Here is a 114,367-nt window from a genome sequence, read left to right on the forward strand (position 1 = left end):
TAGCGTTTCGCCCGCTTCTGTCTCAACGTCCGGCCAAAGCTGATAGGCCCGGTCCAGCAGGGGCAAATAAAGCGCACCTTCTGAATAGATCCGGCGGATCATGCGGGTTTCGCCATGGCTGGAGCCAGAGGCATGGCCACGCGCGAACTGATCAAACCCGATCACGGACACGCCCTTGCGGTTGGCGGCCCAGGCACTGGCCAGCCCCATCGCGCCTAATCCGATGATCCCGATCTCGTGCAAATCACCCCTCCTGAAGTCCAGTCTGAGGCCTTCCGTGAACCGATCAACCTTATACAGTCTGGGGGCTTGTCCTGCCGCAAGCGGGTTGCCGCTTTTCAGCCCCTGTGCTAAGCGCAGCCCGCAACGGAGAAGCGCGCGTCTTGAGGGCGAAAGCGTGCTCCAATTTTCGCAATGTTCTCAAGTGCTTGGCGGCTAGTGTATGCGACTCGCCAGCACATTCGGCAAAGGCAGGCGACAGAACGATCCGATGAGTGGCGATACCGCGACAATCACCGGCGCAGCCGGACGTTATGCCAGCGCCCTGTTCGAGCTGGCCGCAGACGCTAAAACGGCGGACAAGATCGAGCCGGACATGGCGGCCCTCGCGACGGGGCTCGCAGACAGTGACGAACTCGCCACCGCGCTGAAAAGCCCGCTGGTAGAAGGCGACGCCAAAACCGGTGTCATCGCCGCCCTGGCGGACAAGGCCGGTTTTGATCCGCTGACGAAAAACACGCTGATGGTGGCGGCAGAAAATGGCCGCGCCGGAGAGCTCGGCGCGATTGCCGCGGCTTATGCCGTGCTGGCCGCCGAAGCGCGCGGTGTAGCATCCGCCAATGTGACAACGGCTGCAAAGCTGACTGCAAAAGAAATCGACGCGCTTAAAGCGTCCTTGAAACGTGCCCTCGGGCGCGAAGTTGACGTCCGGACCCAAGAGGACCCGGATATTCTCGGCGGGCTGATCGTTCAGGTCGGTTCGCGCATGTATGATTCCTCCCTTCGGACCCAGCTCGAAGGACTCCGGACAGCGATGAAAGAGGCTTAGGGTAACGCCATGGACATCCGTGCCGCGGAAATTTCCGCAATCCTGAAAGACCAGATCAAGAATTACGGCGCCGAAGCGAAGGTTTCGGATGTGGGCCAGGTTTTGTCCGTCGGTGACGGTATTGCCCGCGTCTACGGCCTCGACGAGGTGCGCGCCGGTGAGCTCGTGGAATTCCCGGGCGGGGTGAAGGGCATGGCCCTGAACCTGGAACGCGACAATGTCGGTTGCGTGATCTTCGGCGATGACCGCGGCCTGAAAGAGGGCGACACGGTCAAGCGTCTCGGCGCCATCGTGGATACCGGTGTTGGTAAAGGCTATCTCGGCCGCGTCGTGAACGCGCTGGGTGAGCCAATCGACGGCAAGGGCCCGATTGAAGAAACCGAGCGCCGCCGCGTCGACGTGAAAGCACCGGGCATCATCCCGCGTAAATCCGTTCACGAGCCGATGGCAACGGGCATCAAGTCCATCGATGGCATGATCCCGGTCGGCCGGGGCCAGCGCGAGCTGATCATTGGTGACCGTCAGACCGGTAAGACCGCTATTGCTGTCGATACCATCCTGAACCAGAAATCCGTCAACGACACCGATGATGAGAGCCAGAAGCTCTACTGCGTCTATGTCGCCGTCGGCCAGAAGCGCTCCACCGTTGCCCAGATCGTGAAAACGCTCGAGGAAAACGGCGCGATGGAATACACCACCGTCGTAGCCGCTACCGCGTCTGATCCGGCACCGATGCAGTTCCTGGCGCCGTTCACCGCCTGCACCATTGGCGAATACTATCGCGACAATGGCATGCACGCCCTCATCGTTTATGATGACTTGTCCAAGCAGGCCGTGGCCTACCGCCAGATGTCCCTGCTGCTTCGCCGTCCGCCGGGCCGTGAAGCCTATCCGGGTGACGTCTTCTACCTGCACTCCCGCCTGCTGGAACGTGCGGCCAAGATGAATGACGATCAGGGCGCGGGTTCGCTGACCGCTCTGCCGGTCATCGAAACCCAGGCCAACGACGTGTCGGCCTATATCCCGACCAATGTGATCTCGATCACTGATGGCCAGATCTTCCTGGAAACCGACCTCTTCTATCAGGGTATCCGCCCGGCCGTGAACGTCGGCCTGTCGGTGTCCCGTGTAGGCTCTGCCGCCCAGACCAAAGCGATGAAGCAGGTGGCCGGCAAGATGAAGGGTGAGTTGGCCCAGTATCGTGAGATGGCCGCCTTTGCCCAGTTCGGTTCCGACCTGGATGCCGCAACACAGCGCCTCCTGAACCGGGGTCAGCGCCTGACCGAGCTCTTGAAACAGCCGCAATTCTCGCCGCTGACGATGGAAGAGCAGGTCTGCGTGATCTTCGCCGGTACGCGGGGCTATCTCGATAATGTGCCGGTCGGCGATGTGCGTCAGTATGAAGAAGAGTTGCTGCGTCACCTGCACGCCGATCACAAGGATCTTCTGAAGACCATCCGCACCGACAAGAAGCTGTCTGACGAAACCGAAGGCAAGCTGAAATCGGTCGTCGAGACCTTCACGAAGAACTTCGCGTAAGGGCACGGGTTAGGAGAGCCGCATGGCGTCGCTCAAAGACCTCCGCAATCGGATCTCAAGCGTGAAATCCACGCAGAAGATCACGAAAGCAATGCAGATGGTGGCTGCCGCCAAGCTGCGCAAAGCGCAGGATGCGTCCGAAGCTGCGGGCCCCTATGCCGAGCGCATGGCGTCGGTCATGGCAAACCTGTCGACCTCGATGAAGGACTCGCCGGGTGCCTCGCCGCTCCTCGTCGGCACCGGCAAATCCGATACGCATTTGCTGGTCGTGATGACAGCCGATCGGGGTCTGTGCGGCGGGTTCAATACCAATATCGTCCGCAAGGCGCGCGAGCGTATCACCGACCTGCAACGCCAGGAAAAGACGGTGAAAATCATCACCATCGGCAAGAAGGGCGCCGAGCAGCTGAACCGGCTTTACGCCAAGCTGATCGTCAAGCGCTATGACCTTGCGGGCGGCAAGAATGTCGGCAAGGACGCGGCGGCGGAATTCGGCTCCATCATCCGTGAGATGTTTGAAGCGGGCGAGTTCGATGTTTGCGAGCTGATTTCCTCGGAGTTTGTCTCCGTGATCTCGCAGAAACCGCGCGCCCAGACGCTGATCCCGGCGGTCAATGCCATTGATGAGGATGCCGAGCGTCCCGATCTTGGCGGCGCCGTTTATGAATACGAGCCCGAAGAGGAGGAAATCCTCAACGTGCTCCTGCCCCGTTACGTCAATACGATCATTCTCTCTGCGCTGCTGGAAAACGCCGCTGGTGAGATGGGCGCCCGCATGGCCGCGATGGATAATGCCACGCGCAATGCCGGTGAACTGATCGACAAACTGAACCTTGTTTATAACCGCACACGCCAGGCCAAGATCACGACGGAGCTGACTGAGATCATCTCCGGCGCTGAGGCCTTGTAAGTTACGTCCCGGAAGGAAAGATCGAGATGGCACAGCTCAAAGGACGCGTTGCTCAGATCACGGGCGCTGTTGTCGACGTCGAATTCGACGGCGGCCTGCCGGATATTCTGAACGCGCTCGAAACCAAGAATGGCGACCAGAAGCTGGTTCTGGAAGTCGCCCAGCACCTCGGTGAAAACGCCGTGCGGACCATCGCCATGGACGCCACAGAAGGCCTGCAACGCGGGGCCGAAGTGGTTGACCTGGGTGAGCCGATTACGGTTCCGGTTGGTCCCGGCGTGCTTGGCCGCATCCTGAACGTCACGGGCGATGCGATCGATGAGGCGGGCGATGTGTCCTATGACCAGCGCGCCCCGATCCACCGTCCGGCTCCGGCCTTTGAAGATCAGGCCACGGAAGCGGAAATCCTGCCGACCGGTATCAAGGTCATTGACCTGCTCTGCCCCTACGCCAAAGGCGGTAAGATCGGCCTGTTCGGCGGTGCCGGCGTGGGCAAAACGGTGCTTATCCAGGAACTGATCAACAACATCGCCAAGATGTTCGGCGGTTATTCGGTTTTTGCCGGTGTGGGTGAACGCACCCGCGAAGGGAACGATCTCTACTGGGAAATGATCGAATCCGGCGTGAACAAGGACCCGGCCAAAGGCTCGACGGAAGGCTCGCGTTGTGCGCTGGTTTTCGGCCAGATGAACGAGCCGCCCGGCGCGCGTGCCCGTGTGGCCCTGTCCGGTCTCGCTCAGGCTGAATATTTCCGCGATGAAGAAGGCAAGGACGTGCTCTTCTTCGTCGATAACATCTTCCGCTTTACCCAGGCGGGTTCGGAAGTGTCCGCCCTTCTGGGCCGGATCCCGTCCGCCGTGGGTTATCAGCCGACGCTGGCCACCGACATGGGGGCCCTGCAGGAGCGGATTACCTCGACCAAAAAGGGTTCGATCACCTCGGTGCAGGCCGTTTACGTGCCGGCCGATGACCTGACCGACCCGGCCCCGGCCACGACCTTTGCTCACCTGGACGCCACTACGGTTCTGAACCGGGCGATCTCGGAAAAGGGTATCTACCCGGCTGTGGACCCGCTCGACTCCACCTCGCGGATCCTCGACCCGCGCGTGGTCGGCGAAGAACACTATGAAGTGGCGCGTCAGGTTCAGGAAATTCTGCAGAAATACAAGAGCTTGCAGGACATTATCGCCATCCTCGGCATGGACGAGCTATCGGAAGAAGACAAGCTGGTCGTGGCCCGCGCGCGGAAAGTGGAACGCTTCCTGTCGCAGCCGTTCGACGTGGCTGAAATCTTCACCGGCTTCCCGGGCATTCAGGTGCCGGTCGCAGACACCGTGAAAGGCTTCAAAGCCATTGTGAGCGGTGAGTACGACCACCTGCCGGAACCGGCTTTCTACATGGTCGGCACCATTGAAGACGCCGTCAAGAAAGCCGAAGCGCTGGCCGCTGAAGCCGCCTAGGCAGCACGTTCAAAACAGTTTGGGAAGGTCGGTCCATGCGACCGGCCTTTTCTTTTGCGCCAAATTCAGGAACGCTCCGGCCAGTACGGGAGTTAAAACATGGATCTGCGCCTTGAAGATTGTGTCAACGACACCTGCCCCTGGTCGGGTGATCCGGTCAGCGCTGATTCGCTGACCCGATGGACGACGCCTACGGGCGAGACGGTTGTGGTTGGCTTCTGCAATCCGGGTTGCCGCGACAAGTTTGAAGCGGCGACAAAGGGATTTGCGGCGGCGCTTGCGGAGTAACTTGTTTTGGCTTTCGCTCTTATTTTTTCGTTAGCAATCGGCCTATTTTACTGACCAACTTGTCTAGGTCGGGAGTGAAATGTTCGCTTCTAACTTGACCGGCCTCGATTGCGCCAGCGGTAGAGATAAAACCCAATTGTGACTCTTCAGATTGGGACAGAATGGTGATGTGTGCGTTGGAAATCATCCTAGATAATCGGCTCTTGCAAATAATCGCCATCTGGCAAGATGATTCCGAGATATTTTGGTGAATTAGCAACAGATCAATATCTCTAGCGTTCTCGCATTGCGAAAAAGCAGAGCCGAACACATAAGCCCTCAGTTCTTCAACTATAGCCAACCTCTCTCTTTAAATATCTCTTTTTCACCATCGGTCAGATATGCCCAAAGGTCAGGCCGATTTAAGGCTGCCATGAAGCCAGCTATGTCGTACAATCCAACCTTGCTGTCTCGGCAATGCTTTTTTGCTTCATAGGTATATCCGCACCAGTTTGAGCTTATGACAACCGCGTCAAGATCGCCTAATTTCTCAGCTGTCTCCATGTACTCAGCAACACCAAACGAATAGCATTCACAAATAAAGACCCGAATAATTCGAGCGTCCGAAAGCGATAATAAATATAGGCCGTTAGCCAGCTTATCGATGCTATCAACGCAACTGTGGCTGATCATTCGCGACTCAAAAAAATTGAAGTGGCCGTAATAGCTAGGCCAAGGAAAGTCTTCGCTATGAGCTGGCATCGATAACTTCTTTAATCATCGCAGGAAACTCTGCAGGAAACCTTCTTACGGCACTGTAAGGGAGCTCATCTGCAACCCAACGCTCGTAGCTTTTGACGTGCAACAAAAAGGCGGCAATGCTTGATTGATGGGATAAATCGAATTTACAGCGGTGCTCTTCCGTCAAGGCGGCCAGTCGCCGATTGTTAGGAACAATCGTTGAAAGTCTTTCAGACAACCAAACAGCGTGCGCCTCATCGCTATTTGGTTGCTTACGGGCTAATTCAGACTTGGGACCATACTGAGTCCAAGCTTGCTCGTTCTCAGCTAGAAGCCCCAACATTTGTCTTAAAACAACCAAAAATGGCCTTGTTGGATCAGTTTCTAAGCTTCGCTCCACCCTAGCTTCGTGAGCGGATTTGCTTTCAAGCAACCATTCCACCGTGAAGGTCTGCTCATTCTCTTTTTTGTCGATTAGGCTGTGATGGGTTGGGCATAACAAAATCAGATTCTCATAGTCGTCCCTTTCTTCTTGCGTCTGTTTAGCATCGAAGCGATTTGCACCGGGTTTGTTGCCACAGATATGAGCCATTTCGCCCAATGTGAACGGCGCTTGGTTTGATGCTTTGGGGAATGTGAGCTTTTCCCAACAATCAGGAAATGAACATCGGCCCGCCGCCGCGGACCACAGGAGTTTTATGGATCTGTTCGAGATGCTCATTTCAATTGGGACTTTAGCTACTTCTAGTTTTCGATCCATACTCCAGCAGCAAGTTCCCGTTGCGATAAAGGCGTTTGAGCCTGCCGTGGCGGGGTAACATGAATGCAAAAAATCCCGGGTCCCTTGGGCTCGCCTGCCCTCGACCCTGATCGGGGGACCCGAGGGTCTATCTTTTCACAATGGATGGATCCCCGGATCAAGTCCGGGGACCCCAAACTTTACTCTCGTCCTTATGGACTTCCCAAGTCCAGTTCTGCCAGCCAAACTCGGAACCAGACCGGGGGATGATCATGAAACGATTTTGGCTCGCAGCGCTGATATTGGGATTTGCGGTCAACCTGCCCGCCAAGGCCAGCGTGCCGCCCCCTCCGCCGCCCCCGCCAACGAATTTGCCCGCCAGCTATGACGGCTATTCCACCGAGCAGCTTTGGTATGCGTATATGACTTATGTCCGGGGCGAGACGGCGGCACGGCGCACCGCCGCCTTCGAGGCGCTTCGCCTGCCGGGCTATAGCGATGATCCTGCAGCGTGGCGGACAGAACTCGACGGGCCGTCCTATGTGTCTGTCAGCTGGTGGATTCCCTACGGGATCTTGTTTGCCTTTGAGGAGATCTGCCCGGTCAGCGCAGGTTATCGCGATCCGGAAGGATGCCTCTGGCGGTATCGCTCGGCGTCCTTTTCGGCCAGTGCCGAGGATATTCACGCCATAGTCTTTGAGACCTTTGACGGTGCGGCTTTTGCCGCAAACCTGCACGCCCGCGGTATCACGCCAGATGCGATATCCCGGAACTTCGTCAGCGATTTTGGCCTCGCCAATATCGTGCATGAACGTCTCGATGGCATGATTGTGACCCGCGATGTCCGTGAGGATGCCTGTCCCGGCGTGCGTGACGGTGTGGAGGTGATCGCAGAGATCGCCTTGCCGCTTTCACCCTACGGTCCGCCAGCCGGCACGCCCCCGCCCCCGCCACCCGATCCACCCTCCGGAAACACCCAGACGCTCACGGTTCCGGCGGGCTATTTTCCCGATCTCGATGTCACGGTGACCCTGGAAAGCAATGGCGCCGGATCAATGCGGACATTGCTCGACGCTCTGACCGGCCCGGCGAATGCCTGCCTGGCTGATCTGCGGGACTAAACGGCGTGATCGCTGGCGAAGTTTGCACGCGGGGCACGGGGTGACATCCCCCCTCCACAAGCGGCAAAAGGCCTGCTAAAAGCCGCCGCGAACCACGAGGAATCTCCCATGGCTGACAAGCTTCACTTTGATCTCGTTTCTCCCGAACGCCGCCTGTTCCAGGGCGATGTGGATATGGTCGTTGTGCCGGGTGAAGAAGGTGATTTCGGCGTTCTGCCAGGCCATGCGCCGATGATGAGCGCGATCCGTTCCGGCGCGATTTCCGTCCATCATGGCGAAGATGTAAAGCGCACCTTTATCCATGGGGGTTTTGCTGAAGTGACCCCGGCGGGTCTGACCGTTCTGGCTGAAGAAGCCATCGACCTGACCGGCGTCGATCGCGAGCAGCTCGCGAAGGATTTGTCAGATGCCCGCGAGGACATCGGCCTTGCGCGTGATGATCATGAACGCGCCGCGGCGGAAGCCCGTGTCGCCAAGCTGGAAGCGCTGACCACAGCGCTCGACAGCTAATCGACTTTCTCTCGACAATCGGACTGACCGACCTCATCGGCTTTGCCGGTGTGGGCTGCGTGCTCTTTGCCTATTTCTGGCAACAGACCAGGGGCGTGCGCGAGGATGACTGGCGCCATCCGGTCATCAATGGTGTCGGCGCGGTCCTGCTTCTGATTTCGCTGATCTACAAGCCCAATCCGGCGTCGATCCTGATCGAATTTTGCTGGTTCGGGATCAGTATTATTGGATTAGTACGTGCCTTGCGGGCGCGTCAGCGGGCAAAACGCGAAAACTCGTCCGCGACCACATCATAGACCGAACGCTTCCAGTCGATGATCAGCGGCGGGACATTTTCAAGTCGTTCCCAACGCCATTCAGCAAATTCCTGCGGCGGCACGGCGGTCAGGTCAAAGTCCTGATCCCGGCCAGTATAGCGATAGGCAAACCAGCGCTGCTTCTGGCCCTTCCACTTGTATTTCTTCTGATCCGGCCGAGCCGGCAGGTCGGCCGGAAAGTCATACGCCAGCCAGCGGTCAATCTGGCCGAGAAGTTCCAACTGGTCTGATCTCGCGCCGGTTTCTTCATAGGCTTCGCGCCGCGCGGCCGATTCGGCATCCTCGCCGGCATCCAGCCCGCCCTGCGGAAACTGCCAGATATACGGACCGTTTACATCCGCGCGCCGGCCAATCCAGACAAGGCCTTGGCGGTTGAACAGAACGACACCGGCATTTGGCCGGTGTTTTGGGAAAGGATCATCCATCAGGGCTCGCTGCGGGCCGGACCGATGGTCAGGCCGCGTTCGGCCTGTTGCCGCGCCATAACGGCAGACGGCGGAGCCAGAATATAGCCTCGCGCTTCAATTTGCTCGGCCCATTCAGTGATCTGATCGACGGTGGACCGATAGGCAAAGCCCGCCCCGATAGACGAGCCATTCTGCAGCGCGCGCGCCTCCAGCTCCAACAGCTGGTTGTCGACCGCATTGGGTGACGGGTCCTCGTCCAGCACCCGGTCAGCAATGCCCCAGCGCGCACCGGCATCATTGCCGGCCGCCTCAATGGTGGAGATGCGGCCTGTCCCGTCATGCAGGAAAGAAACGCCCCGTTCTTCCAGCGCCCGCATCACCGATTCCAGGGCCGGCTCGGAAGTTGAAAAGCGGGCGCCGAGATAATTCGTCATCGCAAAATAGCCGGTGGCCTGACTCATCAGCCAGTAAAGCCGCCTGGCGTTTTCTGTGTCCGGCGCATCCGCCAGCAGGGTGTGCGGGCCAGGATCGTTATTGGGATAATCGAAGGGCTCCATAGGAATTTCGATCAACACTTCATGTCCGGCGGCGCGGGCGCGGTCGATCCAGCCCTGCAAATCGCGGGAGTATGGCGCAAAGCTGAGCGCGACCTCCGGCGGCAATTGCTCGATGGCAGCCTCGGTGACCGCCCGGTTCAGGCCCATCCCGCCAATGACAATCGCCACCATGGGCGCATTGGGATCGCCCTGCCAGGGCCGCGCATAGGCCTGGTCCGGGCGCGTGCCATCCGTGCCGATCGCCGGCAAGGGTCCGGAGGGGCCCGGCGTCGTCAATCCGGAGACAGGCGCTGGCACCAGGGCCTCCGGGTTGATCGTCTGGGCCAGATGATCTTCAGCGGTCGCCGGGGTCGCGCCGTCCAGAGAGGGCGTCGCTTCAAAGGATTCCGGCGCGCCTGTCAGCGTGGGCTCGCCGGTGTCATCGGGCTGGGAAAACTCGATCGGACGCAGACCCGGCGATTGAACATCTTCTGACGCGGCTTCCGGGGCAGGGCCCAGAGCCTGACGTACCACAGGCGGATTGCCATCCGGATCGCCCATAAAGGTGATCAGCGCGGCGCCAGCGGCAAATAATAGCATGGCACCCAGCCCGGCCAGCGCCGGGGCTTTGAGGACGGAAGCAGGGCTTAGCGTGTGTGAGCTCATCACTGGCAACGTTTCAGGTCCGCAAATCCGGGTGCGAATCACCGCACCCGGCTCTGTCCTGATTGCTGCCGTCAGGCGGGTAAGAAAGCGTTAAAACCCGGCGTAACGTCCTGCGCTTATTGCAGCGCGGCGGCCTCGCGTTCGGAAATACCGGCCAGAATTTCCAGCGCCCGCGTCAGCTGATAATCGCCTTCATAATCTTCCGGCGGCATCTCGATCGCAGCGAGGTTTTCATCTTCGCGGCTGGAGCCGGTATCATTTTCCAGGGCCCCGTCCAGCGTCGCTTCGCTATAACGCTCTTCATCCGCTTCGATGATCCGATGCGAAACCAGCCAGTCCGGAACAATGCCGGTCGCCTGGATGGAGCGGCCCGACGGCGTGTAATACCGGCCTGTGGTCAGGCGCAGCGCGCCATCCCGGCCTCCGCGCAGCGGAATAATGGTCTGTACCGAGCCTTTACCGAAACTGGTCATGCCCACCAGCGTGGCCCGCTCCCGGTCCTGCAGCGCTCCGGCCACAATCTCCGAGGCGCTGGCCGATCCTTCATTGATCAGAATCACAATCGGCGCCCCGGCCAGCATGTCGCCCGGACGGGCGTTATAGCGCTGGTTTTCGCCCGGATTGCGATAACGGGTCGTCACGACCTCTCCGCCATCCAGGAAGGTGTCGGTTACGCCGATCGCCTGTTCCAGAAGTCCGCCGGGATTATACCGCATATCGACCACGACACCGGGGATCTCGCCGCCAAATTCCTCGCGCATCTCGGCAATGGCTTCGTGCAGAGTTTCGGTCGTGTGTTCGTTGAATCCAGCGATGCGCAGATAGCCGAACCCGTCTTCCTGACGCCAGGCCACGGTGCGCAGCGGAATCGTATCGCGCACCAGATCAAGGTCGAAATCCTCCTCGCCTTCGCGGGCAATGGTGATGGTCACCGGTTCGCCCACCGGGCCGCGCATCAGATCAACGGCTTCATCGGTAGAGAAGCCGACAATGGATTCGCCATCCACAGCGATGATTTGATCACCGGGGCGGATTCCGGCGCGGCCGGCCGGCGTGTCTTCGTAGGGAGAAACGACCGTGATGCGCTCATTACGCAGCGTGATCTCCATTCCCAGACCGCCATACTCGCCGCGCGTGGTCACCTGCATATCCTGGAAGCTGTCCGGCGTCAGATAACCTGAATGCGGATCCAGGCTTTCCAGCATGCCCTCGATTGCGGCCTCGATCAGCGCCGCGTCGTCAATATCGGTGACGTAATCTGCCTCAATCCGGGACACGACATCGCCAAACAATTCCAGCTGGCGGTAGGTGTCTTCGCGATTGTCCTGAAAACCTTCGGCAGAAACGGCAAGCGCGCCCGCGCCGAGCGCGAAAGCGATAGCTGCTGCAATGAAATTCAAACGCATAATCGGTTTTCCTTACCTGTTCGCCTGCCTATCCGGACCGCGATCTTACCCTCAACCAGGGCTCGGGATCGATCGCAGATTCACCACGCCGGATTTCCAGATACAAATCCGGTGCCGTTTCTCCTGCCGGCGGCATTTCGCCGATCGGTTCGCCGGCGAGAACCGATTGACCGGCCTGGGCATAGATAGAGCCCAAGCCTGCCAGAACGATATAGTAGTCATCGCCCGCGCTTAGGATCAATAGTCCGTTATATGTATTAAAGTCTCCGGCAAATTCCACGCGCGCATCAAAAGGCGCGACAACTTGCCCGCCCGCGCGGGTCCGCAGGCGCAAACCTTCTATCGGGTCTCCGTTTTCATCTGCCTGCCCGAAGCGCAGCACAATAGGCCCTTCGACAGGCGGCCGCAGCTGTCCACGGCTATCGGCAAAGCGCAGGGTTTCAATCGGCGCCATAGGGGCCCGTGCCACGACCAGCCCGTCTTCAGGGCGCAAGGCCGGGGCCGGAATATCATCACTGCGGATCAACCGGCGCGGATTAAAGCGGGGTGAAATTTCCGTCATGCCCCGCAATGTGGCGAGCAATTGCCGCAAGGAACGGGCTTGCGCCCCGGCGGTGGCGGCCACATCTGCCAGGCGTTCCGCTTCACCGCGGCGTTGGGCTTCCAGCTGACGGCGTGCTTCCAGCAGACGGCGAATGTCGGCTTGTTGCCGGCCAAGCGTTTGTTCGGCTTCGCCCAACTCACCGCGCTGCACTTCCAGCGCGTCTCGCACGCTGCGCAAACTTTCCAGCTCCCGGGACAGGGCTTCGGCACGGAACTGTAGCTCGGGCGTAATGCTGGCCAACAAGCTGGCGGCGCGCGCCGCTTCTTCGGCTTCGCCCGGCGCGGTCGCGAGCGCCGGCGGCGTGCCACGTTCGATGCGCTGCAGAGCCGCCAGGACATCGATGAGTACGTCCCGATCTGCCAGCAGGCGGTCAAGGATCTCTGTTTCCTCACGCCGCAGCTCAGTTATCCGGTCTTCGATCTCTAGGGCCGTTTGTTCGCTGGCTGTGACCTGGCTGGCCGCGTTGACCAGCCGGTCCTGCAGCGCGGCGATTTCGGCGGCCAGCTCATCGGCTTCGCGTTGGGCGGCAGCGGCTTGCTCGCTGGCCTCCTCGGCTTCTTGTTCCAGCCGCGCAGCATCGGCCGCCTCGGGAGGCGGATCAGCGGCGCTTTGCAGCGCCAGAACAAGAGCGATTGGCCACATATTGCCTAATCCCGGTGATAGGGCGCGCCCGATAGAATCGAGACCGCCCGGTAAAGCTGTTCCGCCAGCATGGCCCGCACCAGCATGTGCGGCCAGACCAGCTTCCCAAAGGATAGAACCAAATCGGGCGATCGAAAGGCCGTGCGATCAAGGCCATCGGCCCCGCCAATCACGAAGGCCGCATCGCGGATGCCGTCATCACGCCAGCGGGCCAGTGTGAAGGCAAATTCGCGGGACGTCAGCGCCTTGCCACGTTCATCGAGCAGGCACAGCGCTGCGCCGTCCGGGACTTTGGAAGCCAGCGCAGCAGACTCCGAGGCTTTATCGCGGAAATTCCGGGCATCGATTTGGGTTTCAGTGAGCGGGCCCAAAGCGAGCGAAGCGCCGCCTGCGCGGATACGCTCGGAATACTGGTCAATCAGATCACGTTCCGGGCCGGATTTCAGCTGCCCTGAAGCGATGATCCGGAACTGCATGGAAAATCAGGTCGCGGCCTGATCCGGATCGACAGACCAGAGCCGTTCAAGATTGTAGAAGGTGCGCACTTCCGGGCGGAAGAGGTGCAAAACCACATCGCCGGCATCAATCAGCACCCAGTCGGCCGCTGACAAGCCCTCCGCACGGGCCCGGCCTTGACCGGACTCTTTCAAAGCTCGCAGAACATGGTCAGCGACTGCGCCGACATGCCGGTGCGAGCGCCCGGAGGCGATGATCATGTAATCGGTGACCGAGGATTTCCCACGCAAATCAATGGAAAGGATCTCTTCCGCCTTGTCGTCTTCAAGCACTTTCAGGATCAGGTCTTGAAGGGCTTCACTCGAAGCGCCGTCATCCTTGATAATGACGGGGGCGGTATCGGCGGCCTTGGCCGGCCGGTCGGTTTGCGTGTTCAGTGGTCTGCTCCTGTTTCAAATCAGCTGCAATGGACTCTATCACACAGTTTCCGCACGTTCGAGCCAGTAGAGTGTGAAATACTCCCGATCATCACTCCATTGCGCCGAAACCGACAGGCCCGCAGCCTTTGCCAGGGCATGAAAGCGGTCGATCGTGAACTTGTGAGAGTTTTCAGTGTGCAAGCTTTCACCGGCCTCCATCGAAAACCTTCGCCCATCCACCGAAAAAGTCAGACTACGCCGCGCGACCAGATGCATTTCCACCCGGGCCTTTTCCTCATTCCAGAGTGCCTTGTGGGCGAAGGCTTCGACATCAATGTCGCCGTCAAGCTCGCGATTGATCCGCGATAAGAGGTTGAGATTGAAATCGGCGGTAATGCCGCCTGTATCGTCATAAGCGTTTTCAAGTATCTGTGCCGATTTCACCCGGTCGGCACCGATCAACAGCGCATCGCCCGGCCGCAGCCAGCTGCGGTAGGTTTCCAACAGCGCCTGCGCTTCATCCGGTTCGAAATTGCCAATCGTAGAGCCCGGAAAAAACACCAGACGTTTGCCGTCGGGTACCGGGTAGTCATCCAGCGGGACCGGTTGCGTGAAGTCCGCACAGATCGCGCCGACGGACAGCCCCGGAAAGCGCGAGGCGAGATCTTCACAGGCCGCAATCAGATGTGTTTTCGAGATATCCAGACCGACATATCCTGCCGGATTATCCAACGCGTTCAAAAGCTTGTCGATCTTGACGCTGGAACCGGATCCGGGCTCGATCACCACTGCGCCGGGACCGGCCCGTTCCGCAATTTCACCGGCAATGGCATCAAGAATGCCCAACTCGGTCCGGGTGACGTAATAGTCTTCGGTATCCGTAATATCGTCAAAAAGGGCTGACCCGCGCGCATCATAGAAATGCTTGGGCGGGATGGATTTCTGGGGCTTCGACAAGCCGTCCAGCACATCATCCAGAAACCTGGATTTTGGCGGATGAAGGTCCTTGAAGAAAGACAGCGTGCCCTTCGGGCTCGGCTCTGTCATGGAATTACTCGGCATTGGCTGACGGCTCAGGCGGGCGGTTTGCTGCGAAGCAGCGTCGACGATTCCGTATGTAAGGGTTCTGTCAGATAGGTCCACCCCGGCGCATCCTGGTGCGCAAGCACTGCCGCATGGCCTTCTTTCACGCGGTGGCGGGCCATTTGCCGGGCAGCGGGCGCCAGCCTGGCCCGGATCGGGTCTTGCGGGCGGGCAATGATCGCGATTGGCATGGCTTTCGCGATATCGCGCCAGCGGTGCCAACGATGAAACTGCCTTAAATTATCGGCGCCCATGATCCACACGAAGCGGACACGCGGATAGCGCTGCGACAGCACTGCGACCAGCTCGGCTGTTGTGTAGATGCCCGCCCGATGCTCGATATCCGAAATGACCATGCGGGGCGCGCTGGCGGCTTCCCGCACGGCGATATAGCGGCGCAGGAAGTCCCCGGCTTTCCGGTGTTTCAACGGGTTTTGCGGCGAGACGATCCACCACACACGATCCAGCGACAAATGCCGCAGGGCGGTATGGGCAACATGCAAGTGGCCGGCATGAACCGGGTCAAAACTGCCGCCGAACAGGCCCACCGTCATTCCTGGTGTTAGCGCTTCGCCTTTCAGGGGCGGGGCGCGGCGGCCGCGCCGGATGGCGGCGGCGAACCGGACCGGAGGTTTATGGCGTGTCACGGCGTCCAGCTTCCTTCGCCGTCTTCGTCTTCCGGATCCGGCCGGGCCTCAGCCTCCCGCTTGGACTTGATGTTGTCCCAGACAGCAAACAGAGCGTCGCGGACACCGTCGCTGCTCGCCCCAGACACTGTCAGGACCGGCCTTCCACAGGCGGCTTCCAGTGCGTCTCGTTTTTCCGGCAGCTCGTCTTCGGGCACTGCATCAATCTTGTTCAGCGCGACAATCTCCGGCTTGCCAGCCAGTCCCGCTCCATAGGCTTCCAACTCCTTGCGCACGGTGACATAAGCCTCCGCCACATCCTCCTGCGTGCCGTCCACGAGGTGAAGCAGTGTCGCGCAGCGTTCGATATGTCCCAGGAAGCGGTCACCAATACCGGCGCCTTCATGCGCGCCTTCAATCAGGCCCGGAATGTCCGCGATCACAAAGCGTGCATCTGCGGCCAGATCAACCGCGCCCAGATGCGGATGCAGCGTCGTGAACGGGTAGGCAGCGATTTTCGGATGCGCGCGGCTGACGGCCGACAGGAAGGTCGACTTCCCGGCGTTGGGCAGACCGACCAGACCCGCATCCGCAATCAGTTTCAGGCGCAGCCAGATCCAGCGTTCCACGCCGGGTTCGCCTTTCTGAGCATGGCGCGGGGCCTGATTGGTGGCAGATTTGAAGAACGCATTGCCCTTGCCGCCGCGCCCGCCCTCCATCAAAAGGACGCGCTCGCCCGGCTCGGTGAGATCCAGCAAAACGGATTCGCGATCTTCATCGAGGATCTGCGTGCCGACGGGCAGTTTCAAAACCACATCCTTGCCAGCGGCACCGGTGCGGTTGGACCCAGCCCCGCCATCGCCCTTGGCGGCCTTGAAGTGCTGCTGGTAGCGATAATCGATCAGCGTATTCAGGCCCTCGACGGTCTCGGCCCAGACATCACCGCCCTTACCGCCATCGCCGCCATCCGGGCCGCCAAATTCGACATATTTCTCCCGCCGGAAGCCGACGGCCCCGTTGCCGCCATCGCCCGAGCGGATAAAGATTTTTGCCTGATCAAGGAATTTCATGGCGGTGACTTATCCGAGGTTTCTCTCCATGTCCAAGCTCTCGGCATAATCCATCCGGCCCATGCAGAATAGCCGCGTTGTTTCACCGGTATATATGAAGCCGAGTTTTTCCAGAACGTGCCCCGATACCGGGTTATCACGGAAGTGACCAGCCATGAGGCGTTTTGCGCTCAGATCAGCGGTCGCCGCGCGGCAAAGCGCAGACACGGCCTCCGTGGTCAGCCCCTGGCGGCGATGATCTGCGCCCATCCAATAACCGATTTCCCAGTCAGAGCCTTCGCCATATCGCTGGAACAGCCCGCAACAGCCGATCAAGCGATCAGAGCCCTTGTCGGCAATCGCATAGTTGCGGGCCGGTGTTTTTCCGTGCGCCGCCCGGCTCATCAGCACAAACATCTCGGCATCATGCTGGGAGTAGGTCTGCGGCAGGCGCGCCGTATTGCGGGTGATCTCACTGTCCTGGCAATGCCGATGAATATCGGCGGCATCGCGAAATTCCAGCGGCCGCAGGATCAACCTGTCAGTTTCAATCCGGTCTCGCATTGGATGGCTCCGGAGGGGCAAAGAAAAAGGGGAGGCGGAACCCGCCTCCCCTTGAAATCTTTTACGCCGGTTCCGCCCATGGGTGGGGCGGTCCGGGTCTGTCCGGCTGCCCTATTTGGCCTCGTCCATCGGGACGACGGAGGCAAACATCTTGCCGCCGGATTTCTTGGCGAATGCCACACGGCCGCCGGTCAGCGCAAAGAGGGTGTGATCCTTGCCCATGCCGACATTGTCGCCCGGATAGAATTTGGTGCCGCGCTGACGCACGATGATGTTGCCCGGAACCACTTCCTGGCCACCGAATTTCTTCACGCCAAGGCGCCGGCCTTCTGAGTCGCGCCCGTTACGGGATGAACCGCCTGCTTTTTTATGTGCCATGGATTAGTCCTCTGACTTCTTCGCGGCGGGCTTTTTGGCCGCAGCTTTTTTCGGGGCTGCTTTCTTCGCAGCAGGTTTCTTTGCAGCGGCTTTCTTGGCCGGTGCTTTTGTCTCGCCCTCAGCCTTTTTCGCCGGCGCTTTCTTCTTGGCGCCCGGCTCGATGATCTCGGCGATTTTCAGCTTCGAGAACCACTGGCGGTGACCAGCCTTGCGGCGGTAGTTCTGACGGCGGCGCTTTTTAAAGACGATGACTTTCTTGTCGCGCGCATTTTCGACAAGCTCGGCAACTACCGAGGCGCCTTCAACACGCGGCGAACCCACGGTGACGCCCTTGTCACCGCCCAGCATCAAAACCTCTTCGATAACGATGTTATCGCCGGCCTTGCCTTCGAGTTTTTCGACGGAGATCTCGTCGCCCGGGGCGACGGTATACTGCTTGCCGCCAGTCTGGATGACTGCGAACATGATAATTTCCTTTCTGCAACAGGACTTTACGCCTGCTCTTTTTCTTCCCCACCTGTCCCGGCGGGCGTTGTGAACCGGGCTTTTGCCCGAAGGAGCGCGGGACATACCCTTAATGATGCGGAAAAGTCAACGCCAAAAGCGCAATCGGGCCAGGGTGCCGCCTGTGTTTACGCGGAATGTTCCGGCGTTATGGTCAAGAGCAATTGGGGCAAGACCACAAAGGGGGAGATCATGATCAATCGGGCAGGGATGAGCCTGGGCGCTGTGGTATTTTTGATGGCCTGCAGCCCGGCCATAGAGGACGAGGCGCATCCGCCCCTCAGCTGGCCAGACCCCCGGCCCGGCGTGGTGGAGGACCGGTTCGCCAATCTGGCGCTCAGCTGTGTGCATCAGGAATTCCCCAACAAGATCAGCCATGTTCTGCAAAGCGCAGAAGATGCCAGAACCCCAAGCGAGCTTTATCCCGCCTTCTATGGCTGTTTTGACTGGCACTCGTCGGTGCATGGACATTGGCTGCTCACCCGTATTCTGGCGACCGATCCTGAGACTCCGATGCGCCCGGCGATCGAGACCGCTCTGGCGCGCAGCTTCACCGAAAGTAATATTGCCGGAGAGGTGGCCTATTACACGCAAGCAGGCCGGGCCTCCTTCGAGCGGCCTTACGGGCTCGCCTGGTTCCTCCAACTCGTGGCCGAACTGGAAGAAAGCGGCGATCCGCTGCAAACGGAATGGCGCGAAACCTTGCGGCCGCTGGAAGATGAAATTGTCGCGCAGATTGAAGCCTGGCTGCCCAATCTGGTCTATCCGATCCGCTTGGGCACCCATGCCCAGACAGCCTTCGCCTTTGGGTTGATGATCGATTATGCGCGTACCGTCGGCAATGAGCCGCTGGAGGACTTGCTGGTTGAGAAATCGCTCGCCTTCCATGAAGCCGATATCAACTGCCCGCTCGCCTATGAGCCCTCGGGCGAGGATTTTCTCTCCCCCTGCTTGATGGTTGCCGATCTGATGCGGCGCGTAATGGCTCCCGAGGTTTATTCGGCCTGGCTAGGCGAGTTCCTGCCGCAAATCCCGCAGGATGGAAGTTCAGACTGGCTGGATGTGGCGGTGGTGCTCGATGCGACCGATGGCAAGCTGGTGCATCTTGATGGACTTAACCTGTCGCGGGCCTGGGCCCTCGAAGGCATTGCGTCGGCCCTGCCAGACGAGGATCCGCGCCGGGCGGCCATTCTGGCCAGCGCGGTCATCCATGCTGAAGCCGGTATCGCTTCGGTTTCTGACGCGCATTATTCCGGCAGCCACTGGCTCGGCAGTTTCGCGACCTATCTGACCACACAGCGCGGCCTTTAGGTCAAAAGAGTAGGAGTGCCGGAGGGGTCGCCCCGCACTGGGCTTGCCCAGCGCGTAACGCTTGATTTTGTTCGACCACTCCTGTTTAACGCGGGTCCCCGCGGAGAGGTGCCGGAGTGGTCGAACGGGGCGGTCTCGAAAACCGTTGAGCGCGCAAGCGTTCCGAGGGTTCGAATCCCTCTCTCTCCGCCACTTTGTTTGCACGACCAGACCTGTCAGCCCGCACGCCAAGCACCTGTAATCAATCGGACGGCCCTCTGCTGTCTGTCACATTCAGCTTGTCCCCATTTCGTCTTTGGATAGATTTCAACCTGGCTCGGGATTTAACCACTCTTGCGCCAGAGTTTCGATTTAGCGCTAAGGGCCCCAATGTTCCGAACGGTTGTGATTTTTCTCGTTACCCTGGGTTTAAGCGCCTGCGTTTCGGTCCCCAACGGATCTCAGGCAGCGCCGGGCACAGCCGTCGATTTCAACTATGCGCTGTCACAGAGCAGCGATGAGCAATTACTGCTCAACATGGTGCGATTGCGCTATCGCGACACGACCCAGTTTTTGCAGATCACCAGCGTGGCCGAAGTTCAGGAATTTGCCACCGGGGCATCGGCAGAAACCGCGTTTTCGCCCATGGGCAATTTTCTGAATGATTTCGGCGTGGGCGGCTCGGCGAGTTATTCGCGCAGCCCGGTGATTTCCATGTCGCCCATGGATGATGCCCAGTTTGCGACGGCCATGTTGACCCCGCTCAGCACGTCCGATCTATATCTGCTGGCGCGCTCGGGCTGGTCGATTGAACGCATCCTGCTGTGCTGTGTCGAGCGATTTGGCGACCTCACCAATTCGCCGCGCGCATCCGGGCCAACACCCGACATTGTCCCGGACAATAGTGCCTTTAGACACTTTACCGAAGAGCTCCGGGCCTATCAGCGCGATGAAAACCTGACGCTGCTCCATACGGGCGAGGATGCGTCCTTGCTGTTCTTCGGGCAGGCCAGGGACGACTTGCCGGCGATCGCCTCGCGCTTTGGCGCTGCGTTTGATGGCAACCGCTTGCCGCTTCGCCTGCTGGCCGAAACTGACCGCGAAGGCATCCAGCTTCAAACCCGGTCCATCCTCGGCACGCTTTATCTGCTTTCGCACAATATTGACGTGCCAGCCTCTCATAATGCGGCGGGCCTGACCACCAATGCCCAGCCGGTCTCCAGCGAAACACCGGACTGGAACACCTTCCTGGACGGCATTTTCCGGGTGCACAGCGGCCCCGACCGCCCGGATCAGGCCTTCGTCGCGGTCGAACATCGCGGATACTGGTTCTGGATTGATGACGCGGATCTCAGCTCGAAAACCACGTTCAACCTGGTCAGCTATCTGATCCGGCTGAAATCCGTCACCGGCAGTAATGTTCCGGTACTGACGCTGGGTGTCGACTAGGCCTGACACGCCGATCTGGGTGCCGGGGTGTCCGCATTAAAGCGCCGGCTGAAGAGCGTGAAGAGAGGATAAACACCTGACAACCGGCGGCTTGGTCTGCGCATCCATAGGGCGCCCTCCGCCGCCATCATTTGCGCTTCTAGGCTTTGCGGGTAATCTTGAGGGCAAACCGGTTTTTCGCCGGGTGCGTGGGGAGAGTTTAAAAATGAAATCGGGTGTTATTGCGGTATCGGCGTTGCTGCTGAGCGCAGCTTCTGGCTGGGCTCAGGAAGAGGTTGTCCAGGCCCAGGAATCCGCAGAGGTGGCCAATGAGGCCGCTGAAGCAGTTTCCATCGAAGAGGTGGTGGCAGACGCGGCCCCCCTCGAACCGGTCGTCCTCGATTGGCCGGTCTCGGACGTCACCGATGTCGTCTGTCCCTTCTCGTTCGATTACGAGCCGGGCGATATGACTTGCGGGTTCATTGAAGTGCCGGAAAACCGGACCAACCCGGACACGCGCTTTATCCAGTTGCTTTATGTGCGGATTGCCTCGACGGCAGAAGACGAGGCGGAGGTGCGCGCTGATCCCGCCATTTATCTGACCGGCGGGCCGGGTGTCATGCTCGAAACCTATGCCGATCGTCTGCGCGAACATGACATTCTGGAACAGCGGGATCTTTATATCCTCGAACACCGCGGCATCGGTAACTCCGGCGATTTCTGCGAGTATTTCGATACCGTCCGCCGCGATCTGGCGTGGGGGGACACCATTGATGAAGCGGCGCGCAATCAGGCGGAACGCATGCGGGAATGCTTCCGGACCGCTGCCGCTGCGGGCGTCGATCTCGCCGCGTATAGCACCGTTGAAAACGCCCGCGATGTACGTTCCCTGCGGCAGGCGCTGGGATATGAAGACTGGAATGTCTGGGGCATTTCCTATGGCTCTACCCTGGGCCAGATGGTGCTGCGGGAGGATGCCGAGGGCACTCGCGCCATGGTCATTGATGCCATTGCGCCGCTGGATATGCTCGAGCTGATGCGCATCGGGCGCTGGGTGAATGTGGCGCTCGACAAGATTTTTGAAAGCTGCGCGGATGACGCGGTCTGCGACGGTTTGCGTCCGCGTCTCGATGCGGCCATTGCCCAGATGCAGGAAAACCCGGTCGTGGTGGAAGTGGACAATCCGGAAGTCTATCCGGATGGCCAGGTGCGGTTTGGTCCGGAATTGCTGCTCTTTCCGGCTTTTTCGATGATGTATGAGCAGAGCGCGCATCCGGCGATCCCGGCCGTCACCGAATTCATGGTCAGGGCTGTCGAGAATCAGGATCAGCGGGTCTTTGAGCTGATCGCCAATGGGGATCTGGGCGGAGGAACGGGATTTTCTGCCGGCATGGCAAATGCCATTCGCTGTAATGACGGTTTCCATGCGTCCGCGGCAGAAGTGGCCGCCGACGATCTGGCGGAAAACCCCGAATTTGCCGGCACCGGCTTTATCGAAAGTTCGGCTTATGTCGCCCAGGTTTGCGTGGACGAAGGCCTGTCGCCTGCCAATTACGGGATGACGCAAAGCGACCGGCCCGTGCTGGTCGTCAATGGGGCCTGGGACCCGGTCACGCCTCCGGAAATGGCGCATCAGATCATGCCGGGCCTTACCAATGCACGGTATATCGAGGTGCCTTTTGCCGGTCATGGTCCGACCCGCTCGGAGCCGGAATGCGCCGGACCCTTCCTGAATGCCTTCTTCGACAATCCCGATCCGCAGGCAGCAGATGCCAGTTGTTTTGAAACCGTCGTCCCGGAACCGGAATTTGTTTCGCTCTATCAGACTGATGCGATTATCCGCGCCGGGCTGATTGCGGTCGACGATCCAGCCAACCTGGCTCCTGCCGGAGCGTGGGCGGGCGTCTCGCTCTTTGTGCTTCTGCTTTCGGCCTTCATCTATCCGCTTGCCTTCCTCGCCCGATTGATCGGCCGGCGTCCTGCAGGCGAGATGCATGCGGCCACCGGCGGAGCCCGCTGGCTGGCCTGGGGCGCAGCGCTGACCGGCCTCGCCTTCCCGGCGCTAATGGGGTTGGCTGGCTACAAGGCTTTCGACATTTCCGAATTCGCGATTGTCGCGGGCCTGTCAAAGGGACCGGCAATGCTGGGGGCGTGGCTCGGTCTCGCGTCCGGTGTGCTCGGCCTGTTGGCCTTGATCCAGATCTTCCGGTCAAGAGCGAGTGGCTCCGTGCGGATCGGCACGCTGACAGGGGTGGCGCTGACCGGGCTGGCCGCTGTTTCGCTGATGGTCTTTGCCTTCGTCTGGGATCTGTCACCCTTCTAAGGGGTGAAAGCTGGCACGCTGCTTAACGCTCGAGGAATTCGAGCGTGGCAGCCAGAACGCGGTCGGGGGCTTCCCATTGCGGGTAGTGCCCGACATCGTTCAGCCGGATGATATCTGCGTCCGGAACAAGCGCCGCATAGGCATCTGCCAAATGCCCGCCGGAAACCGGGTCCAGCACGCCATTGATCAGGCGCTGGGGCACGATCGCACGTTCCAGCACGCCCACCCAGCGGTCCTTGTAATCGCGCCGATCCTGCATGTAGCGGATCAGCTTGTGGCCCAGCCGATGGCCGTTCTTATGGGTCATCAATTGCCAGAACTGATCGAGCTCGTCCTTGTCGGGCTGGGTGTCCGGCCCGAAAACCGCGCTGAAGGATTTTCCGAACCGACGTCGGGAGAGCAGCTGTGAGATCAGCGGCCCTAATGGACCTTCCAGCAAATGCTGGATCAGCCGGGGGCGGTGTTCGCCCGGGATCAGCCCGCCATTGAGGTAGACCACCGAGTTGATAACCGGCCCCGCTAGCCCCTCTTCCTGCCGGGCCAGCAATTCTTGCGCGACGGACACACCATAGTCATGAGCCAGAATGTCATAGGCATGAATGCCAAGTTGCCCGAGCAGCTGCGAATGCAGATCGGCTTGTTGCATCAGATCATAGGTATGGTCGCGCGGCTTGTCGGACAGGCCAAATCCCAGCATGTCCAGCGCGATCAATTTCCGCCCGCTGTCCAGTAGAGGCGCCCACATCCGCGACCAGTCCCAACTGGCCGTTGGAAAACCATGAATCAGGACAAGCGGCTTTCCGCTACCGGCTGTCCAATAGGCAATCCGCCCGTGCGGGCCGTCCATCCATTGCGCGTGGTTGCGCCAGCTATCAAAATCAGAAGCAAAATCTGTCATGTCGGGAGTTATGCGTCAAAGCGACGGCGCGGCAAGCTTGCGCTGAACCCAACCATCATTAGCTTTGGGCCAAATAAACTCCGGAGGGGCAGTCATGCCGGCATGGGCATTGGAAATCGACAAGGCAGATATCCGCAAGGCCGAGATCATTGAAGTGCATCCCGAAACGCTGGGAGAGGGCGAAGTCCGGCTCAAGCTCGACCGGTTTGCCTTGACGGCCAATAACATCACCTATGCCGCTTTTGGCGAGGTGATGCGGTATTGGGACTTTTTCCCGGCCAGCGCATCGAACAAAGGCCGGTTACCCGTATGGGGGTTTGCCGAAATCACCGAGAGCCGGCATCCGGCGCTGGGGGTCGGCGAACGCGTGTATGGTTATTTTCCAGCGGCATCTGAACTGGTGGTTCAAGCGGATAAAATCACGCCGGCAGGTTTCATTGACGTAAGTGCTCATCGTGCCGAATTGGCGGCGCCGTATAATCGCTATGTTCGATGTGCGGGGGACGCCGCATATTCGGCCAGCCACGAAGCCGAACAAATGGTGTTGCAGCCCCTCTTTCTGACGGGATGGCTTCTGGCGCGATATCTCAACGCGGAAAAGGGCTTTGGTGCCGAGCAAGTCTTCCTGACGAGCGCGTCGAGTAAAACCGCGATCGGAATGGCGAAATGCCTGCGCGATGAAAACCCGGCCGGCGTTGAGGTCGTGGGGCTGACCTCGCAAGGCTCCCGGGATTTCGTGGAGAGGCTGGGCCTCTATGACCGCGTCGTGACGTATGCGGATATTCCGGAGCTTTCCCTAGGGACAGCGTCCGCCATTGTCGATTTTGCGGGCAATGCGGACATCAATCGTGCGCTTCACCAACGCTTGGCACGAGATCTCACGGTGAATATCCGCGTCGGCGGAGCCCATTGGGAAGACAGCACGCCCGCACCAGACCTGCCCGGACCAAAGCCCAGCTTCTTTTTCGCACCGGACCATGTGCAAAGGGTGATTGCCGAGCTCGGCGCTGGTGGATTTCAATCCGCCTATGGTCAGTCCTGGCTCGACTTTGCTGGTCGTGCAAAATCCTGGCTGACTTTCCGCGAGTTCAACGGTGCGGACGCCTGCCTCGATATCTACAACAAGCTCATTGCCGGGGACGCCATGGCCCGCGACGGGCTTGTCATTTCCGCATAGAAAAAGGCCACCGGCGAGTGCCGATGACCTGTTTTCATCCCCGTTCAACGGCTAGCAGGTACCAGAGACCTGACAGGGCGGTTCAATCGTCCGTTGCATATGCCGGGTAGCTTCCTGAGCGTCTGCGTGTTGATTGTCCCACTCCGCCTGAGTCATGCAAATGCGGGTATGGAAGCGGGTTCCGGTTTGCCGAACCCGGCGGCAGACTTCTGCGTCCGGATCAACAGCCTCGGTCGCTCCGTCTTGCATCTCGGATGTGGGCATGGCCGCGCTGGCGGTTTGTTGCGGAACAGCGCTGGCGCTTTCCTCACTGGTGGTTGCGCAAGCTGTAAGAAACAGGCCAGCAACCGCAATCAATAAAAATCTGTCCATCTTTTTTCCTCCCAACCAGAGAGGAATATGCCGGTCCGGCCTTATTGTGTCTATTCACGCCTGCGTGACGGGGGTCGGACGCTGACCCTTGAAGCTGGTTTTCACCCAACACAAAGCTGGTGCGACAGTCAGGTGTTAGCTGAATCAAAAAAGCCACCAGCGGCTGCCAGTGGCTTTTCCGAGAGAATTGAATTGATCGTTAGCAGGAGCCTGACACGCCGCAATTTGGTTCGATATTGCGTTGCATCACACGAGCCGCTTCCGATGCGTCTTCTTGTTGCGCATCCCATTCCGCCTGCGTCATGCAGACGCGGGTCTGGAAGCGGGTACCGGTTTGCTGAACCCGGCGGCAGATTTCGGCATCCGGATCGACGCCTTCGGTTGCTCCGTCTTCCGAACTCATGGTCGCGCTTGCCGTTTGTTGCGGCATGGCATTGGCGCTGTCGCTGGTGGTCTGGCATGCGGCGAGCAGAAGGCTGGCACCACCAATCAAAAGATACTTGTACATATAATCGACCCTTCAAGTTGATCGCGGAATTAAACATCATGACCGGATCGTGTACAGACCAAAATTGCCGCTTAACAGAAATAACAAGAAAGCGCGCCGGGCGGACCCGGCGCGCTCTTTGATACGCTTGGATTGATGGTGGTTTAGTGATCGCCCTGGATGATCAGCGTCACATTGCCGTTTCCGCGCTGACGCAGATGGGCATTATTGCCATTGCCGACCTGGATGACCGCGCCGGCATTATTGGAGCCGGCCTGATCGGTCAGGGCCGAATTGTTCGAACCCATCTGATAGATGCCCGACAGATTGTTCCGGCCCGTCTGAACAGCGGTGGCACCATTGTTAAAACCCCGCTGGCCAATCACCGCATCATTGCGCTGACCGTATTGATCGACATAGGCGTCATTATACCGGCCTTGCTGAGCCACCGTCGTTCCGTTGCGCGCGCCATCCTGCATGATGAGGATGTGCTGGCGGTATCCGTCCTGGGACAGTACAGCCCGGTTGCGCGTACCGTATTGCCGGCCTGCGACTTCATTCTGGATGCCGTACTGATTTACCGACACGTGATTGCGGCGGGATTGCGCGTCAGCCGCACCGGCCAGACCAACAATCGAAGCAGCGGCGAGGCTGCTGGCGATAAGCATACGAAGTTTCATTTTGTTTCTCCTGTCAAACGGCCGGGGCGGAATTGCTTGACCGGCATGAGGAGAGATCTAGCGCCCTGCGGCTGAGCCATTCCTGATCGCGTTATTCACAATGAATTCAGGTAGATGAATTGGTTAGCGAAAAAAACGCCCGGGCAAGCCCGGGCGCGTGAAGGGTCAGGAGGGAGAAAGGGCTTAATAGCCGAAGCGCGATCGCGCCGGTGCCAGATTGCGATAGGTATCGCTGCAAACAAGCCGGCCGGACTGGTCATAGACGCGCAAGGTCGCTTGCAGGCTGACATCGCGGCCATAGACGCCGTCATTCCAGCCTTCATTGGCGATGCGGACACCGCGCGGGCGTTCCGGTCCAAAGGCCGGTGCGCCGGCATAGCTGGTCGACAGCGAGGCCTGACTCAACAGGGTCGGGCCCCAGCCCCGTGACCGGAAAGGACCGGCTTGCGACAGGTCCAGCGTGCCGGTCGGGCGGATTTGATAGGCTTCAAGCTCATAAAAGCCCGAAAAACCCGGTGCCGCGGTCGCGGTCATCAATCCACTGCCATCGCGGGAGTTTGAAACCGTGAGCTGGCAAAGGCCGGGATCATAGCGCGCTTCGGCGGCGCCGACGCTGATGGCGGCCAGGGCTGCTGCGGAAAGCAGGGATTTAAGAGCAATGTTAGACATGGGCCGCACTCCTTTTTGCGTTGCGGGTGATCGATTGAAGTTGACCTTAATTCCCGGCATCTGAGGCAAAGCTGACATGCGCGTTCAGCTGGCGTTTATCTCGTGGCCAGCCGCAAGAAGGGCTGGCCTTGAACAGCGTTCACTCTAATCTCGCCTCAGGTTCGATTGGGGAGAGTACCGTGGCGGAACTGGATCGTTTGTATGAGGCCAAATCCTGGGGCGATCGTGCGGCCCAGCTTGGCATTCTGGCCGAGCTACGCGCCAACAGCCCGGTCCATTTCCACCGGAAAGAAGGCTATATCGATCTTTGGCATGTCACCCGCCACGCTGACATTTTCGAAGTCGAAAAAAGCACGGGTAGCTTCATCGTCGAACCACGCATGGTGTTGATGCCGACCGAGCGCGAAGAAACCCTGAAAGGTTTCACCGGCGGTACGGTGCACATTATCAAAAGCCTGGTTTCGATTGATCCGCCCGAACATCCGCCCTTGCGCATGCTGACGCAAGGCTGGTTCATGCCCAAAAACCTCGCCCGGCTTAAAGGCGCAATGGAAGCCTCCGCCGAGACCGCGCTGGAAAAATTGGCCGCTTCGCAGGGAGCGTGTGACTTCGCTCAGGACATTGCGCTGGAATATCCACTCCGCGTCATCATGGCAGCCATGGGCATCCCGTCCGGGGATTATCCGAAAATGCTCCAGCTGACGCAGGAGCTGTTTTCACCCGAAGACCCGGATGTCGCTGCCGATGAGAAATCCCAGGATGAGATTACCCAGGGCATTATCAACACTTTCATGGAGTTCTACGCGTATTTCACGGCGCTAACCGCAGACCGCAAAGCCAATCCGCGTGATGACCTTGCCAGCGTCATTGCCAACGCCCGGATTGATGGCGAACCCATCGGCGAGGCAGAGCAACTGGGATATTACATCATCACCGCGACGGCTGGGCATGACACGACGAGTTTCTCCTTGTCAGAAGCTATCTGGCATCTGGCGCAGAACCAGGACGTCTTCGCTGAATTGAAAGCCGACCCGGCCGGTATGGCACCGAAGATCGTCGAGGAATCAATCAGGCTGGCGTCTCCCGTGCGCCATTTCCTGCGGACGGCAACCGAAGACATCACGATTGGCGGTCATGACTTTAAAAAGGGTGACACGCTGATGCTCTGGTTCCCGTCGGGCAGCCGGGATGAGGCGGTTTTTGAAGATGCCAACACGTTCAACCCGCATCGGGATATGTCGACCCGTCATGCCTCCTTCGGGCATGGCGCGCATATCTGTCTGGGCATGCACCTGGCGCGGCAGGAAAACGCGGCCTTCCTCTCCAAGATGGCAGAACAGGTAAAGTCCATAGAGCTGACGGGCGAACCGGAGTTCAATCACTCCCACTTTGTCGGCGGCATCAAACACCTGCCGGTCAGGGTGGAGCTGGAATAGCTAGGCGGGAAACCGCTCATCCAGCCAGGCGCGTGCGCGCTTTCCGGCCATCCGGCCTTCAGGCAGCAAGGGCTGGAACATGGCAAAGTCATGCCACATGCCTTCCCAGATCTCGCAGGTCGCATCGACGCCCGCTTCGCTCATGCGCGATTCCAGGCGCACACTGTCATCTAGCAAGACTTCATCCGAGCCGGTCTGGATCAACGTCGGGGGAAAGCCCGCAAAATCGGCAAAGAGCGGTGAAATTTCCGGCTGGGCCGGGGCCATGTCTGGCGCGTACAGCTTGACCGCTTCTGGCAGCCAATGCCCCTGCAGCATTGGATCGACCTCATTCTTGGTCTGAGTGCTTGTTCCGGTGACCGTCAGATCACACCAGGGCGAAAACAGGATCAGCGCATCTGGCAGAGGCCGACCCTTGGCTTTCAGCCGCGTCGTCAGCGCAAGCGCCAGACCGCCTCCGGCAGAATCCCCCGCCACAATCAGCGGACCGTCCATGCCCTCCCGCAGGGCGTCATAAGCGGCTTCACAATCTTCCAGCCCGGCGGGAAAAGGATGCTCTGGTGCCAGGCGATACGTATTTGAGCGGATCTTGATATTCAACGCGGCAGACAGTCTCGAAACAAACGGGCTGTGGCCATGGGGCGAGCCCCGGCAATAGCCACCGCCATGAATGTAAAGCATCTGGCCGGGACGCGGCGTTTTCGGGCCAAACACCAGCGCATCCCGGCCGGCCAGTTCGACATCGGCTTTCACGACCGACTTTTCCAGTGGAATGCGGTCGCCCGCTGCGGCCAGCATCTTGCGCCCGACCTCCATCTCCACATTCGGGCTCAGCGCCAGCCCGGCCTTGCGGGCCATATTGCGCGCAAAATGATTGCGCAGGCGCAGACCTGGTCGTTTGGGAATGGTGATGAGCGTCATGGCGGTCCCTGTCTGTTAATCCCGGAAAGATGTGCCGCAGCTGCCAATTTTTCCAGTCGGGATTGATGTTGCCTTGCTGCATCCGCACTATGGCCGCAGAATGCCAATGACAGCTTTCGGTACTGGGCGACTGAATGCCCAACCAATATGGGCTTGAGCATCAAGCGGGCGGGGAACATGCGGCCAATTCAATCGATTTTCATAACTGCGCTTTCAGGCGTGTTGATTTCCTGCGCAGAAGGCGAGCCGCCAGCGCCAAGCCAGCCACGCCTGGTTCAGATCGCGAGTGTTGAAGGTGTTGGACCTCAACGAAATTATGAGTTCGTGGGCCGGATCGAAGCGATTCAGTCTGTGGATTTGTCGTTCCAGGTCGGCGGTCAGCTGGCCGAGCTGCCTGCCACAGACGGGCTGGCGATAACACAAGGTGAGCTGGTAGCGCGGCTTGATCTTGAGGACTTCCGGCGCGCCGAAAGAGAGGCCCGTGTTCAATTGGAGCAGGCCCAGACGGATCTGGAACGCCAGCAAACCCTGTTTGATCGCGGCATTGCATCGGAAGCCGCCCGCGACAATGCGCAGACGCAATACAATTTGCGCCTGGTTGCGCGGGACAATGCCCGTCAAGCCCTGCAGAACGCGACCTTGGAAGCGCCGTTCAGCGGGTTGATCAGCCGTGTTCTGGTTGAGAATTTCACGGTTGTGTCGGCCGGGCAGCCTGTGGCGCGCTTGCAGGATCTCAGCGAGCTGCGTGTCTCCATACCGATTGGTGAGGATCTGGTTGCGACCTTTAACGCTGATGAACTCGTGCGGATCGAAGCCAGCTTTGCTTTCCTGCCGGGTCAGCGGTTCGAACTTGAACCTCGGGAGCTGGTCGCGGAAGCAGACACCGCATCACAAACCTATCGCGGCATACTGGCTCTGCCACAGGACATCCCGGCCAATATATTGCCTGGCATGTCCACGACCGTTTTTGCCGAATTCTCATCTCTGGCGGAATTGCCGGATACGGTTCATGTGCCGGTCAATGCGCTGGGATTTGATTCGGCCGGAGAACCGGTGGTTTTTGTTTATGACTCAGGCAGTGGGATTGTTTCTCGGCGACCGGTTGAAACAGCCGACATCGTCGATGACGAGATCGCAGTAACGAGCGGGTTGGCTGCGGGAGAGCAGATCGTCACCGCCGGTGTTTCGCGCTTGCAGGATGGTATGGCCGTCCGCCCGCTTTCTGAAGTTTACGGCGATCAGTGAGCCAGAAATGAGCACGGCTTCCGCCACACCAGCCCTTTCGCTGGCGCGCCTGTCCATTGAGCGCCCGGTCCTCACCTGGATTATCGTCCTGTTTTGCCTGTTGGGCGGCATCAACGGCTTCTTCAACGTCGGCCGCCTGGAAGACCCGGCCTTCACGATCAAGGAAGCCGTGATCTTCACGGCCTATCCGGGCGCGACCGCCATGGAGGTTGAAGAGGAAGTCACCGAGCAGTTGGAAACAGCGTTACAACAGTTGGCCGAGGTCAGCGAGATCCGGTCCGAATCCTCGCCGGGCATGTCGGAGATCCGCGTCATTATCGACGACACCATTGATGGCGCGCTTTTGCAGGATGTCTGGACACGCGTGAGGGCGCGGGTACGGGACACTCGTTCCGGCCTGCCTCCAGGCGTTGCCGAGCCCCGCGTGTTGGATGATTTCGGCGACACCTATGGGATATTCTACGCGATCACGTCGGAAGGCTATTCGGATGATCTGGTTCGCGAAGTTGCGCGGATGTTGCGCCGTGAACTGCTTGTTGTTGACGGTGTGGCGCAGGTGTCGATCAGCGGCGAACCGGAAGAACGGATTTATGTTGAGATACCCCAGGAGGAGCTTGCCAGCATCGGCGTCTCCTATGAACAGCTCCTTCAGGCCATAGGCAGCGAGAACACGGTTGTGGACGCTGGCGATACGCCCATGGGCGGGCGATATGTCCGGCTCGACATTCCCCAGACCCTTTCTGGCGTTGAGGCGATTGAGAATCTGCTGATCACACCGGCCAATGGGGCTCCGATCCGCGTGTCGGATTTCGCAACGGTTACCCGCGTTTCCAATGAACGGCCCACCACCCTGATCTATCATGACAATCAACGCGCCTTCACGCTGGGTGTGGCCGGTCAATCAGACGCAAATATCGTTGATGTGGGCCGCGCTGTTGAAGCGCGATTGCAAGAGCTTGCGCCCCAGATCCCGCTCGGTTTCGAACTCAATCCGGTCTATGAGCAGCACACTGTCGTCGATCAATCGATCAACGATTTTCTGATAAATCTGGCGATGTCTGTCGGTATCGTCGTCACGGTGCTGATGCTGTTCATGGGCTGGCGCGCCGGGCTGACAGTTGGATCGGTCTTGTTCCTGACGGTTTCGGGCACGCTCTTCTTCATGAACATGTTTGCCATCGAGATGGAGCGCATTTCACTCGGCGCGTTGATCATCGCCATGGGCATGTTGGTCGATAACGCCATCGTCGTGACTGAGGGCATGCTGCTGGGAGTGCAGCGCGGCAAGAAACGGCTGGAAGCGGCTGAAGACGCCGTCAAGAACACCCAATGGCCGCTCTTGGGCGCGACCATAATTGGAATTATGGCCTTTGCAGGAATTGGGCTGTCGCCAGATGCAACAGGCGAGTTTCTCTTTTCGCTTTTTGCCGTGATTGCGATATCGCTGCTTTTAAGCTGGGTACTGGCCGTCACGGTCGTGCCAATGATCGGTTACGCCCTGTTCGAAGCAGAGCGGAAAAAAGCCCGAGCCAGCGGCGAACAGGATGAGGCGTCCATCTATTCCGGCCCGCTGTTTGCAATATACCGCCCCATCCTGGGCCTGGCCCTGCGGGTCCGCTGGCTCTTCCTGTTATTGCTGATTGCCGTGACGATGGTCTGCTATATGGGGTTCGGGCAGGTGCGCCAGTCCTTCTTCCCGGAAACCAATACGCCGATCTTTTTTGTGAACCTGCTCTTCCCGGAGGGCACGGACATCCTCACCACGAATGCTGCCGCGCTGGAAGTCGGTGAGTTCGTTGGGGTTCAGGCCGAGACTGTGCAGCACGATACGTTTGTCGGGTCGGGTGCGACCCGCTTCATGCTGACCTACACGGCCGAACAACCCTCGACGGCCTATGCCCAGCTGATAATCCGCACCGAAAAGATCGATGATATCCCCGCCTTGTCCGCGCGCATTCTGGATCATGTGCGCGGCAATTTCCCGGACATTGAAGTGCGCGCAGATCGCATCATATTTGGGCCGCCAGCGGGCGCCCAGTTGGAATCCCGCTTTGCCGGACCGGACATTCAGGTGCTGCGGGCCTTGGCAGATCGGGCGGTAACTGAGCTATATCTCAACGGGGATGTTATCGACATCCGGACCGACTGGCGAAATCAGACGCCGGTTTTGCGCCCGATGATTATCGACTCTCGCGCTGAAACCACGGGCATCACTCGCGAAAACATCGCTGACATGATGATCTTCGCCACCGAAGGAGGCCGCATCGGCACGTATCGCGAAGGGGAGTCCCTGATCCCCATTATTGCCCGGGCACCGGCCAATGAACGCGAAGGGGCCAGTGATCTGGAAGACCGGCTGGCCTGGAGCCCAACCCAGCGCACCTATGTGCCGATCACCCAGATTGTGTCCGGTTTCGAATTGCAGTCCGAAGAGGCGCTCATCCAGCGGCGGGATCGGGTTCGAACCATCGCGGTTCAAGCCAATCCGCAACCGGGTGAGACAGCCGCTGAAGGCTTTGTACGTTTCCGGCCCGTCCTGGAAAATATCCAGTTGCCGCCCGGTTATTCCATGGAGTGGGGGGGGGAGTTTGAAAGCTCGTCCGATGCCAACGCGGCGCTTGGCAGCCAGCTGCCTTTCACCTTCATCATTATGCTGACGATCTCGTTCCTCCTGTTCGCGAAAGTGCGCCAGCCCCTGATCATCTGGGCCATCGTCCCGATGGCGGTGAACGGCGTTGTCATAGGGCTTCTTGTCACCAATATTGCGTTCAGCTTTACAGCATTGCTTGGCATGCTCTCTCTGTCTGGCATGCTGATCAAGAACGCCATCGTGCTCGTCGATGAGATCGATCAACGCATTGATCGCGGCGACGAGAAATTCGCGGCGGTTCGCGATGGTGCGATCAGCCGCCTGCGGCCCGTTCTGCTGGCGGCGGTCACGACCGTGCTGGGCATGGCGCCGCTTCTGTTTGATGCCTTCTTCCAGGCGATGGCCGTGACCATTATCGGAGGGCTGACCTTTGCCACCATTCTCACAATGGTTGCCGTACCGGTGTTGTATGCCTTGTTTTTCGGTATTCGTCCGGAAGCCGCTAAAGCCTGATTGGAAATTTCGTATCGGGCTGCCTATATCGGCGGCCCCCGCTTGCCTGGAACCACAAAGAGTGGTTTCAAGCGGCTCTTCCTGATGCCTCCAACCGGTAACGATCATGACCCAGTCTTTTCCAACGCTCTCTTCGCCCGTCTCTCTGCCAGAGATCGAGCGGGAAATTCTGGAATTCTGGGATGCCGATAAAACCTTCGAAGCCTCGGTCGAAGAGCGCCCGGAAGATAATCATTTCGTCTTTTATGATGGCCCGCCCTTCGCCAATGGCCTGCCGCATTACGGGCATTTGCTGACCGGTTTCGTGAAGGATGTGATCCCGCGCTTTCAAACCATGAAAGGCAAGCGCGTCGAGCGCCGCTTTGGCTGGGACACGCATGGCCTGCCCGCAGAGCTGGCAGCAGAAAAAGAAATCGGCGTGTCCGGCCGCAAAGCCGTGCTCGATCTGGGCATCGATAAATTCAATTCGGCCTGCCGCACCGCCGTGCTGCGCTATACCGATGAGTGGGAAGAATATATCCGCCGCTCGGCCCGCTGGGTGGACACCAAGAACGCGTACAAGACGCTCGATACGTCCTTCATGGAAAGCTGTATCTGGGCGTTCAAGCAGCTCTATGACAAAGGCCTGGTCTATAAGGATTACCGCGTTGTGCCTTACAGCTGGGCAGTGGAATCGCCGCTGTCGAATTTCGAAACGCGGCTGGATAATTCCTATCGCACGCGCACCGATCCGGCGGTGACGGTTGGCTTCCCGCTAACCGATGGAACTGGCTTGCTGGAAGGCGCGCGCATCCTGATCTGGACGACGACGCCCTGGACCTTGCCGTCCAACCTGGCGGTCGCGGTCGGCGAGGACATCACCTACGCTGTCATGGGCAAGGGCGATGACAAGCTGATCCTGTCGGTCAAAGGGCTGGAAAAATACAAAAAAGAACTCGAAGGCTATGAAAAGCTGGGTGAGGTGAAAGGTGTGGACCTGAAAGGCCTGCACTACACCCCGCCCTTTGATTATTTCATCAATCAGGAAAACGCCTTCCAGGTTCTCTCCGGCGATTTCGTCGAGGATGAAGACGGCACCGCCATCGTGCACATGGCGCCCGGTTTCGGTGAGGATGACCTGAAAGCCTGCCGTGAAGCCGGCATCGGCGTTGTCGTGCCTGTTGACCACACCGGCAAATACACAAGTGCCGTTTCGGATTATCACGGCATGCTGGTGTTTGATGCCAACAAGCCGATCATCCAGCGCCTGAAGGATGAGGGCAAACTCATCCGCCACGATACGATCGACCACAATTATCCGCATTGCTGGCGCACCGACGAGCCGCTGATCTACAAAGCGGTCGAGAGCTGGTATCTGGAAGTCTCCAAATTCCGCGAGCGGATGGTTGAATTAAACCAGCAGATCGACTGGACGCCATCGCACGTCAAAGACGGGCTGTTCGGAAACTGGCTGGCCAATGCGCAGGACTGGAACATCTCGCGCTCTCGCTTCTGGGGCACGCCGATCCCGGTCTGGGCGTCGGATGATCCGAATTATCCGCGCGTCGATGTCTATGGTTCGCTGGAAGAGCTGAAAGCCGATTTCGGCGTCGAGGTCACCGACCTGCACCGGCCTTATGTCGACGAGCTCGTCCGCCCGAACCCGGATGATCCGACTGGTAAATCCATGATGCGCCGGGTCGAAGACGTCTTCGATTGCTGGTTTGAATCCGGGTCCATGCCCTATGCAGCAGTGCATTACCCGTTCGAGAACAAGGACTGGTTTGAAGCCAACTTCCCGGCCGATTTCATCGTGGAATATGTCGCCCAGACACGCGGCTGGTTCTATACGCTGATGGTGCTGGGCACGATGCTATTCGATAGCCCGCCGTTTAAATCGGCGATCTGTCACGGCGTGGTGCTGGATGAAAACCGGCAAAAGCTCTCCAAGCGTCTGCGCAATTATCCTGATCCGCTCGAATTTTTCGACGGCTATGGCTCGGATGTGATGCGCTGGTTCCTGATCTCTTCTCCGGTTCTGACCGGCGGGGATCTTCTGGTGCCCAAGGAGGGCCGCGATGTGGCCGCAGTGCAGCGCGAGGCGATCTCGCCGCTGATCAACGCCTATACCTTCTTTTCGCTGTACGCGAACCTTGAAGACCGGCGTCCGGAACTGGTGACGCAAGCGTCCGATCCGCTGGATAAATACATCCTCACCAAGACGGGTGAGCTGGCTGCGACAGTTGAAGAACGGCTGGAAGCCTATGATGTGCCTGGCGCGTGCCGTGAAACCAAGGCCTTCATGGATGCGCTGACCAACTGGTATATCCGCCGCTCGCGCGCCCGCTTCTGGGGCAGTGAGGGTGAGGCCGCTGATCCAGCCGCGTTTGATACGCTTTACACCGTTCTGGTGCGGGTCTCGCAGGTCGTGGCTCCGCTGATGCCGCTGCTGGCTGAGAAGCTCTACAAGAGCCTGACCGGCGAGCGCTCCGTGCATCTGACGACCTGGCCCACGGCGGACATCTTTCCTCAGGATCATGATCTGGTCGCGGCCATGGACCGCGTCCGCGAGGCCTGTTCGGCGACGCTGGCCGTGCGTGAACGCTTCCGTCTGCGCGTGCGTCTGCCGCTCAAATCGCTGGTTGTCGCCCATCCGGAAGCTGACAGCCTGACCGATTTCGCCGGGCTGATCGCCGATGAGGTAAATGTCCGCGAGGTGGTCTTCGCCGATGATCTTTCCAAATATGGCGAGCTTCAGATGAAGGTGAACCCGGTCATCGGCCGCCGCCTGGGCGCCAAGATGAAGGAGGTCATGGCGGCGTCGCGTCAGGGCGATTTTACCCTCAATGATGATGGCACCGCCGTCGTCGCAGGCGAGACGCTGGGCGCAGAGGATTTCGAGATGCGTCTGGAAAGCGCAGAAGGCACGGCGGCGGAACCGTTCGACAAGGTTGGCGCAGCGGTGCTGGATGTTTCCGTCGATGAAGATCAGGAGCGCGAGGGCCTCGCGCGGGACCTCATCCGCGCCATCCAGAATGCCCGCAAAGATGCCGATTTCGACGTATCTGACCGCATCACGATCGGCGCGGAGGGTGATGCAGATGTCGCCGCCGCCATCTCCGCCCACGGCGAGATGATCCAGGCGGAAACGCTTGCTGTCTCCTTAAGCACCGAAGTCGGAAATGGCTTTACCTGTGACGCCAAACTCACCGGCAAGACGGTGAAGCTTTCCGTGGCGAAGGCCTAACCCCTCACCCTCGAATACTCGCCTTTGAGAAGGCTCGCATTCTTTCCCTCTCCCTTGAGGGAGAGGGAGGAGCGCGAATTCGCAAAGCGATAAGCGGTCAGGGTGAGGGGGTCAACCGACCGGCTTCGTCAACGCTCGGATCGCGGCCAACCCATCCGCGCTTGCCTCACCCTTCTCTTTAGACACATCCGCCGTCGCATGGGCCAGCGCCGCATAAAGCGCCGCCAGATCCGTATCGGCACGGCTGATCTTTTCTAGATGACGCGCCACCGTGTTGGCATCCCCGCGCGCAACCGGGCCGGTGAGGGCGGCGGCCGGGCCATTTTCCAGTACAGCTTCCAGCGTGTCGCGCAGGATGGGACCGGTGATGGCCAGCCCGTCTTTGCGCGAGACACCTGCCTGTTCGAACGTCTTCAAACCTGCCTCGACCAGTGTCGGCAGATGGTTGGCCATGAAGACAATACCGGCATGATAGAGCGTGCGGTCTGTATTGGCGGGAATCTCCAGCGTCTGCCCGCCAATCGCCCGAAACGCAGCGGCCAGGTCCGAACAGGCTGACGCGTCACCCGACAGGGTGGTCATCGTTCCCGTGAAAGTGTCCACGGAACGCGCGGTCTCGGAAAACGCTTTGACCGGATGGGCACAAACGGTCCGAACTTCACGGCCTTGCAGCGGCGCAAACATCTCCAGCCCGAGCGCACCGGAGGTGTGCGCGAGAATGGCTCCAGGCTTCAGATCGGTATCGATCAACCCTGAAATCACCGTTTCCAGAACCGGGTCTGGCACCGCGATCAGAATAACATCGGCATCGGAAAGCGTTCCGCCGGGCTCACCCGCGCCAATGAATCCCGCTGCCTCTTTTGCCGTCGCTTCGCGTTCCGCAATCAGCGCACCAATCTTGAAAACCTGCTTTTCATGAAACAGCAAGGCGAGTGTGCGCCCGACCTTACCCGGCCCGATGATGGCCAGGTCTTTCATCAGCTTTTCAGCCGCGCGGGAAGCCAGTTTGATGGATCGGCCTCGGCCTGTTCGCCGGCGCCGAGGTCTTTCACCTCATGCGGCTCGCCGGCAAACCAGAAATACGGGATGGATTTGCGTTCGGCATAGCGGAACTGGTTCTTCAGTTTCGCCGCCTCGTGATAGACTTCGACATTAACACCGCGATCCCGCAACTGATTGGCCAGCCTATCGAGTTCCAGAACATCGCTCTCCGGGAAGCGTGCAAGCAGAACATCGGTCGGCGAGGCGCGCTCTCCTGTGATCACGCCTTCCTTCACCAACTTGGCAAAGAGGCGCGTCAGCCCGATGGAAATGCCGACGCCCGGCAGGTCGCGCTTGATATAAGCGCCGACCAGATCAGCATAGCGGCCGCCCGCGCAGATCGTGGAATATTCCGGATAATCAATGAGTTGCGCCTCATAGACAACGCCGGTATAATAATCGAGGCCGCGCGCAATCCCCAAATTGGCCTCCACGACGCATTCGCCCTTATCCGCTGCATTCAGGCGGTTCATTACGTTTCCCAGCTCGGCCAGGCCTTCTTCAAAGAGCTCGCTGGACACGCCCAGCTTGCGGGCCTCGTCGGCAAACCCGTGATCCGTCGTGCGGATCTGCGCCAGCGCCAGACAGGATTGCGCCGTGTCCGTCGAAAGGCCGAGTTCGCCGGTCAGAATCCGTTCGATCTCGGCGGGCGGCAGCTTGTCGATCTTGTCCACGACGCGGATCACATCGGCAGCGTTCTCGATGCCGAGGCCTTCATAGAAGCCGATCAGGATTTTCCGGTTGTTCAGCATGAAGCGGATCGGCCCGGCCCCAATCGCATTCAGCGCCTGCATGGCGACCAGCGCGATCTCGGCATCGAAATCGTACGAAATCTGATCCTGATCGATGACATCCACATCGCATTGCAGAAATTCGCGGAAGCGGCCTTCCTGCGGGCGTTCGCCGCGCCAGACCCGCTGGATCTGATAGCGCTTGAAGGGGAAGGTCAGCGCATTGAAATGCTGGGCGACATAGCGCGCCGTCGGCACGGTGAGGTCAAAGTGCAGTGCCAGGCGCGCACCCTTATCGTCACCCTCGGCATTCAGCCTTTGCAGCCCGTAGATTTCCTTGTCGACATCTCCGCCCTTGGCGGCCAGCGTCTCCACCTCTTCTACGGAAGGGGTTTCGATATTCACATATCCATGGCGCTCGAAGACGCCGCGGATCGTATCGATCCAGCGCAATTCAGCCCGGCGCAGCTCGGGCGTATATTCGGGAAATCCGCTGATGGCGCGGGCTTTGGCGATGGGCTTGGCTTTATCAGACACTTTTAACCGGGCTCTTCAGGCATTATTTTGTTGAGGCGATAGCCTTGGAAGGGCCTGTCTGTCCACTCCTTGGCATGCTTGACGCGGCTTCTAGGGCTTCTATAACCCGCGTCCTCATTGTGTGGCGGCTGTAGCTCAGCTGGTAGAGCACTCGGTTGTGATCCGAGCGGTCGCGGGTTCAAACCCCGTCAGTCGCCCCATTTACTTCCCGGCATTCTCCGCTTCGATTTCCTCGCGCAGCGCTTCCAGTTCCAGCCAGCGCGTTTCCTTATCATCGAGCTCGTCCTGAGCCGCCGCCAAACGCTTCGACGTGGCGTTGAAACGGACCGGGTTTTTGGTGAACAGATCCGGTGCCGCCAGCTCGTTTTCGAGCTCGGTGATCTCTTCCATCAGGTTTTCAATCTCACCCGGCAGTTTCTCCAGCGCATAGCGGTCCTTATTGGCCATTTTGCGTTTTTCTGCTTTGGGCGCGGAAGGGGCGGCGGTTTTTACAGCGCTGCCGGATTTCACCGCCTTGCGGGCCGCCAGGTCTTTGCCGCGATGGGCAATCATATCGGAATAACCGCCCGCATAGATCTGCCATCTGCCTTCGCCTTCAGAGGCGATGACCCGTCCGGCGATGCGGTCCAGAAAGTCCCGGTCGTGCGTGATCAGGATCACCGTGCCAGCATAATTCGCGATGAAGTCTTCCAGCAGATCCAGCGTTTCCAGATCCAGATCATTGGTCGGTTCATCCAGCACCAGCACATTCGACGGCCGGGCCAGCGCGCGGGCCAGCAAGAGCCGCGCTTTTTCCCCGCCGGATAAGGTTTCCACCGGCGTGCCTGCCTGTTCGGGGCGGAACAGGAAGTCCTTCATGTAGGACATGACATGCTTGGTCTGACCGCCAACTTCGACCATGTCGCCGCCAGGCGAGAGCGCATCCTTGACCGTCCAATCCGGTTTTAGCGCCGCACGATGCTGATCCAGCGTGGCGATTTCCAGATTGGTGCCGTGTTCGATGCTGCCATCATCGGGGTTCAGCTTTCCGATCAGCATGTTCAACAGCGTGGTCTTGCCGGCGCCATTCTGGCCAATCAGGCCGATGCGCTCTCCTCGCTCGATACGGATCGAAAAATCCCGGACCAGAGCCAGCTCGTCATAGGATTTGGAAAGGTTTCGCGCTTCTACAACGCGCTTGCCGGTCTTGCCGGCTTCGGACTGCTCGATAGAGGCCAGCCCGGTGGTTTTCTCATAATTGCGGCGCTTGTCCTTCAGGTCGGATAATTCCCGCATCCGCCGGACATTGCGCTTGCGCCGCGCGGTCACGCCATAGCGCACCCAGTGTTCCTCGCGCGCAATCTGCCGGTCCAGCTTGTGCTGTTCGTCCGCTTCTTTTTCCAAGAGCTCATCGCGCCAGTCCTCGAACGCGGCAAAGCCCTTGTTGAGCTCCTGCGTCACACCGCGATCCAGCCAGACGGTCTGGCGCGACAGGTTGGATAAAAAGCGCCGGTCGTGAGAGATCAGGACGAGTGCCGAGCCACAGGATTTCAGCTCCTCCTCCAGCCATTCAATGGCGGGCAGGTCGAGATGGTTGGTGGGCTCATCCAGCAAAAGCAGGTCCGGCGCTGGGGCCAGCGTCCGCGCCAGCGCCGCGCGGCGGCGCTCTCCGCCAGAGAGCTGTCCGGTGGTTTCATCCCCCGTCAGGCCGAGCGCATTGAGATAATAAAGCGCGCGATGTTCATCATCGCCCGGGGCGAGGCCGTCGCGAACGTAATCAAACACGGTTGTAAAAGCCGTCAGATCCGGGTCCTGATCCAGATAGCGCACGGTTGCACCGGGGTGCAGAAACCGCTCGCCACTATCGGCTTCAACCAGGTCTGCGGCAATCTTCAAGAAGGTTGACTTGCCAGACCCGTTGCGTCCGACGAGGCAGATCCGGTCGCCTTCCGAGACCGTCAGGCTGGCCTCGCGCAAAAGCGGCGTGACCCCGAAGGTTAGCGCCATATTCTGCAATGTCAGAAGCGGGGGCGTGGCCATCAGCTGGTGACGCCGTCTCCGGCGAAGGCTTTTTCGATGACAAATTGCGCCGGGGCGGCGTTGGAGCCTTCCTCGAACCCGCGCGCGATCATCATATCCTTCAGATCCCGCAGCATGGCGTCCGATCCACAGATCATCACCCGGTCTGTCGCCGGGTCCAGGTCCGGCCGTCCGATCACAGAAGCGAGCTCGCCGTTTTCAATGAGGTCGGTAATCCGGCCGCGCTGGGACTCATTTTCATCGCGCGTGCAGGACGTAAAGTGGATCAACCGGTCGCCGACCAGCTCTCCGACCAGCGGGTCCTTGCGGATGTCTTCGACCAGCTGTCGGCCATATTCCAGTTCGGCACCGGTGCGGCAGGTATGGGTCAGGATGACTTCCTTGAACTTCTCATAGGTCTCCGGCTCGCGGATGATGCTGGCAAAGGGTGCCAGTCCCGTCCCGGTGGAGAAAAGATAGAGATGCTCGCCCGGCACCAGCGCGTCATGCACCAACGTGCCGGTGGGTTTCTTACCCAGCAATACGCCATCGCCGATCTGAATGTGTTGCAGCTCGGTGGTCAGCTGACCGCCGGGAGCTTTGATGGAATAAAATTCCAACTCTTCATCCCAGGTCGGGCTGCAGATGGAATAGGCGCGCAAGACCGGCTTACCACCAATCATCAGCCCGATCATGATGAACTCGCCGGCGCGGAAGCGGAACGCCGCAGGCCGCGTGATCCGGAAAGAAAACAGCGTGTCCGTCCAGTGCTTGACGGCGGTCACCCGCTCCACCGTACAGGTCTTCGGCGGGGTGTAATTGTCGGTCAGGATATTGTCGAACATGGGCAGGAAAATCCGGCGGGAAGAAATATTGCGCGTCTCTTACTCTGCCTCTTGGTGAATTGCACGGGGGCGGGCTGTCACAGGTGAGACTCGCAATCTTAGGCTGGCCGGGTATTTTCTGCGACCTTGTTGGGAGCGAGCCCGTCATGCCTGAGATACGGAAAGTTCCATATACTGAAGACCGTGTTCTGTATGAGACCACTGTCGGAGCGTTGAACCTAACCCCTATTGCAATCGCTCAGCGGCTGAATCTAGAGGTCGATACCGGCTGTGATAATCTGGATTACTTTGATATTCTGATTTTGGATTTTCGCGGAAAGACGGTTGGTTTTCTGAGGCATAGAGGCGCTCCGGAGAACTTTTGTGGCGTTTCCAACTTTTCAAACCTGCCAATCGACGAGTTGGAACAATTGCTGTTCGAGTTGCTTCCCTCCGGTGAAGTTCAGTTCACGCGGTATGACGAGCCCTGGTGAGACCGTCCCGGCGTGTCGGATCATCTGACATTTGAAGCCAAGCGGTGCCGCCGGACATGTTCGCCGGGTTTTGTGGTCCAATTGTTCCAAAACGGAAGCAATAACTTTCCATACCTCCGGTTTTATTCCGCGTAGGGGAAATTATCTCTGCCGTTAACAGCCAGCGAGCTGGTGAGTTTGAGGAGAGACAAATATGTCCAACACCCTTCTTCGCGTCGATGCCAGCATGCGCAAGACCGGCTCGCGGAGCCGCCTGATTGCCGACCAGCTGGTCGAAAAACTATCCCTTGGGCAGACGTTTGATCGCGTCATCGAGCGGGACCTTACAGACGGCATGCCCTTTGTCGATGAAGCCTGGATCAATGCCAATTTCACCGACCCGGCGCAACGCACCGAGGAACAGCGTGCGGCGCTCGCCCATTCCGATGCGATGGTCAGCGAGTTGATGGATGCCGACACGCTGGTGATCGCCACGCCGATCTATAATTTCGGGGTTCCCGCTGCACTGAAAGCCTGGGTCGATATGATCGCCCGCGCCCGCGTCACTTTCCGTTACACGCCCAATGGCCCGGAAGGACTTTTGAGCGGCAAGAAGGCCTATGTCGTCGTGGTCTCTGGCGGCACGCCGATCGACGGCGAGATTGATTTCGCCACGCCTTATCTGCGTCAGGCGCTGAAATTCGTCGGCATCACCGATGTCACCGTGATCGACAGCAGCCTGGCGGGCACGGATGCCGTCACCGCCGATGCTGCTGCCAAGCAAGCCGTGCAAGGTCTGGCGGCCTAGCTGGCCTCTCGCAAGGGCTGGACGGTTTGAGAAATCGTCTGGCCCTTTGTGACCATGGCTTCCGACAAATCCCGCAAGGCTTGCAGGTTCAGCCAGTATTCGGGCGTAGTTTCAAAAGCGCGCGCCAGGCGAAGCGCCATATCACCATCGCAGCGCGCACCTTCCATCAATCTTTGCAGCCGCGAGCGCCCGACATCCAACCGCTTGGCCAGAGTGGGCGCCTTGATGCCGTAATCCTCCATAAAGTCAGCGAGGTGCTCGCCAACAGTGGCGGTGGGCTGTTTGAATTTTTGCGGTTCCATCGTGTTCCTCAGTGATAGTCCTCGAACCGGACTTCATGGGCATCGCCGTCTGAAAATCGGAAGGTGATGCGATATTGCATATTGACCGATACGGACCATCGCCCGGCCTGATCCCCGGATAGCTTGTGCAGCCTGTGGGAGGGCGGCACACGTAAATCCTCCACGGTGTTCGCAGCGGCGATCCGGGTTAGAAGCCGCCGCGTCCGTGAGGCCAGCTCTGCCGGAAAGCCTTTCGGAATGTCGCCGTAGAAAACGCGTTCTGTGGTTTTGTCGGCAAAGCTCCTGATCATTCCTGCCTCTCATGTATCGATCAGCGGTACATTTGTCAATTAATTTGTTCCGCTCTCCGGTACATCTTGAACATCTTCCATCCTGCCGATTGACTCTTACCACGCTTGGAACAAAAATAGAACATATGATCGAGCAGATGGGGTTTCAGCGCCTCGTGCAGCCGGCCAGCGGCTTGCGCGATGAAGACGCGACCGCCGCTTTTCCTTTCGGATTGGCGCGCGAGGGCGTGCATGAAATCGCCGAAGCCTCCTATGGCGATGCCGGCGCAGCCGCAGGCTTTGCGCTTGCGGCGCTCACCAAATCCCGGCCGGGCATCTGGCTATGGATCCGCGAGCGCGTGCTCACCCTTGATCAGGGCCGTCTGACGGGGCTGGGCGCTGCCGCCTTCGGACTGGACCCGGCACGTTTCCTTTTTGTCGAAGTCGGCTCCACACTCGAAGCCCTGATGGCGACCGAGGAAGGCTTGCGCTCTGGTGCGGTGGCTGCCGTTGTCACCGAGGTGAGGGACGCAGACTTCACCGCCAGCCGCCGCCTCATCCTGGCGGCCGAAACCGGTCATACGCCCGCCCTCTTACTTTTGCCGCACAATCGCGAAGGCGCGACTGCTGCCCATGCCCGCTGGCGCATTGCCCCGGCGTCCTCCTCCCCCAACCGGTTTGATCCACGTGCGCCGGGTGCCCCCCGCTGGCGCGCGACACTGGAACGATCCCGGCTGGCGCCGGGGCAGGCGGGCCGTGCCTTTGATCTGGAGTTTGATGATGAGACGCTATGCCTGCGTCTGGTTTCCGGATTGGCCGATCGACCGTCTACGCCGCGCCCGGCGCGGCCGGGACACATCCTGCCTTTCCGGAAAGCCGGATGAGCCGCCCTTCATTCTGACCGAGCAGGGCGTCACGGGCTTGCGCGTGGCAGCCGCCAACCGCACGGCCAACCATCTGGGCATTGGTCCGGGTCTGCGCTTTGCCGATGCCAAGAGCCGTGCGCCGCACCTGCAGGCCGAACCGATTGACCGCAAGGCGGATGCTGCCGCGCTGGAAGCACTCGGCCTGTGGGCGACGCGCTGGACGCCCTTGTCGGCTGTCGATGGCCTGGATGGCTTGCGGCTGGATATCACTGGCTGCGCCCGCTTTTTCGGAGGCGAGGGCGCGCTGTTGACCGAGATCGGCGAGCGCTTTGCCGAGGAGGGCGTGTCCTGCCGGCTGGGCGCGGGGCCGTCACCGGGCGCGGCCTGGGCGCTGGCGCGTCATGGCGAGGGCCGGGTCAATGTCTGCCGCGCCGAAGAACGCGTCGATGCCGCGTTGAAGGATTTATCGGTGCAGGCCTTGCGTTTGTCGGAGGACGCGGAACGTCTCTTGCGCCGCTTTGGCCTGACGCGGATTGGCCAGCTCTACACTATTGATCGCACGGCCCTGGTCCGCCGCTTTGCCTCGCGGGAAAAGGCCGATGCGGTCCGCCTGCGGCTCGATCAGGCGCTGGGCCTGATGTCGGAGCCTTTGACGCCCCTACGTCCACCGCCGGACTATGTCGCCCGGCAAAGCTATGTCGAACCGCTGATCTCCGGCGAAGGCATTACGGCAGGCCTTCAAACCCTGTCCGAAGAGCTGTGCGCCCAGCTGGAAAAGCATGGCAAGGGCGCGCGCGATTTCACCCTGACGGCGTTCCGGTCCAATGGCACGGCCAGCTTTGTGGCGCTCTCCACCGCCCGCCCGGTGCGGGACCCGGCGCATATCCAGCGCCTCTTCCGCGACCGGATTGAGAAGATCGATCCCGGTTTCGGCATTGATCTCCTCTCCTTTACCGCCGCCCGCCCGGACAGTCTGGAAGTGGAAGCCCGGCATTTGTCCGGAGAACTCTCTCCCGGCCCGGTCGATATGAGTGCGTTGTCGGCACTCGCGGACCGTCTGACGGCCAGGTTGGGGGCGGGCGCAGTCCGGCTGGTCAGGCCCGTCGACAGCCATGACCCGCAACGGGCCGAGACACTGGTGGAGTTCGAGGGTGAGCCGCAGGCGTGGGGCGAAGCTTTGGCCGCACCGCGTGGCGATCGGCCGATCCGCCTGTTTGACCGGCCGGAAGCGGTCGATGTGCTGGCTGAAGTACCCGATGGTCCGCCGGTGCGCTTTATCTGGCGGCGGGTGCCGCGCCGGGTGAAACGCGCGGACGGGCCGGAACGCATCGCACCGGAATGGTGGCGCACCTTCAATGCCGAGGCGCGGGCGCGCGATTATTACCGCATCGAGGATGAAGAGGGCCGCCGTTACTGGGTCTTTCGGGAGGGCCTTTATCAGGATGGACGCGGGGGTGCGCCGCGCTGGTTTGTGCAGGGGCTGCTCGCATGATCCCCTATGCTGAACTTCAGGTCACCAGTAATTTTTCTTTCCTGCGCGGGGCGTCCCACGCAGAAGAACTGGTTTTGCAAGCGCGCGCCTCCGGCCTTTCGGCAATCGGCATCTGTGACCGCAACACGCTGGCCGGCGTGGTCCGGGCGCATCTGGCGGCGAAGGAACACAAGCTCAAACTACTGGTCGGCTGCCGCCTCGACCTTCTCTGCGGGCTCAGCCTGCTCTGTTATCCCACCGACCGGGCCGCTTATGGCCGCCTCTCCACCCTGTTGTCGGAAGGCAAGATGGGCGAGGTGCTCAAGGGCGAATGCCATATCTCGCTTGACGATGTGAAAGCCCGTGCCGAGGGCCAGATTTTCATCGCGGTGCCGCCGGAGGATCCCGATGAGGCATTTGAAAACCAGCTGACCGAACTCGCCGCCCTGTGGCCGGGCCGGTTTTATCTGGCGGCGACCTTCCGCCATGCCGGGCGCAATCGCGAACATCTGACCAGGCTGGCAGCTTTGGGCCAGCGCACCGGCACTCCCATCGTCGCGACGAATGATGTGCTCTATCACATCCCGCATCGGCGGCCCTTGCAGGACGTGCTGACTTGTATCCGCGAGGGCGTCACCATCGAAACCGCCGGTTTCCGCCTGCAGGTCAATGCCGAGCGCTTCATCAAACCGCCTGAAGAAATGGCGCGGCTGTTTGCCGGACATGCAGCGGCACTCCAGCGCACGATGGAGATCGCGGACCGGTGTAATTTTTCCCTGGATGAGCTGGCCTATCACTATCCCGACGAGCCGGTGCCGCCGGGAAAGACACCCCAGCAACACTTGACTGACCTGACCTGGGAAGGGGCCAAGGATCGCTATCCTGAAGGTGTGCCAAAGCGGGTTAAAACCGCGATCGAAAAAGAGCTCGGCCTGATCGAGGCCCTTGGCTATCCGCAATACTTCCTGACCGTCCACGACATCGTCGCCTGGGCGCGCCAGCAAGACATTCTCTGTCAGGGACGCGGATCAGCGGCGAACTCGGCCGTTTGTTTCTGCCTCGGGATCACCAGCGTGGACCCGGATCAATCCAGCCTTCTGTTTGAGCGTTTCATGTCCAAGGAGCGCCGCGAACCGCCCGACATTGATGTAGATTTCGAACACGAGCGCCGCGAGGAAGTCATTCAATATGTCTATCAACGCTATGGCCGTCATCGGGCGGCCCTGACCGCCACCGTTATCTCCTATCGGCCGCGTTCTGCTGTGCGCGAAGTCACCAAGGCGCTGGGTCTGTCAGAGGATGTCGGCGCGGCCATGGCCGGCACCGTCTGGGGCAGCTGGGGCAAGGAGGTGAATGACACGCGGATCGCCGAAGCCGGGCTCGATCCCGCCAATCCGATGATCAAACGCGCGATTCGGCTGACCACCGAGCTGATCGGTTTTCCGCGGCACCTCTCCCAGCATGTCGGCGGGTTTGTGCTCACTCAGGGTCCGTTGATTGAGACGGTCCCGATTGGCAATGCGGCGATGGAGGATCGTACTTTTATCGAGTGGGACAAGGACGATATTGATGCGCTCGGCATTATGAAGGTGGATGTGCTGGCACTGGGCATGCTGACCTGCCTGCGCAAGGGCTTTGATCTCATCGCCCTGCATGGCGGGCCGCGCTATGATCTCGCCAGTCTGCCCTCGGAAGACCCGGCGACGTACGACATGTTGTGTGAGGCCGATTCGGTGGGCGTGTTTCAGGTCGAAAGCCGGGCGCAGATGAACATGCTGCCGCGTTTAAGACCCCGCAAATTCTATGATCTGGTGATCGAGGTGGCGATTGTCCGGCCGGGGCCCATCCAGGGCGATATGGTTCATCCTTATTTGCGCCGCCGGAAGGGAATCGAGCCGGTAGAATATCCCTCGCCTTCACCGGAACATGGCCCGGCAGACGAGCTGGAACAAATTTTGGGCCGCACCAAGGGTGTGCCCCTGTTTCAGGAACAGGCCATGCAGATCGCGATTGATGCCGCCAAATTCACCCCGGACGAGGCGAACGGGTTACGCCGGGCCATGGCCACTTTCCGCAAGGTCGGCACGATCCAGCATTATGAAGAGAAGATGGTGAACGGCATGGTGACGCGCGGCTATGATGCCGAGTTTGCGCGCCGCTGTTTTGATCAGGTGAAGGGCTTTGGCGAGTATGGTTTCCCCGAAAGCCACGCCGCCAGCTTTGCGCTGCTGGTTTATGTGTCTTCCTGGATGAAATGCCACCGGCCCGATGCGTTCTGCGCCGCCATCCTCAATTCCCAACCCATGGGGTTTTACGCCCCCGCCCAGCTGGTCCGCGATGCCCGCGAACATGACGTGGAAGTGCGCGGCGTGGACGTCAATCATTCCGATTGGGACTGCACGCTGGAACCGGCAGAGGGCGGCCCCTGGCCCTGTGCCGTGCGGCTGGGCATGCGTCTAGTGGACAGCCTCAAACAGGAAGATGCCGATCGCCTGATGGCCGCGCGCGGGGCAGGATATGAAGATCCGGCCGCCCTGCGCCGTCGCGCGGGCCTGCGCCGTCAGCCGCTGGAGGCTCTGGCTGCTGCCGATGCCTTCCGCTCGGTCGGCATGGACCGCCGCGAGGCCTTGTGGGCGGTGCGCGGCGAAACCAAGGATCTGGCGCTGCCGCTCTTTACTGCTGCGGACACGAAGGAACAGGGCGCCGATGCCCCGGTCGAACTGCCAGACATGCCCCGGTCTGAACATGTGCTGCAGGATTATCAGACGGTGCGGCTTTCCCTGAAGGATCACCCGATGCGCTTCTTGCGTCAGGCCTATGGCGAGATGGGCGTGAAAACCACCAATGTCATCAATAATTTGCGTAATGGATCACGGGCGTCTCTGGCCGGCGTGGTGCTGGTGCGCCAGCGCCCGGGTTCAGCCAAAGGCGTATGTTTCATCACCATTGAGGATGAAACGGGCGTGGCCAACCTGGTCGTCTGGCCGCGCGTCATGGAGCGCTACCGCCCCGTCGTCATGGGCGCGCGGTTATTGCTGGTGAAGGGCCGGGTGCAATCCGCGGAAGGCGTGGTGCATCTGGTCGCCGATGAACTCATCGACCGTACCCATGATCTGACGCTGCTTTCGGAAGATGCCCGCCGGGCGATGGATAATGCGCTGGCCCATGCCGATGAGGTGCGCCGCCCGATCGATGACCACCGCGTGCCCGCCCCGCGCCATCCGCGTAATGTCCGCATTATCCCCAAAAGCCGGGATTTTCATTGATCCGTGCGAGGGGGGACGTTGCGGAAAACCTTCCCCCTTTCCTCAAAACCTGACTGCGTCTTCAATTGCGCTCAACCAGGGACAAACCCTAGGGTCGATTGTACAGGGACAGGCGAGGGACTCCGCGCAGCAGCCGCGGTGATAAAATCATGTTGGAAATCAAGAACCTTTCGAAAACCTATGGCAATGGTGTGCGCGCGCTCGACAATGTGTCGCTGAACATTCCCAAGGGCATGTATGGCCTGCTCGGACCCAATGGAGCAGGAAAATCCACGTTGATGCGGACCATCGCCACCTTGCAGAATGCCGATCAGGGTTCGATTGATTTCAACGGAATTGACGTTCTGAAAGAACCGGCCAAGCTACGCGCCCAGCTGGGCTATCTGCCGCAGGATTTCGGGGTTTATCCGCGCATGTCGGCGCGCGCCATGCTGGATCATCTCGCGATATTGAAAGGCCTGTCCGACAACAAGGAGCGCAAGCGTGTGGTTGAAGGCCTCCTGGAACAGACCAATCTGAAAAAGGTCGCCAAGAAATCGGTCGCCTCCTATTCCGGCGGTATGCGCCAGCGTTTCGGTATTGCACAAGCGCTGATCGGCGACCCGCAGCTGATCATTGTCGATGAACCCACAGCCGGCCTCGACCCGGAAGAACGCAACCGCTTTCACAACCTGTTGTCCGAAATTGGCGAGAATGTCGTGGTTATCCTCTCCACGCATATTGTGGAGGATGTGGCCGATCTCTGTCCGCGCATGGCGATCCTCAACCAGGGCCGCATCGTGGCAGAGGGGGTTCCTTCAGACCTGATCGCACAACTGGACGGCAAGGTCTGGATGAAGCGCATCAGCAAGGAAGAATTGCCAGAACACCGCACCCGGTATCGCGTCATCTCCACGCGCCTGACACAGGGTGAGGTGCTGATCCACGTCGAAGCGGCCGAGAATCCGGGCGACGGGTTCGAAGCTATCGCCCCGGATCTGGAGGATGTCTATTTCTCGACGATCACGGCCAATCAATCCGACGCCGCCGCGGCGTAAGCCCGAGCATCAAGGAGATCTGTCATGCTCGGTAAAATCGCCAGCTTCGAATTTCGTTATCATCTGTTGTCCCCGCCCTTCATCTGGATTTCCGCGATCCTGTTGCTCTTCACTTTCGGGATAGCCGCCTCGGATCAGATCCAGCTGGGCAGCTCCAATGCCGTTCATGCGAACTCGCCTCAGGCGATTTCAATGAATCTGATGATTTTCTCATTCTTCGGCATGGTCTTTCCAGTGGTGTTTCTGGCCAGCGGTATCCTGCGGGACAGGAATTTCGGCACGCACGAGCTCTTCTATACGACCCCTGTGAATGAACGCGCTTATTTGGTCGGGCGGTTTATCGGCGGGTTCATCATTACCTGCCTCGTCATCGCCATGGTGCCGATCGGCAATGCGATCGGGTCTGCCATGCCGTGGGTCGATCCCGAATCCATCGGGCCGTTCAATATCGTCTATTATGCCTATCCCTACCTGGTCCTGGGGATCGCCAACATGCTGATTATCGGCATGATTGTGTTCACCGTGGCCAACCTTTCGCGGTCGCTTTTGATTACTTGGGTCTCCCTGTTGGGCCTGTTTGTGCTCAACACAATTGCGGGCGTCCTGTACGAGGAGGTGATCGAGTGGCGGGAAATCTCGGCGCTTACGGACCCGTTTGGCAGCGTTGCGCTGGCTTTTATGACGCAATACTGGACCGCCGCTGAGCAAAATACCCAGCTGGTTCCAATGGACGGTGTCTTTTTACAGAACCGTCTGATCTGGATCGGCATTGCCATTGTTCTGTTCATCATCAACGTGCTGATTTTCAGCTTCCGGCAAGGCAATGCACGCTTTGGCACCAAAAAGGCCCAGCGTGCACTGGCGCCATTTGTTCCGGCGCGGATCGAATTGCCGAAAACTCAACCGACGCCGGAAAAAGCGGTGATGAAGCAATTCCTTGCGCGCATCGGATTCGAGGTGAAGGGCGTCGTCTTCAACATCGCATTCTGGGTTCTGTTATTCCTGGGTGTGGCGCTGGTGGGTTTCTCGGTTTTCCTGATCCAGCCCTTCTACGGCACACCAAACTTTCCGCTGACACGCCTCGTTTATCAGAGTATGGCGGGCAGCTTCCTTCTCGTTCCCATCATCATTGTGATCTACTACGCCTCCGAGCTGATCTGGCGTGAGCGCTCGGTGCGGTTCTCGGATATTGTCGATGCGACACCCACCCCCAGCTGGGTCTTCATGACCGCGAAGCTGGTCGGCATGTTCGTGGTGATTGTCGGCCTGATGTCGGTCGCGCTTCTGATCGCAATCGGATCGCAGCTGGTGCGGGGTTATACCGATGTCGAGCTGGACCAGTATCTGATCCGCTCGCTTTTCGAGATCGTCTATCCGCTGATGCTGCTGTCGATGCTCGCCATCTTCCTGCAGGTCATCACCAACAATAAGTGGTTGGGCATTGCGGCCATTGGCGTGGTGTTCATATTCACCGCCTTTGTGCTGAACAATATCGGCCTCAACCACAATCTCTACCAATTCCCCTTCGTCGCGATCGGTCCGTATTCGGATATGAACGAATACGGCCACTTCCTGGGTATTCAGGCCTGGTATCACCTCTATTGGGGCGGGGTGACGCTTTTCCTCTTCCTGATTGCGGCCGTGATGTTCAATCGCGGGGCGCTGGCGCCGCTGTGGCAACGCCTTCTGGCTTTGCCGCGCGCATTCAATGCCCCGACCGCAGCAATGGCCGGCCTGGCGCTGGCGATTGCGATCGGGTCAGGCAGCTGGATTTTCTACAACACAACAGTGCTGAACGAGTATCAGTCCAGCCGAGATGGAGAGCGGCTGGCCGCGGACTTCGAGCGTGAATGGCGTGGTCAGCTGGAGGACCTGCCGCAACCCACTATCACTGATGTCGAATACACAATCGACATTTTTCCCAATGAGCGGCGATACACTGTTTCCGGCACCAACATGCTGGAAAACCGGACTGATACCGATATTCCGGTCATCTGGGTTTCCTATGGCTCGGCCGATGTGATCGAACAGTCGCTTGAGGGCGATACGGCAGAAATGCGCAGCGAGTTCGCCGAGCTCTATGCGTTCGAGCTGCAAACACCGTTGGCTCCGGGCGAGCGGCGGGAGCTTAGCTTCCAGGTGGAAGTCACCAATCCCGGCTTCCGAAATAGCGGCAATAATTCATCGGTTCGCTATAATGGGACCTTCTTCAATAATGGCGAGTTCGCGCCGATTATCGGCTTTTCCCGGAATGTGCTGATCCAGGATCCGCCGACCCGCCGCCGCCTGGATTTGCCGGAGCTGGAACGCGCCTTTCCTCTGGAAGATGAGAGCCGCTGGAGCGAAAACTATATTCGCCAGGACAGCGATTATGTGACCTTCCGGACGGTTGTTTCGACGGTCGAAGGTCAGACCGTGGTGGCACCGGGCTATCTGCAAAGCATGTGGTCGGAAAACGGCCGGACCTATTTCGAGTATGTGATGGAGGATCGCAGCCTCAACTTCTTCAACTTCATGTCGGCGGACTACGAGCTGGCGGAAGAAGAAGTCGATGGCGTGAATTATCAGGTCTTCTATCACGAACCTCATGAGTGGAATGTCCAGCGGATGCTGGAAGCCTCACAGGATTCCATCACCTATTTCTCAGAGGCCTTCAGCCCCTACCAGTATCGTCAGTACCGGACCCTGCAATTTCCCTATGGAGGGTTTGCGCAGTCCTTCCCGAACACGATCGCCTATTCAGAGAATATCGGCTTTACGGCCAATCTGAGCGATCCGGACAATATTGATTATGTCTACTACATCACGGCTCACGAGGCCGCGCACCAATGGTGGGCCCACCAGGTCATGGGGCCAAATGTGCAGGGCGGCGCGATGCTGGTGGAAACCTTCGCGCAGTACGCTGCATTAATGGTGATGAAGCAGGAATATGGCGAGGACCATATGCGCCGGTTCCTGAAATATGAGCTGGATCAATATCTGCAGGGCCGGGGCAATGAAACCCGCGCCGAGCTGCCGCTCTATCGTGTCGAAAACCAGGGATATATCCATTATCGCAAAGGCGCCGTCATCATGTACGCCTTGCAGGATTATATCGGCGAGGAGACGGTAAACCGGGCCATGCGCCGGCTGATACAGGAATTCCAGTATCAGCATGCGCCCTATCCCACGACGCTCGATTTTCTCCGCCTTCTGCGTGAAGAAGCCGGTCCCGAACATGATCAACTGATCACCGATTTCTTCGAGCGGATCATGATATTTGATCTGTCAGTGGAAACCGATGATGCCGATCTGGCGCCTCAGCGCCGCGAGCTGGAAGGTGGCCGTTGGGAAACCACCTTCACCGTGAATGCACGCCTCTTCGAGGCCGATGGCGAAGGCAATGAGACCGAAGAGCCAATTGCCTATGATATCGATATCGGTGTCTTCACAGACTCACCGGATAGCGTGAACGAAGGAACCGATCATATCCTTCATTTCGAGCGGGTCCGGATCGACCAGGCCCAGATGACCTTCACCATCGTCACAGATGTTGAACCGACCGTTGTCGGGATTGATCCCTACAACAAGTTGATCGACCGGAATTCCGACGACAATCTGGCGGGCACGGACCGGGTGAGACAGGACGGCGAAAATGAGGGCGAGGCAGAAGCGGAGCCGTCTGAAGGCGAGACAGAGACCGCCGCGCTAGAGTTTTGATCGCGTAACGCTGTCAGGCGGTTATCCGTACCGCCTGACAGTCCTGTCACTTGTCGCGTCAACGCCCCGGCACTAGGGTCCCGGCTTCAGGAATTCAGGATGAGCCGGGGAGGTTCCATGTATCGTTCGATTGCCGCGCTGACAGCCAGCGCGCTCGCCGTTTCACTCGCATTTGCACAAGAAGCCGAGCCCGAAGCCTCCGCCGAGGAAGCCGCTGAGGATGGACCGTGGGATGTCGCCGCTCCGCCCCTGCCGACACGTTTCATCCCGATCCGGGTCGAAGAAGGCACCTGGATGAGCCTCGATGTCAGCCCGGACGGACAAACCATCGCGTTCGATATGCTGGGAGATATCTACACCCTCCCGATCACGGGCGGCATGGCGACGAATATTTCCTCCGGCCTGCCCTGGGAAATCCAGCCGCGCTTCTCACCGGATGGCTCGATGATCGCCTTCACCTCCGATCGTGGGGGCGGTGATAATATCTGGATCATGAATGCCGATGGCGAGGACCGCCGTCAGGTTACAAATGAGACCTTCCGGCTGCTCAACAACCCGACCTGGCACCCGTCCGGCGAATTTATCGCTGCGCGCAAGCACTTCACCACCTCCCGCTCTGCGGGCACGGGCGAAGTCTGGATGTATCACCTCTCCGGGGGCAGCGGCGTCCGCCTGGTCGAGCGGCCGAATGAGGCCTTCCAGAAAGAGTTGGGCGAGCCGATCTTTTCCCCTGACGGCCGCTATGTTTATTACACCATCAACATAACGTCCGGGAACACCTTCATTTATGGTCAGGATTCCAATACGGACCTGTTCAACATCCGCCGCTACGACATCGAAACCGGTGAAACCACAACGGCTGTATCCGGAGCCGGCGGCTCCGTACGCCCGGCGATCTCGCCCGATGGCAACACGATGGCTTTCGTGCGCCGGGACCGGTTGCAATCCCAGCTCTGGATCAAGGACCTCACCTCTGGTGAAGAGCGCATGGTCTATGGCGATCTTGATCGCGACAATCAGGAAACCTGGGGCGTCTACGGCATGTATCCCAACATGGACTGGATGCCGGATGGCAACTCCATCGTGTTCTGGGCGCGTGGCCAGATCCGCCGGGTGGATGTGAGCAGCGGTGAAAGCGCGGTTATCCCCTTCCAGGTTGATGACTCGCGGGAAATCATTGACCCGCCGCGTCCTCGAATTGATGTCGCTCCGGAGACGTTCGATACGCGCATGGCCCGCTTTGCCAGCGTGTCACCCGATGGGTCCCGGGTCGTATTCGAAACGCTGGGCCGGCTTTACATTGCCGGCATGTCCGGCGGTACGCCGCGCCCCCTGACGGGCAATGATGGCAGCTACCGGGAGTTTTTCCCGTCCTGGTCGCGCGATGGGCGGTCCATCGTTTTTGTGACTTGGGATGATGATGAGCTGGGCTCGGTGCGTGTGGTGAATGCCAATGGCCGCGGCGAACGCGTCGTAACGAATGAGCCGGGACATTACCGCCGGCCGGTCTTTTCCCCGGATGGCCGCACCATTGTGTTTGAAAAAGACCGGGGCGGGTTCCTCACCTCGCGGCGCTGGTCGGAAACCAATGGCATTTTCGCTGTTCCGGCCTCCGGCGGGGAAATGCGCCGGATTTCTTCATCCGGTTCAGAACCGCAATTCGGGGCGGCCAGTGACCGGCTCTTCCTGACCGTATTCGAAAACAACCAGCGTCAGCTGATCAGTGTCGATATGAATGGCCAGGACCGGCGGATGCACGCCCAGTCGACCATGCTGTCTAACTATCTGGTCTCGCCGGATGGCCGCTATCTGGCTTTCCGCGAGAATTATGATGTCTATGTCACCCCGTTGACGCCGGGCCCGCAGGAAGTGGCGACGGGAATGTCGGCCAATGCCCTGCCGGTGGTGGAAGTCTCGCTCAATGGCGGCACCTATCCGTCCTGGTCGGGCGGCAGTGACGCCGTGCACTGGACGATGGGGCCTGTTTTGTATTCTGCCCGTATCGACGAGGTGATTCCGGACAGCCCGGCCGGTGAGGATGAAGAGCGCGAGCCGTTCTCTCCGCCTGAAACCGGACGCTCGCTTTCCATCACTGTGGAAACCGAGATTCCGTCCACTACCGTGGCCTTCACCAATGCCCGCATCATCACCATGGCGGACGCAGAAGGCGGGATCATCGAGAACGGCACCATTGTGGTCGAACGCAACCGTATCATTGCGGTGGGCGCTGGCGACGACGTCGAGATCCCCGCCGGTGCGGAAATTGTGGATGCAACAGGACGGATGATTATTCCGGGTCTGATCGATGCGCACGCCCACGGCCCCCAAGGCACAGATCAGATCATTCCGGAAGAAAACTGGTCGACCATGGCGCATCTCGCACTGGGTGTGACGACGGTTTTTGATCCGTCCAACTCTGCGACCCAGATTTTCGCCGCCGCTGAATACCAGCGCGCAGGCCTGCAATTGCAGCCGCGCACCTATTCAACAGGCGAGGTGGTCTACGGTGCCCGGGCCCCCGGTTTCTTTGCGCGGATCGATGATGCCTCGGATGCGGATGAACATGTCTTCCGCCTCGCGGCGCAAGGCGCGCATGGCATCAAGAACTATAACCAGCCACGCCGGGATCAGCGTCAGCAAGTTGTTGCCGCCTCGATCGAGGCCGATGTCATCGTCGCAGCAGAAGGCGGGTCCAACTATCATATGGACATGTCGATGATTGCCGATGGCAACACCTCAATGGAGCACAACCTGCCGGTCGAGATGGTCTATGAAGACGTGCTGCAGATGTTCTCGCAGACAGAAGTCGCAAACAATCCGACTCTGGTGGTCACTTATGGCGGGCTGGCCGGCGACCCCTATTGGCGGTCCCGCATGAATGTCTGGGAACACCCGATCCTGTCGCGTCATGCCCCACCGGCATATCTGCGGGGCTCCATCCGCCGTCCCTGGGCACCAGAGCATGACTATGTTGATGATGATGCAGCGCTGGTGGCGCTAATGCTGGCACGGCGAGGCGTGTTGATGGCGATCGGCGCACATGGTCAGCAGGAGGGCCTCGGCGCCCACTGGGAGATGTGGTCACTGGCGCGCGGTGGCGGCACGCCGATTGAAATCCTGCGTGCGACGACGATTGATCCGGCCATTCACCTGGGCTTTGACCATGACATTGGCTCGATCGAAGTTGGCAAGCTGGCGGACCTTGTGATCCTCGAGGGGGATATCCTGGAAGATATCTATACCTCCGATCAGGTCGATATGATCATGCTCAATGGCCGCCTCTATGACGCCGATACGCTCAATGAGACGGTGACGGGGGATCGCGTCAGAGGCGCTTACTTCTGGGAGTAAAGTCTTACGGATCGGCTATCTTTGAAAGCCAGGCCGCGAAGCGTTCCATCACCGCTTCGCGGCCTGTTTCATTGAGGGTTTCATGGCGAAAGCCCTCCAGAATCTCCTGCGTCGCGCCATAACCTTGCCGGCGAAGTCTTTCGCCGAGCTTCTGAACGGCCTTGGCATTATTTGTCGCCGGGTCGTCCGTGCCGCCCACGAGGTGAAAGGGCAGGCTTTTCGGTATGTTTTTGAGATTCCGGTCGTCCGCCGCATAAGCTATGCCGCTGGCAAAATCCTTCCAGAGTGACCAGGTCGCCGTCCAACCGCACAAAGGGTCGGCAACATATTTATCAACCTCGTCCAGATCACGGGATAGCCAGGCGGATTCCGGCCGATCTGCCTTGAAGCGCTTGTCCCAGGCCTTGAAGGTCAGCGTATCGATCAGCCGGGCTGGCGCGTCGGGTTTGGAGAATGTTTTGCCAAGACCGGCGACGAAACCAAGTAATCCCGCCGCGCCTTTGTCGATGTTCGCATTCCAGATGGCGCAGCCGGCAATCTTCTGCGGTTGGCGCATGGCATAATTCATGGCGATCGTACCGCCCATGGAATGGCCGAAAACGACCACTCGGACGCCCGGCGCATTTCTGGTCAGGCTGTCATGCACAGCGTCGACATCCGCCATCAGCTTGTTCCAGCCACCCTCATAAGCATAGAGACGCGAGGCGCCGTCAGCGGCGATGGTCTTGCCGTGCCCGCGATGGTCATGCACCACCGTCGCCCAACCCCGCTGGCTCAGAAAGGTGGCGAAGCGTTCATAGCGGGCTCCATGCTCAGCCAGGCCGTGATTGATCTGAAGGACCCCCTTCGTTTCACCGTCGGCCGGTTGCCAGTATGTGGTGAGCTCTGCACCCGTCGGGCTGGAAATAATACCTTCGTCAAATGCCATTCGGGCCTCCCTGCTATGAACAGGCTAGCGCGGCCTGTTCCTCTTCGCCAGCACGGCTATAGTCGATGCGCTGACAATTCCGGGGCAGGACTTTTATGGACAAGACAGCGATTCTGGCGATTGATCAGGGCACAACGTCGTCGCGGGCGATTGTGTTCTCCACGACGGGCGAGGTGATCGCGCTTGCCCAACAGGAATTTGCGCAAATCTACCCCAGGCCTGGCTGGGTCGAGCATGATCCGGAGGTCATCTGGGCCACCGTGATCGCCACTGCCCGAAAGGCCCTGAAAGAGGCCAAATCGAAAGGCTGGACGCCGGCCTGTATCGGCATCACCAATCAACGCGAAACGGCGATTGTCTGGGATCGCGCAACGGGAGAGCCCATTCACAATGCCATTGTCTGGCAGGACCGCCGCACCGCGAAAACCTGCGAGCAACTGGCGAAAGCCGGCCATGAAAGTTTAATCCGCACAAAGACCGGGCTGGTCCTCGATCCGTACTTCTCGGCCACCAAGTTTGCCTTCATCCTGGATGCCGTGGACGGCGCAAGAGACCGGACAGAACGCGGCGAGTTGGCCTTCGGCACCGTCGACAGCTTCCTGCTCTGGCGGCTGACCGGCGGGGCATCACATCGCACTGACGCCAGCAATGCCAGCCGGACATCCCTGTTTGATCTGAGAGCCGGGCAATGGGACGATCAGCTCTGTGATCTGTTCGATGTGCCGATGGCGGGCTTGCCGGACGTCGCAGACAACGCCGCCGATTTTGGCACCAGCCTGAAATCCACCATTGGTGACGCGCTGCCCGTCACCGGCATGGCGGGCGATCAGCAATCGGCCGCTATTGGTCAGGCCTGTTTCAAACCGGGCGAGGTCAAATCCACCTATGGCACTGGTGCTTTTTTAATCATGAATACCGGTGGGGAGATGGCGATTTCCGATAACCGGCTTTTGTCCACCATCGGCTGGCGCTTGCAGGGCGAAACGACCTTCGCGCTGGAAGGCTCCATCCTATCGGCGGGGGCAACCGTTCAATGGCTGCGCGACGGGCTGGGCCTGATTGCCAAAGCCCCCGAGATCGAAGCCCTGGCAGCCGCCGCTGATCCCGACAGCGGCGTTTATCTGGTCCCGGCCTTTGCCGGTTTGGGGGCACCGCATTGGGCAGCAGAGGCGCGTGGAACCATTGTGGGCCTGACCCGGGGCTCTGGCCGGGCCGAGATTGCTCAGGCCGCTCTGGATGCTGCAGCGCACCAGACAGCCGATCTTCTCGAAGCGATGGGGCGGGACGGTGTCAGTACAGCCCAACTTCGCGTCGATGGCGGCATGGCGAATAATAACCGCTTCCTGCAGCGCCTCTCGGATTTTTGTGATGTTCCGGTGGTGCGTCCGGCCAATACCGAAACCACGGCCTGGGGCGCGGCATTCCTGGCCGGGCTGGGAAAAGGCATATTCGGATCGCTGGAAGAAGGCCGTAAATTATGGTCAGCCGATCAAGGCTTCTCGCCGTCGATAGAGGCTGAAACCCGCGCCGCGCAGCGCACCGGCTGGCAGCAGGCCGTCGATCAAACGCTCGCCGGGGTTTGACGGCAGCGAATTTCACATCATCTTGAGAAGCTGAACTCGGGGGAGGATGCATCATGCGCGTAGCGATTATCGGATTGGCACTTGTTCTGGCGGCTTGCGCGCAACGGGAAGCGCCGGTTGAACCGGACGCGGCGACGCGCCTGACCACGCCTCAGGGCGATGTCATCGGCTATGTGGCGGAGAGCGGTGCCCATGTCTGGCGCGCCATTCCCTTTGCGGCCCCGCCAGTGGGGGATCTGCGTTGGTCACCACCTGCTACGGCTCCTGGCTGGACTCAGGAGCGTCTCTCGATCCACGCCCCCACGCCATGCTCGCAGCTCGCCGGGTTTTTCAACGCTGATGCCCTGGGAGCTGAGGCTGGCACGCTCGCCGGGTCTGAGGATTGTCTGTATCTCGATGTCTATGCGCCGCCGAATGCGGAAAACCTGCCAGTCATGATGTGGATCCATGGCGGATCGAACACCTGGGGCTGGGCGGATCAGTATAATGGCGCGCAACTGGCGATGGATCAGAATGTGGTTGTCGTGGTGGTGCAGTATCGCCTCGGGCCGCTTGGCTTCTTTGCCCACCCGGCCTTGCGCGCCGAAGCCGAAACCGAGGCTGGCCGCGCGGCCAATTTTGCCACGCTGGATCACATCGCGGCGCTGGAATGGATCCGCGACACAATTCCGACCTATGGCGGCAACCCGGACAGTGTGACCGTTTTCGGAGAGAGCGCCGGCGGCACCAATATCGCGGCCTTGCTGGCTTCGCCGATGGCCGAAGGGCTGTTCCATCGGGCGATCATGCAATCGGGGTCGGCCAATGCCTTGCCGCTCGCTGAAGCGGAAGGCTCTGACGGCAGTGAGGTCAATGCCTCTCTCGATATTGCACAACGTCTCGTCGGCAATGAAACCCGTGGTGAGAATTTACGTGCTGTCCCGGTCGAGGACGTATTTGCCGCCTATGAACTTCAAGATGGCCGTCTGGAAATGCCGACCATGATTGCAGATGGTGTAACCGTTCCGGCAGACGGGATCATGGCCGCCTTCACCAGTCCGGACAGCTTTAACGCGGTTCCCGTCATCACCGGCACCAATCGCGACGAGGTCAAGCTTTACAACGCCTTCAATCCGGATCTCGTTTCGCGCCGGCTTGGCGTATTCTTCCGTATTCGCGACGAGGATCTCTATGACGCGATCAATCAGTATCAAAGCGATATCTGGGCGATCAACGCCGTTGATGAAGTAGCGGCGGCCATGACCGCAGGCGGTCATGAGGATGTCTGGGCCTACCGGTTCGACTGGGATGAAGGCGGTTCGAATATTTTTCTGGATTCCTCGGAATTGCTGGGGGCCATGCACTCCATGGAGATCCCATTCGTCTTCAATCATTTTGCGTTCTTCGGCTCGCGGCTTGATCCCATTGCCTTTAACAATGAGAATCGCGACAGCCGGGTGGCTCTGGCGCAGGAAATGGGTGCCTACTGGGCGCGCTTCGCCCGCGCGGGGGATCCGGGCGACAGCTGGCAGGCCTGGAGCGAAGGCCCGGCGCGTATGGTCTTTGATACGGCAGCCGGTGGCGGGTCGCGCATGGAGGCTGGCGAAATGACGAAAGCGGCGCTGGCCGAGGCCATGTCGAACGATCTGCGCCTTGACGAGACCCAAATGTGTGATCTCGTGACCTCGATGGAGGGGCGATATTTCGATGATGAAGCCCAACTACGTCCATTGACCGGTTGCTAGGAGATCAATCAATATAATTAATCCAATCAACGAATATTATTGATTGGATAAATATTTTATTCTCACCCATTCTGCTCCCATCAAAAAAGCGCCGGACGCACCGGCTCTAGATGGGAGACACATTATGGACGGTTCCAGCGGATGTCCTTTCGCCGCTCCGCAACAGCGCCATACGGCGAGCGGCGCCTATTCCAATGCCAACTGGTGGCCCAATCAGCTTAACCTGAAGATACTTCATCAGAACGCTCCGGCGACCAACCCGCTGGGCGAAGCCTTCGACTATGCAGAGGCGTTTAATGGCCTCGATCTGGATGCGGTGAAGGCAGACCTGACAGCACTCATGACAGACAGTCAGGATTGGTGGCCGGCGGACTATGGTCACTATGGCCCTTTCTTTATCCGGATGGCCTGGCACAGCGCCGGCACCTATCGCGTACAGGATGGCCGTGGCGGGGCCTCCTCGGGCACGATCCGTTTCGCGCCGCTCAATAGTTGGCCGGATAATGGAAATCTCGACAAGGCGCGCCGCCTGCTCTGGCCGGTCAAGGCCAAGTATGGCGACAAGATTTCCTGGGCCGACCTGATGGTCCTGACCGGCAATGTCGCGCTGGAATCCATGGGCTTTAAAACCTTCGGCTTCGCTGGGGGCCGTGAAGATGTGTTCGAGCCGGAAGGCGATATCTATTGGGGGCCGGAAACCGAATGGCTCGGCGATGAGCGCTACTCCGGGGATCGCGAGCTAGCAAACCCGCTGGGGGCCGTTCAGATGGGCTTGATCTACGTCAATCCGGAAGGCCCGAACGGAAAACCCGATCCGCTCGCCTCGGCCTATGACATCCGCGACACCTTTGGCCGCATGGCCATGAATGACGAGGAAACTGTCGCCCTTGTCGCGGGCGGGCACACCTTCGGCAAAATGCACGGCGCAGGCGATGCCAAACATGTTGGCGCTGAACCTGAAGGCTCAACGATCGAAGCCATGGGGTTCGGTTGGGCAAACTCATTTGAAAGCGGCCGCGGCGCACACACCATCACTTCTGGTCTCGAAGGCGCGTGGACGCCCACACCGATCAGTTGGGACAACAGCTATTTTGACACGCTGTTCGGACACGAGTGGGAGCTGACCAAGAGCCCCGCAGGTGCCAATCAGTGGGTGCCGCAAGGTGGCGCTTCCGCCGATGCGGTTCCCGATGCCCATGACGCCACCAAGCGCCACGCGCCGGTGATGTCGACCGCTGACATGGCGATGCGCATGGACCCGGCTTATGAGAAAATTTCGCGCCGTTTCCATGAAAACCCGGATCAATTCGCTGATGCGTTCGCGCGAGCCTGGTTCAAGCTGACCCACCGCGATATGGGGCCCGTATCCCGCTATCTGGGTAAAGAAGTGCCAAGCGAAGAACTGATCTGGCAGGACCCGGTTCCGGCGGTCGATCATGACCTGATCGATGAGACCGATATCGCGGCGCTGAAAGACAAGGTTCTGTCGTCGGGCTTGACCGTAGGCCAGCTGGTGAAAACCGCCTGGGCCTCGGCCTCGACCTTCCGCGGATCGGACAAGCGCGGCGGAGCCAATGGCGCGCGTATTCGCCTTGCTCCGCAAAAAGACTGGGCCGTCAACGAGCCGGAAGAACTCGCAAAGGTGCTGCCGGTGCTGGAAGGCATCCAGGCGGACTTCAATTCAGGCTCAGGCTCGAAGAAAGTCTCGCTCGCGGATCTGATTGTGCTGGCAGGTAATGCCGGGGTGGAAGCGGCGGCGAAAGCTGCCGGGCATGACATCACCGTGCCGTTTGCCCCGGGCCGGACGGATGCCAGCCAGGAAATGACAGAAGTGGATTCGGTCGCTTACCTTGAGCCGAAATCGGATGGCTTCCGCAATTTTGAGGGTCAGACCTATGACCGCCCGGCAGAGGAATGGCTGCTCGACCGCGCCCAGCTGCTAACGCTGTCTGCACCGGAAATGTCGGTGCTCGTGGGTGGTCTGCGGGTCATCGGGGCCAATCATGGTGACAGTGATCACGGTGTCTTCACGGAGCGCAAGGGCCAGCTGACGAATGATTTCTTCGTCAACCTGCTGGACATGCGCACCGAGTGGACGCCGACCGATGACAGCGCCACGGCGTTCGAAGGCCGCGACCGGTCTTCCGGCGCTAAAACCTGGACGGCCAGCCGCGCGGATCTGGTGTTCGGCTCGAACTCCCAGCTTCGCGCTATCGCTGAGGTCTATGGCGCAGATGATGCCGAAGCGAAATTCGTCAGTGATTTTGTTTCTGCCTGGACCAAGGTGATGGAACTCGACCGATTTGACCTCGTTCGGTAATTCCTGATCCCGCCGGGCAAGGAAGGGGCGGGCTCTCCCGCCCCTTTTTTGTGCCTAATGCTCATCGCTCGCATAGGGTCCGGCGGCCTGCCGCCAGGGATTGGTGTTCATCTTCGCATACATGGACGGAAAGGCGCGGTGGGCACACGCTTCGCGTTCACATATCCGGCAGGACAGGCCGGTTTCGGTTGCCGCACCCGCCAAGCGTTCACTGTAAACGGTTTCGCCGGCGCGTTCCCACTCACATCCCACAGCGATGGCATGCAAGACCGGCAGATCATTATCCGTCGAGGCGTGCGAAACGGCCCGGGCGATCGAGAGGTATTCGCTGCCATCCGGCAGGATGAAGCGTTGCGTATGAAGTTTCTCCGGTGCCCGGAACGCCTCAAAAAGCGACCATTTCGGGCAAGATCCGCCCGAACGGGCAAACGGCAGAACGCCCCCGCCAAAGCGCTTGGAGATATTTCCGGCTGGATCGGTCCGGACCATGAAGAAGGGAATGCCACTTGCATCTGGCCGGTGCAGCGTCGTCAGGCGATGACAGACCGCTTCAAAGCCCAATTGAAACCGCCTTTGCAGGCGCTCAATGTCATAGCGGCTCTTTTCTGCCTGCTTGAGAAAGGCGCCATAAGGGGCCAGCAATGCCCCGGCGAGATAGCGCGCCAGCCCGGTCCGATAGAGCATCTGCCCGGCCTTGCTGTTCAGTCCGGCAGCCGCCGTCTCCCGGTCCAGCAAATCGCCATATTCCAGCATCACCAGCGTGGTCGCGATTTGCATGGGACGCGCGTGTGGCGGCAGGCGATCAGACAGCATCAGCCGCCTTGTATGAAAGTCCATCCGCTGGCGCGCCCCGCCCATCACATCATCTTCGAAAGTCCGGACAATAATCCCGTGCCCGTCCTTCAGTCGGGCTTCCAGAAGGCCAATGCGATTATCCGGTGTGAGTTTTAGCTCGGCACTTAGCGCCTCCGCAGCGCGCTCCAGCTCCGGGAAGTGGTTGTGATGCTTGTCGATGGCATTGCGGACGGCTTCCGTTTCCGGCAACTGGCCGGTTTCCGGTCCGCCTGCTAGCTGAGCCGCTAGATCCGCCGTCGAATCAGCAGCATTGCGATAGGCCTGATGCAGACGGGTCACTGCCTCGGCGGCGCGCGGTTGCGATTCGGCCAGTTCGGTCAGCTCACTACGCTCCAGCTGCAAGCTGGCGAGGGACGGGTCGCTGGCCGCCGCCTCAAGGTCTGTGATGAGTTGCCGGTCAGAGCCTTCCGCCAGTGCCCGGACATCAATCTCGAACGCATCTGCAAGCGCCAATAAAACCCGCGCCGTCAGCGGGCGCTGATTACGTTCCAGCAGGTTGAGATAGCTGGGCGAAAGCCCCAGCATGTCGGCAGCATCAGCCTGGGTCAGGCCGCGTTCCCGGCGCAACCGCCGCAGGCGGGCGCCGGCAAAGATTTTCTCGTCAATCGCCATTTATGTAAATTATTCACAATATGACAAAACAGCAAGTGAAGTCGTGATACAGCTTCGCTTCTTTCGACTTTCGTTGATATAGACAAGAGAAAGTCCTGGTTTCACCCTTGCATCGAAGACAGGCGTTCACACGCCTTTACAGATAAAAGGATTGCACCATGACGACTTTTACCGACCTGGTCCCTGCGGCCACGGCAGATCGCTTCAACGGTATTGAACGCGATTATTCACCCGAAGATGTTCTCAAGCTTCGCGGCTCGGTCCAGATTCAACACACGCTTGCCGAGCGTGGCGCGGCCAAGCTGTGGACGCTGCTGAAAGAAGAGCCTTACGTCAACGCGCTGGGCGCTCTGACCGGCGGTCAGGCCATGCAAATGGTCCGGGCCGGCCTCAAGGCCATCTACCTGTCAGGCTGGCAGGTCGCAGCCGACGCCAATGAAGCCGGCGCCATGTATCCCGACCAATCGCTTTACCCGGCCGACTCCGGCCCGGAACTGGCCAAGAAGATCAACCGCACGCTTCAACGTGCCGATCAGATTGAAGTGTCCGAAGGCAATGTCACGCGTGACTGGTTCGCGCCGATTGTCGCCGACGCCGAGGCTGGCTTTGGCGGCCCGCTCAACTGCTATGAGATCATGCGCGCCTATATCGAAGCGGGCGCGGCAGGCGTTCACTTTGAAGATCAGGTCGCAGCGGAAAAGAAATGCGGCCATCTGGGCGGCAAGGTTCTGATCCCGACCAAGGCGCATCAGCGCAATCTGAACGCGGCGCGGCTGGCGGCAGACGTGATGGGCGTTCCGGCTTTGACCGTGGCCCGGACGGATGCCGAATCCGCGACGCTAATCAATTCCGACATTGATGAGCGTGATCATGAATTCATCGATTATGACGCCGGCCGCACGGCAGAAGGCTTCTATCGTCTGAAACAGGGCATGGGCGTGGATCACTGCATCAAGCGCGGTTTGGCCTATGCCAAATATGCTGACCTCTTGTGGTGGGAAACGTCCAAGCCGAATCTGGATGAGGCGCGCCGCTTTGCCGAAGCCATTCAGCGCGAATTCCCCGGCAAGATGATGGCGTACAACTGTTCGCCATCCTTCAACTGGGAAGCTAATCTGGACAAGGCCACCATCGAAACCTTCCAGCGTGAGTTGGGCGCGATGGGCTATAAATTCCAGTTTGTGACCCTGGCTGGTTTCCACCAGCTCAATTACGGCATGTTCAACCTGGCACTTGGTTACAAGGATCGCGGCATGGGTGCCTACTCCGAGCTGCAACAGGCCGAGTTTGCCTCCGAAGTCGATGGTTACACCGCCACGCGCCACCAGCGCGAAGTTGGCACCGGCTATTTCGATCTGGTCAACCAGACCCTTTCGGGCGGTCAGGCCTCCACAACGGCCATGGGCGAGTCCACCGAAACCGCTCAGTTCGCTGCTGAATAATCGGCGGACAGGAGCAAGCTCATGAACAAAGCCAATCCCAATGGCGTGGATCTGCTCGGGACATTAGAGCCCGGCTATCGCGGCATCCTCGCCCCGCATGCGCTGGCCTTCCTGGTCGGCCTGCATCGCCGCTTCGAAAACCGCCGTCAGGCGCTCCTCGAAGATCGTCAGAAACGCCAGGCTGAATATGATGCCGGTGCGTTGCCGGAGTTTCCGGAAGACACTGCGGATATCCGTGCTTCGGAATGGACGGTGCGTCCTGCGCCGGCCGATCTTCGGGATCGCCGGGTGGAGATCACCGGGCCTGTCGACCGGAAAATGGTCGTCAATGCGCTTAATTCCGGCGCGCGCTGCTTCATGGCGGATTTCGAGGATGCGTCCTCGCCCAAATGGCACAACATGATCGAAGGGCAGATCAATCTGCGCGAAGCCATTCGCCGTCAGATTGATTTCACCGACGAAAAGAACGGCAAGCGCTATCGAGTCTCATCCGATGCGGCGACCTTGCTGGTGCGTCCGCGCGGCCTGCACCTGGACGAGCGCCATATGAAGGTGAACGGCCAGTCGATCTCGGCCTCGCTGTTCGATTTCGGCCTGTATCTCTATCACAACTGGGATGCGCTAGGCGTGCGCGGCTCGGGCCCATACTTCTACCTGCCCAAGCTGGAAAGCCGGTTTGAAGCGCGCTTCTGGGCGCTGGTCTTCAGCCATGCCGAAGAAGTGCTCGGTCTGGAACGCGGCACCATTCGCTGCACAGTCCTGATCGAAACGCTGCCAGCCACGTTCGAGCTCGATGAAATCCTTTATGAGTTGCGCGATTATTGCGTCGGCCTCAATTGCGGTCGCTGGGATTACATCTTCTCCTACATCAAACGTCTGCGCGGTCATAAGGATCGCATCCTGCCGGATCGCTCCCAGGTAACGATGACAACGCCCTTCATGGCGGCCTATTCCAAGCGCGTGATTGGCGTCTGTCACCGGCGCGGCGCGCACGCTATGGGCGGCATGTCGGCCTTCATCCCGGTCAAGGGCGATGAAGACGCCAATGCCCGGGCCTTTGAACAAGTGAAGGCAGATAAAACCCGCGAAGCCCAGGACGGCCATGATGGCTGCTGGGTGGCGCATCCGGATCTCGTGCCGATTGCCAAGGCGGCGTTCGACGATGTGATGCCCGGTCCGAACCAGATCGACAATCAGGTGTCGCTGGCCGGATCTTCCAAAGCGCTCATCGAAGCACCGGAAGGCACGATCACAGACGCAGGCGCACGCGAGAATGTCGATGTCGCTATCCGCTACATTGCGGGCTGGCTCGCAGGTCGCGGCGCGGCTCCGATCCGCAACATGATGGAAGATGCAGCGACCGCAGAGATTGCCCGGGCGCAGCTCTGGCAATGGCGGGTTGCCGGCTCCAGCACGGCAGAGGGCACGCTGATCGATGCCGCCTGGCTGGAAGCGGCGATCGACACGGCAGAGGCCACAATCCTGAAGGATCCGGACCATCGCTTGTCGGGCCAGGATGAGGTGACAAAGGCGGCGCAATTGCTGCGTGATCTTGTCCTGTCCGATGACTTCGCCGAGTTCCTGACGCTCAAGGCCTATGACCATCTGACAGATGGCTTACAGGTGTCGATGCGTCTGACCGAATTCGACTAAACCCATCTCCTGTTTGCCAACCGGTGACCGGGAGGCAAAGGGCGCGGCAGGCTCCTCGCAATCCAGGCCTGCCGCGCCCCATTTCTGTTGCGACGCAGCCTAGCCTGCGAGTTGAAGCCTAGCCTTTGTAGAAGTCCGGATAGGCTTCCATGCCCAGTTCGGTCTTATCCAGCCCGGCAATTTCATCATCCACGCTGGGGCGAAGGCCAATCGTTAGCTTGAGCGCATACCAGGCCGCTGCACTCAGGATCGCCACAAAGGCGCCAATCACGAGAATGCCGAGCGCTTGAACGCCGAACTGCGAGATGATCGACAAGCCGTCGGCTTGCGTGGTCGCCGCCGCAATCAAAGTACCCCAGATCCCACAGACCAGATGCGCCGGGATGGCCCCCACGACATCGTCAATCTGGAACTTGTCCAGGAGGGGCACTGTGACGACAACCAGCACGCCACCCACAGCCCCGACCAGTATGCCTTGCCAGAGCGCCGGATCGAGCGGCCCCGCCGTGATGGCGACGAGGCCACCAATCGCGCCATTAAGCACCAGCGTCAGGTCCGGCTTCTTGAAGATGACATAAGACATCACGAAGGCGGCGAGCACACCGGCAGCGGCCGCGAGGCTGGTATTGGCGAGAATTTTGCCAACCGCACTGACATCTTCAATCGTCCCAGCGGCGAGTTGGGACCCGCCATTAAAGCCAAACCAGCCAAACCAGAGAATAAAAGTGCCAAGCGCCGCCAGTGGAAGGTTGGAGCCGGGCATCGGTTTTTGAATTCGGCCATCAGGAGCGTATTTGCCATAGCGGGGCCCGAGGATGATCGCGCCCATCAGAGCGGCCCACCCGCCGACCGAGTGGACCAGGGTGGAGCCGGCAAAATCCTGAAAGCCCATCACATGCAACCAGCCTTCGCCCCATTTCCAGGCACCGGTGATGGGGTAGATCACAGCCGTCAGCACGACAATGAAGAGGAGGAATGGCCCCAGCTTGATGCGCTCGGCCAGCGTGCCGGACACAATCGAAGCGGCTGTGGCGACAAAGGCCATCTGGAAAAACCAGTCGGCGGCAGAGGCCAGCGAACCATCCGGTTCATCCAGTGGGTCGGGCGACCAGACACCAATCGTTCCGAACCAGCCGCCATCGACGCCATCATACATCAGGCGGTAGCCGACGATGTAATAGGTGAGACCGGCAATCGAGAAGAGGGTGATGTTCTTCAGCGAGATCGTGGCTGCATTTTTGGCCCGGACCAGCCCGCTTTCCAGCATGCAGAATCCAGCGGCCATAAAGACGACGACCATGCCGGAGATCATCAACAACATGCTATCGGCGACGAACGCCATGACATCTGGCTGTTCAGGGGTCGCTACAGCCCCTGTAATCTGTGCTGCAAGCGCGAACATTTAACCCCCCGATTATGTTGCAATGCAGCATAGTGGCCGGAAGCCTGCCCTCTGTAAAGTCAGAACCCGGAGGGAAAATTGAATTTCTTTCTTACCGCTCTGTTCACCCTGATTTCGCAAGTGCAGCGATTGTTCGAATTTGAACAAAGCGTTTAAGCGCACCTTATGCGCCCTCGTGATCCTTTACGCGTCAGACAGCCGGAAGTCCGGCGAACAGGGTGTGAGGGCGGCCATGGCCAACCAGGCAAATGTCGTTGTGTTTGCGTCTCAAAAGGGCGGGTCCGGCAAGACCACCCTGTCGGGGCATATCGCTGTGGAAGCCGAACGCAATGGCGATGGCCCGGTCGCCTTGATCGATACAGATCCGCAGGGCTCGCTCGCGAAATGGTGGAACGCGCGATCCAGTGCGACGCCCGCCTATGCGCGGGTTTCCATTGAAGATCTGGAGGCCGGGATCAAGCATCTCGAAAACTCCGGCTTCAAGATGATCATCATTGATACCCCCCCGGCTGTTACTGATTCCATTGCAGGAGTTGTGCGTCATGCGGATCTGGTCGTCGTCCCGACCCGGCCCAGCCCTCATGACCTGCGCGCTGTTGGACCCACGGTTGATATCGTCGAGAGCTTTGCCAAGCCCTTGGTCTTTGTCGTCAACTCGGCCACAGCGCGCGCCCGAATAACGGGAGAGACGGCGGTGGCCCTTTCCCAACATGGCGTTGTCGCGCCCGTCACCATTCATCACCGGACCGATTTTGCCGCTTCAATGATTGATGGCCGCACCGTCGGCGAGATCAATGAAGGTTCAAAGTCCGCCGATGAAGTTGCCAAGCTTTGGCGGTATTTACGCGCGCGCTTTGTCCGAAATGGCATTGCGATGAATGGCAAGGATCAGATGAATGACCTCGCCGTGGCTGCGCTGACGCCGGGCGGTGGTGCGCCAGACCTCTTCGGTGAAGAGGATGAGGAAGAAAACCTTCCTGGCCTCGGCGAGCTGGTTCTTCCCGGCTGGGATGAGGCTGAACTGCCCAAACCTGAAAAGAGCGCCGATGGGGCCTCCGGTTGGGACGGCATCGACCGCCGCAAGAAGGATGTCGGCCCGCCCAAAGGCCAGCCAGATCGCCGCCAACCCGCGCGCGCCGTCTTTGGACGCCGAACCGCCTTCGTTCACCGTGTTGCAGGACAGGGCTGAGCCATGACGGGAACCCCTTACGCCGCTCTCCATTCCGGCCTGCTTGTCCGTAAGGGCGCCGCCGTTCCATCGCCTGCGGGCACACGCACCGCACCGGAGACGTCCTTTGATCCTTTCTCGATCGCACGCCGCGACGCCTCGGATGCGGATAACGCCCCCCCACACCATCCGCATCCGGGGTCGTGCGACGCGCATCATGCCGCCGCAGACGAAGGCGCAGAGATGGGTTTCGAGCTAAGTGATCAACAGGACCGGCGCTTGCGCCTGGCGGCTGCCAAGCTGGATACAACGCGCGAGCAGTTGTTATCGGAAGCCGTCGATAGTTGGCTCACCCATCTGGGCGAGACGGAGCTGTCCGCCTGTTCCTGCTATCGCGCGCTTAGCGCGGAAGATTAGGTGCAGCTGCCTTCAAGGCCGGAAATCCAGTCAGAGATCAGGTCCACACCTTCAGCATGTATGAGTGAGCGGCCCAGCTCCGGCATCATGATGTCGCCTTGCCGGGAATCCATGCGGTAGATAAAGATCGAGTTTTCCGGATCGCCGGGCACAATCCCGAACCGCAACCCGCCTGAACCGGGCCCGGCAGCAATCGGCGGCTTGCACAGGCCCAGATTGGGGTCCTCCGGGGCATCAATATTGAGATGCAGACCAGACGTATCAGCCGGACCGACCGGATTGTGGCAATGCGCGCAGTTGATATCGAGATAGGCCCGTGCGCGGGCATTGAGCGGCACATCCGGATCATTCCAGACCGCGGCACGAGGCAGAGCGCGGTCCAGCACATTGTCCAGATAGCCCGCGGCAATGAAATGGGCGATCTGGTTCTGGCGGCCTTCCGCATAGTCAAAATCGCGATTTATGTGACGGGTCGCCGGGCCGATGGGTGAAAGCTCGCGCGTTGTATTGTTCGTGGCATGACAGCCCGCGCACTGGTTTACGTTCGGCACCAGATAATTGATCGTTTGTGTCGTCCCGCCCGCTTCGGCCAAAGTAAGCGTCTCGGAATAACCCGCGCGCATCAGCCGGGCTTCGCTTTCCTCTTCATTCCAGACATAAGGCAGAGCAACCCAGCCCGCCTCCCGGCGGATGAGCAGCCGCGTTTCAATCAGGCGGACCCGATCCAGATCGAGCGTTTCCGGGTTGTCGGCAACGATGAGGCCTTCATCGCCGCGCAGCATATTCCTGGCTTCATCAACCGGATAATAGAAGGTTTTGGTGATGACCGTGCCAACGGGGAAATCCCAGACTTCGCCCTCGCGGTATTCTGCGCTGGTGCCGTCCGGCATCCAGATCGTGCGGAGTTTGCCCGCATAATCGGTAAAGAGCGCGGAGTTGAGATCATAGGGTTCAACGGCCTCGGCCAATGTCAGATGTCCGCCCTCCACTGACATCATGCCCCACTCTGACAGAAGCGCCGGACGGCCTTCCGCATGATAGGTCGGTGTGGGCGGCTGGGCCCCACACGCGGCAAGCAAGAGGCCCAGGGCCGGAAGAAAAAAACGCATCAGAAGGGCAACACCACTTCTGGCAGGCGCTCATGGGTGCAGGACGTATCCTCGACAATATGCGGGTCCGCATTGTCGTTGGGATTGTCCACATTGAGCATTTGCGCATCGCCATTATCGATACAGATGCGGTAGTCGGCGGGCATCATCCCATCGACCAACAGGTCTGAATTGACATAGCCATCCCACAATACGTCAGGGATATTGCCGGTCAGGCCAAACATCATGACGCGCAGGGCCTGCAGCGCGGCCACATCCGGATTGCCGCCGCCCTCACCAAGCGCATTATTCATGATCAGGATGGTTTCGGGATAAGGATCAAAATTCTCCTGCACCGAAATATCGGCATAGCCGGTCGAATAAACAGACGAGATGATGATGTTGGCGGTGCGATGATCCGCGATCACATTGTCAAAAATTTCCACGCGGTCATTCGAGTTGATGACGATGCCGGAACCTGCCGGAACACTGGCGACCGGCGTTCCCGGATGGCCGAAATTATTCGTGTTGTTTTCCTGCACATCATTTCGGTAGACGCGCGTGGAATGACCCGGCTGGGGCAGGTTCGGCATGTTGAAGACCAGAATGCCGCCCGTATTGTGACGCGCGATATTGCCATAAACGTCCGCACCAATCGTATTTTCGATCTCGATCCCCGCCACATTGTATTCGGCAATGGAGTCGCGGACGATAACATTTTCCGACTGGCCGACATAAATCCCGGCATCGGACGCTCCGATGGCGATGACCCCTTCCACCAGCGTATTGCGGGTCTGAACCGGATAAATCCCATAGGCGCCATTATTGGTATCCGGGCCATTCGTCCATTCAGTGCGCACCCGGCGGATAATAATGTTCTCGCCCTCATTGACCTTCAAGGCATCGCCGCGCGTATCTTCAATGGCCAGATCTTCAATCGTGAAATCACTGGCAGTGACCAGCAGGCCTTCCGCGCCGGATGTCTGATTGGCAAAGGACAGGATCGTTTCATCCATGCCGGCCCCGCGTATTGTGACGCCATCTACGGTGAGCGACAACGAACGGTCGAAGGAAAACACGCCAGCGGGTATCTCGATCACATCGCCCGGCTGGGCGTCGATGAGTTGCTCCATCAGCGTGGTTTGATAATCGGCATTGGCATCAGAGATGTCGCGGCCTTCATTGCCGCCGCCGCAGGCCACCAGCACAGCCGATAAAACCAACACAAGCCCTGTCTTAAATGTTGTCATGACCTTCCCCTCGATCAGTGAACCGTGTTCACTGTAATCAAAGAAGGGGCGCTTCGTCACGTCCCTCGTTCGGGAGACTTCATGACCGGCGTCGAGGCACTCGATTCCATTGAGGTGACGTTGAGCGCCGGATCGCGCATCGGGCTGACGTTGGGCCTGGCGATCATGATCTTCTCGGTGGCGCTAACCTTGAAGCCGGACGACTTCGTCTTTCTCGCCAAGCGTCCGAAAATGTTCTTCGGTGGGCTGGCCACGCAAATCCTTGGCCTGCCCTTGATGACGCTGGGTTTGGCGCATCTCATTTCGCCACCGGCTTCGGTGGCCTTTGGCATGATCGTCGTGGCCTGTTGTCCGGGCGGGAATGTCTCGAATCTGATGGTGTTGATGTCGCGCGGTAATGCCGCCTATTCGGTGTCGCTGACGGCGGCGTCCAATGCGCTGGCCTTCATTATCACGCCGTTTGCGATATTAGGCTGGGCCGCGCTTTATCCGCCGACGGCTGATCTGATTCGCGCGATTGAGATCGAGACTTTGCCGTTCATTCTGCAGACCGCCATGGCGCTGGGCGTGCCTTTGGCCATTGGCATGCTGCTCTCGACCTTCCAGCCCGGCATCGCCAAGCGCATCCAGCCGATCTTTTATGTGTTGGCCATCGCCATTCTGGTGGGGCTGGTCACCATCGGTCTGATCTCTAACTGGGAGCTGATTATGAACAGTGGCGATGTAATCGCGCCAGTGGCGATTCTGCACAATGCGCTCGCCTTCGCGCTGGGCGCAGTCGCCGGACTGGCCTTGCGGTTGGAATCCAAATCGCGCCGGGCTCTGACTTTCGAGATCGGGATACAAAATGCCGGCCTCGGCCTGGTGATCCTGCTGACGCAGTTTCCGACATTGGGCGGGGCCGCTGCGGTCACAGGCTTCTGGTCAATCTGGCATCTCTTTGCGGGCATCGGGCTTGCCCTTGCTTTCCGCTTTTATGATCATCTTCGAAAGACTGACGGGGTGAAGACATGAGCTATGACATCAAGATTTCCGGCGGCATCGTCCATGACGGTTCCGGCGCGGAGGGCCGCGTCGCGGATATCGGCATCAAGGATGGCGTGATTGTCGCTGTGGGTGACGCGCCGGAAGCCGCAACCCGCGAGATTGATGCGTCCGGCTGTATCGTCACGCCCGGCTTTCTCGATCTGCACTCCCATTATGATGGTCAGGCCACCTGGGATGATCAGTTGGAGCCGTCTTCGCGGCATGGCGTTACGACCACGGTGATGGGAAATTGCGGCGTCGGCTTTGCACCCGTCAAATCCACTGACCATGAGCGGCTGATCAAGTTGATGGAGGGTGTGGAGGACATTCCCGGCACCGCTCTGGCAGAAGGCCTCAAATGGAATTGGGAGAGCTTCCCCGATTATATGGACGCGCTGGAGGTCCAGCCCCGCACCATCGATATCGCTGTGCATATCGGCCATGATCCGTTGCGGGTTTTTGTGATGGGCGATCGCGCAATCGCGGAAGAAGAAGCGACTGAAGATGATGTCGCGAAAATGCGTGATCTGGTCCGCGAAGCCATGCAGGCTGGAGCCATCGGATTTTCGACTGGTCGCTCTGATGTTCACAAGACCGCCGATGGCGACTGGACGCCCTCATCCGAAGCCACCGCGAAGGAACTCGCCGGGATCGCTAAAGCATTCGAGGGCCTTGATTATGGCGTCGTGCAGGCCGTGTCAGACTTTGATCTGGAGCGCGAGGGCGACCGGTTTGAAGCGGAATGGAAAGTGCTGGAAGCCTACGCCAAAGCCGCCGGAAACCGGCCTTTCTCCATGTCATTGATGCAGCGCGATTTCGCACCGGACCAGTGGACGCGCATTCTGGAAAAAGCCGAACAAATGAAGGCTGAAGGCGTGGATATGCGGGTGCAGACCGCACCGCGCGGCATTGGCGTTTTCCTCGGCCTGCAATGCACCTTCCACTTCTTCATGGGTTATCCCAGCTACAAGAAAATCGCCGACAAGCCGTTCGAAGAACGCGTGGCGATCATGAAGACGCCGGAGTTCAAAGCGCAGATCCTGTCAGAGAAAACCGACCAGCTTTCCGGGCCGGGGTCGTCCATTCCGCCGCTGGCGGACCTCTTGATGGCGCATATTGATTTTGTCGCCACCAAGCTGTTCCAGCTGGGCGATCCGCCGGACTACGAACAGCCGCCGGAAAACGCGCTCGCCGCAAAGGCCGAAGCTGAAGGCGTGCCGCTGATGGAAAAACTCTATGACACCGTGCTGGAACGCAACGGGAAGGAGCTGATCTACTTCCCGATCTATAACTATACCGAGGGCGATTATAACAACGTCATGAAAATGATGACGCACCCTCAAGCCCTGCAGGGGTTGGGCGATGGTGGCGCACATGTCGGCACGATCTGTGACGCCTCCATGCCGACCTATCTCTTGTCACACTGGACGCGGGACCGCACCCGCGGGCCGAAACTCGCGGTCGAACGCGCGGTCCAGATGATGTCGGGCGATATCGCGGAGTTTCTTTCGCTGAATGACCGCGGCTATGTCCGCGAAGGTCTGCGCGCCGATCTCAATGTCATCGACCATGACGCGCTACAGCTGGAACCGCCTCACATGGTGAAGGATCTCCCCGCTGGCGGTCAGCGGTTGTTACAAGGCGCGCGCGGCTATAAGGCCACGCTGGTCAATGGCGTTCCGATTGTGATGGATGATAAGTTTACCGGCGAGAAGCCGGGACGGTTGGTACGCGCCGGGCGCTAGTCCATCGCCTTGACGATCTGCTCCGTCATCTTCTTGGCATCGCCCAACAGCATCATCGTGTTGTCCCGGAAGAAGAGCGGGTTTTCGACACCGGCATAGCCCGAGCCCAGCGAGCGCTTGATGAAGAAGACCGTGCCCGCTTTCCAGACCTGCAAAACCGGCATGCCATAGATCGGTGAAGACGGATCATCCTCCGCGGCCGGATTGGTGACGTCATTCGCCCCGATCACGAACGCCACATCGGCGTTGGAAAATTCCGAATTGATGTCTTCCAGTTCGAAAACCTCGTCATAGGGCACGTTCGCTTCGGCCAGAAGCACATTCATATGGCCCGGCATGCGGCCGGCGACGGGGTGAATGGCGTAAGACACATCCACGCCTTCCTCCTTCATCACATCGCCCATTTCTTTCAGCGCGTGTTGTGCCTGCGCGACCGCCATGCCGTATCCCGGCACGATGATGACCTTGCGGGCATTCTTCAGGATAAAGGCCGCATCATCGGCCGAGCCTTGCTTGACCGTGCCTTGCGGACCATCGCCCGCCGGGCCGGCGCTTTCGCCGCCAAAACCGCCCAGAATGACCGAGATGAAGGACCGGTTCATGCCCTTACACATGATGTAGGACAGGATTGCACCGGACGACCCCACCAGCGCGCCAGTGACCAGCAGGGCGGTGTTTTCCAGTGTAAAGCCAAGCGCCGCCGCGGCCCATCCCGAATAGGAATTCAGCATCGAAACCACGACGGGCATGTCCGCGCCGCCAATCGGGATAATCAGCGTGACGCCCAATACGAAAGCGACCATGGTCAGAGCCCAGAAAGCGACGTCCAAATCGCCACCAGAGGCCATCAGGAAAATGATCATCAACCCGATGAAGATACCAAAGCCAAGATTGAGCCAGTGCTGGCCCTTGAAGACGACGGGTGCGCCAGACACCAGACCCTGCAATTTCATGAAGGCAATAATGGAGCCCGAGAAAGTGATCGCGCCAATCGCCGAACCCAGCGCCAGCTCCAGCAAGCTGAGCGCCTTGATATTGCCAGCCTCGCCAATATTGAAAATGTCCGGGCGGTAAAAGGCGGCAGCGGCCACCAGTACGGCTGACATTCCGACGAGTGAGTGAAAGGCTGCGACCAACTGCGGCATCGCCGTCATCGGAATACGCTGGGCAACCACGGCCCCAATGCCGCCACCAATCGCCATAAGGACGATAATCAGAAACAGCCCGCCAAACCCGACGCCCGACACCAACAGGGTGACGAGCACGGCGATGACCATCCCCGCCATTCCGAAATAATTGCCCTGGCGGGAGGTTTCCGGATGCGACAGCCCGCGTAGCGCGAGAATGAAGAAGACCGCGGAAACGAGGTAAAGAATGGCAGCGAGATCAGCGTTCATAAGAATGTCCGTTCCGGGTTAGTCGATAACCGCGAGGATTTTGTAGCAGGGAATGGGCGAGCGATTGCTGGCACCACGAAGGCCGGAAGCATCGCAAATGGCCTGCGTGGCGGCATCGGCCGCTTCGTAATTCACCGTGATGAAATCAACCGTCGTTACCTGATTGTTGTCAGCTTCAATCAGCCAGGTCACAAAAGCCGAAACGCCACCAGGGCGCGTTCCGCCATCGGTCGCCATCAGCACGCGCCCGTCTGATCCCTGATCACACACAAAACCGGCGCCGCCGCGTGTAAAGACAGTTTCGCGGATCAGGCATTGCGTAGAGCCCGGTCCGGGCCGCTCAGACTGCGCGCCGCGCATGGCGCGCTGCTGTGCGTCTGCCAGGGCAAACATGCCCGCGAACATAAGAATAAGAGCGATCAGATACCGCATCAGGACCCGTCGCCTTTCGGCTGCGGCTTATCCTTCTTTTTGTACATGGCCAGCATCCGCTGGGTGACAAGGAAGCCCCCGAAAATGTTCACGCTTGCCAGGACCACACCCACCATGCCGGCGCCGCGCGCGAAGTTGGATCCGGCATCGCTTTCACCCACAAGGGCGGGCGCGGCTGCCGCAATCAACGCACCGACGATGATGACCGACGAAATAGCGTTGGTGACCGCCATCAAAGGTGTGTGCAGGGCGGGCGTCACCGACCAGACAACATAATATCCGACGAAAACAGCCAGTACGAAAATGGCGAGGCGGAGTGTTACCGGATCGACAGCATCCATGTCCTCATCCTTCCTATTTCAGCGTTTCATGCACGACCTTGCCGTCGCGCGTCAGGGCCATGCCCACAATGATTTCATCGTCCCAGTGCGGGGCTTTCTTGCCCTCGTCATCAACCAGCAAAGGCGTCAGATTGACGAGGTTTCGGGCGTAAAGTGAGGACGCATCTGCGGCCAAACGGCCCGGAAGATTGGAGAACCCGGCGATCGACACGCCATTATGCTCGACAATCTCATCGGCCTTGGTCAGCTCGCAATTGCCGCCAGCCGGGGCGGCCAGATCCACGATCACGGCGCCTGGCTTCATGCGCTCGACCATCTCTTTGGTAATGAGTTTGGGGGCAGGCCGCCCGGGAATCAGCGCGGTGGTGACCACCACATCCTGCTTGGCGATGTGATTGGCGACCAACTCGGCCTGCTTGGCCTGGTATGCCTTTGACATTTCCTTGGCATAACCGCCCGAGGTCTCGGCCTCTTTAAACTCGTCATCTTCAACAGCGATGAATTTTGCGCCCAGCGACGCGACCTGTTCCTTGGCCGCGGGCCGCACGTCTGTCGCGGTCACAACCGCGCCCAGACGTCGTGCCGTGGCAATCGCCTGAAGGCCGGCCACGCCTGCGCCCATCACAAACGCCTTGGCGGCAGCAACCGTTCCGGCCGCCGTCATCATCATGGGAAAGGCACGGTGATAGATCTGCGAAGCTTCGATAACGGCGCGGTATCCAGCCAGGTTGGATTGGCTGGAGAGCGCATCCATGGCCTGTGCACGGGTGATCCGCGGCGTAAATTCCATGGCGAGCGCATCAATGCCCGCCGCAGCCAACGCCTTGGCTTGCGCCTTGTCGCCATGGGGTTCGAGTAGAGCGACCAGCACACAGCCCTTGGGCAGCTTGGCCAGCGTCGCTTCATCCGGCGATTTCACGGCATAGACTGCATCTGCGCCTTTTAAGGTCGCGGCCAGCGTGCCGAGCTTGGCGCCGGCGGCTTCATAAAGCTCATCCGGCAGGCTGGCAGACGCGCCCGCGCCTTTTTCGATCTGGATTTCATGACCAGCCCCGACAAGCTTTTTAACGGTGTCGGGCGTGGCAGCAACGCGGGTCTCCCCCGCATGACGTTCTTTCAGAATGGCAATTTTCATGCGGACCCGCTCTTGGTTGCGGCGGCGATAGATAGCGCGAACATGCGCCAATTCCAACCAAAGAAAAAGAGGGTGGCCGCACGAGACTCGCGCAGCTGGCGACTTTCAACCTTAACGCAGGTCATCAGGCGAGGCTGCCATGCTTCGAACCCTGGGAGTAACATTGGTCTTTGCGACCAGCTCACTGGCCGGGGCCGTCCCGTTTTGCACGGAACCACTATGCCGGATGCCCGCGTCGTGGCGCGTGATGCGACAGCAACCGCGTATTTCACCATTCTCAACTCCGGCGGTAGCGATGCCAAAAGCTGTCATGCCCAATTCCGCGACAATGCGGCGGATGTCCCGTGCAGTTGCAGATTGTTAGCCAGGGCCTGTCTTCTGCCATCGTCAACCTGTTTTTATCGACGACACAACATCTCGCGGTTCTGAGGGTGCCCAAAAATCTGGATTTATGTCCGGCAGATTCCGCGCTGCGCCGTATCGCTCAATCAGACGGTGTAGATCGCGGCGACTTTTTCGAAGTCTCAATTGCGTCCCTGTTTGAGCCCGCCAATAGGGAAGGCGACGCGACACGTCCGGGCGATCATTTTCTGGTTGAAGAAGGCCAGATCAATTGTTCGCTCATGCCCGGCATAGGCGGTCGCTGCCGGATCGGGGACAGCCCTGGCGAACAAATTTCCGGGGAAGCCGGAATATTCGACGCGGGCGAAGCCTTCACGCTGGATCTGACGATGGACTCAACGCCCAATCGATTGCCGACCTACCAGAATATGTTGAGTAATTCTTTTTCGAACCTGCTTGTAACAGCGGTTCGGTCCCAGTCGGTCCCGTCCTTTCAAATCGAAAACTTTCCCAACACGTTCGGGGTCTCATTTCAGTTCACAGGGAATGGCTGCGCGGTGGGGGTAGGCCTGAGCGATCGCCGCACCCGCCTCGGTGAGGTATCGGACTACTCGGTGGAAGGCGCCTTTGCAGTGACGGATAATGGCAGCTGTCCACCCGGCACGCCGACTGTCGAGATTGTCCGGGATGGCGGCCAGTTTGTTGATCCACGCTACATTCAGGAATTCCGCGGAATTCACTATCCGGCCAATGAAACGGGGACGGTTATGACAATTGTGGTGACAGTTGATGTCGATCCAACCGATCCGGCCTCACCCTCGCGAACCTATGAATTCGACCTGGCGCCGCCTTCTGGAAATCCGGGGCTGGGCGATTAATTGATCTGCAACGGGCTGTGTTCAATTGGCTTGAAGCTTCAAGCCCTAGAGCAGCATCCCGACCAGATTGGCGGTTACGGCTGACAGGAAGATCACGACGGCCAGGCCGATGACCGTTGCGTACCAGCGGGCCCTGCGGTCGAGAGCAACGCCAACTGCCAGGCCCACGATCACCGTGATCAGAAGCGCGACCATCCAGCTTGTGCCCGCGGCAAAGGTCAGCGACAGGAACAGCACGGTCAGCGCGGTCAGCCCGCCAAACCAGATGGACAAACGCATGAAGTTGGAAAAGGTGCGGCTCTGCTCGCCGATCTCCATCGTACCGCGCTCGTAATCCGCCATGTTCTGCCCCCGGCTTGTCGTTAGGATGACAAAGCGATTATCACGCGTGTTTCACTGCGCCAAGCCCTTTCCGGCAGGCTTGCTCAGCGCGCAGAACGTCCTTGGCCCCAACCTGATTCCATCAAGGTTTGGAGTGAGGCGGCTACGGCCAGCGGCTGATCCAGAATAAGATGGTGCTGCGCATCAGGAATGGAGATCATCGGGGTGTCCGGGCCGAAAGTAGCCGCCATGAAGTCCCAGATCTCGTCGGTCACCAGGGAGGTATCGGCACCCCGGAAAAAAGCCAACGGGCATTGGGCTGTATCGCGCAGGACGTCCGGGTCGCGGCGTTGATATTCCAGCTTCGCCCACAGATTGACGTCAAACTTCCAGGAAAAGCCGCCCTCAACCGATTTCAGGGAGTTGCGTGCGATATGATCGACCACAGCCACCTGTTCGCAGGGTTGAGGCGGCAAGAGCCGGAAGCGCGCAATCGGCGTTTCCATGTCATCATAGACCTTGCCGCCCCGTTGCGGCGGGGACGAGCGCCGCTGCTCATCGGGCGGACGCACCGGTGAATCCAGAATGATTGCGCCAGCCAGTTGCTCGCCGAAGGTCATCGCCGCCATCAGGGTGACAAAGCCGCCGAAAGAATGCCCGGCCAAGAACGGTTTTCCGGCTTCGAACAGGCCTGCTGCAGCGCCGACAGCCTTTACCTCCTCGGCGTAGAGCGGCATCCGGTACACATCTCGATGGCCGCTATCACCCATGCCTGAAAGATCAATCGCGACCACACGCAGGCCGGGCAGGAAGGGAGCAATGGCGTCCCACCATTGTTTATGCGCCACCCCGCCATGGACCAGCATGACGCCCGGCAGGCCGCGCTCACCCCAGGCTTTCCAGCTGATGGTGGCACCCTCAACCGCGACGGAACCGGTCTCGCACTCGGCGGCCAGCGCTGTCTTCAGCCAGGCCGGATAGGGCGGTTTTTTGCCTTTGAAGGACTCCAGAGGCGGGCGGATGTCGCGCAAGGCGTTGGAAGCGGTGCTCATGCCATTCGGCTAGAGTCTCTTTTTCGGAAGGTCAATTCGCAATTCCCCTTGACGCCAACGTCAAAGATTGGACACCGCCAGTGCATTATTCGCCATGTGCAGCGTGATCGGGGCCCACATGCGCCCGGTGACACGCCGCGCTATCCCGGCACAAATACCGAGAACGGTTGTGTAAACAACGCTCGGCCAGCCAGCGAAAAAATGAAGCAGGCCAAAAAAGGCGGCGCTGATCACAATGGGGAGGATCCATCCGCCCATTCGCACAACCAGGGCCGGAAGGATCCAGCCCCGCATGACGACTTCCTCGATATAGGGCGCAAGAATCACGATTGCGGGTACGAGATACCAGATCGACAGCGGATCCTGTCCGGGAACAGGTGGACGCATCATCGGCAAGGGCGCTGGTGCCAGGTTTTGAAAGATATAAACTGCTGTCAGGCTGAAGATCAGGCTGAGGATCAGCAGCACAAACGCATAACCGCTCTCGAGGCCCGGCCGTTCGGGTCTGAAATCAAGCACGGCGCCAGCCAGTCCTTGTGGCTTCAGCCAACGCGCAAAGAGCCACAAAACGCCGAGATAAGTGACGACGATCATGACATAATAGGCGCGGATCATGTTTTCCGTGCTGCCGCCCGCCAGAAGATCTGCGAGCAGGCTGGCGATGACGGTTGATCCCAGAATAATCAGTGGCCAGCTGACCATCCAGAAAAGAACCCCGCGTGCCTGAGGCCGCAGCTCAGCAGGCATCCGGTTCATCATGTCTTGCGGCTCGAACGGCCAGGCGTTGGAATGAAACCCGAAAGGCGGGGGTGGCGTGCTCATTGGTCTTGTGTTGCCGCGCCAGACCGTAGGCGTCAATTGACGATCGCGTCTCCGGGCATGGTCATGCCGGCGCGCTGCGCGGAGGCCGATCCGGCAATCATGCCGGAAAACATTCCAAGAGCAACCGAACCCAGAAGGATGACAGGATCAAATTGGGCCGGCCAGCCTAACCAGGCCTCCATGAAGGGCGCCAATAACAGCGCGGCCCCCACTCCAAACAGACCCCCGAGCACGCCGAGCGTCAGGCTCTCGGAATTGAACTGGATCACAATGTCCAGATAGGACGCGCCATGAATGGCCTGGATCGCGATACTTCGCCGCCGCAACTCGGTGAGGGTCCAACTGGCTCCGGCAAATGCCAGAATGGCGGCCAGCATGGCCACGCTTGCAACCGATATCAGGAGCCTGGCCATCAAATCCCGCTGTTGTTCCATCGCGGCTGTCGGGGCGCTGGGGTCGGCAAACAGAAAGGGGGCGGCTTGCGATTGCGGAACGCCGTGCTGACGCCGCAAGATCCGTTCGGCGGCATGACGAGCATCATACAGCATCTCCCGGTCGCGCAGCACAATGGTCAACCGGTCAGCTTCGTTCGGTGCCAGATGATTGGTGGGCGTAAAATAGCGCGCAACCGTGTGAAACGGGGCGATGATCGCGTTAGAATAGCGTGATGCGATCACCGTATCGCCGTGTTCAAAGACGCCTTGAACATAACAGCTCAGCCCGTTGACGCGGATTGTACGTCCGGCGGCTGCGCCACCGGAAAACAGGCGATAAGCCGCATCAGCGCCCAGAAGGCAGATGCGGCGTGAGGAATCAATGTCCGAAACCTCGAAAGGCCGCCCTTGCGCCAGCGCCATATCGGCTTCGAAGGTGTAATCGCCCAACACGCCGTAAACCGTCAGATCGGCTCTTTCGCCCAGATAGGCGGCGGGCACCTGACGGGCGATCCGCCAGGCCGCGGCGCCTTCGACCTGGTCCGGACCCAGAACTTCCATCAGCCGGTCGAGATCCGGCAGGCGGCTGATCCGGGCCTGGTCAGCGGCGAGATAGTTGGGTGTAATCACCAGAGAACGTGCATAGGCCCCGAAGGACATTCGCTCGATTTCACCGCTAAAGCCGGTGATCACAGCGCTTGAAAGCGTAACGACACCCACGCCGGCACCCAGGGTTATGATCATCAACCCTGTCCGGATTGGCCGGGCGAGAACCGCCAGCAATGCAATATGGATGTTGTCGCCAAGCCTGTAGCGGAGTTTGTGCGGTAATTCAGTGGCGTAAGCCCTGACCCACCGTTGGATGGCGATCGCAAAATTGAGCAATGACTGCGTCAGCGCCTGGCCCTCTTGCTGAGTTTTCGCCGGTGTGACGTTAAAGAGGCCGCGCCCTCCGTGACTGTAATCGTGTGATCAACAAATCCTGGTTTCATCAGGCGCGCGTCATGGGTCGCAATAAACACACAGGCGCCGCGTTTCGCTTCGTCCTTGAGAATGTCGCGAACCAGCAAGGCGTTTTCCTTGTCGAGTGCAGCGGTGGGTTCATCGCACACAACAATAGCCGCTTCCCGGGCAATGGTGCGCGCCATCGCCACCCGGTGGCGTTCTCCACCGGACAGCTGATGCAGCTGCCGTTCGATTTTGTCTCCAAGCCCCACGCGAATAAGCGCGTCCCGGCATCGCTTTAGCCGTTCGGATCTCGGGATTTCTGCGTATCGAAGCGGTAACATAACGTTCTGGAGAACGCTGAATTCCTCTAGCAATCCGCCATCTTGAAACAGGAAGGCCACGCGGTGCCTGCGGTAATGCGCAAGCCAGTCATGCCGGCGAGGCAATCGCTTGGTGATGGCTTTATCCCGCTGATCGTTTGGATCCAGGCAGATGTCCCATCGGACAACGACACTGCCATCACGCGGGAAATCCAATCCGCCAATCATTTTTAACAGGGTCGATTTTCCCGAGCCGGACTCGCCGACAAGGACGGTGATTTCGCCGGGCCTGAAAACATGGCGTTCCGGAAATTTGACCGACGGCGTTTCGCGCTGCTTGCCGTAGAAGTGGCAAAGCTGATCCAGCTCCAGCGTCCAATCGGTCGTGGCGGTGGCGTCTGCCATTAGAAACGCTCCCGATCCCGGATCAGAACTTCATCACCAATGCGCAGATCGCCATCGATAATCTCGACATAGCGGTCATCTTCGGCCCCGACCCGGACACGATGCATGACCGGGTGACCATCTTGCATGACGAAGACCCTGCGCTGGCCAGTGCGATACATGCGCCCTGCCAGAGTGCCGATTGCTGCCGCGCACCTCATCGAAGCGGACATGTCGGATGTTCGGGGGCCGGGTGTACTATCTATGTCCTCATTGGTGATTTCATCCGGGCACCAACCGACCGGGAAGGTTGAGAGCGCCTCGATCCGGATGCGTGTGACTGCCCGCGCTTCGTCGTGCACGAATTCAACCGCGGCCGTCATTCCCGGCAGAAGCCGTTGTTCCGGGTCGCTGGCCTCAATAAGAACCGGATAGGAGACAAAGCGGCCCTGCTCGCGCGGGGATCGCCGCACGGGGCCGGAGACGCCGTAAAATTCTTCGCCTGGATAGGCTTCAACAGTAAACCTCACCTCGAGGCCTTCGCGAACGCGGCCAATATCATTTTCCGCCACTAGGGCCTCGATCACCACATTGGAGAGATCAGAGGATACGATGAAAAGCGTCGGTGTGGATTGGGCGGCCGAGACAGTCTGGCCTTCTTCAATCAGACGGTCCTGAATAAAGCCATCAATGGGTGAGCGGATCTCGGTCAGCGAAAGATCAATCCGGGCCTGTTCGACCCGGCTGATTGCCAGCTCGGCTTCGGCCCGGGCCTGCGCCACACGGGCCTCCTGAGCGATCAGATCAAACTCAAAATCCTCCACCAGGCTGGCCGGCGCCGTGCCCCGCGTGCGGAGTGCCTGTGCCCGGGCCAATTCCCGGGCGATATTGTCGCGCTCTGCTGTGGCCGCTCGGACGCGGGCATTGGCCGTGCGCAGGCTGGCCTCGGCCTGAGCCAGCCCGGCCTCATAGGGCGCGGGGTCGATCCGGGCAAGCAGCTGGCCTTCTTCAACTTCCTCATCGAAATCGACAAACACCTCGATGATCCGGCCGGTGATCTCGGCGCCAACTTCCACCTGTCCAGCCGGCCGGATTTCACCAATGGCCGGCACAATATCGCGGATATCGCCGAAGCTAACGGGTTCTGTCACGTAGCGCGCGTGGCTGGCCCCTGCCGAAGGGCCGCAAGACGCCAGGGCATAGCAAGAAAAAGCGAGTATGGGCGCTGCTAGTCGCAAGTCATCACCCGTATCCTGTCCCGCAGCACTGTAGTCGCCGGAGCCTTTCATGCAAGTTAAAAGCGAAACCCAGGCGGCGTGCGCGTTGGGCTTTACGCTTGGACGTCACTCGCCACCCATGCCGATCAGCCGCGTGGTCATGGACTGTGCCGGTTGATGCTCCATAAGCCACCACCCGGTTTCACTGGACAGCCAGATTTCGCGGACTTCCGTTTCTCTATCGATCTCGCGGGCGATGCTGTAAACATTCGCCGGGACCGGATCACCATCCACGTCCAGCGTATCACAGCGATCAAACGCGAGCGTAGCCGTATAACGCTCGCCCGCGCCGGCGGAACGTTCGCTGATAAAAATCTCTTCTGTCTCTCCGGGGCCGAGCCGCGCCAGAACCTCGTCAGGGGACGGGCTGTAAGACCATTCGCGGCGGCGGTTTCCGCTACCAGCAGAGCGAGGGAAGGCCGCGCCAGCATAGGACCGGACCGGCGTTCCATTACTCATTTCAATCGAATCTGCGGTCAATCCGGCACCCTGGCGGAAAGACGTGGCAAGACCCGTGGAGGTAACGATCTGCACGCCCATGACCATGCCCATATCTTCGCCATTGATATCGGTCGCGTAGAGAAAGAGTTCACCGGATCGCGGGGGCGCGACATTCGCGAGTGCGGTGCACGATTCTGCGGATGTAGCGGCTGATTGCCAGAACGCCAACGCGATCAATTCGATGGCCATCAACGGCCTCCATGTCTTCACCGCAACCCCGCCAGAGCAGAATCCGTTGTCGCGTAAAAGTCAACCTTTAGTAAGCAAGGGAGTTGTAAGGGGGCGGCTTTGCCGCCGCCCTCACAACTGGTCAAAGCTGATCAAGGCCCGGGTGGCGGGCAATCATCATTATCGGCAAAACACTTATTGATGCAGAGGATGAATTCCCCGCCCACAAGGCCTTCGCATTGTTGATTGCAATAGCTGGTACAGCTCGCAATCGCCATGGATGATGAGGCCAGCGCGGCAATTACACCGCCAAATATGGCTTTGGTTAGTTTCATGTCTTCCCTCCCAGTCTGACAGAGAGACATTACAACTCTAAGTATTTAATGCAACCAAAAAGCGAGTCATGTCCATTCATAACCGCCCATCAGGATTATGCTTAATACTGTGTCACCAGCGTATACACGTGAATTTTACCAGACCTGTCCCATAACGGCGCATGGATGGATTGCCCCCTTGATCGGTCAAAAGGCCGGGGAGGGCGAGGTCAAAAGACCCGGCAATGAAAACATTGGGTAGCCGAAAGGGCTTGGGTGTGATGGCGAAGACCGTGCTGATCGTCGATGACGATCCGACTCAACGCCGCCTGCTGCAGGCGGTTCTCGAAAAACAGGGTTTTGACGTGGCCTCTGCCGATGGCGGGGAAGCAGCGCTGGAACGTCTCGTAAAAGGCGGGGTCGATGTCATGCTGCTCGATCTGGTGATGCCGGGCATGGATGGGATGGACGTGCTGGAAGCCTGCCAGCGCAAGGGCATCGAAACCCCGGTCATCGTGCTGACGGCGCATGGCGGCATTGAAACCGTTGTGGCGGCGATGCGTGCCGGCGCGGCGGACTTCTTCATCAAGCCCGCCAGCCCGGAACGGATCACGGTCTCCGTCCGTAATGTCTTGAAGATGCAAACCCTCACCGGTGAGGTGAAGCGTCTGAAGAAAACCCGCTCGGATGGCTCGCTCGGCTTTGAAGACATGATCGCTGGCGCGCCAGCCATGCGCCAGGTGGTGCGTCTGGGACAACGCGCGGCAACATCTTCCATTCCGATCCTCATCACGGGCGAAAGCGGTGTTGGTAAGGAATTAGTCGCAGGTGCGATCCGCGCAGCCTCCGAACGCGCCGACAAGCCTTTTGTGGCGGTCAACTGCGGCGCCATTCCAGAAAACCTGGTGGAATCGACCCTGTTCGGTCACGAGAAAGGCTCGTTCACGGGCGCGACCGGCAAGCATATGGGTAAATTTCAGGAGGCTGATGGCGGCACGCTCTTCCTCGATGAGATCGGCGAATTGCCGCTCGACATGCAGGTGAAACTGCTGCGTGCGCTTCAGGAAGGTGAGGTCGATCCGGTTGGTTCCAAAGCTCCGGTGAAGGTGGATGTCCGCATTATCTCGGCCACCAACCGCGATCTGACCACAGAAGTCGAAGCCGGGCGTTTCCGCGAAGACCTGTTCTATCGTCTGAACGTCTTCCCAATCGAAGTGCCGTCCTTGCGTTCGCGCAAGGAAGATGTGGCCGCTCTGGTGCGCCACTTCATCACGCGCTTCAACGCTCAGGAAAACCGGGCTGTGGTCGATGCGTCGCCGGAAACCATGGCGATGCTGACGGCATTCGATTGGCCGGGCAATGTCCGCCAGTTGGAAAACTCCGTCTTCCGCGCGGTCGTGCTGTGCGAAGGCGATTTTTTGCAGCCGGAAGACTTCCCGCAGATTTCCGGCCTGGTCGGGGATCTGGGCGATCTTCCGCCACCGCCTCTGCCGGACCAGGCGTTTGAAACGCAAGCGTCTGATGTGGAATTGCCGCCAGTGCCGATCATGGATGAGGGGGGGCATTTGCGCCCGTTGGAATCCATTGAACGCGATCTAATTGAGTTTGCGATCGAGACCTATGCCGGACGGATGGCCGAAGTGGCCCGCCGTCTGGGTTTGGGCCGCTCAACGCTCTATCGCAAGGTCCGCGAATACGATCTGGATGTGGATCAGGCCCGCTCGGCCTGATCGGGTACCCAGGCCAATTCAAATCGTTCAAAACAGGCGGGAAGGTCTTCGGCAAATTCGAAGCCTTCCCGTTTGGCCTCGCGCGTCCAATAGGCGATATGCTCGCGCCACCAGTATTCAAACGACCGGTCGCCTTCGCCCTCATCCCAGGCAAATTGGGCGTCAGCCTCGCGCACCGGTTTGACCTCAACGGACGTCGTCCGGATCACGCAAGCGGGCTTACCCCGTCCATCGACGATAAGAGAATAATCGCCCGCTTTTGGATAGCGCGCACCGGGCGGCTCATACCAGCGCGCCAGCGCGCAGGTCGCTTGCTTCTGGCCAATCAGAACCAGCTCTAACAGCTCGTCCGCCATCGCCTCGCTGTCACCGAACTGATCGACATCAAAGGGCTCACCGGAATGGCCGGTCTCGGCACAAAACCGGTCCCAGAACGCGCGCTGTTCAGGTGTCACCCTTGTCGCCCTTCACCACCCGCAGCTTGGGTGGACCGCTTGGACGGGATGGTTCGGCGGCAGCCTCCGGTATCTCATCCGCCTCTGGTGTTTCTTCTTCGATATCCTCATTGATATCCCGCACACGCGGGCCGGAACCCTTACGTTTAAAGGAGGATTTGAAGCCTTTGCCGCGCGACATGGGCTTACGCGCCTTTCCCGCCGCCTTGCGTTCTATTTCGCGCAGCTTGGCGGTTTGCAGGCCAGACAGGGCTTCATCCAGATGACCCTTCTCGGGGTCATTAAAGGCTGACCCGAAGGTTTCCAGCCGGTCTTCAACCGAGCCAAGAAACTCATCTTCCCAGTCAGAAAGCGTGTCGGACTTTTCGCTGTCTTCGATTTTCTTGCGGGCGCGCTTTAAGCGGCGTAACGCCTTGCGGGTCTTTTTCGGATCGACCTCGCGCGCCAAGCCGGGATCAGCCCTCGACCGCGCCCATATAGAGCTCGAGCAGGGCTTCAGTTTCCTGCCGCTCATTGCGGTCGATCTTGCGCAGCGCGATCACGCGGCGAAGGATTTTGGTGTCATAGCCCATGGCCTTGGCTTCGGCATAGACCTCCTTCATGTCGGTCATCACTTGCTGTTTGTCTTCTTCCAGCCGTTCAATGCGGGCCACGAAAGCTTTCAGCTGATCGCGCGCGGCCCCTCCCATGGAATGGGACGTATCGGAAACGGCTGATTGCGATGCATCATCCATGGGATGGATCCTTGTGCTGGAATTGAAACAGTTGGCCGGAAGCTAGAAGCGGTCAAGCGATTCCTCAACCGGAGAGGGCGGTACTAGCGGGAGTTCTCCCCAGCCCCATGCAGTTCATCGACGGCCGCGCGCACAGCTTCCGGCGATTGGTGGTGCAGCATATGACCCCAATCCTCGCGGATGACGGTCTGGGCATTCGGCATCACTTCGGCTGCGGGAACAGCATGGCGGTTTGTGAAAACGACACGGTCGCTCTCCCCACCCAGCATGATGACGGGCAGGCTCACACCCGCATAGAGATCATCCTGCGCTGCCAGATGATCATTCACCTGTGCCATATCCGAGGCATTCGCCTTGAAGATATCGGTGCGGAAGACGCGGGTTACGCTCACGGCTTCGCCATACCCTTCCGGTACCGGGGCCGGATGGAAAGTTTCTTCCAGACCCGCCTCTATCCGTGAGGGCCCGACCAGCGGGATGATCACCCGCGTTATCAGCGGCCCGATGCCAAACCAGCGCGAGGCGCGATTATACCAGGCGGCTTCCCCGACGCCGGCATAAAGCGGGGCGCCGACCAGAACCACACCGGATAGCGCTTCACCATGATCAATCGCCAGCCGCATGGAGATCGCGCCGCCCCAGGAATGGCCGACCACGACCGGATCATCCAGATTCAGCTGGTTCACGAGTGAGGCCAGAAGGGCTGCTTCACGTTCCGGCGTCCAGGCCCCGCCTGGCCGCTCGCTCCAACCCAGCCCGGGCCGGTCGACATAAATGGCGCGATAGCCCTGCAAGTGGCCGCCAAGCGCCAGACGCATATCCTCGGCATTGGAAGAAGCCCCATGCAGCAAAAGCACCGCCGGCCCTTCACCCTCTTCGACATAGCGGATCTGTGCGCCGTCAATTTCCAGAAAGTTACCGGCAGGAGGCATATCGTCAGCCTTTCCATGAGAAGCGGCCAGAAGGGCGATAAGAGCGGCCAGGAGAAACCGGGTGAAACTCACAGAGCGCGGCCCTGCAATTCGGCCCGGATGCGCGCTGCGGCCCGCCCCGCCAGCTCATAGGCCGGATAGATCACAAGAGCTTCCTGATAGGCATCCAGCGCGGCCTCGGGCTGTTCTGCGGCTTCCAGTGTCGATCCCAGCAGGTAATAGGCATCAAACCGTCGCGGCTCGAGCGCCAGCGTTTGATTCAGTGCTTCCAACGCATACGCCCAGTCATCCTGAGCAAAGGCGACCTGCGCAGATCTCAACCAGCCCTCGGCATAGTCCGGTTCCAGCTGGGTGACATGATTGAACATCCGGGCCGCAATATCCGGGTTTTCAGCGGCCATGGCGACCTCGCCGCGATCCATCAGCAGATCAATCGTATCGCTGCCCGAAGTGGCCCAGAGTGCCAGAATTTCATCGACCAGCGGCGTAGCTTCATTCGGGCTGGCGCCTTGCAAGGCGTCCAGCCGCTCCGTCAGACGCTGCTCTGGCGTCTGGAAATCATCGGCAGGCGTCAGATCGACCGAAGCAGCCTGCAGTAGAAGGGCAATCAATACGGCTTTCATAGCGGACGAAGATACGCTGAACGGTCCGCACGTCCACCCGCCTTGGCTGTGCCTCACGGAAGTTTAATGGCGCCGGAATCAAAAACGCCCCGGCCTGGACCGGGGCGAGAATCGCTCGTGAAAGACGCTGCCAGCTTAGCCGGCGCGGGCCTTGAAGCGCGGGTCTTTCTTGTTGATCACGAAGACACGGCCACGGCGACGCACCACCTGGCAGGCAGCGTGGCGATTTTTCAGCGATTTGATCGAGCTGCGGACTTTCATCGGACCGACCCTGTAACTTCAACAAAAAACGGCAAGCGCCGGAGAGGCGCGGTATCTACGGGGGGCAGGGGTCAATGTCAACTCCGGCCAACGCGAAAATACACCGTCTTACAGACCGGTTAGTTGCCCTGTCATCAAAGCAACTCTAGCTTCCCGCTCCATGCGCAATCTGCTTTTCTCGCTTAACGCTCTGGTGCTTGCCGGACAGGCCGCCGCTCAGGACCGGATCGAGGTTGATCTCGAACTCGTTCTGGCCGTTGATATTTCCTATTCTGTCGATGAGGACGAGGCGGTCCGCCAACGCGAAGGCTATGTCGCAGCCCTGGCCCATCCGGACGTGATTTCCGCGATTGAAGGCGGCCCTTTGGGCCGGATTGCCGTCACCTATGTGGAATGGGCCGACGCCAACTTCCAGCGCGCCGCAGCAGACTGGACCGTGATCGCCTCTGAAGAGGATGCGCTTGCTTTTGCCGCAACCGTGGCCGCCGCTCCGCTGGAGCGGGGACATTATACCGCCATCGGATCTGCAATTGCTGATTCGGTCCGGCGGATTGAAGAAAACGATTATGACGGGTTCCGGCGCATGATCGATATTTCCGGCGATGGGCCCCAGAATCAGGGCCTGGATCTGGCCGAGGCACGCGAGATGGCGAGTGCGGCCAGCATTGTGATCAATGGCCTGCCGGTCATAACCGAACAGCCTAATCGCTGGGTCAGGCCGGTCGAGGTCAACCTAGATGCGTATTTTGATGAGAATGTGGTGACAGGACCGGGGGCCTTCGTTCTGCCGGCCCGCGCGCCCGAGGAGTTCCGGACCGCAATTTTGCGCAAGATGACTCTGGAAATTGCCGGCGCTGCCCCGTCCCGCATTGAGTTGATCCGGGCCGCACCGTGATTCGTTTCGGTTTCCTGCTATTGATGATGAGCATAGCGCCTCTGGCGAGCGCGCAAGAGTTTGGCGATCCGTCGGATTATTCCAGCGAGAACTATCTTAACCGGGAACGGCTCTATACCGAGGATGGCCGTCTCGTCGTTGATCTTGAACTGGTCTTTGCCGTGGATGTCTCGGCGTCAATTGACGAGATGGAAGCCCTGCAACAACGCCGTGGCCATGTTGAAGCGTTGGCTGACCCCGACGTGATTTCCTCCATACAGGCCGGCCCGCATGGACGCATTGCGGTCATGTATCTGGAATGGGCGGATGCTGGCTTTCAGCGGGTTGTGGCCCCCTGGGCGGTGATTGAAACAGAGGCTGACGCGCTGGCATTTGCGGCGACATTGGCCAATGCTGACTTTGTTTCCGGCCGCCGGACCGCCATCGGCGCGGCGCTGTCCAATTCGGTGACGTTGATTGAAACCAATGCCTTCCATGGCGAACGCCGGATCATCGACCTGTCCGGGGATGGACCGCAAAATGCCGGACCCAGCCTTCAAGCGGCACGGGATGCAGCGTTGGCGGCGGGTGTCACGATCAATGGCATTTCCATGCAGAGCGACCGTCAGCATCCTTTCCGCCCGCCCGTTAATATCGATGTCAGCCGGTATTTCGAGGAACATGTCATAGTCGGGCCACGCTCTTTCGTTATGCCCAGCCGCACTCACGAAGATTTTGTGGATGCGCTGCGCAGAAAGCTTATCATCGAGATTGCCGGGCTCTGGCCGGCCGAACTGACGGATAAGGGATGACACGTTTAATTTTTGCGTTGGTGCTTGCGTTGACCCCGGTCGGCGCCATGGCCCAGGAAGAAAGCTTCGACACCTGGCTGAATGATTTCAGGCCAAGACTGGCCGGCAGCGGCGCTGATCCGGCGACGGTGGCCTCCATGCTCGATGAGCTGGAACCGGATTTGCGGATTATCGAGCGTGATCGCAGCCAGCCTGAATTTGTCCGTCCCTTGTGGGAATATTTGGAGATTGCTGCTTCGGATCTCCGCGTGCGCAATGGCGCAGACCAGATCGCGGCACGCCAGGGCATGCTGCAGGTCATCGAGAGCCGCTATGGCGTTGACTACCCAATTCTGGTGGCGATCTGGGGGCTGGAGAGTTCTTATGGCGCGATCCAGGGCGATGATGATGTCGTCCGTTCGCTGGCAACCCTTGCCTGGGAGGGGCGCCGCCGCAGCTGGGCGGAAGCGCAATTGATCGCTGTCGCTCGCATGATCGATAATGGTTATGCCCGCCGGGAAGACTTGCGGGGCTCCTGGGCCGGCGCGATGGGCCAGACGCAATTTATCCCGGAGACCTATTTGCGCCGCGCCGATGATTTTGACGGCGATGGCCGCATCGATATCTGGAATAATGTCGGCGATGCGTTGGCCTCGTCTGCCAACCTCCTGAGTGAGGCCGGTTGGCAGCGCGGTCAGCCGGTCGTTGTGGAAGTGGTGCTGCCAGTGGATTTCGACCTGACCAGCTGGAACCCGCGCGATGCACGCATGACGGCCGAATGGTCGGTGCGCCGGGTGACGCGCGCGGATGGTGAGAGCTGGGCCGCTGATCAGCTCATGCAGGGCTCGCGATTGATCCTGCCGGCGGGCCGCCGGGGCCCGGCTTTCCTGACGTTTTCGAATTTCCGTGCCTTGATGCGCTATAACAATTCGACCTCATACGGCATTGGTGTCTGGCTGTTGTCCGAGCGGTTCTCGGGCCGCTATGCGATCGAAGGCGAATGGCCGGAAGACGATCCACCGATCAGCCGCTCGCAAACACTGGCCATGCAACAAGGCCTGATCGAGCTGGGATTTGATCCCGGTGCTCCAGACGGCATGTTCGGTCCCAATACCCGGCGGGCTCTGATGGCCTTCCAGCGCCAGAATAATCTGGTTGTTGATGGATATGGCGGCCGGCAGATATTTGATGCCGTGATGGGTGCGCTTTCCGCATCAGAAAGCGAATAAGGCGTGGATACACGCCTTCTGGTTCCGGTCATCTTTGCCGGCTTTGCATTGGCCGAAATCCTGACACGGCGGTTCTTCCAGCCCGCCAGGGGATCGGCGCGCGACGTCTGGATCGAAGCGGTCGGTACGCCGATCTTTATTCTGATAACAGTGCCGGCAATTTTCTTTGCTGTGCCTGTGCTGATGGAAGCAGCATGGCCCGGGAGCGAAGGAGCGTGGGCGGATTGGCCGTGGTGGGCAATGGTGCTGATCCTGTTGATCGGCGATGACATGACCCAGTACTGGTGGCACCGCGCGGCGCACACCTTTCCGTGGCTCTATAACCTGCATCGCGCCCATCATTCCGGAGCGTATCTCAATATCCGGATCGTCTACCGGAATGCCATCGCCTATTATATTTTCATGCCAGGGCTCTGGATCGCAGCGGCGCTGGTGCATCTGGGTTTTGGGCCGGTCTATGCGATCTATCTAGTGGTCAAAATGACCGTGATTTTCGGCGCGCACTCGTCATTGCGCTGGGATGAACCGCTTTATCGGATCAAGTGGCTATCGCCCGTCATGTGGGTGGTAGAGCGGACGATCTCGACGCCGGCCACCCATTTTGCCCACCATGGCCTACACAAGGATGACGGTGTGACCCATTACAAGGGCAATTACGGCAACCTGCTTTTCTTCTGGGACGTAGTGTTCGGCACTGCTTTGATCACCCGGCGCTATCCGGAAACCTATGGCATCGAAAACCTTGAAGATCGCAGCGCGGCCGGGGAACTGGCCTGGCCTGTCATCAGAAAGTAGATGTCAGATCGGCCCGCGGGGTTCCGCATGGGGTTTTGCGATCAGCGTGACGGACCGGATGCCCGGATGCAGAAAGGCCAGCGCTGTACAGCCAGCCGCCAGAACCGCATTCAGCATGTAGGGCGTGGCCGGACCGACCGCCTGATATAGCCAAAGCCCCGCGACAGGGGCGACTAAGAAGCCAAGTCCGGCCGTGGCCGTGGTTGATCCGGCGGCGCGGCCCTGCTCTTCTGGCGTCACAGACAGCGAGGCGCCGCCCACAAAGCCGGACCGTGCGAGCCCGAAGGCAAAAGAATTCAGCATGTAGCCAAAAACAATGGCGGCATAATTGGCCGCGAAGACCATTTCGATGCTGGCTACTACGGTCAGCGCCGCACCGGTCCACATCAGCGCACGCGGACTGGCTTTCATCGCCGGGATCACAACCAGCTGCGCAAAGATCAGCGCACCGGCCCCGGCGGTCAAAGCAACGCCAGCCAGCTGTAAGCCTTCAGCCGGCGTCAGGTTCATCCGGTCCATGACGTAAAAGCCAATGGCCTGAAGGCTGATGGCTTGCACCAGCCAAAGGCCGCAGCCATAGGCAAAGAAGGGCGCAATCCGCTTATCCAGTGCAAAGCCGAGCTGGGCGACCGGGTTGATCGGCCGCATCTGACGCTTAGGCGGGGTCTTCTCCGGCAACATCAGGCGCACGGCAATCGCCGCACAGGCAACCAGAACGGAGGTGCCGACCATGAAGGGCGCAATGCCCACGCGCTCGACAAAAGCGGCGGCAAGGGCCGGTCCTACCACACCACCGAGCCCGAAAGCCGCGGTCAAATTTGCCAGTGCTTCCGTGCGCTCCTCCGGCGTCGTCCGGTCCGCCACATAGGCTTGAGCCGACGGGTTGGTGGCGGACCCAAAACCGCCGAACAGGGTTCGCGCAGCTGCCATGCCGAAAATGGCAATCAGCGGCGGCGCCCAGCCCATTTGACCGGCAAGAGCGGCAGCGGCAAAAACCAGGGTCGAAAGCGCAAATGCGGCAAGACCAAAGATCAGGATTGGCCGCCGGCCATATTGATCGGACAGCGCGCCCCAGATCGGGCTCATGATCAAGAAGAGCAGCGCTGAAATCGTATAGATCCCACCAATCCAGGCTTCAGCGACGCCCAGATCGCGTGCCAGTGGCGGCAAAATGGCAAACAGCATGGAATTGCCGATGCCCGTGACCATCAAGCAGATGAATAAAAGCCGAAAGGCCCGCCGCCGGTCTGAAGGGGTGGACGGGTTGGAGGGATCATAGCTTGGCGGCATCCGGATGACCTATTTTGCTTGCGGCTTATCGTAAATAGCGCGCCGTTCACAAAACATGTCATTCCGCACGAGTGAAACGAGATGCGGAACCTATTTAGGGCGAGGCTGTTGCAATGAAGATAGGTTGCGGATCGGCAGACCAGCTGCCGTCCGCAATGACATTATTTGATGATCTCGAAATAGAGATCCTTCCAGGTCGGATTCATGTTTTCGATGAGCTCGATTTTCCAAGCTCTTCGCCATTTCTTGATCCGCTTTTCTGTTGCGATTGCGCTATCAGGGTCTGGAAAGACCTCATACCAGACGAGTTGTTTGATATTGTATCGTTTGGTGTGCCCGGCGGTTATCTGCTCGCGATGTTCCCAAATCCTACGAACGAGATCATTGGTTACGCCGAGATAAAGGGCTCCGCGCGGCCGGTTGGCCATCAGATAAACATAGTAATGCTTTTGCATTCGGACCTAAGGCAGCAGCCCCGCCATGAAGCCAGGAACCTGGCCTTGTGCAACGGCTGGCAAGGCAATCGCGAGGATGACACTCACGGCCAGACCAATCAGCGCGCGGATCGCATCCGTTGCGACATCCCAAAGCGCTTTGATCTTGTCGCGCAAGGCGGCCACAAAGGCGATAGCCAGTTCGCGCCCGGCAATCAGGCCCAGGAAGGCCCAGGTTGTAGACATCGGAATGTCGTTTAGCTCTTTGAAGTACATCAGCACGATGGCGTAGATGAAGTCGACAATCGTCGCCGCGCGAATGTCCGTTGTATTGGTCTTGGACAGCACGATTTTCTGTATCTCACCACCACGGGCGCGGAAGATGATGGCGTGAAGCACGATCATCAACAGCGTCGCGAAGATCAGCATGGTCAATGAGAAGGTGACCTGAATATCCCCGTTCGCATCTACAACCGTTTCGCGCGGCAGGAAGACGAAAATATTGGCCAGATCCTGGATCAGCCATTGCGACCACAAAAAGCCGGTCGACACCCATTGCAGGATGACCCAGGTATTCAGATTCCGTGTCAGGTACGCCACGGCAAAGCTGAATGCCAGCGTGGCGCCAACCCAGATCCAGTTGGCATTCGCAATGTCCGGGAAGACGGGTCCGTTGACCAGCAGATAGATGATGACCGAGATCACAGCGACGACGGCTGGGATGCCCCAGAATCCAGAACCGTGATCTGCAGCGGTTGTTTTAGAAATCCATCGCTCGAACATGCGCGAGATAATCAGCCAGACCAGAAAGCCGGCGCCGAAAGCCACAAGATAGCCCAGAGCTGATTTGATCAGCATGCTTTCCATCACGCCTTCGGTGGCTGCACCGCCTGTCAGAGCAAAAATCGTCAACACCAGGAAGGTTGTCGACACCGGTACACCAAAACGGGTCAATACCAGCAAGGCCAGAGGTGGCAGGGCGTGCCACCATTGAATGCCGTTTTCGGGGTAGGGGATCTGGTTCAATCGATCGAAAGCGATATCGCCATCATAGGCAAACCAGCCATAGGCCATGACCGCAAGGATGATCGCGCAGGCAAAGCACCAGAGCGTTACCCAGGATCGCTTCGAGTTTGACGCCAGGAAAGTTCCCAATGTCTGGATCGCATCATTCGCGACAATGGCATATGCCGCGATCATAAATCCGATGATCGCAAACACTTCATAACCAAATATGGTCATAAATTTCCCCGCAACGCCTGATCGCGGGGTTTCTAGCCATATTTTTGCGGATTCTACAATAACGGTTTCATGACGGTCTTTAACGCCGCGGCAAGGGGCATGAATCACGTCCTAATGCGCGTTACACCGGGCATTAAACTTAATCCGCCATAGTGCGTCTCGAAACCGGACAGTCCCGTCAAAAAGAGGACGCCGGATAAACAACGGGTGGTGGACGTATCATGTTTCAGATCATTGGTATGGTGGTCGTTATGGTCATGGTGTTCGGGGGCTTCGCGCTCGCGGGCGGTCATTTCGACATTATCGTCAAGGCGTTGCCTTTTGAGTTCATGATGATTGGTGGCGCTGCAATGGGCGCCTTCCTCATCGGCAACTCCGGCAAAACGGTCATGAAGACGCTTGGCGATTTCGGGAAGATTGTTTCTGGACCGAAATGGAAGACGCAGGATTACCGCGATCTCCTCGCGCTTTTATTCCAGCTGACCAAGACGATGAAGACCAAGGGCGTCATCGCGCTGGAAACCCATATCGAGAATCCAAAGGACTCGGCAATCTTCCAGAATTATCCGCGCATCCTGAAGGATCACTTCGCAACCGATTTCATCTGCGACACGCTCCGCATGATGACGATGAATCTGGAAGATCCGCACCAGGTCGAGGACGCGATGGAAAAACAGCTGGAAAAGCACCATCACGAAGTGGCTGGTCCCGCTCATGCCTTGCAGAACATGGCTGACGCGCTTCCGGCGCTGGGGATTGTCGCGGCGGTTCTGGGGATCATCAAGACGATGGGGGCCATTGACAGCCCGCCGACCGTGCTGGGTGCGAAAATCGGTTCTGCGCTTGTGGGAACCTTCCTCGGCGTGTTCCTGGCCTATGGATTTGTGGGTCCGATCGCAGCCCGGATGAAGGAAATCTATGATGAAGAGCACGCGTTCTATCTGATTATCCAGTCGGTGCTGGTGGCGCACCTGCATGGCAATGCGGCGCAAATCTCCGTCGAGATCGGACGCGGCAATGTGCCGACCAAGTCTCAGCCGTCTTTTGCAGAGCTGGAAGAGGCGCTCTCGGATATTCCGAATACAGCCTAAACAATTGGAAAGCTGACGCAGCACGCGTGGCTTGTTACGCTCCCTCATCCGCCCCACCGGATGAGGGAGTTTTCTTTTGGGCTTCGAGATTGCCGGACCGATAGGACTTCTGGTGCTGGTCTTCAGCATCTATGCGATACTGCATGTCGCCCGCTCGCCCGCCGCGCCTGTTCTCCGCGTATTGTGGATTGCGTTTATCCTGCTGGTACCGGTCATTGGATTCCTGGTCTGGCTTTTCATCGGACCGCGTGAAGCCCGTAGCCTGTTCCGCTAGCCCAGCCGCGCTATACACCTCGCCATGAAGCTTTATTGCGACCCGCCGGACCTGGACTGGCGCGAGACCGGGCCGGTCGCGCGTGAATTCGGTGATATTTACTTCTCTGTAGAAGACGGGTTGGCGGAAACGCGCGCCGTGTTTCTGGCGGGCTGTGGCCTACCGGAAGCCTGGCAGGGTAAGGATCAATTCGTCATTGGTGAGCTGGGCTTTGGCACGGGGCTCAATTTCCTTGCTGCCTGGCAGCTCTGGAAAGAGACCGGACCCGCGAAGGGCTGGTTGCACTTCATCTCAATCGAAAAATTTCCACTGCGCCGGGATATGGCCGAGCAGGCTTTTGCGGCATTTCCCCAGTTGGCGGGTCTATCATGGCAACTGATCGCGAAATGGCCGCAACCGCTTAAAGGCCCACACCGGCTTCGCTTCGATGAAGATCGCGTTACGCTCACCGTGTTTCACGACGACATCGCTTCGGCCTTGCCACAAATTGAAGCAGATGTGGACGCCTGGTTCCTTGATGGCTTTTCACCAGCGAACAATGAGGCCATGTGGGCGGACGCTGTCTGGCCGGAGCTGGCGCGTCTGTCCAAGCCGGGCGCGAGAGCGGCGACTTTTACGGTCGCGGGCGCTGTCCGGCGCGGGCTGCAATCCGCGGGCTTCGAAGTTGAAAAAGAACCCGGCTTCGGGCGAAAGCGCGAACGTCTTGAAGCGGTTTTTAAGGCGCAAAGCACACTCGCTCCACCAACGCCCTTTCCCCGCGTGCGGCCCAATGATGAGACTGCCATTATTCGCGGCGGCGGCATCGCCGGAGCCAGCCTCGCCTATGCGCTACAAAAACGCGGTCGCAAGGTGACTCTCCTTGATCCCAATGGATTGGCGGGCGGGGCCTCGGGTGCCCCTTCGGGCTTGCTGACACCCCGGCTCGAAAACGCTGACCGGCCGCATGTCCGCGCGACGCTGGCCGCCTTTGAATATGCCCGGCAGCTCTATTCAGATTTGGGACTGCTTCGCGAAGAAGGCGCGCTCCGCCTGTTCAAGGATGAGGGCGAACGCTCGCGCTATGCCGCAATCGCCGAGGCAATGGGAGACGGATATGATATCCGGGACAATGGTCTCTGGATGGAACGGGCAGGCCGTTTCAATCCGATGGAAGTCGTAGAAACGCTTGCCGAAGGCACGCGCGTCATCACCGACACCGAACGGGTTATGGAGGCCTCCCTCATCATTGATTGCCGGGGCCCGGTCGCAGCGATGTCGGATTTATCGCCCGGCGCGGGCCGGGTCTCGGTCTGGTACGGCACGCCTCCAGAATACCCCATCGTCTGGGGCGGCTATGTTTCAGCAACCGACGATGGCCGTGTTCTGGTCGGGGCGACCCATGAATTAGGCGCGGAGGCCGGCCTTCCACGAGCGGCCTCGGACAAGCTGCTCGCCGATCTGAAAACGCGCTGCCCTGACATTGCGGCCGGCTTTTCCGGGGAGCCGGAAAGTTGGGCTGGCGTGCGAGCTACTACGCCGGATCGCTTGCCTGTCTTTGGTCCCCTGCCGCCCCATGACTTTGCCGCAGTTTGGGGCAGTTCTGCGCGGGGTGGGCCCTTGACGGATCGTGCAGACGACAGCACAGAATCCAGCCCCCGCCTCATCCTGTCCGGTTTTGGGTCACGCGGTTTTGCGCATGCGCCTTTATTGGCCGAAGCGTTGGCATCCGACCTGTGTGGTGAGCCGTCGCCGCTGGAAAAATCCGGCCGCGAAACCCTGCATCCGTCCCGGTTTGAGTTCCGCCGCCTCAAACGCGGAGAGATTTAACCGCGAATTAACCCTGAAACCAGCTTTCCAGCCGCCTGGCACAAGAAGGCAAGGGGTTTGCAGTTAACTGTCTCGACTGCGCCGCGATGGCGCGAAACGGGACATTTATGATGACGATCCACACGCCGATCCTGACCGAGACAGAGCGCCGTACCAAACCGCGCCATATCTGGTTTTTGAACTCGGCGTTCGACAATATCGATTTCCCGACCACGGTCTTGCGTCTGGCTGAACGTGACCCGAAAGCGTCATTCCAGTTTGTAGTGACGCCGAATGTCGATCATCTGGTCCGCTTGCGCCGTGATAATGTGCTCGCCCCGCTTTATGCCCAGGCATGGCTGACCGTTTGCGACAGCCGCGTTCTTGAACTCATCGCCTCGCTTTCGGGAACCGACGTTGATGTGACGCCGGGTTCTGACCTCACCGAGACCCTGTTTGAAAACGTGATCACCCAGCATGAGCCGGTGACGATTATCGGCGGCAACGAGGAAGTCGTTGAAAACGTCAAAGCCCGCTATGGCTTGCAGAATGTGCGCTGGCACGAACCGCCCATGGGCTTGCGCAATAATCCCGAGGCGATCGCCGAATGTGCGCAATTCGTAGCGGACAATCCCGCGCGCTTTATTTTCCTTTGTGTGGGCTCGCCCCAGCAGGAGATGATCGCCGAGGCCTGTCTGGACCGGGGCGATTGCACAGGCGTGGGCCTGTGTGTTGGCGCCGCGCTGGACTTTCTGGGCGGCAAGGCCGAACGCGCACCGAAATGGATGCAGAATGCCCGGCTGGAATGGTTGCATCGCCTCGCTCAGGAACCCAAGCGCATGTGGAAGCGCTACCTGGTTGATGGACCGAAAATCGCCTTCCTTTGGTGGGAATGGCGTAAGGCCCGCGCCAAGCTTCGCGACTTTGAAAAGCGCCTCGCCGAAGCTGGGCTCTAGGCAAAGCGCCAAAGCCGCGCTATCCCGAACACAGTACAGGTGCCCGCAAGGGATTAATCTGGAAGAGGGGTGAAAGTCCCCCGCTGTTCCCGCAGCCGTAAGCGGCGAGCGGCCTCACATCCAAGCCACTGGCGAAAGCCGGGAAGGCGTGAGGTTCGCTTTGACCCGTAAGCCGGAAGACTTGCCTGTGCCGTCGCTCGTCCGCCTGTGCGGGAAAACACAGGACCGGCACGGAAGCTTCCGTTTGCAGCGACTCCTTTGAAACCCGGCCGGGTCTGCGCCCGGCCAAATGGAGTTGTGAAATATGTTCAGGAAATATCGTCTCTGGGGAAGTTGCGCGCTCATTGCGTTGCTCCCTTCGGCTGCTCTGGCCCAAGAGGCCGTTGAAACCGAAGAGACGATAATCGTCATCGGCGGCCGTATCCCTGTCCCGGAATCCGATCTCACCTCAGCCGTCACCCTCGTCAACGAAGACGACATCGAATTGCGCGGCACGTTTAGCCTGACGGACACGCTGCGCGCCGTTCCAGGCGTCGCCGTGTCCCGCCAAGGCGGACGTGGAAATCTCACCGATTTGCGGGTGAGGGGATCAGAAACCAATCATGTGCTGGTTCTGATCGACGGAATTGAAGCATCGGTGCCGATGACCGGTGGGTATGATTTTGCGCATGCGCCGGGTTTTGGCGTGGAGAGCGTGGAAGTGCTGCGCGGTGAGCAATCTGCGCTCTGGGGTTCGGATGCCATTGGCGGCGTCATCAATATTCAATCGACCGGTGCGTCCGGTCGGGAAACCCGCCAGATTCAGGTCGAGGGCGGCTCTTTCGGTACCTGGCAGGCCGGGGCACGCTTCGCTGATGAACACGGCCGCCTTTCGAGCGGTATCAGCGCCTCCCGGCTGCAGACAGACGGCATTGATGTTTCCGGCCTGGGTGGAGAAGAAGATGGTTATCAGCGCTTTTCAGCCAGTTTAACGGGCCGCTTTTCATTGGGAGAAAACGAGTCAATTCAATGGACTGGGCGTTTCGCTGATTTTGAAAGCGAATTTGATTCCGATTCTGATTTCGACGGGCGGTTGGACGACAATAATCGTGTCAGCAATGGCCAGCAGCTGGCCGCGGGCGTACGAGTTGAACTTTATCGCGGCGGCTTTGGCCATGCGCTGGCGCTCAATCACACGACCGACCGGTTGGAAAATTACGCCGATGCCGCCTTTTCCAGCGAAACCGAAGCCCAGCGCTTACAGGCCTTCTATCAACCCACGCTGAGCTGGCAGACGGGGGCATTCGCCCATCAGCTGAGCGGGTTGGTCGAGTTCGAACGCGAGACGTTTGACAGCTTCGCCGGGGCCGGCGCCGGGTCAAACCAGTCACAGGCGATCGATAACACCGCCGCAGCCTTTGATTATCGCCTGTCGCGGGGTCCTGCCCGGATTTCAGCCTCCGTCCGTCAGAACTGGAATGACCGGTTTGAGGATGCCGCAACCTGGCGCATCGGCGGGGCGTACCTGTTCGAAGGCATTGATGGCCGCGCGCGCGCCAGTTTTGGCGAAGGCATCAAGAATCCCGGCGTGTTTGAACTTTTCGGCTTCTTCCCGAATTTCTTTGCCGGCAATCCGAACCTTCAGCCGGAACGCTCGCGCGGTTGGGAGATCGGTTGGGACCAGAGCTTCGGAGACACGGCCCGTCTGTCCGTGACGTGGTTTGAGTCCGAACTGAAAGACGAGATTTTCACTGATTTCAGTGTTTTTCCTTCCACTGCGCGTAATCGCTCCACCCCGTCGGACCGGTCTGGCTTCGAGTTGGAAGGCGAGGTGCATCTGACGCCTCACCTCACGCTCGCAGCCTCTGCCAGCTTTATCGACTCCGAGGAAAACGGTCAGCCAGAGATCCGCAGGCCTGAGATGCTAGGAAGCGTATCGCTCAACTGGCGATCAGCGAACAACCGGTTTGCGGCCGGGATTGCCGCTGATCATACCGGTGAACAACGCGACACGGATTTCGGCACGTTCACGCAGGTGACGCTTCCGGCCTACACCCTTGTGTCGGCGCGTTTCGGCTGGCAGGTGACAGACGATGTTCAGCTGTTTGTCCGGAGCACCAATCTCACTGACGAGGAGACCACTGATGTCTTCGGTTATGCATCTGAAGGCCGGGCTGTGTTTGTGGGTGTGCGTTTCGGCCGTTAGTGCCGCGCAGTCTCCCACACGCATTGCTTCAGCAGATTTGTGTGCGGATGCCTATGTCTTCGCGCTGGCCGAGGCCGAGCATGTGCGTGCGGTGTCCTGGCAGGCCGGACAAACGGTATCCAGCGCTCCTGAGTGGGCGCTGGAATTACCGCGCGCCAGCGGGGATGCGGAGCGCCTGATCGGTTTGGGGGCTGACCTTATTGTTTTCGGGCCTGCCGGAGCTGGCGATGCGGCGAGCCTGCTCGACCGGGCGGGTCTGGCTCACCTGTCCCTGCAATGGGGCGAAACCCTCCATAGCGTGACGGGCAATCTGACCCTGCTTGGTGAGGCGTTAGGGCGTGAAGCGGACGTGCAAAACCGGATCGAGACTCTCGAAAACCGCCGGGACGCCCTGTCGGCGAGAGCAGAAGCGCGAGGCATGTCACCCTCCGTCTTCTATCTCAGCGTTACTGGCGGGGCTGCCGGCGCCGGTACCCTTGTGGATGAAGCGATCCGGCTGGCAGGCGGCCGGAATGCGGCCACAGATGCGGGAGGGGAGGGTTGGCTGCCCGCGAATGCCGAATGGGCGTTCCGCGTGAATCCGGATTTAATTGTGACCAGCTACTTCGTCGACGGTTATGCCACGCGCTCCAATATCGGCGCGCGCCACGCCGCTTTTCAGCGCCTCCTGGAGGGCCGCCCGCGTATTGATGTTCCCGCATCCGCCTGGTCCTGTGCAGGTCCGGCGCTTATGGATGCGGCCGAGCAAATCGCCGATGCGCTCGATCAGATTGCGGGGCCGAACGGATGAGGCCGGTTGTGCTCCTCGTTCTCCTGGTGGCGGTGCTTCTGTCCGCTGTGCTCAATCTTGTCGCCGGCGGATTTCCCCTGGCCAGCTGGCTCGCGGGCGATGAGGCGGCGGGATTGATTCTGATGGAGCTCCGCTTTCCCCGAATGGGGCTCGGATTTCTAGTGGGCGCAGCCCTCGGGCTTTCGGGCGCGGCCTTGCAGGGATATTTCCGAAACCCGCTGGCCGATCCCGGCGTTGTGGGGGTGACCGCAAGTGCGGGCTTTGGCGCCGTCGCCACGCTATATTTCGGGCTGTCCGCACTGGCGGTCTGGGTGCTGCCCATCGCAGCCATGGCCGGCGCGGCGCTAGGTGCGTTCGCCTTGCTTTTGATCGCTGGCCGCGGGGCCAATGCGACGACCCTGATCCTGTCGGGCGTTGCCGTTGGCGCGCTGGCCAATTCACTTGTCGCTCTGGCGATGAATTTCTCGTCCAACCCCTGGGCTTTGTCTGAAATTGCCTATTGGCTGATGGGATCGCTGCGCAATACCAGCTGGACGGAGGTTCAGTTCGCGTTGCCAATGGTTGTGATCGGCGGGTTGATCCTTTTGACCACGCGGCCCGCACTGGATGCGCTGGCCATGGGCGAAGAAGGCGCCCGCGCGGTTGGCGTGAGTTTGCGCAGTGTTCAAATTCGGTTGGTCGCGGGGACCGCTCTGGCGGTCGGCGCCAGTGCAGCTGTGGCAGGTGCGATCGGGTTTGTCGGCCTCGTCGTGCCTCATATTTTAAGGCGTTATGTGCGCTATCAGCCGTCGCAATTGCTTTTCCCGTCTGCGCTTGGCGGCGGTGCGCTCTTGATGCTGGCAGATGCAATGACCCGGATCGTGTCCGGAGACGGTGTCCCGCTTTATCTGGGCGTTATGACTGCGCTGATTGGTGTGCCCTTCTTTTTCCATCTGATCCGCACTAGCGCGAGACTGGCCCCATGAGCGCGCATTTCCGTCTTGAAGAGATTGTCTGCCGGTATGGCGAACGGGAGGTGCTCTCGGTTCCCGCGCTGGAGATAAAAGCCGGAAAACTGACCGCAATTGTCGGGCCGAATGGTGCTGGCAAGTCCACACTGATCCGGACTCTTGCAGGATTGCTGATACCAGCATCTGGCGAGGTTTATCTTGAAGGTGTCTCCCTGGACCGGTTCGCGGATCGTGAACGCGCCCGGCGGATTGCCTATTTGCCAGCGGATTCGCGGATGGCCTGGCCGATGCTGGCTCAGTGCATTGTCGAGCTCGGCCGTCATCCCTTCCTGAAACCGCTGAGCGAATTGACAAAGGCCGATGAAGACGCGGTGCGCGACGCGATGGATCGCACCGGAACCGCCGCGCTGTCCCATCGGCCTTTCGATCAGCTATCTTCGGGGGAGAAAGCCCGCATCCTGCTGGCCCGCGCGCTCGCGACACAGGCGGACGCCCTTTTGCTGGATGAACCCGGGGCGGCGCTCGACCCGCGTCACCAGCTGGCGGTGATGGAGATGCTGGTCGCCGAGGCCAAGGCGGGGCGATGCGTCGTTTTTGCCGGGCACAGCCTGGAACTGGTTCATCGGTTTGCGGACCGGGTTTTGGTCTTGGAGGACGGTAAGACCGTCGCGGATGGAACTGCCGAGCAGGCGCTCAGCCCAGAAACCCTCAAAGACGTATTCGGATTGTCGGCGCCCGACGGTATCCAGTCTCAGCGCTGGGACCTGGCCTAGGCCGAGAAGGTGATTTTCGGTGCCGGCTTGCGCGCTTCGCCAGCCGATTCCAGCACGGCTGAAGCGGTGTTGGCAAAAGCATCCGCCACCGGCCCTTTGTCGAAGGCCACCGGTTTGCCGGTATCGGACCGTTCCCGCAATTCCATGGTCAGCGGAATCTCGCCCAGGAAAGGCACGCCAATGGCGGCGGCTTCCTCGCGCGCACCGCCATGACCGAAGATCTCGCTCGGCTCGCCGCAATGCGGGCATAAAAAGACGCTCATATTCTCGACGATGCCGAGGATGGGTGTATGCGTCTTTTCAAACATGGCCATCGCCTTGCGGGCATCATCCAGAGCCAGGTCTTGTGGGGTGCAAGCGATCACCGCTCCATCCAGAGATACGGTCTGGGCAATGGCCAGCTGCGCATCCCCGGTGCCGGGCGGCATGTCGATGATTAACACATCCGGATTGCCCCAGGCGGTGTCGTTCAGGAATTGCTGGATTGCGCCCTGGACCATCGGCCCGCGCCAGACGACGGGTTGATCCGGCTTCGTCAGAAAGCCCATGGAAACAATTTTCGCACCATGCGCTCCAGCTGGTTCGATCCCGTCTTCGTTTTTGCGTAGGCCCTGAACTTCGCGCAGCCCGAACAGGCGCGGAATGGACGGACCATAAATATCGGCATCCAGAACACCGACACTCATGCCCGCCTTGATCATGGCCGCCGCGAGATTCGCCGCGACCGTGGATTTGCCTACCCCGCCCTTGCCAGCGGCAACAGCAATAATCAGCCCTGCCGCGCGCTTGGCGGCCGGGGACTCTGCCGCTTTGGCGGGTTGAGGCGCAGCGGGAGGTGGGCTGCTGCTTTCACGCTGCAGCGTCGTGATGACCCGGACGCGTTCAACACCGTCGAGCTTGGCCGCTTCCGATTCGATCCTGGCCTTAAGCTTTGCCGGGTCCGAGCCTTGTGTGACTTTCAGGACAATTGTGGCAATGCCTTTGTCGATCACGGCCCCGTCCAGCCGATCGGCATCGTCCAGTCCCTTGCCGGTTTCGGGATCCGGAATGGTATTCAGGCAGGCCAACAAGGCGTCCGACATGAGCGCGGCTCCATTTGGTTCAGCCCTGTAGATAGAAGCCACGACGCCGCAACGGAAGCCGTCGACGGTAACAAGTTACGAAGCCATTGATAAAATGAGGAAATGGTGGGCGCGGCTGGGATTGAACCAGCGACCCCTACGATGTCAACGTAGTGCTCTCCCGCTGAGCTACGCGCCCGTCCATCTAAGGGACGCGAGTGATTAGCGCCGGGACACGCAGAGCGCAAGCCGGAGCTGCACGCCAGCTGAAAAAGACCGGCGCTCGCGGCGTGTATGACTTTTATGCAACATTCGGGGCTGAAATGCGGCGAAGATGGGGCGCGTGCTTTACGTGACGGGGGTGGGCCGCGATAGTGCGCTCAGGAAAGTATCGTCTTTCCGGCTGTGTGCGCATGTCCAACTGCCGTCGGTAGCGGGAGATGCATTTTGAAAAAGTCATGAAGGGGTATGACAGTGAGCAGTTTCTGGGATCGCGAGCGTCTTCTGCGCTCCACCATTCTGGCAGGTTTCGCTGCGGCGGGCCTGACCGTAACGCCGGCATTCGCTCAGGATGCCGTCGATGAAGACGAAGAAACAGAAGAAGCTGAAGAAGACGAGGACCTGATCATTGTGACGGGTTCGCGGATTCAGCGTTCTGAATTCTCGTCCATTTCGCCAATTCAAACGGTCTCGGGTGAACAGGCCCGCGAAGTCGGTCTTGTGAATGCCGCAGAAATTCTGCTGGCGCAGTCACAGTCGACGGGTACGCAGATCGACCAGTCATTCATCGGCTTCGTGCTCGATAACGGACCGGGTTCTGTCCAGGTCAACCTCCGTGGTCTGAACCCGGAGCGGACGCTGGTTCTCGTCAATGGTCGCCGGATGTCGCCGGCGGGTATCGGCGGTGCGCCGACCACGCCCGACCTCACGGTTATTCCGGGCATCATCGTTGACCGCTTCGACCTTCTGCTCGACGGCGCGTCTTCGGTCTACGGTTCTGACGCCGTGGCCGGCGTGGCGAACGTCATCCTCCGCAGCGACTTCGAAGGGTTTGAGTTCCAGTACCGCCGTGAACAGCCGGACGGCTTCGGTACGGAAAACAGCTATTCGGGCGCTTGGGGTATCAACTCCGACCGTGGTTTCGCTGGTTTTGCCTTCGAATACACCACGCGTGAGCGGATCCAGTATCAGGATCGCCCGTTCACCGCACGGTGTCAGCGTAACTTCGAAGTCCAGGCTGATGGCCGCATCCTGAGCCAGGACGTCACGGCTCTGCCGGGCATGGGTCTGAACTTCGGTGATTGTACCCTGTCGCTGATCAACCGGATGTCCATTCTGGGCTTTGGTTCGGTCTATTGGACGCCGGGTCAAACCAACATCAACAATGTTCCGGGCCTGATCACCTATCCGGTGGGCGACCCGCGTGCGCACGGTATCCCGGGCTGGTCTGAAAGCTCGCGTGGCGGCCAGGTGGCCGACCGTGACGGCGATGGCCTGGCGGATTTCGACTTCTACGATCCGTTCTGGAACTACAACGCCTCGCAAGCTGCGCGTGAAGCGGACTTCATTCCGGAAGCCCAGACCTACAATATCTACACCTATGGTGAGCACGATATTGATTGGGGTTCCAACACGGCGGTTTACTATGAAGCGCTGTTTGCCAACCGTCAGTCTTACATCCGGTCGCAAACACCGTTCTTCTTCCCGGTCGTGCCGGGTGCCAACCCGTTCAACCCGTGTAACAGCACGGTGCAGGACGGCGATGTCGGTGTGAACTGTGTGATCAACTTCGGTGCCAACCTTGGTGACATCAACGCGCAGCCGATCTTGCGTGTGCGTGGTGACCGGGACGAGCAATCGACCGATCTGGACCAGTTCCGCTTCGTCGGCGGTGTCCGCGGTGACCTGCCGCTCTTCCGCGGCTGGGATTATGACATTGGCGGTTCTTACGCCCGTTCACGCGGCTTCCAGAGCTTCCAGGGTATTCACGAGCAGCGTCTGGCTGAATCGCTGAACACCACGGTCTACAACCCGGTAACCAACACCTATTCGTGTGGCGCTCCGTATTCCACGGGCGTGACCTGTGTGCCGGTTAACCTGTTCAACCCGCAGCTCTATCAAGAAGGCGGCGGTTACCTGCAGGCGGATGAGGCAGCCTACCTGTTCTCGCCGGCCACCAACATGACGGTTGTCGAGCAGACCATGGTCACCGGTATCTTCACCGGCGGTCTGGGCACCATGTTCGGCATGGAAGTTCCGCTCATCTTCGGTTTCGAGTGGCGTGAAGATGCCCTCGAGTCCAACGCTGATGATGTCCGCGCCCGCGGCCTGATCCAGCACCGGGCTTCCGACCGCGGCGCAACGGGCCGCCGCCATCTGTGGGAATACTTCTTCGAGACCGAGCTGACGCCGATTTCCGGCCGCCGCTTCGCCGAAGAACTGACCTTCAACCTGTCGGGCCGTTTCACGGATGAAAGCAATTATGGTTCGGACTTCACCTACTCGGTGAAAGGTGTCTACCGTCCGAATGATTGGCTGTCCTTCCGTGGTTCCTACGGTACGTCCTATCGTGCGCCGAACGCCCGGGAGCAATTCCTGGCTGGTGCAACGGGCTTCGTCACCGTCGCTGACCCCTGTATCGTTCCGAACAGCATGCGTCAGACCGACCCGAACGACCCGACCCGTGAAATCATCGATCCGACCCAACCGGATCCGCGGACCCAGATCACGCTCGACAACTGTCGTGCCGCTGGCCTGGACCCGCTGTCCCTGGGTCTTCAGCCGAACGGCCGGACATCTCTGGGTGTCTCGACCGAGCAGCTGACCGGTGGTGCCGCAGGCTCGCTGAACCCGGAAACCTCGATCTCGCAAACCTTCGGGATTGTGACCGAGCAGCCCTGGTTCGACTCCTTCGACCTGCGCTTCGCCGCGACCTATTTCGATATCGTGGTCTCTGACTCGATCGAAGAGCCGTCTTCGGCCTTCATCATCAACGACTGCTATAACGACAACCCGGGTCTGTCTTCCGGCTTCTGTAACCGGATTACACGGAACGCTCAGGGCTTCATCTCGCTGGTTGATGCATCCTTCATCAACATCGGTACGATCACGGCCAAGGGTGCCGACTTCAACATGGTCTTCCAGGATGACTGGTCGATCTTTGGAGCCGCCTTCGGTGTGACGCTCGATGTGCGGGCCACGCGCCTGAACGAGCAGATTTTCAACGTGCTCGGCGCGATTGATGACAATGCTGGCGAAACCGAAGCTCCGAACTGGACCGGTAACCTGCGGGCCTCTGTGGACCGCAATGACTGGCGCTTCTCCTGGTTCACCCGCTACATCGGCGGTGGCGAAGAGAACAATCCGGGTTCGAACGGCGTAACCTGTAACACCAACGACTGTACGCCGGTCTTCTACACGCCGGAGTACTATGTCCATAACGCGTCCATTACCTGGACGCCGAATGACTGGATCATCAATGTCGGTCTGGAAAACGTGTTCGACGAAGAGCCTCCGCTGGTTGACCCGGCCGGTGTCTTCTCGATCCGGAACTTCCCACTGGGTGTTGGTTACGACATCCCGGGCCGCCGTTGGTTCGTGGGCGTCACCAAGCGCTTCTAATCCAGCGAACGCATACGCATAAGGAAGGCGGCGGCTCCACACGGAGCCGCCGTTTTTCATTCAAAGCGCAGTTTTTGCGCTTTTTGCCTTTGATCTTCGCAGAATAATTCTTCTACACTCCAATCAGGATCGGATGGAGACAAACGATGAATCGTGTTCTATCGCTTGCCGCTGCAGCGTCTCTGACGGCGGCTTCCGGCGCTTTCGCACAGGGCGAAGTCGTGCCGCTCGAATATTTTGCCACATTCTCGGCGATTGATCAGGTTGCGCTATCTCCGGATGGCGAAAACATTGCAATGCGGCGCCTGACTGCGCGTGACGGCGACTACATTATTGAGGTCCGCTCGACCGACGATTTGACCGGCGACCCAATCCGCCTCGGCGCGGAGCGCATGCAGATAGAAAGCGTGCAATGGGTGTCGCCCGAATACCTTCGTATCCGCTTCCGGCAACAGGTCCGCGATTCAATCGAGGGCGTGAACCAAGGCGTCTACGAATTCAAACAGGCCATCGTTCACTACACCGGCGAGGGCGGTTTCCGCGAACTGGACGACGATGTTCAGGTCGTCCGGTTCAACCGTGCTGATCCCGACAACATCATTATCCGGACCTCCGGCCGGAACTATAACGACAACACAGAAGGCCGGGCCTTCTCCGAAATGTTCACCCCGGACTTCTATCGCTACAATGTCCGGACCGGCCGGCAGACCCGTATTCTTCGCGCTAGCCAGCGTTTCGGCAATTATGTGCTCGACCAGGAAGGCAATCCGCGTTTTGCAGAGGAGTTGAACCGCGGCGATCAGACTGTGACGTATTTCTGGAGACCCGATCCGGACGAGTCTGACTGGCAGGAAGTGCTGACCTGGTCTCTGACCGAATATGATGTTTACGGCGAAGAGGGTGTCTCGGTCGTCGGTTTTGATCCGGATGACCAAAGCCGCGCATACGCAATAGCTTATAATGGCCACGATACCCGCGGGGCCTACATTCTCGATCTCGACACAGGCGAATTCGTCAGGGAAATTTACCGGCATGATCAGGTCGATCTGCTCGGCGCTATTTTCGAACCGGATCGGGACCGCGAACCGGAGCTTGCGGGATTCATCTTCTATGCAGATGGCGAATTCCAGCGTGCATTCATCAATCGCCGCGCGGCTGAAATTCAGGGCATGGTCGATGCGGCCTTCCCCGACACCAATAATCAGGTGTCCTGCGTCAATGATTGCGCTCAAATGACGGTGTTTGCTCAGTCAGAGCAGGAACCCGGCGTCTATTATTACATCGAAAACGGT

102 protein-coding genes, 3 tRNA genes, 1 pseudogene and 1 riboswitch (2 of these 107 running past the window's edge) are annotated in these 114,367 nt (G+C 59.5%); of the genes and pseudogenes, 51 read left to right on the forward strand and 55 right to left on the reverse strand.

All coding sequences use genetic code 11. The features are described from left to right. Positions 1-243: the 5' portion of an N-methyl-L-tryptophan oxidase gene (solA, locus tag ACO079_RS11115; RefSeq protein ID WP_421790043.1), read on the reverse strand. The gene continues 858 nt to the left of window position 1, outside the view; the window shows 243 of its 1,101 coding nt (coding positions 1-243); its start codon is at positions 241-243; the stop codon falls past the left edge of the window. A 199-nt stretch (positions 244-442) separates the two neighbouring features. Here solA and ACO079_RS11120 point away from each other — a divergent pair, with 199 nt between their 5' ends. From ACO079_RS11120 to ACO079_RS11140, 5 genes are all read left to right on the forward strand, one after another. After that, complete coding sequence (locus ACO079_RS11120) at positions 443-1,048, forward strand: F0F1 ATP synthase subunit delta (RefSeq protein WP_421790045.1); 606 nt, start codon at positions 443-445, stop codon at positions 1,046-1,048. Between the two features lie 9 nt (positions 1,049-1,057). After that, positions 1,058-2,587, forward strand: a complete 1,530-nt coding sequence (gene atpA, locus ACO079_RS11125) for a F0F1 ATP synthase subunit alpha (RefSeq protein WP_421790047.1) — start codon at positions 1,058-1,060, stop codon at positions 2,585-2,587. A 22-nt stretch (positions 2,588-2,609) separates the two neighbouring features. Continuing rightward, on the forward strand, positions 2,610-3,497 hold the full coding sequence (locus tag ACO079_RS11130; RefSeq protein WP_421790049.1) for a F0F1 ATP synthase subunit gamma: 888 nt from the start codon (positions 2,610-2,612) through the stop codon (positions 3,495-3,497). A gap of 26 nt (positions 3,498-3,523) precedes the next feature. Next, positions 3,524-4,957 (forward strand): F0F1 ATP synthase subunit beta, encoded by a 1,434-nt coding sequence (atpD, locus tag ACO079_RS11135; protein ID WP_421790051.1) that lies wholly within the window; start codon positions 3,524-3,526, stop codon positions 4,955-4,957. A 99-nt stretch (positions 4,958-5,056) separates the two neighbouring features. Then, a complete protein-coding gene (locus ACO079_RS11140; RefSeq protein ID WP_421790053.1) occupies positions 5,057-5,245 on the forward strand; it encodes a glutathione S-transferase in 189 nt (62 codons plus the stop codon). A 330-nt stretch (positions 5,246-5,575) separates the two neighbouring features. On the opposite strand, the gene ACO079_RS11145 is transcribed toward ACO079_RS11140, so the two are convergent. Further along, positions 5,576-5,917, reverse strand: coding sequence for a hypothetical protein (locus tag ACO079_RS11145; protein ID WP_421790055.1), 342 nt, complete (start codon positions 5,915-5,917; stop codon positions 5,576-5,578). A 55-nt stretch (positions 5,918-5,972) separates the two neighbouring features. Beyond that, positions 5,973-6,725 (reverse strand): HNH endonuclease signature motif containing protein, encoded by a 753-nt coding sequence (locus tag ACO079_RS11150; RefSeq protein ID WP_421790057.1) that lies wholly within the window; start codon positions 6,723-6,725, stop codon positions 5,973-5,975. 251 nt (positions 6,726-6,976) lie between these two features. On the opposite strand from ACO079_RS11150, the gene ACO079_RS11155 reads away from it, so the two are divergent. The 3 genes from ACO079_RS11155 to ACO079_RS11165 all read left to right on the forward strand — a co-directional run bounded on the left by ACO079_RS11155 (position 6,977) and on the right by ACO079_RS11165 (position 8,631). Beyond that, positions 6,977-7,825, forward strand: a complete 849-nt coding sequence (locus ACO079_RS11155) for a hypothetical protein (protein WP_421790058.1) — start codon at positions 6,977-6,979, stop codon at positions 7,823-7,825. A gap of 108 nt (positions 7,826-7,933) precedes the next feature. Next, on the forward strand, positions 7,934-8,335 hold the full coding sequence (locus ACO079_RS11160; RefSeq protein ID WP_421790060.1) for a F0F1 ATP synthase subunit epsilon: 402 nt from the start codon (positions 7,934-7,936) through the stop codon (positions 8,333-8,335). A 59-nt stretch (positions 8,336-8,394) separates the two neighbouring features. Further along, the gene (locus ACO079_RS11165; RefSeq protein ID WP_421790061.1) at positions 8,395-8,631 is read left to right on the forward strand and encodes a CBU_0592 family membrane protein; all 237 of its coding nucleotides are present in this window, start codon (positions 8,395-8,397) and stop codon (positions 8,629-8,631) included. On the opposite strand, the gene ACO079_RS11170 is transcribed toward ACO079_RS11165, so the two are convergent. The 12 genes from ACO079_RS11170 to rplU form a co-directional block, all read right to left on the reverse strand. Then, on the reverse strand, positions 8,589-9,077 hold the full coding sequence (locus tag ACO079_RS11170) for an RNA pyrophosphohydrolase (protein ID WP_421790063.1): 489 nt from the start codon (positions 9,075-9,077) through the stop codon (positions 8,589-8,591). The genes ACO079_RS11165 and ACO079_RS11170 overlap by 43 nt on opposite strands. Next, entirely contained in the window at positions 9,077-10,261 is a 1,185-nt protein-coding gene (locus ACO079_RS11175) for a divergent polysaccharide deacetylase family protein (protein WP_421790065.1), read from the reverse strand. The genes ACO079_RS11170 and ACO079_RS11175 overlap by 1 nt, the downstream gene beginning before the upstream one ends. Before the next feature lie 116 nt (positions 10,262-10,377). Then, entirely contained in the window at positions 10,378-11,667 is a 1,290-nt protein-coding gene (locus ACO079_RS11180) for a S41 family peptidase (RefSeq protein WP_421790067.1), read from the reverse strand. 28 nt (positions 11,668-11,695) lie between these two features. Beyond that, positions 11,696-12,913, reverse strand: a complete 1,218-nt coding sequence (locus ACO079_RS11185) for a murein hydrolase activator EnvC family protein (protein WP_421790069.1) — start codon at positions 12,911-12,913, stop codon at positions 11,696-11,698. A gap of 5 nt (positions 12,914-12,918) precedes the next feature. After that, on the reverse strand, positions 12,919-13,389 hold the full coding sequence (gene rlmH / locus ACO079_RS11190; protein WP_421790071.1) for a 23S rRNA (pseudouridine(1915)-N(3))-methyltransferase RlmH: 471 nt from the start codon (positions 13,387-13,389) through the stop codon (positions 12,919-12,921). A 6-nt stretch (positions 13,390-13,395) separates the two neighbouring features. Continuing rightward, positions 13,396-13,806 carry a ribosome silencing factor gene (rsfS, locus tag ACO079_RS11195; RefSeq protein ID WP_421792952.1) on the reverse strand — a complete coding sequence of 137 codons (411 nt, stop codon included), beginning with the start codon at positions 13,804-13,806 and terminating at the stop codon, positions 13,396-13,398. A 39-nt stretch (positions 13,807-13,845) separates the two neighbouring features. Further along, positions 13,846-14,835: an L-histidine N(alpha)-methyltransferase gene (gene egtD, locus ACO079_RS11200; RefSeq protein WP_421790073.1), complete on the reverse strand. Its 990-nt coding sequence runs from the start codon at positions 14,833-14,835 to the stop codon at positions 13,846-13,848. A gap of 26 nt (positions 14,836-14,861) precedes the next feature. After that, on the reverse strand, positions 14,862-15,518 hold the full coding sequence (locus tag ACO079_RS11205; protein ID WP_421790074.1) for a nicotinate-nucleotide adenylyltransferase: 657 nt from the start codon (positions 15,516-15,518) through the stop codon (positions 14,862-14,864). After that, positions 15,515-16,567 carry a GTPase ObgE gene (gene obgE / locus ACO079_RS11210; protein ID WP_421790076.1) on the reverse strand — a complete coding sequence of 351 codons (1,053 nt, stop codon included), beginning with the start codon at positions 16,565-16,567 and terminating at the stop codon, positions 15,515-15,517. Before obgE ends, ACO079_RS11205 begins: the two co-directional genes overlap by 4 nt. A gap of 9 nt (positions 16,568-16,576) precedes the next feature. Further along, a complete protein-coding gene (locus tag ACO079_RS11215; RefSeq protein WP_421790078.1) occupies positions 16,577-17,110 on the reverse strand; it encodes a GNAT family N-acetyltransferase in 534 nt (177 codons plus the stop codon). 111 nt (positions 17,111-17,221) lie between these two features. Next, positions 17,222-17,488, reverse strand: a complete 267-nt coding sequence (rpmA, locus tag ACO079_RS11220) for a 50S ribosomal protein L27 (RefSeq protein WP_421790080.1) — start codon at positions 17,486-17,488, stop codon at positions 17,222-17,224. Positions 17,489-17,491: 3 nt separating this feature from the next. After that, positions 17,492-17,953, reverse strand: a complete 462-nt coding sequence (gene rplU, locus ACO079_RS11225; RefSeq protein ID WP_421790082.1) for a 50S ribosomal protein L21 — start codon at positions 17,951-17,953, stop codon at positions 17,492-17,494. Positions 17,954-18,229: 276 nt separating this feature from the next. Between rplU and ACO079_RS11230 the strand changes: the two genes are divergently transcribed. The 4 genes from ACO079_RS11230 (at position 18,230) to ACO079_RS11245 (ending at position 23,033) form a co-directional block, all read left to right on the forward strand. Next, a complete protein-coding gene (locus ACO079_RS11230) occupies positions 18,230-19,303 on the forward strand; it encodes a DUF2891 domain-containing protein (RefSeq protein WP_421792954.1) in 1,074 nt (357 codons plus the stop codon). A 102-nt stretch (positions 19,304-19,405) separates the two neighbouring features. After that, positions 19,406-19,495, forward strand: a tRNA-Ser gene (locus ACO079_RS11235). Between the two features lie 177 nt (positions 19,496-19,672). Further along, the gene (locus ACO079_RS11240; protein ID WP_421790084.1) at positions 19,673-20,731 is read left to right on the forward strand and encodes a hypothetical protein; all 1,059 of its coding nucleotides are present in this window, start codon (positions 19,673-19,675) and stop codon (positions 20,729-20,731) included. A 205-nt stretch (positions 20,732-20,936) separates the two neighbouring features. Next, positions 20,937-23,033, forward strand: a complete 2,097-nt coding sequence (locus ACO079_RS11245; protein ID WP_421790086.1) for an alpha/beta fold hydrolase — start codon at positions 20,937-20,939, stop codon at positions 23,031-23,033. Positions 23,034-23,055: 22 nt separating this feature from the next. Here the strand turns inward: ACO079_RS11245 and ACO079_RS11250 are convergent, their stop codons facing one another. Further along, positions 23,056-23,931 (reverse strand): alpha/beta fold hydrolase, encoded by an 876-nt coding sequence (locus ACO079_RS11250; RefSeq protein ID WP_421790088.1) that lies wholly within the window; start codon positions 23,929-23,931, stop codon positions 23,056-23,058. Positions 23,932-24,025: 94 nt separating this feature from the next. Between ACO079_RS11250 and ACO079_RS11255 the strand changes: the two genes are divergently transcribed. Further along, a complete protein-coding gene (locus tag ACO079_RS11255) occupies positions 24,026-25,108 on the forward strand; it encodes a DUF2855 family protein (RefSeq protein ID WP_421790090.1) in 1,083 nt (360 codons plus the stop codon). 51 nt (positions 25,109-25,159) lie between these two features. Here the strand turns inward: ACO079_RS11255 and ACO079_RS11260 are convergent, their stop codons facing one another. From ACO079_RS11260 to ACO079_RS11275, 4 genes are all read right to left on the reverse strand, one after another. Continuing rightward, complete coding sequence (locus ACO079_RS11260) at positions 25,160-25,480, reverse strand: hypothetical protein (RefSeq protein ID WP_421790092.1); 321 nt, start codon at positions 25,478-25,480, stop codon at positions 25,160-25,162. 199 nt (positions 25,481-25,679) lie between these two features. After that, on the reverse strand, positions 25,680-25,988 hold the full coding sequence (locus ACO079_RS11265) for a hypothetical protein (protein ID WP_421790094.1): 309 nt from the start codon (positions 25,986-25,988) through the stop codon (positions 25,680-25,682). Between the two features lie 143 nt (positions 25,989-26,131). Further along, positions 26,132-26,647 (reverse strand): curlin-associated protein, encoded by a 516-nt coding sequence (locus ACO079_RS11270; protein WP_421790096.1) that lies wholly within the window; start codon positions 26,645-26,647, stop codon positions 26,132-26,134. 183 nt (positions 26,648-26,830) lie between these two features. After that, on the reverse strand, positions 26,831-27,316 hold the full coding sequence (locus ACO079_RS11275; protein ID WP_421790097.1) for a hypothetical protein: 486 nt from the start codon (positions 27,314-27,316) through the stop codon (positions 26,831-26,833). A 179-nt stretch (positions 27,317-27,495) separates the two neighbouring features. Between ACO079_RS11275 and ACO079_RS11280 the strand changes: the two genes are divergently transcribed. Then, a complete protein-coding gene (locus tag ACO079_RS11280; protein ID WP_421790099.1) occupies positions 27,496-28,752 on the forward strand; it encodes a cytochrome P450 in 1,257 nt (418 codons plus the stop codon). Here ACO079_RS11280 and ACO079_RS11285 read toward each other — a convergent pair whose 3' ends face one another. Continuing rightward, positions 28,753-29,673 (reverse strand): alpha/beta hydrolase, encoded by a 921-nt coding sequence (locus ACO079_RS11285; RefSeq protein ID WP_421790101.1) that lies wholly within the window; start codon positions 29,671-29,673, stop codon positions 28,753-28,755. Positions 29,674-29,850: 177 nt separating this feature from the next. Here ACO079_RS11285 and ACO079_RS11290 point away from each other — a divergent pair, with 177 nt between their 5' ends. From ACO079_RS11290 to ileS, 3 genes are all read left to right on the forward strand, one after another. Continuing rightward, on the forward strand, positions 29,851-30,918 hold the full coding sequence (locus ACO079_RS11290) for an efflux RND transporter periplasmic adaptor subunit (RefSeq protein WP_421790103.1): 1,068 nt from the start codon (positions 29,851-29,853) through the stop codon (positions 30,916-30,918). Positions 30,919-30,925: 7 nt separating this feature from the next. Next, on the forward strand, positions 30,926-34,021 hold the full coding sequence (locus tag ACO079_RS11295) for an efflux RND transporter permease subunit (RefSeq protein WP_421790105.1): 3,096 nt from the start codon (positions 30,926-30,928) through the stop codon (positions 34,019-34,021). A gap of 106 nt (positions 34,022-34,127) precedes the next feature. Next, the gene (ileS, locus tag ACO079_RS11300; RefSeq protein WP_421790107.1) at positions 34,128-37,247 is read left to right on the forward strand and encodes an isoleucine--tRNA ligase; all 3,120 of its coding nucleotides are present in this window, start codon (positions 34,128-34,130) and stop codon (positions 37,245-37,247) included. A 111-nt stretch (positions 37,248-37,358) separates the two neighbouring features. Here ileS and ACO079_RS11305 read toward each other — a convergent pair whose 3' ends face one another. Together ACO079_RS11305 and hisS are read right to left on the reverse strand one after the other, a co-directional pair. After that, positions 37,359-38,225 (reverse strand): Rossmann-like and DUF2520 domain-containing protein, encoded by an 867-nt coding sequence (locus ACO079_RS11305; protein WP_421790109.1) that lies wholly within the window; start codon positions 38,223-38,225, stop codon positions 37,359-37,361. Continuing rightward, entirely contained in the window at positions 38,225-39,556 is a 1,332-nt protein-coding gene (gene hisS / locus ACO079_RS11310) for a histidine--tRNA ligase (RefSeq protein WP_421790111.1), read from the reverse strand. The genes ACO079_RS11305 and hisS overlap by 1 nt, the downstream gene beginning before the upstream one ends. Positions 39,557-39,680: 124 nt before the next feature. On the opposite strand from hisS, the gene ACO079_RS11315 reads away from it, so the two are divergent. Continuing rightward, positions 39,681-39,756, forward strand: a tRNA-His gene (locus ACO079_RS11315). Position 39,757: 1 nt separating this feature from the next. Here the strand turns inward: ACO079_RS11315 and ACO079_RS11320 are convergent. Next, the gene (locus ACO079_RS11320) at positions 39,758-41,575 is read right to left on the reverse strand and encodes an ABC-F family ATP-binding cassette domain-containing protein (protein ID WP_421790113.1); all 1,818 of its coding nucleotides are present in this window, start codon (positions 41,573-41,575) and stop codon (positions 39,758-39,760) included. Beyond that, entirely contained in the window at positions 41,575-42,399 is an 825-nt protein-coding gene (locus ACO079_RS11325) for a ferredoxin--NADP reductase (RefSeq protein WP_421790115.1), read from the reverse strand. Before ACO079_RS11325 ends, ACO079_RS11320 begins: the two co-directional genes overlap by 1 nt. 146 nt (positions 42,400-42,545) lie before the next feature. Here ACO079_RS11325 and ACO079_RS11330 point away from each other — a divergent pair, with 146 nt between their 5' ends. Both ACO079_RS11330 and ACO079_RS11335 read left to right on the forward strand, forming a co-directional pair. Continuing rightward, positions 42,546-42,872 (forward strand): hypothetical protein, encoded by a 327-nt coding sequence (locus ACO079_RS11330; RefSeq protein WP_421790116.1) that lies wholly within the window; start codon positions 42,546-42,548, stop codon positions 42,870-42,872. A 193-nt stretch (positions 42,873-43,065) separates the two neighbouring features. Continuing rightward, a complete protein-coding gene (locus tag ACO079_RS11335) occupies positions 43,066-43,659 on the forward strand; it encodes an FMN-dependent NADH-azoreductase (protein ID WP_421790118.1) in 594 nt (197 codons plus the stop codon). On the opposite strand, the gene ACO079_RS11340 is transcribed toward ACO079_RS11335, so the two are convergent. Both ACO079_RS11340 and ACO079_RS11345 read right to left on the reverse strand, forming a co-directional pair. Further along, positions 43,656-43,961, reverse strand: a complete 306-nt coding sequence (locus ACO079_RS11340; protein WP_421790120.1) for a HigA family addiction module antitoxin — start codon at positions 43,959-43,961, stop codon at positions 43,656-43,658. The genes ACO079_RS11335 and ACO079_RS11340 overlap by 4 nt on opposite strands. Positions 43,962-43,969: 8 nt before the next feature. Further along, positions 43,970-44,251, reverse strand: a complete 282-nt coding sequence (locus tag ACO079_RS11345) for a type II toxin-antitoxin system RelE/ParE family toxin (RefSeq protein ID WP_421790122.1) — start codon at positions 44,249-44,251, stop codon at positions 43,970-43,972. Positions 44,252-44,376: 125 nt separating this feature from the next. Between ACO079_RS11345 and ACO079_RS11350 the strand changes: the two genes are divergently transcribed. From ACO079_RS11350 to ACO079_RS11375, 6 genes are all read left to right on the forward strand, one after another. Beyond that, a complete protein-coding gene (locus ACO079_RS11350) occupies positions 44,377-45,114 on the forward strand; it encodes an ImuA family protein (RefSeq protein WP_421790124.1) in 738 nt (245 codons plus the stop codon). Then, positions 45,011-46,588: a Y-family DNA polymerase gene (locus ACO079_RS11355; protein ID WP_421790126.1), complete on the forward strand. Its 1,578-nt coding sequence runs from the start codon at positions 45,011-45,013 to the stop codon at positions 46,586-46,588. The genes ACO079_RS11350 and ACO079_RS11355 overlap by 104 nt, the downstream gene beginning before the upstream one ends. Then, on the forward strand, positions 46,585-49,833 hold the full coding sequence (locus ACO079_RS11360; RefSeq protein WP_421790128.1) for an error-prone DNA polymerase: 3,249 nt from the start codon (positions 46,585-46,587) through the stop codon (positions 49,831-49,833). Before ACO079_RS11355 ends, ACO079_RS11360 begins: the two co-directional genes overlap by 4 nt. Positions 49,834-49,982: 149 nt before the next feature. Beyond that, positions 49,983-50,870 carry an ABC transporter ATP-binding protein gene (locus ACO079_RS11365; RefSeq protein WP_421790130.1) on the forward strand — a complete coding sequence of 296 codons (888 nt, stop codon included), beginning with the start codon at positions 49,983-49,985 and terminating at the stop codon, positions 50,868-50,870. 24 nt (positions 50,871-50,894) lie between these two features. After that, entirely contained in the window at positions 50,895-54,569 is a 3,675-nt protein-coding gene (locus ACO079_RS11370; RefSeq protein WP_421790132.1) for an ABC transporter permease/M1 family aminopeptidase, read from the forward strand. A gap of 99 nt (positions 54,570-54,668) precedes the next feature. Then, the gene (locus ACO079_RS11375) at positions 54,669-57,920 is read left to right on the forward strand and encodes an amidohydrolase family protein (RefSeq protein WP_421790134.1); all 3,252 of its coding nucleotides are present in this window, start codon (positions 54,669-54,671) and stop codon (positions 57,918-57,920) included. A 4-nt stretch (positions 57,921-57,924) separates the two neighbouring features. Here the strand turns inward: ACO079_RS11375 and ACO079_RS11380 are convergent, their stop codons facing one another. Then, complete coding sequence (locus ACO079_RS11380) at positions 57,925-58,848, reverse strand: alpha/beta fold hydrolase (RefSeq protein WP_421790136.1); 924 nt, start codon at positions 58,846-58,848, stop codon at positions 57,925-57,927. 95 nt (positions 58,849-58,943) lie between these two features. Here ACO079_RS11380 and glpK point away from each other — a divergent pair, with 95 nt between their 5' ends. The 3 genes from glpK (at position 58,944) to katG (ending at position 64,475) form a co-directional block, all read left to right on the forward strand. Beyond that, complete coding sequence (gene glpK / locus ACO079_RS11385; RefSeq protein WP_421790138.1) at positions 58,944-60,431, forward strand: glycerol kinase GlpK; 1,488 nt, start codon at positions 58,944-58,946, stop codon at positions 60,429-60,431. Between the two features lie 53 nt (positions 60,432-60,484). Further along, a complete protein-coding gene (locus ACO079_RS11390; protein ID WP_421790140.1) occupies positions 60,485-62,155 on the forward strand; it encodes a carboxylesterase family protein in 1,671 nt (556 codons plus the stop codon). 124 nt (positions 62,156-62,279) lie between these two features. Continuing rightward, entirely contained in the window at positions 62,280-64,475 is a 2,196-nt protein-coding gene (gene katG / locus ACO079_RS11395; protein WP_421790142.1) for a catalase/peroxidase HPI, read from the forward strand. A gap of 54 nt (positions 64,476-64,529) precedes the next feature. Here the strand turns inward: katG and ACO079_RS11400 are convergent, their stop codons facing one another. Continuing rightward, positions 64,530-65,942, reverse strand: a complete 1,413-nt coding sequence (locus ACO079_RS11400; protein ID WP_421790144.1) for a helix-turn-helix domain-containing protein — start codon at positions 65,940-65,942, stop codon at positions 64,530-64,532. A 158-nt stretch (positions 65,943-66,100) separates the two neighbouring features. Between ACO079_RS11400 and aceA the strand changes: the two genes are divergently transcribed. Together aceA and aceB are read left to right on the forward strand one after the other, a co-directional pair. Beyond that, a complete protein-coding gene (gene aceA, locus ACO079_RS11405) occupies positions 66,101-67,384 on the forward strand; it encodes an isocitrate lyase (protein ID WP_421790146.1) in 1,284 nt (427 codons plus the stop codon). A gap of 21 nt (positions 67,385-67,405) precedes the next feature. Further along, entirely contained in the window at positions 67,406-69,037 is a 1,632-nt protein-coding gene (gene aceB, locus ACO079_RS11410; protein WP_421790148.1) for a malate synthase A, read from the forward strand. Positions 69,038-69,155: 118 nt separating this feature from the next. Here aceB and amt read toward each other — a convergent pair whose 3' ends face one another. Further along, positions 69,156-70,439, reverse strand: coding sequence for an ammonium transporter (amt, locus tag ACO079_RS11415; protein WP_421790150.1), 1,284 nt, complete (start codon positions 70,437-70,439; stop codon positions 69,156-69,158). A gap of 232 nt (positions 70,440-70,671) precedes the next feature. Between amt and ACO079_RS11420 the strand changes: the two are divergent. Both ACO079_RS11420 and ACO079_RS11425 read left to right on the forward strand, forming a co-directional pair. Further along, a pseudogene (locus tag ACO079_RS11420) lies at positions 70,672-71,304 on the forward strand (AAA family ATPase); the annotation flags it as partial. 327 nt (positions 71,305-71,631) lie between these two features. After that, on the forward strand, positions 71,632-72,024 hold the full coding sequence (locus ACO079_RS11425; RefSeq protein WP_421790152.1) for a hypothetical protein: 393 nt from the start codon (positions 71,632-71,634) through the stop codon (positions 72,022-72,024). On the opposite strand, the gene ACO079_RS11430 is transcribed toward ACO079_RS11425, so the two are convergent. Together ACO079_RS11430 and ACO079_RS11435 are read right to left on the reverse strand one after the other, a co-directional pair. Next, positions 72,021-73,133: an SO2930 family diheme c-type cytochrome gene (locus tag ACO079_RS11430; protein ID WP_421790154.1), complete on the reverse strand. Its 1,113-nt coding sequence runs from the start codon at positions 73,131-73,133 to the stop codon at positions 72,021-72,023. The two genes, ACO079_RS11425 and ACO079_RS11430, sit on opposite strands and share 4 nt — an antisense overlap. Continuing rightward, positions 73,133-74,362, reverse strand: a complete 1,230-nt coding sequence (locus ACO079_RS11435) for a parallel beta-helix domain-containing protein (RefSeq protein WP_421790155.1) — start codon at positions 74,360-74,362, stop codon at positions 73,133-73,135. The genes ACO079_RS11430 and ACO079_RS11435 overlap by 1 nt, the downstream gene beginning before the upstream one ends. Before the next feature lie 81 nt (positions 74,363-74,443). Here ACO079_RS11435 and ACO079_RS11440 point away from each other — a divergent pair, with 81 nt between their 5' ends. Then, a complete protein-coding gene (locus tag ACO079_RS11440) occupies positions 74,444-75,376 on the forward strand; it encodes a bile acid:sodium symporter family protein (protein WP_421790157.1) in 933 nt (310 codons plus the stop codon). Continuing rightward, entirely contained in the window at positions 75,373-77,133 is a 1,761-nt protein-coding gene (locus tag ACO079_RS11445) for an N-acyl-D-amino-acid deacylase family protein (RefSeq protein WP_421790159.1), read from the forward strand. Before ACO079_RS11440 ends, ACO079_RS11445 begins: the two co-directional genes overlap by 4 nt. On the opposite strand, the gene ACO079_RS11450 is transcribed toward ACO079_RS11445, so the two are convergent. Genes ACO079_RS11450 through ACO079_RS11465 form a run of 4 tightly spaced genes read right to left on the reverse strand, consistent with a single transcriptional unit; the run spans position 77,130 to position 80,438 of the window. Next, entirely contained in the window at positions 77,130-78,530 is a 1,401-nt protein-coding gene (locus tag ACO079_RS11450; RefSeq protein ID WP_421790161.1) for an NAD(P)(+) transhydrogenase (Re/Si-specific) subunit beta, read from the reverse strand. The two genes, ACO079_RS11445 and ACO079_RS11450, sit on opposite strands and share 4 nt — an antisense overlap. Positions 78,531-78,548: 18 nt before the next feature. Then, the gene (locus ACO079_RS11455) at positions 78,549-78,962 is read right to left on the reverse strand and encodes a hypothetical protein (protein WP_421790163.1); all 414 of its coding nucleotides are present in this window, start codon (positions 78,960-78,962) and stop codon (positions 78,549-78,551) included. After that, on the reverse strand, positions 78,962-79,303 hold the full coding sequence (locus tag ACO079_RS11460) for an NAD(P) transhydrogenase subunit alpha (RefSeq protein WP_421790165.1): 342 nt from the start codon (positions 79,301-79,303) through the stop codon (positions 78,962-78,964). The genes ACO079_RS11455 and ACO079_RS11460 overlap by 1 nt, the downstream gene beginning before the upstream one ends. A 13-nt stretch (positions 79,304-79,316) precedes the next feature. Next, positions 79,317-80,438: a Re/Si-specific NAD(P)(+) transhydrogenase subunit alpha gene (locus tag ACO079_RS11465; protein WP_421790167.1), complete on the reverse strand. Its 1,122-nt coding sequence runs from the start codon at positions 80,436-80,438 to the stop codon at positions 79,317-79,319. Between the two features lie 344 nt (positions 80,439-80,782). On the opposite strand from ACO079_RS11465, the gene ACO079_RS11470 reads away from it, so the two are divergent. Further along, on the forward strand, positions 80,783-81,658 hold the full coding sequence (locus tag ACO079_RS11470) for a hypothetical protein (RefSeq protein WP_421790169.1): 876 nt from the start codon (positions 80,783-80,785) through the stop codon (positions 81,656-81,658). A 45-nt stretch (positions 81,659-81,703) separates the two neighbouring features. On the opposite strand, the gene ACO079_RS11475 is transcribed toward ACO079_RS11470, so the two are convergent. The 8 genes from ACO079_RS11475 to ACO079_RS11510 all read right to left on the reverse strand — a co-directional run bounded on the left by ACO079_RS11475 (position 81,704) and on the right by ACO079_RS11510 (position 88,220). Further along, entirely contained in the window at positions 81,704-82,000 is a 297-nt protein-coding gene (locus tag ACO079_RS11475; RefSeq protein WP_421790171.1) for an aa3-type cytochrome c oxidase subunit IV, read from the reverse strand. Positions 82,001-82,083: 83 nt separating this feature from the next. Continuing rightward, positions 82,084-83,031: an alpha/beta fold hydrolase gene (locus tag ACO079_RS11480; RefSeq protein ID WP_421790172.1), complete on the reverse strand. Its 948-nt coding sequence runs from the start codon at positions 83,029-83,031 to the stop codon at positions 82,084-82,086. A gap of 60 nt (positions 83,032-83,091) precedes the next feature. Beyond that, on the reverse strand, positions 83,092-83,853 hold the full coding sequence (locus ACO079_RS11485) for a CPBP family intramembrane glutamic endopeptidase (protein WP_421790174.1): 762 nt from the start codon (positions 83,851-83,853) through the stop codon (positions 83,092-83,094). A gap of 32 nt (positions 83,854-83,885) precedes the next feature. Beyond that, positions 83,886-85,031 (reverse strand): ABC transporter permease, encoded by a 1,146-nt coding sequence (locus ACO079_RS11490; protein WP_421790176.1) that lies wholly within the window; start codon positions 85,029-85,031, stop codon positions 83,886-83,888. 149 nt (positions 85,032-85,180) lie between these two features. Next, complete coding sequence (locus ACO079_RS11495; protein ID WP_421790178.1) at positions 85,181-85,960, reverse strand: ABC transporter ATP-binding protein; 780 nt, start codon at positions 85,958-85,960, stop codon at positions 85,181-85,183. Next, positions 85,960-87,090 carry an efflux RND transporter periplasmic adaptor subunit gene (locus ACO079_RS11500; protein WP_421790180.1) on the reverse strand — a complete coding sequence of 377 codons (1,131 nt, stop codon included), beginning with the start codon at positions 87,088-87,090 and terminating at the stop codon, positions 85,960-85,962. The genes ACO079_RS11495 and ACO079_RS11500 overlap by 1 nt, the downstream gene beginning before the upstream one ends. Positions 87,091-87,282: 192 nt before the next feature. Continuing rightward, positions 87,283-87,906: a hypothetical protein gene (locus ACO079_RS11505; protein ID WP_421790182.1), complete on the reverse strand. Its 624-nt coding sequence runs from the start codon at positions 87,904-87,906 to the stop codon at positions 87,283-87,285. Between the two features lie 131 nt (positions 87,907-88,037). Continuing rightward, positions 88,038-88,220, reverse strand: coding sequence for a hypothetical protein (locus ACO079_RS11510; protein WP_421790184.1), 183 nt, complete (start codon positions 88,218-88,220; stop codon positions 88,038-88,040). 260 nt (positions 88,221-88,480) lie between these two features. Here ACO079_RS11510 and ACO079_RS11515 point away from each other — a divergent pair, with 260 nt between their 5' ends. Beyond that, on the forward strand, positions 88,481-89,929 hold the full coding sequence (locus ACO079_RS11515) for a sigma-54-dependent transcriptional regulator (RefSeq protein WP_421792955.1): 1,449 nt from the start codon (positions 88,481-88,483) through the stop codon (positions 89,927-89,929). Here the strand turns inward: ACO079_RS11515 and ACO079_RS11520 are convergent. The 6 genes from ACO079_RS11520 to ykgO all read right to left on the reverse strand — a co-directional run bounded on the left by ACO079_RS11520 (position 89,911) and on the right by ykgO (position 92,934). Then, positions 89,911-90,384: an ASCH domain-containing protein gene (locus tag ACO079_RS11520; RefSeq protein WP_421790186.1), complete on the reverse strand. Its 474-nt coding sequence runs from the start codon at positions 90,382-90,384 to the stop codon at positions 89,911-89,913. The two genes, ACO079_RS11515 and ACO079_RS11520, sit on opposite strands and share 19 nt — an antisense overlap. Beyond that, positions 90,374-90,832: a hypothetical protein gene (locus ACO079_RS11525; protein ID WP_421790188.1), complete on the reverse strand. Its 459-nt coding sequence runs from the start codon at positions 90,830-90,832 to the stop codon at positions 90,374-90,376. The genes ACO079_RS11520 and ACO079_RS11525 overlap by 11 nt, the downstream gene beginning before the upstream one ends. A gap of 7 nt (positions 90,833-90,839) precedes the next feature. Beyond that, on the reverse strand, positions 90,840-91,118 hold the full coding sequence (locus ACO079_RS11530) for a DUF2312 domain-containing protein (RefSeq protein WP_421790189.1): 279 nt from the start codon (positions 91,116-91,118) through the stop codon (positions 90,840-90,842). Between the two features lie 83 nt (positions 91,119-91,201). Further along, entirely contained in the window at positions 91,202-92,122 is a 921-nt protein-coding gene (locus ACO079_RS11535; protein ID WP_421790191.1) for an alpha/beta fold hydrolase, read from the reverse strand. After that, positions 92,119-92,673 carry a tetratricopeptide repeat protein gene (locus ACO079_RS11540; RefSeq protein ID WP_421790193.1) on the reverse strand — a complete coding sequence of 185 codons (555 nt, stop codon included), beginning with the start codon at positions 92,671-92,673 and terminating at the stop codon, positions 92,119-92,121. Before ACO079_RS11540 ends, ACO079_RS11535 begins: the two co-directional genes overlap by 4 nt. Before the next feature lie 135 nt (positions 92,674-92,808). Then, positions 92,809-92,934, reverse strand: coding sequence for a type B 50S ribosomal protein L36 (gene ykgO / locus ACO079_RS11545; protein WP_330198477.1), 126 nt, complete (start codon positions 92,932-92,934; stop codon positions 92,809-92,811). Positions 92,935-93,094: 160 nt separating this feature from the next. Between ykgO and ACO079_RS11550 the strand changes: the two genes are divergently transcribed. From ACO079_RS11550 to ACO079_RS11565, 4 genes are read left to right on the forward strand one after another with little or no spacing between them, the layout of a single operon-like run. Further along, the gene (locus ACO079_RS11550; protein ID WP_421790196.1) at positions 93,095-93,829 is read left to right on the forward strand and encodes a DUF1194 domain-containing protein; all 735 of its coding nucleotides are present in this window, start codon (positions 93,095-93,097) and stop codon (positions 93,827-93,829) included. Further along, a complete protein-coding gene (locus tag ACO079_RS11555) occupies positions 93,826-94,620 on the forward strand; it encodes a DUF1194 domain-containing protein (RefSeq protein ID WP_421790197.1) in 795 nt (264 codons plus the stop codon). The genes ACO079_RS11550 and ACO079_RS11555 overlap by 4 nt, the downstream gene beginning before the upstream one ends. Then, on the forward strand, positions 94,617-95,828 hold the full coding sequence (locus tag ACO079_RS11560; RefSeq protein ID WP_421790199.1) for a lytic murein transglycosylase: 1,212 nt from the start codon (positions 94,617-94,619) through the stop codon (positions 95,826-95,828). The genes ACO079_RS11555 and ACO079_RS11560 overlap by 4 nt, the downstream gene beginning before the upstream one ends. 3 nt (positions 95,829-95,831) lie before the next feature. After that, entirely contained in the window at positions 95,832-96,623 is a 792-nt protein-coding gene (locus tag ACO079_RS11565) for a sterol desaturase family protein (RefSeq protein WP_421790201.1), read from the forward strand. Positions 96,624-96,626: 3 nt separating this feature from the next. Here the strand turns inward: ACO079_RS11565 and ACO079_RS11570 are convergent, their stop codons facing one another. From ACO079_RS11570 to ACO079_RS11580, 3 genes are all read right to left on the reverse strand, one after another. After that, positions 96,627-97,913: an MFS transporter gene (locus tag ACO079_RS11570; RefSeq protein WP_421790203.1), complete on the reverse strand. Its 1,287-nt coding sequence runs from the start codon at positions 97,911-97,913 to the stop codon at positions 96,627-96,629. 161 nt (positions 97,914-98,074) lie between these two features. Further along, complete coding sequence (locus ACO079_RS11575; protein ID WP_421790205.1) at positions 98,075-98,341, reverse strand: GIY-YIG nuclease family protein; 267 nt, start codon at positions 98,339-98,341, stop codon at positions 98,075-98,077. Positions 98,342-98,374: 33 nt separating this feature from the next. Further along, positions 98,375-99,589, reverse strand: coding sequence for a hypothetical protein (locus tag ACO079_RS11580; RefSeq protein WP_421790207.1), 1,215 nt, complete (start codon positions 99,587-99,589; stop codon positions 98,375-98,377). Positions 99,590-99,810: 221 nt separating this feature from the next. Between ACO079_RS11580 and motA the strand changes: the two genes are divergently transcribed. From motA to ACO079_RS11620, 8 genes are all read left to right on the forward strand, one after another. Next, positions 99,811-100,680 (forward strand): flagellar motor stator protein MotA, encoded by an 870-nt coding sequence (gene motA, locus ACO079_RS11585; RefSeq protein WP_421790208.1) that lies wholly within the window; start codon positions 99,811-99,813, stop codon positions 100,678-100,680. A gap of 76 nt (positions 100,681-100,756) precedes the next feature. After that, entirely contained in the window at positions 100,757-100,954 is a 198-nt protein-coding gene (locus ACO079_RS11590) for a PLDc N-terminal domain-containing protein (RefSeq protein WP_421790210.1), read from the forward strand. Positions 100,955-100,978: 24 nt separating this feature from the next. After that, the gene (gene mnmD / locus ACO079_RS11595) at positions 100,979-102,760 is read left to right on the forward strand and encodes a tRNA (5-methylaminomethyl-2-thiouridine)(34)-methyltransferase MnmD (protein WP_421790212.1); all 1,782 of its coding nucleotides are present in this window, start codon (positions 100,979-100,981) and stop codon (positions 102,758-102,760) included. Between the two features lie 110 nt (positions 102,761-102,870). Then, the gene (locus ACO079_RS11600; protein WP_421790214.1) at positions 102,871-103,695 is read left to right on the forward strand and encodes a WecB/TagA/CpsF family glycosyltransferase; all 825 of its coding nucleotides are present in this window, start codon (positions 102,871-102,873) and stop codon (positions 103,693-103,695) included. A gap of 20 nt (positions 103,696-103,715) precedes the next feature. Then, positions 103,716-103,898, forward strand: a riboswitch (cobalamin riboswitch). 101 nt (positions 103,899-103,999) lie between these two features. Next, positions 104,000-105,880, forward strand: coding sequence for a TonB-dependent receptor plug domain-containing protein (locus ACO079_RS11605; RefSeq protein WP_421790216.1), 1,881 nt, complete (start codon positions 104,000-104,002; stop codon positions 105,878-105,880). Beyond that, on the forward strand, positions 105,819-106,670 hold the full coding sequence (locus ACO079_RS11610; protein ID WP_421790218.1) for an ABC transporter substrate-binding protein: 852 nt from the start codon (positions 105,819-105,821) through the stop codon (positions 106,668-106,670). The genes ACO079_RS11605 and ACO079_RS11610 overlap by 62 nt, the downstream gene beginning before the upstream one ends. An 8-nt stretch (positions 106,671-106,678) precedes the next feature. Beyond that, the gene (locus ACO079_RS11615) at positions 106,679-107,635 is read left to right on the forward strand and encodes a FecCD family ABC transporter permease (protein ID WP_421790220.1); all 957 of its coding nucleotides are present in this window, start codon (positions 106,679-106,681) and stop codon (positions 107,633-107,635) included. Further along, positions 107,632-108,393 carry an ABC transporter ATP-binding protein gene (locus ACO079_RS11620; protein ID WP_421790222.1) on the forward strand — a complete coding sequence of 254 codons (762 nt, stop codon included), beginning with the start codon at positions 107,632-107,634 and terminating at the stop codon, positions 108,391-108,393. Before ACO079_RS11615 ends, ACO079_RS11620 begins: the two co-directional genes overlap by 4 nt. Here the strand turns inward: ACO079_RS11620 and ACO079_RS11625 are convergent. Continuing rightward, complete coding sequence (locus ACO079_RS11625; protein WP_421790224.1) at positions 108,390-109,475, reverse strand: P-loop NTPase; 1,086 nt, start codon at positions 109,473-109,475, stop codon at positions 108,390-108,392. The two genes, ACO079_RS11620 and ACO079_RS11625, sit on opposite strands and share 4 nt — an antisense overlap. A 103-nt stretch (positions 109,476-109,578) precedes the next feature. Then, positions 109,579-109,653: transfer RNA gene (locus tag ACO079_RS11630), tRNA-Val, on the reverse strand. A 275-nt stretch (positions 109,654-109,928) separates the two neighbouring features. On the opposite strand from ACO079_RS11630, the gene ACO079_RS11635 reads away from it, so the two are divergent. Next, the gene (locus tag ACO079_RS11635) at positions 109,929-113,075 is read left to right on the forward strand and encodes a TonB-dependent receptor domain-containing protein (RefSeq protein WP_421790226.1); all 3,147 of its coding nucleotides are present in this window, start codon (positions 109,929-109,931) and stop codon (positions 113,073-113,075) included. Positions 113,076-113,221: 146 nt separating this feature from the next. After that, on the forward strand, positions 113,222-114,367 hold the 5' portion of the coding sequence (locus ACO079_RS11640) for an alpha/beta hydrolase family protein (RefSeq protein WP_421790228.1). Its footprint extends 846 nt past the window's final position; the window shows 1,146 of its 1,992 coding nt (coding positions 1-1,146); the start codon lies at positions 113,222-113,224; the stop codon falls past the right edge of the window.

Source organism: Hyphobacterium sp. (assembly GCF_965228115.1).
Lineage (GTDB): Bacteria > Pseudomonadota > Alphaproteobacteria > Caulobacterales > Maricaulaceae > Hyphobacterium.

Bases quoted from the DNA above. Each gene is read 5' to 3' on its own strand.
- ACO079_RS11120 (WP_421790045.1), top strand. From the start codon at position 443: ATGCGACTCGCCAGCACATTCGGCAAAGGCAGGCGACAGAACGATCCG.
- atpA (WP_421790047.1), top strand. From the start codon at position 1,058: ATGGACATCCGTGCCGCGGAAATTTCCGCAATCCTGAAAGACCAGATC.
- ACO079_RS11130 (WP_421790049.1), top strand. From the start codon at position 2,610: ATGGCGTCGCTCAAAGACCTCCGCAATCGGATCTCAAGCGTGAAATCC.
- atpD (WP_421790051.1), top strand. From the start codon at position 3,524: ATGGCACAGCTCAAAGGACGCGTTGCTCAGATCACGGGCGCTGTTGTC.
- ACO079_RS11140 (WP_421790053.1), top strand. From the start codon at position 5,057: ATGGATCTGCGCCTTGAAGATTGTGTCAACGACACCTGCCCCTGGTCG.
- ACO079_RS11145 (WP_421790055.1), bottom strand. From the start codon at position 5,917: ATGATCAGCCACAGTTGCGTTGATAGCATCGATAAGCTGGCTAACGGC.
- ACO079_RS11150 (WP_421790057.1), bottom strand. From the start codon at position 6,725: ATGGATCGAAAACTAGAAGTAGCTAAAGTCCCAATTGAAATGAGCATC.
- ACO079_RS11155 (WP_421790058.1), top strand. From the start codon at position 6,977: ATGAAACGATTTTGGCTCGCAGCGCTGATATTGGGATTTGCGGTCAAC.
- ACO079_RS11160 (WP_421790060.1), top strand. From the start codon at position 7,934: ATGGCTGACAAGCTTCACTTTGATCTCGTTTCTCCCGAACGCCGCCTG.
- ACO079_RS11170 (WP_421790063.1), bottom strand. From the start codon at position 9,077: ATGGATGATCCTTTCCCAAAACACCGGCCAAATGCCGGTGTCGTTCTG.
- ACO079_RS11175 (WP_421790065.1), bottom strand. From the start codon at position 10,261: ATGAGCTCACACACGCTAAGCCCTGCTTCCGTCCTCAAAGCCCCGGCG.
- ACO079_RS11180 (WP_421790067.1), bottom strand. From the start codon at position 11,667: ATGCGTTTGAATTTCATTGCAGCAGCTATCGCTTTCGCGCTCGGCGCG.
- ACO079_RS11185 (WP_421790069.1), bottom strand. From the start codon at position 12,913: ATGTGGCCAATCGCTCTTGTTCTGGCGCTGCAAAGCGCCGCTGATCCG.
- rlmH (WP_421790071.1), bottom strand. From the start codon at position 13,389: ATGCAGTTCCGGATCATCGCTTCAGGGCAGCTGAAATCCGGCCCGGAA.
- egtD (WP_421790073.1), bottom strand. From the start codon at position 14,835: ATGACAGAGCCGAGCCCGAAGGGCACGCTGTCTTTCTTCAAGGACCTT.
- obgE (WP_421790076.1), bottom strand. From the start codon at position 16,567: ATGAAATTCCTTGATCAGGCAAAAATCTTTATCCGCTCGGGCGATGGC.
- ACO079_RS11215 (WP_421790078.1), bottom strand. From the start codon at position 17,110: ATGCGAGACCGGATTGAAACTGACAGGTTGATCCTGCGGCCGCTGGAA.
- rpmA (WP_421790080.1), bottom strand. From the start codon at position 17,488: ATGGCACATAAAAAAGCAGGCGGTTCATCCCGTAACGGGCGCGACTCA.
- rplU (WP_421790082.1), bottom strand. From the start codon at position 17,953: ATGTTCGCAGTCATCCAGACTGGCGGCAAGCAGTATACCGTCGCCCCG.
- ACO079_RS11230 (WP_421792954.1), top strand. From the start codon at position 18,230: ATGGCCTGCAGCCCGGCCATAGAGGACGAGGCGCATCCGCCCCTCAGC.
- ACO079_RS11240 (WP_421790084.1), top strand. From the start codon at position 19,673: ATGTTCCGAACGGTTGTGATTTTTCTCGTTACCCTGGGTTTAAGCGCC.
- ACO079_RS11245 (WP_421790086.1), top strand. From the start codon at position 20,937: ATGAAATCGGGTGTTATTGCGGTATCGGCGTTGCTGCTGAGCGCAGCT.
- ACO079_RS11250 (WP_421790088.1), bottom strand. From the start codon at position 23,931: ATGACAGATTTTGCTTCTGATTTTGATAGCTGGCGCAACCACGCGCAA.
- ACO079_RS11255 (WP_421790090.1), top strand. From the start codon at position 24,026: ATGCCGGCATGGGCATTGGAAATCGACAAGGCAGATATCCGCAAGGCC.
- ACO079_RS11260 (WP_421790092.1), bottom strand. From the start codon at position 25,480: ATGGACAGATTTTTATTGATTGCGGTTGCTGGCCTGTTTCTTACAGCT.
- ACO079_RS11265 (WP_421790094.1), bottom strand. From the start codon at position 25,988: ATGTACAAGTATCTTTTGATTGGTGGTGCCAGCCTTCTGCTCGCCGCA.
- ACO079_RS11270 (WP_421790096.1), bottom strand. From the start codon at position 26,647: ATGAAACTTCGTATGCTTATCGCCAGCAGCCTCGCCGCTGCTTCGATT.
- ACO079_RS11275 (WP_421790097.1), bottom strand. From the start codon at position 27,316: ATGTCTAACATTGCTCTTAAATCCCTGCTTTCCGCAGCAGCCCTGGCC.
- ACO079_RS11285 (WP_421790101.1), bottom strand. From the start codon at position 29,673: ATGACGCTCATCACCATTCCCAAACGACCAGGTCTGCGCCTGCGCAAT.
- ACO079_RS11290 (WP_421790103.1), top strand. From the start codon at position 29,851: ATGCGGCCAATTCAATCGATTTTCATAACTGCGCTTTCAGGCGTGTTG.
- ACO079_RS11295 (WP_421790105.1), top strand. From the start codon at position 30,926: ATGAGCACGGCTTCCGCCACACCAGCCCTTTCGCTGGCGCGCCTGTCC.
- ileS (WP_421790107.1), top strand. From the start codon at position 34,128: ATGACCCAGTCTTTTCCAACGCTCTCTTCGCCCGTCTCTCTGCCAGAG.
- ACO079_RS11305 (WP_421790109.1), bottom strand. From the start codon at position 38,225: ATGAAAGACCTGGCCATCATCGGGCCGGGTAAGGTCGGGCGCACACTC.
- ACO079_RS11320 (WP_421790113.1), bottom strand. From the start codon at position 41,575: ATGGCCACGCCCCCGCTTCTGACATTGCAGAATATGGCGCTAACCTTC.
- ACO079_RS11325 (WP_421790115.1), bottom strand. From the start codon at position 42,399: ATGTTCGACAATATCCTGACCGACAATTACACCCCGCCGAAGACCTGT.
- ACO079_RS11330 (WP_421790116.1), top strand. From the start codon at position 42,546: ATGCCTGAGATACGGAAAGTTCCATATACTGAAGACCGTGTTCTGTAT.
- ACO079_RS11335 (WP_421790118.1), top strand. From the start codon at position 43,066: ATGTCCAACACCCTTCTTCGCGTCGATGCCAGCATGCGCAAGACCGGC.
- ACO079_RS11340 (WP_421790120.1), bottom strand. From the start codon at position 43,961: ATGGAACCGCAAAAATTCAAACAGCCCACCGCCACTGTTGGCGAGCAC.
- ACO079_RS11345 (WP_421790122.1), bottom strand. From the start codon at position 44,251: ATGATCAGGAGCTTTGCCGACAAAACCACAGAACGCGTTTTCTACGGC.
- ACO079_RS11350 (WP_421790124.1), top strand. From the start codon at position 44,377: ATGATCGAGCAGATGGGGTTTCAGCGCCTCGTGCAGCCGGCCAGCGGC.
- ACO079_RS11355 (WP_421790126.1), top strand. From the start codon at position 45,011: ATGAGACGCTATGCCTGCGTCTGGTTTCCGGATTGGCCGATCGACCGT.
- ACO079_RS11360 (WP_421790128.1), top strand. From the start codon at position 46,585: ATGATCCCCTATGCTGAACTTCAGGTCACCAGTAATTTTTCTTTCCTG.
- ACO079_RS11365 (WP_421790130.1), top strand. From the start codon at position 49,983: ATGTTGGAAATCAAGAACCTTTCGAAAACCTATGGCAATGGTGTGCGC.
- ACO079_RS11370 (WP_421790132.1), top strand. From the start codon at position 50,895: ATGCTCGGTAAAATCGCCAGCTTCGAATTTCGTTATCATCTGTTGTCC.
- ACO079_RS11375 (WP_421790134.1), top strand. From the start codon at position 54,669: ATGAGCCGGGGAGGTTCCATGTATCGTTCGATTGCCGCGCTGACAGCC.
- ACO079_RS11380 (WP_421790136.1), bottom strand. From the start codon at position 58,848: ATGGCATTTGACGAAGGTATTATTTCCAGCCCGACGGGTGCAGAGCTC.
- glpK (WP_421790138.1), top strand. From the start codon at position 58,944: ATGGACAAGACAGCGATTCTGGCGATTGATCAGGGCACAACGTCGTCG.
- ACO079_RS11390 (WP_421790140.1), top strand. From the start codon at position 60,485: ATGCGCGTAGCGATTATCGGATTGGCACTTGTTCTGGCGGCTTGCGCG.
- katG (WP_421790142.1), top strand. From the start codon at position 62,280: ATGGACGGTTCCAGCGGATGTCCTTTCGCCGCTCCGCAACAGCGCCAT.
- ACO079_RS11400 (WP_421790144.1), bottom strand. From the start codon at position 65,942: ATGGCGATTGACGAGAAAATCTTTGCCGGCGCCCGCCTGCGGCGGTTG.
- aceA (WP_421790146.1), top strand. From the start codon at position 66,101: ATGACGACTTTTACCGACCTGGTCCCTGCGGCCACGGCAGATCGCTTC.
- aceB (WP_421790148.1), top strand. From the start codon at position 67,406: ATGAACAAAGCCAATCCCAATGGCGTGGATCTGCTCGGGACATTAGAG.
- amt (WP_421790150.1), bottom strand. From the start codon at position 70,439: ATGTTCGCGCTTGCAGCACAGATTACAGGGGCTGTAGCGACCCCTGAA.
- ACO079_RS11425 (WP_421790152.1), top strand. From the start codon at position 71,632: ATGACGGGAACCCCTTACGCCGCTCTCCATTCCGGCCTGCTTGTCCGT.
- ACO079_RS11430 (WP_421790154.1), bottom strand. From the start codon at position 73,133: ATGCGTTTTTTTCTTCCGGCCCTGGGCCTCTTGCTTGCCGCGTGTGGG.
- ACO079_RS11435 (WP_421790155.1), bottom strand. From the start codon at position 74,362: ATGACAACATTTAAGACAGGGCTTGTGTTGGTTTTATCGGCTGTGCTG.
- ACO079_RS11440 (WP_421790157.1), top strand. From the start codon at position 74,444: ATGACCGGCGTCGAGGCACTCGATTCCATTGAGGTGACGTTGAGCGCC.
- ACO079_RS11445 (WP_421790159.1), top strand. From the start codon at position 75,373: ATGAGCTATGACATCAAGATTTCCGGCGGCATCGTCCATGACGGTTCC.
- ACO079_RS11450 (WP_421790161.1), bottom strand. From the start codon at position 78,530: ATGAACGCTGATCTCGCTGCCATTCTTTACCTCGTTTCCGCGGTCTTC.
- ACO079_RS11455 (WP_421790163.1), bottom strand. From the start codon at position 78,962: ATGCGGTATCTGATCGCTCTTATTCTTATGTTCGCGGGCATGTTTGCC.
- ACO079_RS11460 (WP_421790165.1), bottom strand. From the start codon at position 79,303: ATGGATGCTGTCGATCCGGTAACACTCCGCCTCGCCATTTTCGTACTG.
- ACO079_RS11465 (WP_421790167.1), bottom strand. From the start codon at position 80,438: ATGAAAATTGCCATTCTGAAAGAACGTCATGCGGGGGAGACCCGCGTT.
- ACO079_RS11475 (WP_421790171.1), bottom strand. From the start codon at position 82,000: ATGGCGGATTACGAGCGCGGTACGATGGAGATCGGCGAGCAGAGCCGC.
- ACO079_RS11480 (WP_421790172.1), bottom strand. From the start codon at position 83,031: ATGAGCACCGCTTCCAACGCCTTGCGCGACATCCGCCCGCCTCTGGAG.
- ACO079_RS11485 (WP_421790174.1), bottom strand. From the start codon at position 83,853: ATGAGCACGCCACCCCCGCCTTTCGGGTTTCATTCCAACGCCTGGCCG.
- ACO079_RS11490 (WP_421790176.1), bottom strand. From the start codon at position 85,031: ATGATCATAACCCTGGGTGCCGGCGTGGGTGTCGTTACGCTTTCAAGC.
- ACO079_RS11495 (WP_421790178.1), bottom strand. From the start codon at position 85,960: ATGGCAGACGCCACCGCCACGACCGATTGGACGCTGGAGCTGGATCAG.
- ACO079_RS11505 (WP_421790182.1), bottom strand. From the start codon at position 87,906: ATGGCCATCGAATTGATCGCGTTGGCGTTCTGGCAATCAGCCGCTACA.
- ACO079_RS11510 (WP_421790184.1), bottom strand. From the start codon at position 88,220: ATGAAACTAACCAAAGCCATATTTGGCGGTGTAATTGCCGCGCTGGCC.
- ACO079_RS11515 (WP_421792955.1), top strand. From the start codon at position 88,481: ATGGCGAAGACCGTGCTGATCGTCGATGACGATCCGACTCAACGCCGC.
- ACO079_RS11530 (WP_421790189.1), bottom strand. From the start codon at position 91,118: ATGGATGATGCATCGCAATCAGCCGTTTCCGATACGTCCCATTCCATG.
- ACO079_RS11540 (WP_421790193.1), bottom strand. From the start codon at position 92,673: ATGAAAGCCGTATTGATTGCCCTTCTACTGCAGGCTGCTTCGGTCGAT.
- ykgO (WP_330198477.1), bottom strand. From the start codon at position 92,934: ATGAAAGTCCGCAGCTCGATCAAATCGCTGAAAAATCGCCACGCTGCC.
- ACO079_RS11550 (WP_421790196.1), top strand. From the start codon at position 93,095: ATGCGCAATCTGCTTTTCTCGCTTAACGCTCTGGTGCTTGCCGGACAG.
- ACO079_RS11560 (WP_421790199.1), top strand. From the start codon at position 94,617: ATGACACGTTTAATTTTTGCGTTGGTGCTTGCGTTGACCCCGGTCGGC.
- ACO079_RS11570 (WP_421790203.1), bottom strand. From the start codon at position 97,913: ATGCCGCCAAGCTATGATCCCTCCAACCCGTCCACCCCTTCAGACCGG.
- ACO079_RS11575 (WP_421790205.1), bottom strand. From the start codon at position 98,341: ATGGCCAACCGGCCGCGCGGAGCCCTTTATCTCGGCGTAACCAATGAT.
- ACO079_RS11580 (WP_421790207.1), bottom strand. From the start codon at position 99,589: ATGACCATATTTGGTTATGAAGTGTTTGCGATCATCGGATTTATGATC.
- motA (WP_421790208.1), top strand. From the start codon at position 99,811: ATGTTTCAGATCATTGGTATGGTGGTCGTTATGGTCATGGTGTTCGGG.
- mnmD (WP_421790212.1), top strand. From the start codon at position 100,979: ATGAAGCTTTATTGCGACCCGCCGGACCTGGACTGGCGCGAGACCGGG.
- ACO079_RS11600 (WP_421790214.1), top strand. From the start codon at position 102,871: ATGACGATCCACACGCCGATCCTGACCGAGACAGAGCGCCGTACCAAA.
- ACO079_RS11605 (WP_421790216.1), top strand. From the start codon at position 104,000: ATGTTCAGGAAATATCGTCTCTGGGGAAGTTGCGCGCTCATTGCGTTG.
- ACO079_RS11610 (WP_421790218.1), top strand. From the start codon at position 105,819: ATGTCTTCGGTTATGCATCTGAAGGCCGGGCTGTGTTTGTGGGTGTGC.
- ACO079_RS11620 (WP_421790222.1), top strand. From the start codon at position 107,632: ATGAGCGCGCATTTCCGTCTTGAAGAGATTGTCTGCCGGTATGGCGAA.
- ACO079_RS11625 (WP_421790224.1), bottom strand. From the start codon at position 109,475: ATGTCGGACGCCTTGTTGGCCTGCCTGAATACCATTCCGGATCCCGAA.